We start from the raw sequence: 82,435 nt of genomic DNA on the forward strand, positions 1-82,435 counted from the left end.
CGGCGTTGCTGGTCCGCGAGCGCGGCTTTGAGGGTGGTCGCATCGCGCGTGCCTAGCGAGCGCAGCAGCGGCGCCGGTTCGCCTCGCCACCAGGTGTAGTCACTGGCTTGCGGGGCAAACAAGGGCAGCCGGCGAAGCTGGCCTTGTGCTGCGGAGAGGCGGGCGCCGAGCTCCGCCGCCTGCTGCGTGCTGAGGCGGTGCGCGAGGTCCGGAGCCCCGAACGACATCAGCAGCTTCTGAACCTGCATGACCTGCTGTTGCTGTGCCTTCAACGCCCTGGCATCCAGCGCCAGCGTGGCGTGAGCAGGGAGCGATGCCCGGATCGCCAGCACGGCACTGTCGTGCGCGAGCAGCGCCAGCCGGTCGTCGACGAGTCTGGCCAGCGCGGGCCGGGCGAACGCCGGTAGCTGCTCGAGGACCTCGCGACCGAGCAGTCGTCGGGTATCGCCCGTCGCGAAAGCCGCTTGGAAACCCGGGGTCGCCGCCGGGGGCGCGCCGTCGTCTTGCAGCCGCATCGACGGATTGGCCAGCAGGCGCCCCAACGCCAGTCGCAGTCGGTCCCGTTCCGGCGAAAAAGCGAAGTGCTGGCGTGACTCGCTCCACACCAAGCCGGGCTGCTCCTGGTCATCGACCAACGCCTCGAACTGCAGTCTGAACTCCGCAAGTGCTGCGGCCCTCTGCACTTGCACCGCCTGAACGACCTCGGGGCCAAGGAGCGGAAGATCGGCGATGCGCGACAGCAGTGATCGATCGGGACCATCCGCCCCATGCTGCATCCAATCCATGTCGCCGCGAGCGAGCAGGGCCTCCTGGCGCTGAAGCAGATCGTGCACGGCCTGCAGTCGCCGCACCGTCGGCGCGAAAGGCATGCGTTTGCGCGCCTCGAACAGGCCGTCACTCTCTCGCGCGAGCGAACGCTCCAGCTCCAGCAATGGGTGTTGCGACAGCAGTCTTGTGTACAGGGCTGACGCGCCCCTCTCCAATGTGCATCGGGCTGCTGCCCGGATCGACGCCGGGGTGGGGTCCCAGCGCCGGACGGACTCCGAGCCTCGCCGCTGCGTGCCGAACAGCATGACGGCCCGCGATGACGTCGCCGGCAGATCGGCGCCCAGTGTGTAGTGCACCAGGTGTCGCAAGTGCCCAGGTCCGTCGGCGGCACCGTCCTGCTGCAGAACTTGCCACGACTGCAGTGCCCGGTCCAGTGGACGGAGCGCCTCCACGTAGTCACGCAGCGCCACGAGCTCCGCCAGGTCCTGTGTCGTACCTCCGGACAGTCGCCGAGCCTTCAAGGGCAACGGCGCTGCGCACTCCAAAGGCGACCGGATTCTGCCGTCATTGCCAATCGGCGCGCCCGTGAGCTCGCTGGCGCGAAGATGCAGTTCGCGCCGGATTGTCTCTAGCACGATGTCTCCAAACTCGCGCTCCATGCGCGCGGCAAGCCGTTGCTCCAGATCGTCAAACACGGCCCACGACCCAGGCATGAACGCTGTCCACAGCGTGCCGCCATGGAGTTGCTCCATCGCGCCTAGCAGCGCCAACGCCTTGCGCCGATACCACTCCGGATCCACTTGGTTGCGATCCGTGGCGCGCGACCGGAATTGCGAATCGGCCGAGAGCTGGACCAGCGTGCGCGTCATCTGGGATTGCCAGCGCTCCAACTGCACGGATGCCGCGACCAGGCCCAGGCACCAGAGGCCCAGCACAGCCCACGCCACCTGACGGGCATCCAGCGCAGGCAGCCAATGCCGAGCACGAGACAACAGCCGCCCGGTCATTGCGTGGCGCCGACGGGCGGCGACAGGTCGACCAGTTGCCGAACCGGCCACGTCTGCCACCACCAAAGGCCTTGCGACAGCAGCAGCACGACCATCCCGGCCGCGGCGATCGCGCCCCAGCGCCGCAGCAGGTTCGCGAGCTTGCGAAGCCAAGGTTGGTCGTGTAGATCGGACAAGTCGCTTCCCTGCAGTCAAAGGCTCAGCCTGAAGGGGAAGGCTAGCCACGGCCGGGATGAAGGTCGCCGGAAAAGTTCAAGCGGCTGTGTAGGACTGCGGCCAGGCCCGCAGCGATGTGCGGCCTTTTGCGCTCAGATGCCGGCGGGCTTGGCAATCGTGGTCGTCCTATCCACGCCTCTGAGCGTCACGGCCCTGGTGATCGACCCGCGAAGCACCGTGAGGCGAACTTCCGCGTCAGGGCTGGGCCGCGCCCAGAGGTTTTTGTAGAACGTCTCCAGGGTGGCGACCTCCGTTCCGTCCACGGCGACCACCACGTCGCCGGGCTCGAGTCCCGCGGCTTCGGCGGGACTGTCCTTGGTGACGCGCACCACCTGGACGCGCCCCTGGCGCTCGGCCGACGTCAGGCCCAGCCAAGGTCTGCGGCTCTGTCGCGACGAGCCGTTCTGCTGCAACTCCGCCAGGATGGGCTTGAGCAGATCGACGGGAACGAACATGTTGCCTGGCAGTGGCTTGCCTTCGCCGCTCGCATCGCCGACCAGAAGGCTGCCGATGCCCAGCAGTTCGCCGCGCGAGTTGAGCAGCGCTGCCCCACTGTGGTTGCCGACCGGCGGACTGGTGAAAAACGCGGCATCGATGTGGTACTCCCAATAGCCGGAGAACGGCCGCTTCCCGACGACCTGGGCCATTGCGACCTCGCCGTCTTCACCACCGGTGGCGACAATCACCGCATCGCCCGGATGCAGGTCGGCCAACGCACCCATCTTGACCGGTCGAACCCCGCGCAAGGGCAGCAAGGGACGCACCAGTCCGAATCCCGTGGCCAAGTCGTAGGCCACGACGCGCGCTGGCATGCTTTGATTCGCATGCGTTGTGAGTTGGATTGTTTCGGCTTCAAGCACCAAGTAGCCGATGGTCAGGATCAGCCCATCGGCACCGATCACGACGCCGGAACCGCTGCGGCGCTGGCCCAGCGTGTCCGCCGAACGCGCCCCTCCAACTGCTGTGACCTCCACCCCGACGACCGCCGCGCGGCTCCGGGTCAACGCCTCGATGGCGGCTTGCTGTTGCGACTCGACGTTGGCGGCATGGGTCGGGATGCCGGGGACGGAGATCAGTGCCAGGGTACATGCCGCGAGCACCTGGCGGGCGGCTGGATGGAGAAGAGCTCGGAGGGCGCGGACCATGGAGACTCCTGGCAGTGGTCCCCCAGAATGCGCCGAAGCAAAGACCCCTGCAATCCGTCGACCGCCATTGCACGAAGTGGTCAATGATCAGCTGCCGAGCAGCCAAATGTTGCGCTAGCATCCTTTGAACACAGGAATCTCATGGCCTCCATTCAGCCCGTCATTCTCTGCGGTGGGTCCGGCACCCGGTTGTGGCCGCTCTCCCGCAAGGCATTCCCCAAGCAATTCGTTCCACTCGTGGATGGCCGGAGCCTGCTTTCGCTGACGCTGCAACGGGTCGGCAGCTTGGCAGACCCGGAGATCGGAGTCATCTGTGTCGGGTCGGAGGAGCATCGCTTCCTGGTGCAGGAGACACTGACCGCAACGCAGTTGACGGGCTCCATCATTCTCGAGCCGGTCGCCCGCAACACCGCGGCCGCGATGACGCTGGCGGCGCTGGCGGCGCATACTGGAGGCGAGCATGTCCTGCTCTTCTGTCCTTCCGACCACCACATCCCCGATGCCTCCGCGTTCGGGCGGATGGTCCGGGAGGCTGTGCCGGCCGCGCTCGAGGGGGCCATCGTCACATTCGGCGTTCAGCCGACCTTCCCGAGCACGGCCTATGGCTATATCAAGAAGGGCCAGCCGCGGGAAAACGGCGGACACACCGTTCGGCAATTCCTCGAAAAACCGGATGCATCTTCCGCCGAGCAATTGATCCTCGGCGGTGACGTTCTGTGGAATGCCGGAATCTTTCTCTGCACACCCGCAGCGTTTCTGGAAGGAATGGCGCAGCATGCTCCGGACATCTTGGCCAGCTGCCGTGTGGCCATGGCGGAGGCCAAGGTTGACGGCTCCTTTCGCCGGCCTGCTGCCGAGCCGCTGCAGCCCTGCCGATCGCAAAGCATCGACTACGCCGTCATCGAACGGCACCCCAATGTCGTGGTGTATCCATTCTCCGGCGCGTGGAGCGATGTCGGCAGCTGGAATGCCGTCGCGCAGATGTCCGCTGCTGACGCCGATGGAAATCGCGTCGAAGGCCGGGGATACGCGGTCGCCGCCAGGAACAACTTCATCCACGCACCGCACCGCTGCGTCGTCGCGCTCGGGGTGGATGACCTGCTGATCGTCGACACCCCCGACGCGGTGCTCGTGACCCGGCGCGACGCTGCCGAACAGGTGAAGGATGTGGTGGCCGAGTTGGAGCGGCGCGGCAGCCCAGAGGCCGTGAGTCATCGAAAGGTGGCGAGGCCGTGGGGGTTCTACGACTCGATCGAGGCGGGGGAGCGCTTCCAGGTCAAAAGGATCGTGGTCAAGCCACTCGCCTCCCTCAGCTTGCAACTGCACTACCACCGTGCCGAGCATTGGGTCGTCGTGCGCGGCACGGCAGAGGTCACGCGCGGCGCCGAGACCTTCCTGTTGACCGAAAACCAATCAACCTACATTCCACTGGGCGAAGTGCATCGCTTGCGCAATCCTGGCAAGACGCCGCTCGAGATGATCGAGGTGCAGTCCGGAAGCTATCTGGGCGAAGACGATATCGTTCGTGTCGAAGACGACTATGGACGGACGCCCGGCCGCCGGGATGGCTGAAGTATTTCAGAACACCATGCTTTCCATTAAATTCGGATTCCCGAACAAAAAGGAATTCGAAAATGGCGACGTATCTTGAGCTGAAGGAACAGGCCGAAAAGCTGATGGCCCAGGCCGAGCAGTTGCGGCAGCAGGAAACCGAGCAGGCGATTGCGGACATCAAGGACAAGATGAAGGCCTATGGTCTGACCGTGCGCGATCTCGGCTTCGGCGGCTCGCCACCCCCGGCAAGGTCCGGCCGCCGAAATGGCAATTCACCGAAGGCGCCTGCCAAATACCGCGGCCCGAATGGCGAAAGCTGGTCCGGCGGGCGTGGCCGCAAGCCGCAATGGGTCGTGGACGCACTGGCCCAAGGCAAATCGCTCGATCAATTCGAAATCCGCTGAGGCGCCCGCCCCGGGGCTATTCGGTGGCGACACGGTCCTACGCCATGATCGGAAACGGCCGAGCCAGGCATTGAGGCTCAGCCTGACTCGGCGGCTCTGCCACGCTGGCGATCATCTGTCCGGGGTCGATCTTGGTTGCGACCCCAGCCATGGAGGTTCCTTCGCCCGGCCCAGTGCCGGGCGTCTTTTTTGGACCGCAAGAAGGGAATGCTGCTGGCGCCCCGGCGTCGCATTTCTGGCACGTCCGGCGCGAAGAATCCGCATGGCGGGCCGATCCTGCGGCTTGCGCCTCGCTGCTCGACGGTGCGCCTCTACACTGCCGCGATGGAGCAATTCTGTCGAACCTGCCGCTTCAAGGGGCCCGCGATCGTCCAGGTCGAGAAGACGGCTGGTGCCGGCAGCCTGGTGGCCGCAGCCACGGCCTACTCGCTCTGCACGGCAATCCGGCACATGGGCACGGTCCGGGTCGGGCCGCACGACGTGTCGACGCAGGCAGACCAAGCGCAGCTGGCCCGAGCCGGCGGCGCCGGCGTTGCCGACCGGACCGGGCACGGCGCATCGCTGTGCATCACGGACGACTTCGGGTGCAATCGCTGGCTGCCTGCAGCGGCCTGAGGGACGCCTTGCCTGGTGCCGCATGTGAGATCGCAGCGGCCATGTGACCGATGCGATGTGGTGCCGGAGGCCGGAATCGAACCGGCACGGTGTTGCCACCGGCAGATTTTGAGTCTGCTGCGTCTACCGATTTCGCCACTCCGGCGGCGTTGAGAGCGCAAGCCAAAAATTATGGCACAGTGGTGCGATGGATCCGCGCCGCTATCCCACCATTGAAGACGCCGTGGGCAAGACGCCGCTCGTGGCGCTGCAGCGCATCGGCGCTGCCGAGAACCAGGCCCGCCGCAACGTCGTGCTCGGCAAGCTCGAAGGCAACAACCCTGCCGGTTCGGTCAAGGACCGGCCCGCGCTGTCGATGATCCGGCGCGCGGAGGAACGCGGCGAGATCAAGCCCGGCGACACCTTGATCGAGGCCACGTCCGGCAACACCGGCATCGCCTTGGCGATGGCCGCGGCGATCAAGGGCTACCGCATGGTCCTGATCATGCCGGAGGACCTGTCCATCGAGCGTGCGCAGACCATGAAGGCGTTCGGTGCTGAACTGGTCCTCACGCCCAAGAGCGGCGGCATGGAGTATGCCCGCGACCTGGCCGAGAACATGCAGCGCGAAGGCAAGGGCAAGGTGCTCGACCAGTTCGCCAATCCCGACAATCCGCGCATCCACTACGAGACCACCGGTCCCGAGTTGTGGGAGCAGACCGGCGGCCGCATCACCCACTTCGTGAGCGCCATGGGCACCACCGGCACCATCACGGGCGTGTCGCGGTACCTCAAGGAGAAGAGTCCGAGAGTGCAGATCGTGGGTGCGCAGCCCAGCGAGGGCTCTCGCATCCCGGGGATCCGCAAATGGCCGCAGGAGTACCTGCCGAAGATCTATGACCCCTCCCACGTCGACCAATTGGTCCTGGTGAGCCAGGACGATGCGGAAGAGATGTGCCGCCGCCTCGCGCGTGAGGAAGGCATCTTCGCGGGCATCTCGGCGGCGGGGGCCTGCTGGGTGGCGCAGCAGATCGCCGCCCAGGTGGAGAACGCCACCATCGTGTTCGTGGTGTGCGACCGCGGCGACCGCTATCTCTCCACCGGCGTCTTCCCGGCCTGATCGACCGCGCTCCCTCAGGACAGGACCCATGACCTCGCCCTACAAGTTCTGCCCGGCCTGCGCCACGGCGTTGCAGCCGATCGTCCTGCAGGAGGATGGCGGACCCAAGGAGCGCCTGCGCTGCCCAGCCTGCGGCTGGACACACTGGAACAACCCGACGCCGGTGCTCGCGGCGGTGGTGGAGTACCAAGGACAAATCCTGCTGGCGCGCAACGCCGCCTGGCCGGGGAAGATGTACGCCCTGATCACCGGTTTCATGGAAGCCGGCGAGACGCCCCAGGATGGCATCTCGCGCGAGGTGAAGGAAGAGACGAACCTCGACGTGACCTCGCTCTCGCTGATCGGCGTCTACGACTTCCGGCGCATGAACCAGGTCATCATCGCCTATGCGGTGCAGGCGCGCGGCGAGGTGCGGCTGTCGCCGGAGCTGGCGGACTACAAGCTGTACGACCACGGCCAGGTGAAGTGCTGGCCGGCCGGGACCGGCTACGCGCTGGCCGACTGGCTGCGCGGCAAAGGCTACGAACCGCAGTTCATCGAAGGCTTCAAGCGGCCAGATTGAGCCAGGCGCGAGCGGGAAACGGCTGACCTACGTCGGCTGCGGCGTCGATGCCCCGAGCGCGTTTCGCAATAATCGGCCCAATGTCCCACCGCCTGCACACGTTGACGAGCCCGCAATGACCGATCCCGAGTACATGGACCATGCCGAAGCCCTGCTGCGAGCGGTGGAGGCGAGTTGCGACCGGATCAATGACGCCACCGATGCCGACGTCGACAGCCAGCGGGTGGGTGGCATGGTCACCCTGACGTTCCGCAACGGCAGCCAAATCATCGTCAATCTGCAGAAGCCGCTGCAGGAGGTGTGGCTCGCGGCCAAGGCCGGCGGCTTCCATTACCGCTTTGACGGGACCCGCTGGATGGACACGAAGGGGCAGGGCGAGTTCTTCGAGAACCTCACCCTCCAGGCCTCCCACCAGGGCGGCCAGCCGCTCACCTTCAGCGCCTGAGCGGCGCTTTCCGCACTCAGTTGCGGAACAGGTCGAGAATGCCGCGACGCTCTTCTGGAGGGCGCTGCGGGGCGGGCGGCACGCCGCCCGAGTTCAGCAGGCTCTTGTCGGCCGCCGCTCCCACGCCTCCCGGCGTGCCGGCTTCGCCCCCGGGGCTGACCGGCGCCGGAACGGCGGGGTCGCTGGGGGCGGGCACCGGCAGGCCCAGGCTGCTGACACCGCCGCCGCGCGAATACTCTTCGTAGAACCACTCGCCGCCGACGTTGACCACGCCTTCCGGTGCGGCCGGCGAGACCTCGGGCACACCCTTGAGCGCCGATTCCATGAAGTTGATCCAGACCGGCAGGCTCATGCTGCCGCCCGTCTCGCGGTCGCCCAAGGGGCGCGGGTTGTCATACCCCATCCAAACGACCGCGACCAGGGACGGATGGAAACCGTTGAACCAGGTGTCGATCGAGTCGTTGGTGGTGCCGGTCTTGCCGTAAACGTCTCCCCGCTTGAGGATGCGCTGGGCCGCGGCGGCCGTGCCCGAGCGGGTGATCTCCTGCAGCAGCCGATCCATGATGAAGGCATTGCGTGCATCGATGGCGCGCATCGCCTCGGTGGGCAGCGGCGGCTGGGTCTCCACCAGCACCTTGCCGCGGTGGTCGGTCACCTTCCGGATCAGCCACGGGTTGACGCGGTAGCCACCGTTGGCGAACACGGCATAACCGGTGGCCATCTGCATCGGCGTGACGGACCCGGCCCCCAGCGCCATTGTCAGGTAGGCCGGATGCTTTTCCGCCTCAAACCCGAACCGGGTGATCCAGTCCTGGGCGTTCTGCGTTCCCACCGCCTGGAGGATGCGGATGGACACCATGTTCTTGGACTTCGCCAGAGCCGAGTGCAGCGGCATCGGTCCTTCGAACTTGCCGTCGTAGTTCTTCGGTTCCCAGGGCTGGCCGCCGGTCACGCCCGCATCGAAGAACAGCGGCGCGTCGTTCACGATCGTGGCCGGCGTGAAGCCCTTCTCGAGAGCGGCGGAATAGATGAACGGCTTGAAGCCCGAGCCCGGCTGCCGCCAGGCCTGGGTCACGTGGTTGAACTTGTTCTTGTAGAAGTCGAATCCCCCGACCATCGCCTGCACGCCACCGGTGCGTGGGTCGAGCGCCACGAAGGCACCTTCGACCTCGGGGAGCTGGGTGATCTCCCAGGTGTTCTTGGGTGTGCGGACGACACGGATCACCGCGCCGGGGCGGATCTTGATCTTCGGCGGCGCCTTGTCGGACAGGCCCGACTGGGCCGGGCGCAAACCTTCGCCCACGATCTCGAAGCGCTCCGCGTTCTGGCGGATCGCGACGATGCGCTTGGGACTGGCCTCGAGGACCACGGCCGCCATGACGTCGCCGTTGTCGGGGTGTTCGGCCAGGGCGTCGTCCACGACGTCGTCCAGGTCCTTCTTGTCGGCCGGCAGATCGATGAACTCCTCGGGGCCGCGGTAGATCTGGCGGCGTTCGTAGTCCATGATGCCCTTGCGCAGGGCCCTGTAGGCGACCTCCTGCTGGGCGGCGTTCACCGTGGTGACCACGTTCAGGCCGCGTGTGTAGGCCTCCTCGCCGTACTGGGCGAACACCAGCTGCCGCACCGTCTCGGCCACGTATTCGGCGTGCACGCGGCCATGGTCGCTGGCGGGTCGGATCTTCAGTTCCTGTCGCTTGGCGGCTTCGGCCTGATCGGCCGTGATGAAGCCGTTCTCGGCCATGCGCTCGATGATGTACTGCTGGCGGGAGCGGGCGCGGCTCGGGTTGCTGATCGGGTTGTAGGCCGACGGGGCCTTGGGCAGGCCGGCCAGCATCGCCGCCTCGGCGATGGTCAGGTCCTTCATGGGCTTGCCGAAATACGCCTCGGACGCCGCCGCGAAGCCGTAGGCCCGGTTGCCCAGGAAGATCTGGTTCATGTAGATCTCGAGGATCTGGTCCTTCGTGAGCAGGTGTTCCAGCTTGAAGGTCAGCAGGACCTCGTACAGCTTGCGCGTGAAGGTCTTCTCCGACGACAGATAGACGTTGCGGGCCACCTGCATCGTGATGGTCGACGCGCCCTGGCTCTTGGCTCGCCCCATGTTCGCGACGGCGGCGCGCAGCAGGCCCCGGTAGTCGATGCCGCTGTGCGAGTAGAAGCGGGCATCTTCGATCGCCAGCACGGCGTTCTTCATCACGGCCGGGATCTGCGCGATGGGGGTCAGGTTGCGGCGCTCCTCCCCGAACTCGCCGAGCATCACGCCGTCGGACGAGTACACGCGCAGGGGCAGCTTGGGCCGGTAATCCGACAGCTCCGAGATGTCCGGCAGGTTGGGATAGGCCACGGCAAGCGCCACGGCCACCAGGATGAGGACCGACAGCGCTGCAGCAGCAACGGCGCCGGCGCACCACAACAGGGCGCGGCCGATCCGGCTCTGCCAGGTGCCGTCGCCTCCCGTCTTGCGGCGGCGGGCGGATGAGTCGTCAGAGCGGGAATCGGTGGGCATAAGACAAAGGGCTGAAGCCCGCGCAGATTATAGAAATCGACCTGCAGCTCACTGTCGGGCTGGAAAACGTCGGGCCAAGGCGAACCTGCACGAACCTCGCAACACCTGCTGCCGAGGTTGCGCATGAGACCTCATCCACGTCGGTTTTTGGCAACGGTCTGTACAGGGCTCGCCGGGAAATTCCTTTGGGCGACAAGGATGTTACTGCTAGCATTGAAGTGGAATCTTAAGTTTGTTACCACTCGCAGACATGCGGGGGAGGAGTTCCAAGTTGATCTCTCTGGGATCGTTGTTGAGCCGGCAACCGGCGCCCCTGCTGGGCATGGACATCAGCTCATCGAGCGTGAAGCTGGTGGAGCTCGGGCGGGATAAGTCGGGCACTCTGGTGCTCGAGCGTTGTGCAATGGAGCCGCTCGAACGCGGCTGGATCACGGACGGCAACGTCGAGAAATTCGACGAAGTCGCGGACGCGATCCGGCGGCTGGTCAAGAAGAGCGGCACGCGCACGCGCAATGTGGCGATGGCGTTGCCGCCATCGGCCGTGATCACCAAGAAGATCATTCTTCCGGGTGGGCTCAGCGAGCAGGAGCTGGAGGTGCAGGTCGAGGCCGAGGCCAACCAGTACATCCCGTTCTCGCTGGACGAAGTGAGTCTCGACTTCTGCGTGGTCGGGCCGAGCCCGGCGTCTGCAGGCGATGTCGAGGTGCTGATCGCCGCCTCCCGCAAGGAGAAGGTTCAGGACCGCCAGGGTCTGGCCGAGGCGGCAGGACTCAAGCCGGTCGTCCTCGACATCGAGTCCTACTCGTCGCGCCTGGCTGCGGGCCGCCTGATCCAGTCGCTGCCCAATGACGGTGTCGACACCATGGTGGCGCTGTTCGAAGTCGGTGCGTTCACCACCAGCATGCAGGTGATCCGCAACGACGAGGTCCTGTACGACCGCGACCAGGCCTTCGGCGGCGCCCAGCTCACCCAGCTGATCGTGCGCCAGTACGGCTTCTCGCCCGAGGAAGCCGAAGCCAAGAAGCGCAATGGCGAGCTGCCCGACGATTACGAAGGCGCCGTGCTGCGCCCCTTCGTCGACAGCATGGCCCAGGAAGTGGCCCGCGCGCTGCAGTTCTTCTTCACCAGCACGCCCCACAACCGCGTCGACCACATCATGCTGGCCGGTGGGTCCGCGGCCCTGCCCGGGCTGAACGACGCCGTGACGGCCCAAACGTCCTTCCCGTGTGCCCTGGCCGATCCCTTCGACGGCATGCGCCTGGGCAGCGGCGTGCGGGAGAAGAAGCTGCGGCGCGAAGCGCCGTCCTACCTGACTTCGTGCGGTCTGGCGATGCGGAGGTTCCTGCAGTGATCCTGATCAACCTGTTGCCGCACCGCGAGGCGGCACGCAAACGCCGGCGCGAGACATTCTTCGCGTCGCTTGGCCTCGCGGGGCTTGCAGCCGGCGTCGTCGCGGGCGTCATCTTCCTCTGGTACCAGACCCAGATTTCGCACCAGCAGACCAAGAACATGGTCCTGCAGACCGAGATCAAGCGGCTGGAAAACCAGATCAAGGAAATCTCGACCCTCCAGCAGGAAATCGCCTCGCTGCGCGCTCGCCAGCAGGCCGTGGAAGACCTGCAGGCCGACCGCAACATGCCCGTGCACCTGCTCAACGAGCTGGTGCGCCAGCTGCCGGATGGCGTCTACATCACCAGTGTCCGCCAGGACAACCAGCTGGTGAACCTGACCGGGGTGGCGCAATCCAACGAGCGCGTGTCCGAGTTGTTGCGCAATCTGGGTGGCAACAGCCCTTACCTGACCCGTCCCGAGCTGGTCGAAATCGTGGCGGCGTCGGTCGCGCTCAGCCCGCGCGACACGCGCCGTGTCGCCAACTTCAACATGCGCGTGCGTCTGCTGCGGTCCAGCGAAGTCAACAAAGCGGCCGGTGCGGCATCCGCCGCCTCGGGAGCGTCGGCCGCAGCCCTGGCCGCACCCGCGGCGCCTGCCAAGAGCTGATCCACCATGGCCAATACCGCCCCCAAATTCGACCTGGCCGCCCTTCAGCAGAAGGTCGTTTCCCAGTTCCAGGGACTCGATCCCAACGATCCGGCCACCTGGCCGCTGCTGCCGCGCCTCCTGGCGTGCCTGGGCCTGATGGTCCTCATCGTCGCCGGCCTCTGGTTCGCCTGGCTGGAAACATCTGACCAGGAACTCGAAGCCGAGCGCAAGAAGGAGCAGGCGCTCAAGGCCGACTATTCGCAAAAATTGGCGCAGGCCGTCAACCTGGAAGCGTTGAAGAAGCAGCGCGAGCAGGTGCAGCAGTACGTCACCCAGCTTGAAAAGCAGCTGCCGAGCAAGGCCGAGATGGACGCGCTGCTGTCGGACATCAACCAGGCGGGCCTGGGGCGCAGCCTGAGCTTCGAGCTGTTCCGCCCCGGGCAGGTCAGCGTCAAGGAGTACTACGCGGAGCTGCCGATTTCGGTTCGCGTGACCGGCCGCTACCACGACATCGGCGCATTCGCATCTGACATCGCCAACCTGTCGCGGATCGTGACCCTCAACAACCTCAACGTCTCCCCCGCCAAGGACGGCGCGCTACTGATGGATGCGACAGCCAAGACCTTCCGCTATCTCGATGCGGAAGAAGTCGACAAGCAGCGCAAGGCAGGAGGACCCAAGAAATGAACGCCATCCGCATGGCGCCCCTGTTGCTGGTGCTGACCCTCGCTGCCTGCGCCTCGTCGCAGCAGGAGGAGATCCAGCAGTGGATGAACGAGCAGCGGGCACAGACCAAGCCGAAGGTGCAGCCGATTCCGGAGCCGAAGAAGTTCAGTCCGCAGGCCTACATCATGGAGGCGGCCTTCGACCCGTTCAGCAACCAGAAACTCACGCAGGCACTCAAGCGCGAGACGGCGCAATCGACGTCCAGCGCGGCGTTGCTGGCGCCTGAACTGGCGCGCCGCAAGGAACCGCTGGAGAGCTATCCGCTGGACACCATGGCGATGGTGGGAAGCCTGCTCAAGCAGGGCCAGCCGGTCGCGCTGGTGAAGGTGGACAACCTGCTGTACCAGGTCCGCCCCGGCAACTACCTTGGCCAGAACTACGGCCGCATCCTCAAGGTGAGCGAGGCGGAAGTGGTGCTGCGGGAAATCGTGCAGGACGCGGCGGGCGAGTGGATCGAGCGCCCCGCGACGCTCCAATTGCAAGAGAGGTCGAAATGAACAAACAGAAACTGATGGCTTGGGGGAGGCTCCTGGCCTGTGTGGGGGGCTGCTGGCGTTCGCCCAGACGGCCATGGCGCAGGCGCAGACACTGGTGGAGTCGGTGAGCACTTCGGTGCAGGGTGGGGTGGAGGTCGTGCGCATCGACTTCTCGCAGCCGCTTCCCGCCGTGCCGGCCGGCTTCACGATCCAGTCGCCCGCCCGCATCGCGCTCGATGTGCCCGGGGCCGGCAACGGCATGGGCCGCGCCTCGGTCGAGATGAACCAGGGCAACGTGCGTTCCGTCAACGTGGTCACCGCAGGTGAGCGGACGCGCCTGGTGCTCAACCTCAAGGCCGCCACGGGCTACAAGGCCCAGCTGGACGGCCGTTCGCTGCTGGTCGCGCTCGACCCGGTCGGCGCGTCCGTCGCGCCGCTGGCGAGCAGCCAGGGTGCATTTGCCGAGAGCCGCAGCCGGGATGCGCAACCAATCAAGGACCTCGACTTCCGCCGTGGCGCCGACAGCGCTGGCCGCGTGGTCGTGGAACTGCCGAATAACCAGGTCGGTGTGGACATCCGCCAGCAAGGCCAGAACCTGGTGGTGGACTTCCTCAAGTCCACCCTGCCGGAAGGCCTGCGCCGTCGCCTCGACGTGACGGACTTCGGCACGCCCGTCCAGAGCGTGACCACGACCCAGGTCGGCGATCGTGTCCGCGTGGTCATCGAGCCCAAGGGCACGTGGGAACACAGCGCCTACCAGAGCGACAACCAGTTCGTGGTCGAGGTCCGCCAGCCGAAGATCGACCCGAACAAGCTGTCGCAGGGTCCGGGCTACACCGGCGAGAAGCTCTCGTTGAACTTCCAGAACATCGAGGTGCGTTCGCTGCTGCAGGTGATCGCCGATTTCACCAACTTCAACATCGTGACCTCCGACTCGGTCACCGGCGCGGTCACGCTGCGCCTGAAGGATGTTCCCTGGGACCAGGCGCTGGACATCATCCTGCAGGCCAAGGGCCTGGGCCTGCGCAAGACCGGCAACGTGCTGTGGATCGCCCCGAAGGACGAGATCGCTGCGAAGGAGAAGCTGGACCTCGAGGCACGCGCCGCCATCCAGAGCCTGGAGCCGCTGCGCACCCAGTCGTTCCAGCTGAACTACACGCGCGCTGCCGACATCGCCGGCCAGCTCACCGCCGGGCCCGTCGCCAACCGCGTGCTCAGCGCCCGCGGCAGCGTCATCGCCGAACCGCGCACCAACCAGCTGTTCGTGACCGACATCCCGAGCCGGCTCGAGAGCGTGCAGGATCTGATCGGCAAGCTCGACATCGCCGTGCGGCAGGTCCTGATCGAGGCCCGCATCGTGGAAGCCTCGGACACGTTCGGCAAGTCGCTGGGCGTGCGCCTGGGCGGCCGTCCGTTCACCCTGAACGGAAGCCAGAACACGATGTTTGGTGCCACGTACATCAACCCGAACGTGCCCACCGGTACGACGCCAGTCCTAGGCGAGAACATCGGAACGACGGCAGGAAGCTTCGTGAACCTTCCGTCTGCCGGCGTCGGGGGCTTCGCTCCCGCCACATTCGCGCTGTCGCTGTTCGAATCGCGTCTGACACGTCTCTTGAACCTCGAGATCTCGGCCCTGGAAGCGGACGGCAAAGGTAAGCTGGTGTCCAGCCCCCGCGTCGTCACCGCGGACAAGACCAAGGCGCTGATCGAGCAGGGCACGGAGTTCCCCTACCAGCAGGCCACGTCCAGCGGCGCGACCTCCGTCGCATTCCGCCGGGCCACGCTGAAGCTGGAGGTCACGCCCCAGATCACGCCCGAGGGCAACGTGATCCTGGACCTGGACATCAGCAAGGACAGCCGCGGCGAGACCACGGCCGCGGGCATCGCCATCAACACCAAGCACATCCGCACCCAGGTGCTGGTGGAGAACGGCGGCACGGTGGTGATCGGCGGCATCTTCGAGATGAACGAACTGGAGAGCGAAACGAAGGTGCCGGTGCTGGGCGACATCCCGGTGATGGGCAACCTGTTCAAGAACCGCGAGCGCAGCTCCAACAAGCAGGAGATGCTGGTGTTCATCACGCCGAAGATGATCGCCGACCGCGGCGCGGCGCGCTGACCTGACTTGATCCCCCGGGCCGACCACCTCCACACGCTGGTGCTGGTCGGCCTGCCCGGCTCGGGCAAGTCGACGGTCGGACGCCAGCTCGCCCGTCGGCTGCGGATTCCCTTCACCGACTCCGACCACGTCATCAAGCAGCGCATCGGCTGCTCGATCCGCGAGTACTTCCAGCGCGAGGGGGAGGCGAGCTTCCGCGATCTCGAGCAGCAGGTGCTGGCCGAGATCGTTGCAGGCCGCCAGTGCGTGCTGGCCACCGGCGGTGGCGCCGTGCTGCGGGAAGCCAATCGGCAGAAGCTGCGGGAAGCCGGCCCGGTGGTCTACCTCCATGCCACCGCCGGCGAGCTCTGGCGGCGGCTGCGACGGGACGCCCAGCGTCCGCTGCTGCAGGTGCCCGATCCGCAGGACAAGTTGCGCCAGCTGTTTGCCGAGCGGGATCCGCTGTACCGGGAAACGGCCGACTTCGTCGTCGAGACCGGCCGGCCATCGGTGAACACGCTGGTCAACATGATCACCATGCAACTGGAGCTGGCAGGCCTGCTGGGCACCGGCTGAGGCGCGGTCGGCCGCTTACACTGCGGCCCTATGTCCGCCGCATCGCACGAGCCATCCGTGCTGCACGAGGTCGCCATCGATCTGGGCGACCGCAGCTACCCCATTCGCATCGGCACGGGCCTTCTCGGGGCGTTCGGCACCTGGTCGGGCCTGCCACGCTCGGCGGCGGCGCTGGTGGTCACCAACGACACCGTTGCACCACTGTACTTGGAGGCACTGTGCCTGGCGCTGCGGCCGCACTACGCCACGGTGCACAAGGTCGTGCTGCCGGACGGCGAGGCGCACAAGGACTGGCAGACCCTCAACCGCATCTTCGACGGCCTGCTGGGACATGCGTGCGATCGCAAGACGGTCCTGTTCGCGCTGGGCGGGGGCGTCGTCGGCGACATGACGGGGTTCGCGGCGGCGTGCTACATGCGCGGGGTCCCGTTCGTGCAAGTACCGACCACGCTGCTGGCGCAGGTCGACTCCTCGGTAGGAGGCAAGACGGCCATCAACCACCCGCTCGGCAAGAACATGGTCGGCGCGTTCCACCAGCCCGCGCTGGTCGTCTGCGACCTTGACACCCTGGTCACGCTGCCGGATCGCGAGTTCAGCGCCGGGCTCGCCGAGGTGATCAAGTACGGGCCGATCGCCGACATGGCCTTCCTCGACTGGATCGAGGCCCACCTCGGCGAACTGCTGCGGCGCGAGTCGCAGGCCGTCGCGCATGCGGTGCGCCGCAGCTGCGAGATCAAGGCGTGGGTGGTGGGGCAGGACGAGCGCGAGGCCGGCCTGCGCGCGATCCTGAACTTCGGCCACACCTTCGGACATGCCATCGAGGCCGGACTGGGGTACGGCGAGTGGTTGCACGGCGAGGCGGTCGGGTGCGGCATGGTCATGGCCCTGCAACTGTCGCAGCGTCTCGGACTGGTCGATGCGGGTTTCGTCGAGCGCCTGACCCGCCTGATCGAGGCGGCCGGCCTGCCGGTGCGCGGGCCCGCCCTGGGGCCGGATCGCTATCTCGAGCTGATGCGCCTGGACAAGAAGTCGGAAGCCGGCGACATCCGCTTCGTCGTGATCGAGGCCCCGGGTCGGGCCGGCGTGCGGGCCGCGCCCGAGGCGCTGGTGCGGGACGTCGTGCGGCACTGCACGGCCTGAGGCAGCTGGCCATGTCGCATCCGGATGGGGCAGAGCAGGGACGTCCGGCACGTGCCGCGTACGCCAGCGACCCGTCACGTTCGCGCGGACGGCGCCACCCGGAAGCCGCGGCCCCGACACGGACCGAGTACCAGCGCGATCGGGACCGAATCGTCCATTCCACCGCTTTCCGCCGACTGGTCTACAAGACCCAGGTCTTCCTGAACCACGAGGGCGACCTGTTCCGCACCCGCATGACGCACTCGCTGGAGGTCGCGCAACTCGGGCGGTCCATCGCGCGCCCACTGGGCCTGGACGAAGACCTCGTCGAGGCGATCGCGCTGGCGCACGACCTCGGGCACACACCGTTCGGCCACGCCGGCCAGGACGCCCTGGACGACTGCATGGCCGGCCACGGCGGGTTCGAGCACAATCTGCAGAGCCTGCGGGTGGTCGACTCCCTGGAGGAGCGCTACCCCTGCTTCGACGGTCTCAATCTCACCTTCGAGACGCGTGAAGGCGTGCTCAAGCATTGCTCGCGGGCCAATGCGCAGCGGCTGGAGGAGCTGGAGCCCGGCGGTGTGGGCCGGCGCTTCCTGGAGCGCACGCAGCCTGGCCTCGAGGCGCAGTTGTGCAACCTGGCCGACGAGATCGCCTACAACGCACACGACATCGACGACGGCGTCCGTTCCGGGTTGCTCACCCTCGAGCAGCTGGACGCGGTCGAGCTGTTTGCCAGCTTCCGCGACGAGGCGCTCGCCGATCATCCGCACCTGGAGGGGCGCCGACTGCTCTACGAAGCGATCCGCCGCATGCTGAGCGCGCAGGTCTACGACGTCATCGCGGCCACGCGGCAGGCCCTGGAGGACGGCAAGGTGCGCAGCGCCGACGAGGCGCGGCGCTCATCGCCCGTTGTGCGCTTCAGCGAGCCGATGCGGACCCGCTCCTCGGCCCTGAAGCACTTCCTGCTGCGCAACCTGTACCGGCATCCGCAGGTGGTCGAGACCACCGGCCAGGCCAAGCGGGTCGTGCGCGAGCTCTTCGCCGCCTACGCCGACGACCCGTCGCAACTGCAGGCGGGATTCGCGGCGCGGCCCGACCGCGAGCGGGCGATCGCCGACTACATCGCCGGCATGACCGACCGCTTCGCGGCGCGCGAACACGAGCGGCTCACCGGTCGCCGGCTGCTGCCCTGATGCGGCGGCTCCAGGGCGTCCCGGCGGCATGGCTGGTCGTGCTGGGCGGGGTGGCCGCGGCCCTGCACGTCGGCAAGCTTCCGCCCGCCCTGCCCGTGCTGCGGCAGACGCTGGGGCTGGGCCTCGTCGAAGCCGGTTTCCTGTTGTCCCTGGTCCAGCTGGCGGGGATGACACTCGGATTGCTGGTCGGATTGGCGGCAGACCGCTTCGGCCTGCGCCGCACCATGCTCACCGGCCTGCTGGTCACCGGGGCGGCCAGCCTGGCCGGCGGCCAGGCCAGTTCGGTGCCGCTGCTGCTCGTGCTCCGGGGCCTGGAAGGTCTGGGGTTCCTGCTCGCTTCGATGCCCGCGCCGGCGTTGATCCGCCGGCTGGTGCCTGCGCAGCGCATGAGCGCGATGCTGGGCGTGTGGGGCGCCTACATGCCGTTCGCGACCGCGGCGGCTCTGCTGGCCGGCCCCGCCTGGATCGGTTGGGCGGGCTGGATGGCCTGGTGGTGGCTGCTGGGCGTGCTGTCGCTCGGCGCCGCGCTGGCCCTCGCCGTCGCGGTGCCGCCCGATCCGGGGTCGCCCGGCCCGCCCCTTCCCTGGCGTGCCGCCATCGCGCGGACACTGCGCGCCCCCGGGCCCTGGATGGTCGCGCTTGCCTTCGGGGCCTACTCGGCGCAATGGCTCGCGGTCGTCGGCTTCCTGCCGGCGATCTACCTGGAGGCGGGCCTTGCACCGGCCACCGCCGCGGTCGCCACCGCACTTGCCGCCGCGGTGAACATGGGTGGCAACCTCGCATCCGGGCGGCTGTTGCAGCGGGGCGTGGGCGCGCGGCAACTGCTCACCGCAGGTTTCCTGACGATGGGCGCCGGCAGCATCGTCGCGTTCGCTCCCTGGGGTGGCGACGGCGCGCCTGCCGCAGCGGTGCGCTACGCCGCCATCCTCGCCTTCTCGCTGGTGGGCGGCATCATCCCGGGCACGCTGTTCTCGCTTGCCGTGCGTGTCGCGCCGGGCGAGGGGACGGTCTCCGCGACGGTGGGCTGGATGCAGCAGTGGTCGGCGCTCGGGCAGTTCGCCGGACCGCCGCTGGTGGCCTGGGTCGCCGCGCGCGCGGGCGGCTGGCAGTGGAGCTGGACCGTCACGACCGGCTGCGCGGCCTGCGGCCTTGTGCTGGCGCGCTGGGCGGGCCTGCTGGAGGCACGGCGCGGCGCCTAGAATCGCCGCTCCCCATGGACGCCATGACTGCCGCTTCCCCGTCGCCCTCCCGTGTCGTCGCCGACATGCAGCGCTGGCTCGAGCGAGCGGTGATCGGCTTGAACCTGTGCCCGTTTGCCAAGGCGGTGCACGTCAAGGGGCAGATCCACTACGCCGTCAGCGCGGCATCCGACGTGGCGGGCGTGCTCGACGACCTGGTGGCCGAACTGCGCGAGCTGGTGGCGCGCTCGCCGGACCAGCGCGACACGACCATGCTGATGGTGCCCGCCGGATTCGACGATTTCCTGCTGTTCAATGAACTGGTCCGGCAGGGCGAGCGCCGCCTGCGGCGCGCCGGCTGCGAAGGCACGGTCCAGCTGGCCAGCTTCCATCCGGCGTTCCGCTTCGCCGATGCCGCCGAGGACGACATGGGCCACTGCACGAACCGTGCGCCCTGGCCGACGCTGCATCTCCTGCGTGAGGCGAGCATCGACCGGGCCGTCGATGCCTTCCCGGATGCCGAGGCGATCTTCGGCGCCAACATCGCCACCCTGCGGCAACTCGGCCCCGACGGCTGGCGCGCCCTCGGCGTGGAGCGATCATGACGGCGGTGACCGATCCGGACCTGCGTCCCGGCCAGTCCGTGGATCTGCTCAAGGAGCTGCACATCCTGACCCGGGAAGGTAAGCTCAACCAGGATTCGCGTCGCAAGCTCAAGCAGGTCTACCATCTGCACCAGTTCATCGCCAAGCTGCTCGACGAGCTCCCGGCGGAGGACGGCGGGCCGACCATCGCCGACCATGGCGCCGGCAAGTCCTATCTGGGCTTCATCCTCTACGACCTGACCTTGCGGACCCTTGGCCGCGGCCATGTCTACGGCATCGAGACCCGGTCGGAACTCGTCGCCCGTTCGCAGCAACTGGCCCATCGCCTGCGATTCGAGCGGATGAGCTTCCTGGCCATCAGCGCGGCGGACGCCGCGCAGGAGCAGGCTCTGCCCGAGCGCATCGACCTGGTCACGGCGCTACACGCTTGCGACACCGCGACCGACGACGCGATCGCGTTCGGCCTGCGGAAGCAAGCCCGGGCCATGGTGCTGGTGCCGTGCTGCCAGGCCGAAGTCGCGGCCACGCTGCGCCAGAACAAGGCGCTGTCCCTGTCGCGCACGCCACTGGCAGAGCTCTGGCGGCATCCCCTGCACACGCGCGAGATCGGCAGCCAACTGACCAACGTGCTGCGTTGCCTGTACCTGGAGGCCAGCGGCTACCAGGTCACCGTGACCGAGCTGGTCGGCTGGGAACACAGCCTCAAGAACGAGCTGATCCTGGCCAAGTTCACCGGCCAGAAAAAGCGCAGCGCGGCGCAGCGCCTGCGCGCGCTGCTTGGCGAGTTCGGGCTGCAGGAGCTCGAGGCGGGCCGCTTCCCAGGGCTGCCGGCCTAGAGCCGTCGGCTGGGCGGGAGTCGGCGGCTGCGCGTCACGACGAAGACGATCGCGACCGCCAGCAGCACCACCGCGCCGATGGCGATGTACGCCTGCGGCACGCCCACGACGACCGCGGCCCAGACCACGCCTGCCATGAACACCAGGAACCCGATCATGTAGATAGCGAATGACATGGTGCGTGCTCCGAAGGTCCTGTGGGCGATGTTCACGGGGCACTGCGCGCCCGTCTGTCGGCAGCCGGCGCGCGCGGCCGTCAGAAGCTGCTGACCGACAATGGCGACCCGATCCTCCTTGCTTCCATGGCCCGTCTTCCGCGCCTGACCGTTCCCGGCTTGCCGCACCACGTGATCCAGCGTGGCCACAACCGGCAGTCGATCTTCGCCGACGACGCCGACCGGCGGCTCCTGCTGGACCTGCTCGATGGCGGCAGCCGAGAGTGCGGCGTGGCGGTTCATGCCTACGTGCTGATGGACAACCATTTCCACCTCCTCGCGACGCCCAAGGAGGCCGGAGCACTCGGTGCCTTGATGCAGTCGATCGGCCGCCGCTACGTTCGCCATTTCAACGACCGGCAGGGGCGCACCGGCACGCTCTGGGAAGGGCGGTACCGCTCGACGCTGATCCAACCCGAGCGCTACCTGCTTGCCTGCATGGTCTACATGGACCTCAATCCCGTCCGCGAAGGTCTGGTGTCCGTGCCCGCGGACCACGCGTGGTCGAGCCACCGCCTCTACATCGGCGGTGCGCCGGACCGGCTGGTCACGCCCCACCCGCTGTATTGGGATCTGGGCAACACGCCGTTTGCGCGCGAGCAGGCTTATGCGGAACTGGTCGCCCGAGGGCTGCCGGCCGACGTCCAGCGACGTCTGACCGACGACACCTTCCGCGGCTGGGCGGTCGGCGACGACACCTTCATGACCACGCTGGCTGAGCGGACGGGCCGGCGTCCCGCGCCACGCGCGCCTGGGCGACCCCGGAAGCCCACACAGTCCTCTTGATCTGTCCCCCATTTAGGTGCGGTAGGCGACCGTAGTCTCGAAAACGGAGTCTGACCCCATTTCTTTTCGCTTGGCATGGATGCTGCGGTGCCGTATCCTCGCAAACCCTGATTTTTGGACTGGAGCGAGCCATGGCGTCGGCTGCCGAGATTTCCCACCTGCAAGACCAAGGGCTGTATTCGGCGGCCAACGAGCATGACGCCTGCGGCGTCGGCTTCGTGGCGCACATCAAGGGCGAGAAGAGCCACAACATCGTCCGGCAGGGTCTCAAGATCCTGGAGAACCTCGACCATCGCGGCGCCGTCGGCGCCGACAAGCTGATGGGCGATGGCGCCGGCATCCTGGTCCAGCTGCCCGATGCGCTCTACCGCGAAGAGATGGCCAAGCAGGGCGTCGCGCTGCCGCCGCCGGGCGAGTACGGCGTCGGGATGATCTTCCTGCCCAAGGAGCATGCCTCCCGGCTGGCCTGCGAGCAGGAGCTCGAGCGGGCGATCAAGGCCGAAGGCCAGGTGCTGCTCGGGTGGCGCGACGTGCCGGTGAACCGCGACATGCCGATGTCGCCCGCCGTGCGCCAGAAGGAGCCGATCCTGCGGCAGGTGTTCATCGGCCGCGGCAGCGACGTGATCGTGCAGGACGCGCTCGAGCGGAAGCTGTACGTCATCCGCAAGACCGCCAGCGCGGCCATCCAGAACCTGCGCCTGAAGCACTCGAAGGAGTACTACGTTCCGTCGATGTCGAGCCGCACCGTGGTCTACAAGGGCCTGCTGCTGGCCGACCAGGTGGGCACCTACTACCTCGACCTGCAGGACGCCCGCTGCGTCTCGGCCCTGGCGCTCGTCCACCAGCGCTTCTCGACCAACACCTTCCCCGAGTGGCCGCTGGCCCACCCCTACCGGTACGTCGCCCACAACGGCGAGATCAACACCGTCAAGGGCAACTACAACTGGATGAAGGCGCGCGAAGGCGTGATGTCTTCGCCGGTCCTCGGGGCCGACCTGCAGAAGCTCTATCCGATCAGTTTCGCCGGCCAGTCCGACACCGCCACCTTCGACAACTGCCTCGAGCTGCTCACGATGGCCGGCTACCCGATCAGCCAGGCCGTGATGATGATGATCCCCGAGCCGTGGGAGCAGCACACGCTGATGGACGGCCGACGCAAGGCCTTCTACGAGTACCACGCGGCCATGCTCGAGCCCTGGGACGGGCCGGCCTCGATCGTCTTCACCGACGGCCGCCAGATCGGCGCCACGCTCGATCGCAACGGCCTGCGTCCGTCGCGCTACTGCGTGACCGACGACGACCTGGTCATCATGGCCTCCGAATCGGGCGTGCTGCCCGTGCCCGAGAACAAGATCGTGCGCAAGTGGCGCCTGCAGCCGGGCAAGATGTTCCTGATCGACCTGGAGCAGGGCCGCATGATCGACGACGAGGAGGTCAAGGCCTCGCTCGCCAACAGCCGCCCGTACAAGCAGTGGATCGAGAACCTGCGCATCAAGCTGGACGACCTGTCGCAGGACACGGGCGAGGCATCCGCCAGCGACGTCTCCCTGCTCGACCGCCAGCAGGCGTTCGGCTACACCCAGGAAGACATCAAGTTCCTGATGTCGCCGATGGCCCAGGCCGGCGAGGAAGGCGTGGGCTCGATGGGCAACGACAGCCCGCTCGCCGTGCTGTCCAACAAGAACAAGCCGCTCTACAACTACTTCAAGCAGCTGTTCGCCCAGGTGACCAACCCGCCGATCGACCCGATCCGCGAGGCGATCGTCATGTCGCTGGTGTCCTTCATCGGCCCCAAGCCCAACCTGCTGGACATCAACCAGGTCAACCCGCCGATGCGGCTGGAGGTCAGCCAGCCGATCCTCGACTTCGCGGACATGGCCAAGCTGCGCAGCATCGAGAAGATCACGCAGGGCAAGTTCCGCAGCTACACGCTGGACATCACCTACCCGCTGGCCTGGGGCCATGAAGGCGTCGAGGCCAAGCTCGCCTCCCTGAACGCCGAGGCCGTCGACGCCATCCGCAGCGGCAAGAACATCCTCATCATCAGCGACCGCGCGGTCGGCCCCGAGCAGGTGGCGATCCCGGCGCTGCTGGCGCTGTCGTCGATCCACCAGCACCTGGTCCGCGAAGGCCTGCGCACCACGGCCGGCCTCGTGGTCGAGACCGGCACCGCCCGCGAAGTGCACCACTTCGGCGTGCTGGCCGGCTACGGCGCCGAAGCCGTGCACCCGTACCTGGCGATGGAGACGCTGGTCTCGATCCACAAGGACCTGCCTGGCGACCTGTCGGCCGAGAAGGCGATCTACAACTACGTCAAGGCGATCGGCAAGGGCCTGTCCAAGATCATGTCCAAGATGGGCGTGAGCACGTACATGAGCTACTGCGGCGCCCAGCTGTTCGAGGCCATCGGCCTGAACAGCGACACGGTCGAGAAGTACTTCTCGGGCACCGCCAGCCGCGTCGAGGGCATCGGCGTGTTCGAGATCGCCGAGGAGGCGATCCGCATGCACAAGGCCGCCTTCGGCGACGACCCGGTGCTGGCCAGCATGCTGGACGCCGGCGGCGAGTACGCCTGGCGCACCCGCGGCGAAGAGCACATGTGGACACCCGACGCCATCGCCAAGCTGCAGCACTCCACGCGTGCCAACAACTGGAGCACCTACAAGGAATACGCGCAGCTGATCAACGACCAGAGCCGCCGCCACATGACGCTGCGCGGCCTGTTCGAGTTCCGCGTCGACCCGTCCCGTGCGATCCCCGTCGACGAGGTCGAGCCCGCCAAGGAGATCGTCAAGCGCTTCGCGACCGGCGCGATGTCGCTCGGCTCGATCTCCACCGAGGCGCATGCGACCCTGGCCGTGGCCATGAACCGCATCGGCGGCAAGAGCAACACCGGCGAGGGTGGCGAGGATCCGGCGCGCTACCGCCAGGAGCTCAAGGGCATCCCGATCCGCGATGGCCAGACGATGGCCCAGATCATCGGCAGCGACGTGGTCGAAGTCGACATCCCGCTGAAGGAAGGCGACTCACTGCGCTCGCGCATCAAGCAGGTGGCCTCCGGCCGCTTCGGCGTGACCGCGGAGTACCTGTCGTCGTCCGACCAGATCCAGATCAAGATGGCGCAGGGCGCCAAGCCCGGCGAAGGTGGCCAGCTGCCCGGCGGCAAGGTCTCCAAGTACATCGGCAAGCTGCGCTACTCGGTCCCTGGCGTGGGCCTGATCTCGCCGCCGCCGCACCACGACATCTACTCGATCGAGGACCTGGCGCAGCTGATCCACGACCTGAAGAACGTGGCGCCTCACGCATCGGTGAGCGTCAAGCTGGTGTCCGAGGTGGGCGTGGGCACCATCGCCGCCGGCGTGGCCAAGTGCAAGGCCGACCACGTGGTGATCGCCGGCCATGACGGCGGCACGGGCGCCTCGCCCTGGTCGTCCATCAAGCATGCCGGCTCTCCCTGGGAGATCGGTCTGGCCGAGACCCAGCAGACCCTGGTGCTCAACCGCCTGCGCGGCCGCATCCGGGTGCAGGCCGATGGCCAGATGAAGACCGGCCGCGACGTCGCCATCGGCGCGCTGCTGGGCGCCGACGAATTCGGCTTCGCCACCGCGCCGCTGGTCGTCGAGGGCTGCATCATGATGCGCAAGTGCCACCTGAACACCTGCCCGGTGGGCGTGGCGACGCAGGACCCGGCGCTGCGCAAGAAGTTCGCGGGCAAGCCCGAGCACGTCGTCAACTACTTCTTCTTCGTCGCCGAGGAGGTGCGCCAGATCATGGCGCAGCTGGGCATCCGCAAGTTCGACGAGCTGATCGGCCGCACCGACCTGCTGGACATGAAGAAGGGCATCGAGCACTGGAAGGCGCGCGGCCTGGACTTCACCCGCCTGCTCGCGCAGCCGCTGGTGCCGGCCGAGGTGCCGCGCCTGCATGTGGAGAACCAGGACCACGGCCTGGACAAGAGCCTGGACAACATCCTGATCGAGCGCAGCAGGCCGGCCATCGAGCGCGGCGAGCGCGTGCAGTTCATGGAGGTGGCGCGCAACGTGAACCGTTCCGTGGGCGCCATGCTCTCTGGCGCGGTGACCAAGGTGCACCCCGAGGGGCTGCCCGACGACACCATCCGCATCCAGCTGGAAGGCACGGGCGGCCAGTCGTTCGGCGCGTTCCTCACGCGCGGCATCACGCTGTACCTGATCGGCGACGCCAACGACTACACGGGCAAGGGCCTGTCGGGCGGGCGCATCGTGGTGCGGCCCAGCATCGACTTCCGCGGCGAAGCGATGCGCAACATCATCATCGGCAATACCGCGCTGTACGGTGCGACCACCGGCGAGGCGTTCTTCAGCGGCGTGGCCGGCGAGCGTTTCGCCGTGCGCCTGTCGGGCGCGACCGCGGTGGTCGAGGGCACCGGCGACCACGGGTGCGAGTACATGACCGGCGGCACCGTCGCCGTGCTGGGCAGGACGGGCCGCAACTTCGCCGCCGGCATGTCGGGCGGCGTGGCCTACGTCTACGACGAGGACGGCCAGTTCGCCAGCCGCTGCAACACCTCGATGGTGTCGCTGGAGCGGGTGCTGTCGGCGGAGGAGCAGAAGGCCGCGGCGCCGCGCACCAAGCTGCACGCCGACCAGGCCGACGAGGTGCTGCTGCGCAAGCTGCTGGAGGACCACAACCGCTGGACCGGCAGTCGCCGCGCCCGCGAGATCCTGGACAACTGGAAGGAGACGCGTGGCAGGTTCGTGAAGGTCTTCCCGAACGAATACAAGCGCGCGCTGGCCGAGATGCACGGCCGCGAAGTGGCGGCCGCCAGCGCCGGCAACGACACGAAGCTGGCGATGAAGACCGACGGCGTCGCCGCCGCCTGAGCCCAAACGAAGAGACGGAGCGAGAGCAATGGGAAAGATCACCGGCTTCATGGAGTACGAGCGCGTCGAGGAGGGCTACAAGCCTGTCCCCGAGCGGGTCAAGCACTACAAGGAATTCGTCGTCGGCCTGACCGACGAGCAGGCCAAGGTGCAGGGCGCGCGCTGCATGGACTGCGGCATTCCGTTCTGCAATTCGGGCTGCCCGGTCAACAACGTCATCCCCGACTTCAACGACCTGGTCTACCGCCAGGACTGGAAGAACGCGTGGACGGTGCTGGACTCGACCAACAACTTCCCCGAGTTCACCGGCCGCATCTGCCCGGCCCCGTGCGAGGCAGCCTGCACCCTCAACGTCAACGATGTGGCGGTCGGCATCAAGTCGATCGAGCGCGCCATCGCCGACCGCGCCTGGGACAACGGCTGGGTGCAGCCGCGTGTCCCGCGCATCAAGACCGGCAAGAAGGTGGCCGTCGTGGGCTCGGGCCCCGCGGGCATGGCGGCTGCCCAGCAGCTGGCGCGGGCGGGCCACGACGTGACCCTGTTCGAGAAGAACGACCGCGTGGGCGGCCTGCTGCGCTACGGCATTCCCGACTTCAAGATGGAAAAGCGCGACATCGACCGCCGCGTGGAGCAGATGAAGGCCGAGGGCGTGACCATCCGCACCGGCGTGATGGTGGGCGAGCTGCCCAAGGGCTCGAAGGTCACCAACTGGGCCAAGGAAACCATCAGCCCCGAGCAGCTGAAGAAGGAGTTCGACGCCGTGCTGCTCACTGGCGGTGCGGAGCAGTCGCGCGACCTGCCGGTTCCCGGCCGTGAGCTCGAGGGCGTGCACTTCGCGATGGAGTTCCTGCCGCAGCAGAACAAGGTGGATGCCGGCGACAAGGTCAAGGGCCAGCTGCGCGCGGATGGCAAGCACGTCATCGTGATCGGCGGTGGTGACACCGGCAGCGACTGCGTGGGCACCAGCAACCGTCACGGCGCCGCCAGCGTCGTGCAGTTCGAGCTGATGCCGCAGCCGCCCGAGGAGGAGAACAAGCCCCTCACCTGGCCGTACTGGCCGTACAAGCTGCGCACCAGCTCGTCGCACGAGGAAGGCTGCGACCGCGAGTTCGCCATCGCGACCAAGGAATTCCTGGGCGAGAAGGGCAAGGTCACCGGCGTCAAGACCGTCCGCGTCGAATGGAAGGACGGCAAGATGCAGGAGGTGCCGGGCAGCGAGCAGGTGCTCAAGGCCGACCTGGTGCTGCTGGCGATGGGATTCGTGAGCCCGGTCGCCACCGTGCTCGAGGCCTTCGGGGTCGACAAGGATGCCCGCGGCAATGCCAAGGCCAGCACCGAGTTCATTGGTGGCTACGCCACCAATGTCCCCAAGGTGTTCGCGGCGGGCGACATGCGCCGCGGTCAGTCGCTGGTGGTGTGGGCGATCCGGGAGGGCCGTCAGGCGGCGCGGTCGGTCGACGAGTTCCTGATGGGATTCAGCGACCTGCCGCGCTGAAGGAGACTGCTGCCCCATCCGGGGAGCAGTCGTCAACCCCGCGTTCGCGGGGGCGTTGGCTGCCCCGCACGGGCGCGCGGCGGGATGCGGATGCGCGCGGCATCCGCGCCACAGTCCCTCATTCCTGTCTAAGGGCGCAGCGCGGGGGAGCCCGTATCATCGGCGTTTCCCTTTCACTGCTGGGCTCACGCCCAGCTGCCCGCACCGCATGCCCCATCCGGACGACAGCGCACTGGTCGAATGCCGCGACCTCAGCTTCGGCTATGGCGCTCGCCGCATCCTGGACGGCGTGAGCTTCACCGTCCCGCGCGGCAAGGTCACGGCCCTGATGGGGGCCTCGGGCGGCGGCAAGACCACGGTGCTGCGACTGATCGGCGGCCAGGTCCGGCCCCAGCAGGGCAGCCTCACGTTCGACGGGCAGGAGGTCGGAGACCTCGATGCGCGCGGCTTGTATGCCGTGCGGCGCCGCATGGGCATGTTGTTCCAGTTCGGCGCGCTGTTCACCGACATGTCGGTGTTCGACAACGTCGCCTTTCCGCTGCGCGAGCACACGGCGCTGCCCGAGGCGCTGGTGCGCGACATCGTCCTGATGAAGCTGAACGCCGTGGGGCTGCGCGGCGCCCGCGACCTGATGCCCAGCGAGGTGTCCGGCGGCATGGCGCGCCGGGTGGCGCTGGCGCGCGCCATCGCCCTGGACCCCGAGCTCGTGATGTACGACGAGCCCTTTGCCGGGCTCGACCCGATTTCGCTCGGCACCGCCGCACAGCTGATCCGGCAGCTCAACGACACCCTGGGCATCACCAGCATCGTCGTCTCGCACGACCTGGAAGAGACATTCCGCATCGCCGACCAGGTGATCGTGCTGGCCAATGGGCGCATCGCGGCCCAGGGCACGCCGGCGCAGGTGCGGGCCTCCACCGACCCGCTGGTCGAGCAGTTCGTCCACGCCCGGCCCGAGGGGCCGGTGCACTTCCACTATCCCGGGCCGACGGTGGCGCAGGATTTCGGCGGAGGCCTCTCGCGATGAGCTGGTACAAGCCCGCCGATGTCGGTTACGCCACCCGCGGCCTGCTGGCCGACCTGGGCCTGGGCGCCCGGTTGTTCGTGCGCCTGCTCGCGCTGGCCGGCACCTGCCTGCGGCGGTTCGGCCTGGTGCGCGACCAGATCCACTTCCTGGGCAACTACTCCCTGGCCATCATCACCGTCTCGGGGCTGTTCGTCGGCTTCGTGCTGGGGCTGCAGGGCTACTACACGCTGCAGCGCTACGGTTCGTCGGAGGCGCTCGGCCTGCTGGTCGCGCTCTCGCTGGTGCGAGAGCTCGGGCCGGTGGTCACCGCGCTGCTGTTCGCCGGCCGGGCCGGCACGTCGCTCACCGCCGAGATCGGCCTGATGAAGGCCGGCGAGCAGCTGTCCGCCATGGAAATGATGGCCGTCGATCCGGTTCGGCGGATCCTCGCGCCGCGTTTCTGGGCCGGGGTCATTGCCATGCCGCTGCTGGCCGCCGTGTTCAGCGCGGTCGGCATCATCGGCGGCTGGGTGGTCGGCGTGCTGCTGATCGGGGTGGATCCTGGCGCCTTCTGGAGCCAGATGCAGGGTGGCGTTGACGTCTGGCGCGACGTGGGCAACGGCGTGCTCAAGAGCCTGGTCTTCGGCCTGACGGTCACCTTCATCGCCGTGCTTGAGGGCTACACCGCCCACCCGACCCCCGAAGGCGTGTCCCGGGCCACGACCCGTACCGTGGTCATGGGATCGCTGGCCGTGCTCGGGCTCGATTTCGTGCTGACCGCGATGATGTTCAGCATCTAGGAACCAACGATGGAACGAACCAAGAACGACGTGTGGGTGGGCCTCTTCGTGTTGATCGGCGCGGCGGCGCTGCTCTTCCTCGCCCTGCAGTCGGCCAACCTGCTCAGCCTGAGCTTCCAGCCGACGTACCGGCTCACCGCCCGCTTCGACAACATCGGCGGGCTCAAGCCCAAGGCGGCCGTCAAGAGCGCCGGCGTCGTGGTGGGCCGGGTCGACGCGATCACCTTCGACGACAAGTCGTTCCAGGCCAGCGTCACCATCGCGATGGAGAGCCGCTACCAGTTCCCCAAGGACAGTTCGCTCAAGATCCTGACCAGCGGCCTGCTGGGCGAGCAGTACATCGGCGTCGAAGCCGGTGCCGACGAGAAGAACCTGGCGCAGGGGGACACGATCACCACCACCCAGTCGGCGGTCGTGCTCGAAAACCTGATCGGCCAGTTCCTCTACAGCAAGGCCGCCGACGGCAACAGCAACACCAACAGCAGCCCTGCACCGGGCCCGGCGAAGAAATGAGAATCCATCCCGTGTCCCTGCAGGCACGCCGGCCGCTGCTGGCGTTGCTGGGCGCCGCCCTGCTGCTGCTGGGCGGCTGCGCGAGCGGCCCCAACGCGAATCCGCGCGACCCGTTCGAGCCGGTGAACCGGCAGGTCAGCATCTTCAACGAGAACGTGGACGCGGTCGTCCTCAAGCCCAGCGCCACCTTCTACCGCGAGAAGGTCCCGGCGCTCGCGCGCACCGGCGTTTCCAATTTCTTCGGCAACATCGGCGACGCCTGGTCGGCCGTCAACAGCCTGCTGCAGTTCAAGCTGCAGTACGCGGCCGAGAACTGGATGCGTTTCTCGTTCAACACGGTGTTCGGCTTCGCCGGCGTGCTCGACATCGCCAGCGAGATGAACATCGACCGCCACCGCGAAGACTTCGGGCAGACGCTCGGGCGCTGGGGCGTGCCTGCAGGGCCGTACCTCGTGCTGCCGCTGCTCGGGCCCTCGACGGTGCGCGACACCGCGGCGCTTCCGGTGGACTGGAACGGCGACCTGCTCTACCACGTGGGGCCGGAAGGCACGCGCGACGTGCTGTACGGGCTGCGCATCGTGGACGTGCGCTCCAACCTGCTGCGTGCCAGCGACGTGCTGGAAGGCGCGGCACTCGACAAGTACAGCTTCATCCGCGATTCCTACCTGCAGCGCCGCCGGGCCGAGATCCTCGAGCGGTCGACCCAGGAGGACGGCGCGGAGGACGACAGCAGCGGCGATCAGGAGCCCGTGGCTGCCACCGCCGACGCCTCCACGCCTACAACGAGCGTCGCGCCGGCGCGGTAGAGTTTGCATCCTGTTGCAAGCGGTCGTGCAGGGCCGGAACCCGGTCACTGTGGCCCGTTCCAACGACAAGCAGAGCGGGAATGCCGCTCCTGGAAAGGACAAGGAATGAAAAGACGTACCCTGGGCCATCTGGCCGTTGTCGCGCTCGCCGCCAGCATGTTGAGCGCCGGGCTGCCCACCCTCGCCTGGGCGGCCGACGAGGCGCCCGACGCGCTGATCAAGCGCCTGTCCGACGAGACGCTGGGCGCCATCAAGTCCGACCGTTCGATCAAGCAGGGCGATCTGGACAAGATCATGGCGCTGGTCGACACCCGGATCATGCCGAACGTCAACTTCCAGCGCATGACGGCGGCAGCCGTCGGCCCGGCCTGGCGCCAGGCCACGCCGGAGCAGCGCAAGAAGCTGCAGGACGAGTTCAAGATCCTGCTGGTGCGCACCTATTCCGGCGCACTCTCGCAGGTGGACGACCAGACCATCAGCATCAAGCCGCTGCGCGCCGGCCCCGAGGACAAGGAAGTCGTGGTGCGCACCGAGATCCGCGGTCGCGGCGATCCGATCCAGCTCGACTACCGCCTGGAGCGCACGCCGGGGGAGGGCGCCGGCTGGAAGATCTACAACCTGAACGTGCTCGGCGTGTGGCTGGTCGAGACCTACCGCAGCCAGTTCGCCCAGGAGATCAATGCCAAGGGCGTGGACGGCCTGATCGCGTCGCTCTCCGAGCGCAATCGCAGCAACGCCGCCGGCGGCAAGAAGGGCTGACGGCGCCCATGCTCGTCCTGCCGGCCCAGCTCACCCACGCCCAAGCGCCGGCCTGCGCCCGCATGCTGGCGCAGGCACTGCGCTCGCAGCCGGCGCGCGAGGCGGTCGCCGATGCGTCGCCGCTGCAGCAGTTCGACTCCTCCGCGCTGGCCGTGCTGCTGGAATGCCGGCGCGAGGCGATGGCCAACGGCAAGACCTTCGCCGTGGCCAACATGCCGCCGCGCCTGCGCGAACTGGCCGCGGTGTACGGGGTGTCCGAGCTGCTCGCGCCCGCTTCCTGAAGCTGTCCCTGGGGCCTTGCGGCCCTCGTCCGGGCCGGTGGCGCCGCCCGGAATAAAATCGCGGGTTCCCCTATGCCCGCGATCTCCTTCCAATCCGTCAGCAAGACCTACCGGTCGCCGCGCGGCAGTCTCAATGCCCTCGATGGCGTGAGCTTCGACATCGAGGAAGGCGAGTTCTTCGGCCTCCTCGGGCCGAACGGCGCCGGCAAGACCACCCTGATCAGCATCCTGGCCGGCCTGTCGCGGCCGACCGCGGGCCGCGTGTCGGTGCACGGCCATGACGTGCAGGTCGACTACGCCCAGGCCCGTCGGCAGCTGGGCGTCGTGCCGCAGGAGCTGGTGTTCGACCCGTTCTTCACGGTGCGCGAGGCACTGCGCATCCAGTCGGGCTACTTCGGCGTGCGCCACAACGAGGCCTGGATCGCCGAGCTGCTGGACAGCCTGGGGCTGGCGGACAAGGCGAACGCGAACATGCGCCAGCTCTCGGGCGGCATGAAGCGGCGGGTGCTGGTGGCCCAGGCGCTGGTGCACAAGCCGCCGGTCATCGTGCTGGACGAGCCGACCGCGGGCGTCGACGTCGAGCTGCGCCAGACACTGTGGCAGTTCATCGCCCGTCTCAACCGCGAGGGCCATACCGTGCTGCTCACCACTCACTATCTGGAGGAGGCCGAGGCACTGTGCGGGCGCATCGCCATGCTCAAGACGGGCCGGGTCGTGGCGCTGGAGCGCACCAGTGACCTGCTCAAGGCGTCCTCCAGCAACGTGCTGCGTTTCAAGGTCGACAGCGCGCTGCCGGCCCACCTGGCCGCCAAGGCCCGCGTGACCGGCCGGATCGTCCAGCTCCCGGCGCACGACGCCCTCGAGATCGAGCACTACCTGGCCGCCGTCCGCGAAGCCGGGCTGCGTGTCGACGACGTCGAGATCCGCAAGCCTGACCTGGAGGACGTGTTCCTCGATGTGATGTCGGCCGAGTACCAGCAACGGGTGACCGCATGAGTGCCACGCGTCCGACCGAAGCCGTGGCCACGGCCGTTCCACGTCCGCTGCCGGTGGCAACCGTCGCGGGCGGCTGGCGCACGCTCCTGTACAAGGAGGTCCTGCGGTTCTGGAAAGTGAGCTTCCAGACCGTCGCGGCGCCGGTGCTCACGGCGATGCTGTACCTGCTGATCTTCGGCCACGTGCTGCAGGACCACGTGAAGGTCTACGACCGGATCGACTACACGGCCTTCCTGGTGCCGGGACTCGTGATGATGAGCGTGCTGCAGAACGCGTTCGCCAACAGCTCGTCATCGCTGATCCAGAGCAAGATCATGGGCAACCTGGTCTTCGTGCTGCTCACGCCCCTGTCGCACTGGAGCTGGTTCGTCGCCTACGTGGGCTCCTCGGTGGCCCGCGGCCTGGCGGTCGGCCTGGGCGTGTTCGTCGTCACCTCGTTCTTCGCGCTGCCCGGCTTCGTGGCTCCGCTCTGGATCCTGGTGTTCGCCGTGCTGGGGGCCGCGATGCTGGGCGCCCTGGGCGTGATCGCCGGCCTGTGGGCCGAGAAGTTCGACCAGATGGCGGCGTTCCAGAACTTCGTCATCATGCCCATGACCTTCCTGTCGGGCGTGTTCTATTCCATCCATTCCCTGCCGGCGTTCTGGCAGCGCGTGAGCCACCTCAATCCGTTCTTCTACATGATCGACGGCTTCCGCTACGGGTTCTTCGGGGTGAGCGACGTCTCGCCCTGGCTGAGCCTGGCGATCGTCGGCGGCGCCATGCTGGCGGTCAGCGCCATCGCCGTGCACCTGCTGCGCATCGGCTACAAGATCCGCGGCTGACACCATGACGCCCAGGGTCAACTGCGCCATTCATCGCCGCCCCACGGGGGAGTTGCTGTGCTCCCGGGCGGCTCGCCGGAGGGCCATCCGCCCATGACTGCCGAAGAACTGCGCTCCATCATCGCCGCCGGTCTGCCGTGCGAGCACCTGCAGGTCGACGGGGACGGCCGCCACTGGTCGGCCGTCGTCGTGTCGACCGAGTTCGAGGGCAAGCGGCCGATCCAGCGGCACCAGCGGGTGTACGCCACCCTGGGTGCGAGAATGCAGACCGACGAGGTGCACGCGCTCTCCATGAAGACGTACACCCCCGGCGAATGGGCCACGGCCCGCCACCAATCATCCTGACATGGACAAGCTACTGATTCGCGGGGGCCGCCGGCTCCAGGGCGAGGTTCGCATTTCCGGCGCCAAGAACGCCGCGCTGCCGGAGCTGTGCGCGGCGCTTCTCACGGCCGAGCCCGTCACGCTGCAGAACGTGCCGCGGCTGCAGGACGTCGCCACCATGCTGAAGCTGATCCGCAACATGGGCGTGTCGGCCGAGCGTGCCGAGGACGGCAGCGTCCGCATCGACGCCAGCCAGCTGAGCTCGCCCGAGGCGCCCTACGAGCTCGTGAAGACGATGCGCGCGTCGGTGCTGGCGCTCGGCCCGCTGCTGGCGCGCTTTGGCGAGGCGACCGTCTCGCTGCCCGGCGGTTGCGCCATCGGGTCGCGGCCGGTCGACCAGCACATCAAGGGCCTGCAGCAGATGGGCGCCGAGATCGTCGTCGAGCATGGCTACATCATCGCCAAGCTGCCCAAGGGACAGGCGCGGCTGCGCGGCGCCAGCATCACCACCGACATGGTCACGGTGACCGGCACCGAGAACTTCCTGATGGCCGCCGCGCTGGCCGATGGCGAGACCGTGCTGGAAAACGCCGCGCAGGAGCCGGAGATCAGCGACCTGGCGGAGATGCTGATCCGCATGGGCGCGCGCATCGAGGGCCATGGGACGAGCCGCATCCGCATCCAGGGCGTGACGCGGCTGTCCGGCTGCACCCACCAGGTGGTGGCCGACCGCATCGAGGCCGGCACCTTCCTGTGCGCCGTCGCGGCCGCCGGCGGTGACGTGGTGCTGCGCCACGGCCGCGTCGATCACCTCGAGGCCGTGGTCGAGAAGCTGCGGCAGGCGGGGGCGACGGTGGACGCCGTGGAGGGCGGCATCCGCGTGCGCGCGGACGGCCGCCTCAAGGCCCAGAACTTCCGCACCACCGAGTACCCGGGCTTTCCGACCGACATGCAAGCCCAGTTCATGGCAATGAACGTGGTGTCCGAAGGGGCGTCGCACGTGACCGAAACCATTTTCGAGAACCGCTTCATGCACGTGAACGAGCTCTCGCGGCTGGGCGCGCGCATCCAGGTGGACGGCAAGGTCGCGATGATCGAAGGCGTCGAGAAGCTGTCCGGGGCCACCGTGATGGCCACCGACCTGCGTGCCTCGGCCAGCCTCGTCATCGCCGGGCTGGTGGCGGACGGCGAGACGCTGGTCGACCGCATCTACCACCTGGACCGGGGCTACGACCAGATGGAGGCCAAGCTGCGTGGCATCGGGGCCGACATCGAGAGGCTCTCGGCATGAACGCGCGCCGCTCGTGCGGAGCAGGCCGGTCGCAGGGGCGTGCCCGATGATCACGCTCGCCCTGTCCAAGGGCCGCATCTTCGACGAGACGCTGCCGCTGCTGCGCGCCGCGGGCGTCGAGGTGCTGGAGGATCCCGAGAAGTCGCGCAAGCTGATCCTGGCCACCAACCACCCGGAGGTGCGGGTCGTGCTGGTCCGCGCCACCGACGTGCCGACCTACGTGCAGTACGGCGGCGCCGACCTGGGCGTGACCGGCCTGGACACGCTCATCGAGCACGGCAACCAGGGGCTGTACCAGCCCCTGGACCTGCAGATCGCCAAGTGCCGCGTGAGCGTCGCGGTGCGCTCCGATTTCGACTACGCCAGCGCGGTGCGCCAGGGGTCGCGGCTGCGGGTGGCCACCAAGTACGTCGCCATCGCCCGTGAGTTCTTCGCGGCCAAGGGCGTGCACGTCGACCTGATCAAGCTGTACGGCAGCATGGAGCTGGCGCCGCTCACCGGCCTGGCCGACGCCATCGTCGACCTGGTGTCCACGGGCAACACGCTCAAGGCCAACCAGCTGGTCGAGGTCGAGCGGATCATGGACATCAGCTCGCGCCTGGTGGTGAACCAGGCCGCCCTCAAGCTCAAGCAGGCGCCGATGCGGCGCCTGATCGACGCCTTCGCCCGCGCCACCGCCGCCCACCAGCCATGACGCTCCAAGCCCGCCCACTGCGCCTGTCCACCGTCGATGCCGGCTTCGATGCCGCGTTCCAGGCGCGCCTGCACTGGTCGGCGGACACCGATGCGCAGGTCGAGCGGGCCGTCACCGACATCCTGGCCGACGTGCGCACCCGGGGCGACCAGGCGGTGCTCGATGCCACGCGCCGGTTCGACGGCCTGGACGCACCGGGGATGGCCGCGCTGGAGCTGTCGCCGGCCGAGCTGAAGTCGGCGTTCGAGGCGCTCCCGGCGGCCCAGCGCGAGGCCCTGGAGACCGCCGCGGCGCGGGTGCGCAGCTACCACGAGGCGCAAAAGCGCGCGAGCGGCGAGAGCTGGACCTACCGCGACGCCGACGGCACGCTGCTCGGGCAGAAGGTCACGCCGCTCGACCGGGTCGGCATCTACGTGCCGGGCGGCAAGGCGGCCTACCCCTCGTCCGTGCTGATGAACGCCATCCCGGCCCAGGTCGCCGGCGTCGGCGAGATCATCATGGTCGTCCCCACGCCGCGCGGCGAGAAGAACCCGCTGGTGCTCGCGGCGGCGCACGTCGCCGGCGTCAGCCGTGCGTTCACGATCGGCGGTGCGCAGGCCGTGGGCGCGCTCGCCTACGGCACCGCCACCGTCCCGCGCGTGGACAAGATCACCGGCCCCGGCAACGCCTACGTGGCGAGCGCCAAGCGGCGCGTGTTCGGGCTGGTCGGCATCGACATGATCGCGGGCCCGAGCGAGATCCTCGTCCTGGCCGACGGCTCCACGCCGCCGGACTGGGTCGCCATGGACCTGTTCTCGCAGGCCGAACACGACGAGCTGGCGCAGAGCATCCTGCTGTGCCCGGACGCCGCCTACATCGACCGGGTCCAGCAGGAAATCGACCGCCTGCTGCCCGAGATGCCGCGCGCGGCCATCATCGCCAAGTCGATGAATGGACGAGGTGCCCTGATCCACACCCGCGGCATGGACGAGGCCTGCGCCATCAGCAACCGCATCGCGCCCGAGCATCTGGAGATCGCCAGCGCGGAGCCCCACCGCTGGGAGCCCTTGCTGCGGCATGCCGGCGCCATCTTCCTGGGCGGCTACACCAGCGAGAGCCTCGGTGACTACTGCGCCGGGCCGAACCACGTGCTGCCCACCAGCAGCACGGCCAGGTTCTCCAGCCCGCTCGGGGTGTACGACTTCCAGAAGCGCAGCAGCCTGATCGAGGTGAGCGAGCAGGGTGCGCAGTCGCTCGGACGCATCGCGTCCGTGCTGGCGCACGGCGAAGGCCTGCAGGCGCATGCCCGCGCCGCTGAGATGAGGCTCAAGCCATGAACGACGCGGCCCGGCAGGCCCGCAGCGCCGCGTGGCGCACCCAGGAGATCCGATGAACGCGCTTCCCGAGCGCCTGGCGCGCCTGATCCGCCGTGACGTGCAGGGCATGCACGCGTACGCTGTCCAACCCTCGGCCGGGCTGGTCAAGCTCGACGCGATGGAGAACCCGCACCGCCTCCCGCCGGCGCTGCAGCGCGAGCTCGGCGAGCGGCTCGGGGCGGTGGCGCTCAACCGCTACCCCGGCGAGCGCATCGACACGTTGCGCCAGGCCCTCCGGCAGCACGCGCAGGTGCCGGAGGGCTTCGACCTGATGCTGGGCAACGGCTCCGACGAGCTGATCTCGCTGCTGGCGATGGCGTGCGACGTGCCCGGCGCCTCGATCCTGGCCCCGGTGCCCGGCTTCGTGATGTACGGCATGAGTGCCCAGCTGCAGGGGCTGAAGTTCGTGCCGGTGGACCTGACGCCGGAGTTCGAGCTGGACGAATGCGCCATGCTCGACGCGATCGCCACCCACCAGCCGACCATCGTCTACCTGGCGTATCCGAACAATCCGACAGCCAACCTCTGGGACGACGCGGTGATCGAGCGCATCGTGCAGGCCGCCCCCGGCCTGGTCGTCATGGACGAGGCGTACCAGCCGTTCGCCAGCCGCAGCTACGCCGACCGGATCGGGCGGCACCAGCACGTGCTGTTGATGCGCACACTGAGCAAGTTCGGCCTGGCCGGTGTGCGGCTGGGCTACCTCATCGGGCCCGCCGCCCTGGTCGCCGAAGTCGACAAGGTCCGGCCGCCGTACAACGTCAGCGTGCTCAACTGCGAAGCCGCGCTGTTCGCGCTGGAGCACGCCGACGTGTTCCAGGCCCAGGCGGCCGAGCTGCGGCGCGAACGGGCCCGGCTGCTGGAGCAGCTGGCCGCCGTGCCCGCGGTGAAGGCCTGGCGCAGCGACGCGAACATGGTGCTGGTGCGCGTGCCCGATGCCGCGCGCGCGTTCGAGGGCATGAAGGCGCGCGGGGTCCTCGTCAAGAACGTTTCTAGAATGCACCCGTTGCTGGCCAACTGCCTGCGCCTGACCGTCGGGACCGCCGACGAGAACGTGCAGATGCTGGCTGCACTGAAGGCCAGCCTGTGAGCCACTGCGCCCCAGGCACGGAGGAGTCCAATTGAACACCGAGCGCACCGCCGAGATCACCCGCAACACCGCCGAGACCCGCATCACGGTGCGCGTCGGGCTGGACGGCACCGGCCAGGCGCGGTTGGCCACCGGCATCGGCTTCTTCGACCACATGCTCGACCAGATCGCCCGCCACGGGCTGATCGATCTCGACATCCAGGCGCAAGGGGATCTGCACATCGACGGCCACCACACGGTCGAGGACGTAGGCATCACCCTGGGCCAGGCGGTGGCCCGCGCCGTGGGCGACAAGAAGGGCATCCGCCGCTACGGCCATGCCTATGTTCCCTTGGACGAGGCGCTCTCGCGCGTGGTGATCGACTTCTCCGGCCGCCCGGGCCTGGTCATGAACGTGCCGTTCAAGAGCGGCATGATCGGCACCTTCGACACGCAGCTGGCGCACGAGTTCTTCCAGGGTTTCGTCAACCACGCATTCGTGACGCTGCACATCGACAACCTGCGCGGCGAGAACGCCCACCACCAGTGCGAGACGGTGTTCAAGGCCTTCGCGCGGGCCCTGCGCGCCGCGGTGGAACTCGATCCCCGCGCCGCCGGCACGATCCCTTCGACCAAGGGTTCCCTCTAGCTTCCGACGGGCCCTGGCGGCCCCTTCCGATCCACATGAAAACCGTCGCTGTCGTCGATTACGGCATGGGCAACCTGCGTTCGGTGTCCCAGGCCGTGCTCCATGCGGCCCAGGACAGCGGATTCCAGGCCGTGATCACCTCGCGCCCCGAGGAAGTCCGGGCGGCCGATCGCATCGTGCTGCCAGGGCAGGGCGCCATGCCCGATTGCATGCGCGAGCTGCGCGACTCGGGGCTGCTGTCCGAAGTGCTGGAGGCGGCCGCCAACAAGCCGCTGTTCGGCGTGTGCGTGGGCATGCAGATGCTGCTGGATCGCAGCGAGGAGGGGCCGAGCGACGGTCTCGGGTTGATCGGCGGCCAGGTGCTGCGCTTCGACCTCGCCGGCCGGCGGCAGCCCGATGGCAGCCGCTTCAAGGTGCCGCAGATGGGCTGGAACCGGGTCGCGCAGACGCAGCCGCACCCGATGTGGGACGGCCTCGCCGACGGCGAGTGGTTCTACTTCGTCCACAGCTTCTACGCCAAGCCGTCGGATGCGCGCCACAGCGCCGGGGAAGCGGATTACGGCGGGCGCTTTACCGCCGTGCTGGCCCGCGATAATATTTTCGCGACCCAGTTCCACCCCGAAAAAAGCGCCGACGCCGGTCTGGCCCTCTACCGAAACTTCCTGCGCTGGAACCCCTGACAGCCGCTCGCGCCATCCCCGCGTGCCTTGCGCGCCCCTCGTGACCATCCCCACCGCCCCATGCTCCTCATTCCCGCGATCGACCTGAAGGACGGTCATTGTGTCCGCCTGAAGCAGGGCGACATGGACCAGGCCACGGTCTTCAGCGAAGACCCCGCCGCCATGGCGCGGGCCTGGCTGGACAAGGGCGCGCGCCGCCTGCACCTGGTGGACCTGAACGGCGCGTTCGCGGGCAAGCCGCAGAACTTCGCGGCGATCAAGTCCATCCTCAAGGCCGTGGGCGACGAGATCCCGGTGCAGCTGGGAGGCGGCATCCGTGACCTGGACACCATCGAGAAGTACATCGACGGCGGGCTGCGCTACGTGATCATCGGCACCGCGGCGGTCAAGAACCCGGGCTTCCTGAAGGACGCCTGCAGCGCCTTCGGCGGCCACATCATCGTGGGTCTGGACGCCAAGGACGGCAAGGTCGCCACCGACGGCTGGAGCAAGCTGACCGGCCACGAGGTCGTGGACCTGGCGCGCAAGTTCGAGGACTGGGGCGTCGAGTCGATCGTCTACACCGACATCGGCCGCGACGGGATGCTGACCGGCATCAACATCGAGGCCACCGTCAAGCTGGCCCAGGCGCTGCACATCCCGGTCATCGCATCGGGCGGCCTGTCCTCGCTCACCGACATCGAAAAGCTGTGCGCCGTCGAGGACGAGGGCATCGAGGGCGTGATCTGCGGGCGCGCCATCTACTCGGGCGACCTCGACTTCGCCCAGGCCCAGACCAAGGCCGACGAACTCTCCAAGGGCTGAGCCCGCCACGTGCGGGCCGCCATGCGCTGCGCCCACTGACCGGAACATCCGACATGCTCGCCAAGCGCATCATCCCCTGCCTCGACGTGACCGGCGGCCGCGTGGTCAAGGGCGTCAACTTCGTCGAACTGCGCGATGCCGGGGATCCGGTGGAGATCGCCGCGCGCTACAACGAGCAGGGCGCGGACGAACTCACGTTCCTGGACATCACGGCCACCAGCGATGGCCGCGACCTGATCCTGCACATCATCGAGGCGGTCGCTTCGCAGGTCTTCATCCCCCTGACCGTGGGCGGTGGTGTCCGCACCGTCGAGGACGTCCGCCGCCTGCTCAACGCCGGTGCCGACAAGACCAGCTTCAACTCGGCCGCGATCGCCAATCCGGACGTGATCAGCGCGTCGTCGGCGAAGTACGGCGCCCAGTGCATCGTGGTCGCGATCGATGCCAAGCGACGCTCCGACGAGGAGGCAGCTGCCCGCGGACCCGGCTGGGACGTGTACAGCCACGGCGGGCGGCGCAACACGGGGCTGGATGCCGTCCAGTGGGCGTCCGAGATGGCCCGCCGCGGCGCCGGCGAGATCCTGCTGACCAGCATGGACCGCGACGGCACCAAGTCGGGATTCGATCTCGACCTGACGCGGGCCGTCAGCGACGCGGTCGACGTCCCCGTGATCGCCTCCGGCGGCGTCGGCAACCTGGAGCACCTGGCCGACGGCGTGCAGCGTGGCGGCGCCGATGCGGTGCTCGCCGCGAGCATCTTCCACTACGGCGAGTACACGGTCGGGCAGGCCAAGGCCCGCATGGCCGAGCGCGGCATTCCGGTGCGGCTCTGACCCTCCGGCGCGCCATGCCGCCGCACGCACGGGGCGCTGGCGCCTGAAGCGGCTCCTCGATGAGGGACAATCAGGGCATGGATTGGCTCGACCAGGTCAAGTGGGATGCGGCAGGGCTCGTGCCGGTGATCGCGCAGGAGCGCGCCACCGGCGACGTGCTGATGTTCGCCTGGATGGACCGCGAGGCACTGCGCCGCACCGCGGAGAGCCGCCGCGCCGTGTATTTCAGCCGTTCGCGCCAGCGCCTGTGGCCCAAGGGCGAGGAGTCCGGCCACGTGCAGGAGGTGCACGAGATCCGGCTCGATTGCGACAACGACGTGCTGCTGCTGAAGGTGACGCAGCACGGCCACGACCCGTCCATCGCCTGCCACACCGGCCGTCACAGCTGTTTCTTCCAGCTTCACGACGGCGGCGTCTGGCGTACGGTCGAGCCGGTCCTGAAGGACCCCGGCACCATCTACAAGTGAGGCCATGACTTCCAACGACTCCCTGGCGCGCCTGGCGTCCGTCATCGAAAGCCGCAAGCAGGTCAACGGCGGCGACCCCGAGCGCAGCTACGTCGCACGGCTGCTGCACAAGGGTCCCGACGCGTTCCTCAAGAAGGTCGGCGAGGAAGCCACCGAAGTGGTGATGGCCGCCAAGGACGTCGACCACGGCGGCGACCGGCGCAAGCTGGTCGGCGAAGTGGCCGACCTCTGGTTCCACAGCATGATCGCGCTGGCGCACTACGGGCTCGCGCCGTCCGACGTGATCGCCGAGCTGGAGCGCCGCGAGGGCACCAGTGGCATCGAAGAGAAGGCGCTGCGCAAGGCACAGTGGCGCGAAGGGGCGGGCGAGTGAGCCAGACCGACTTCGCGAACTTCGGCACCAAGACGCCCGGCGACCGCACGGTGATGCACGTGCTCTACGGGTTGCACACGCTCGCATGGCCGAGCCTGGGCACGCTCGCCGTCATCGCCCTCATCGTCAACTACGTCAAGCGCGCCGACGAGGACGATCCCCTCTACCTGGCCCACCACGGCTACATGATCGCCACGTTCTGGTGGTCGTTGCTGTGGATGGTGCTCACCTCGCCGCTGTACCTGCTGTTCATCTTCCCCGGTGTCGCGGCGCATGCCGTCGTGGGGCTGTGGTACCTGTACCGCTGCATCCGCGGATGGCTGCGCTTCAACGACGGCCGGCTACCCCGCTGAGCGCCATGACCCACGACCCGGACTGCATCTTCTGCAAGATCGTCGACGGCAAGATCCCGTCGCGCAAGGTCTACGAGGACGACGAGATCCTCGGCTTCCACGACATCCATCCCTGGGCGCCGGTGCACTTCCTGCTCATTCCGAAACGGCATGTGACGTCGCTGGCGCACGTGGACGATTCCCATGCGCCACTGCTGGGGCGCATGCTGGCGCTGGCGCCGCGCCTGGCCGAGCAGGAAGGCTGCAATCCGTATCCCGAGGGCGGCCACCGCGTGGTGATCAACACCGGGCGCGAAGGCGGCCAGGAAGTCCACCACCTCCACATCCACGTGATGGGCGGCCCGCGTCCCTGGCTCAAGGGCTGAAGCCCGCGCGGGCTGGGGTCTTGGACGACCCCGACAGCAGCGCCGACTAAAATCACCGCATTCATTCAGGAGTAATCCATGGGTTCCTTTTCCATCTGGCACTGGCTGATCGTCCTGCTGATCATCGTGCTGGTATTCGGCACGAAAAAGCTCAAGAACATCGGCTCCGATCTGGGCGGTGCCGTCAAGGGCTTCAAGGAAGGCATGAAGGACGGCTCGGCCCCCGAGACGCCCGTTCCCCCGGCCAGCCAGGTGACCGGCACCACCGCGCAGCCCGAGAAGACGACCATCGACGTCGAGGCTCGCAACAAGTCGTGACGACAGCGGCAGGAGCCTGCGCGAAGTGATCGATCTCGGCATCTCCAAGATGGCGCTCATCGGGGCAGTGGCATTGATCGTCATCGGCCCCGAGAAGCTGCCGCGCGTCGCGCGCACCGTCGGCACCCTGCTGGGCAAGGCCCAGCGCTACGTCAATGACGTGAAGGCGGAGGTGAACCGCTCGATGGAGCTGGACGAGCTGCGCAAGATGAAGGAGAGCGTCGAAAGCGCCGCCCGCGACGTCGAGAACTCGGTGCGCACCGGCGCTGCCGACTTCGAGAAGCAGTGGTCCGACGCGATCGCCGCTCCCGAGGTGCAGCCGCTGCCCGAGCCGCCGGCCGTGCCCGAGTACAAGCATCCCAAGAAGAAGTGGCGCCTCAAGCAGGGCGCCACGCCCCAGTGGTACAAGGCGCGCAACGGCATCCGCACCCGCGCGCTCTCGGGTGCGGCGCGTGTGGCGCGCTACCGCCCGAAGAAATTCGACTGATGTCCCAACCCGAATCGGAAGACGAACTCGCCGGCACCGAGCAGCCCTTCGTCGCCCACCTGGTCGAACTGCGCGACCGGCTGATCAAGGCCGTCATCGCCGTCGGCATCGCCGCCGCCGCACTGGCCTTGTGGCCCGGCCCTTCCGCGCTGTACGACATCCTGGCCGCACCGCTGGTCGCGCACCTTCCGAAGGGCGCCACCCTGATCGCCACCAACGTCATCTCGCCGTTCGTGGTGCCGCTCAAGATCATGTTCATGGCAGCCTTCATGATCGCGCTGCCCGTCGTGCTCTACCAGGCCTGGGCCTTCGTGGCGCCGGGCCTGTACTCGCACGAGAAGCGGCTGGTGCTGCCGCTGGTGATCTCCAGCACCCTGCTGTTCCTCATCGGCGTGGCGTTCTGCTACTACTTCGTGTTCGGGCAGGTGTTCCAGTTCATCCAGAGCTTCGCGCCCAAGAGCATCACCGCGGCACCGGACATCGAGGAGTACCTCAGCTTCGTCATCGGCATGTTCCTCGCCTTCGGCTTGGCCTTCGAAGTGCCGGTGGCGGTCATCCTGCTGGTGCGCATGGGCGTGGTCACCGTGGCGCAGCTGCGTGCCTGGCGCGGCTACTTCTGGGTGGTGGCCGCGATCGGCACCGCGCTGGTCACGCCCCCGGATGCGGGCTCCATGCTCATCCTGCTGGCGGTCGTGGGCGGGCTGTACGAGGTCGGCATCGTCGCGGCCCAGGTGTTCGTCAAGCGCACCGCCGCGCCTGCCGAGAAATCGGCCGCCACCGACGCCTGAGCGGCGCGTCAGCGCTGCTGCTGGGGGCGCTGGGGCCTCGGCCGCAACCCCGGCGTCACGTTCACCTGGACCGACTCGTCGCGGCGTTGCAGGCGGAAGGGCGTCTGGGTGCCGGGCTTGAGGGCGGCCACGTTGGTCAGCAGCTCCGACACGTTGCCGATCTGCCGGCCAGCCACCTCCACGATCACGTCGCCCGGCCGGATGCCTGCCTGGGCCGCCGGGCCGTTCTGCAGCACGCCGGTGATGAGCACGCCCTGGCGCGCCTTGACGCCGAAGGTCTCCATCAGGTCGGGCGACAAGTCCGCCGGCTCGACGCCGATCCAGCCGCGGCGCACGACGCCTTCCTTGACGATGCCCTCGAGCACCTGCTTGGCGGTGGACACCGGGATGGCGAAGCCGATCCCCATGCTGCCGCCCGAGCGCGAATAGATGGCCGTGTTGATGCCCATCAGCTGCCCGTTCACGTCGACCAGCGCGCCGCCCGAGTTGCCCGGGTTGATCGCTGCATCCGTCTGGATGAAGTTCTCGAAGGTGTTGATGCCCAGCTGGTTGCGCCCGAGCGCGCTGACGATGCCGCTGGTGACCGTCTGGCCGACACCGAAGGGGTTCCCGATGGCCAGTACCTGGTCGCCCACCTGCACCGAGTCCGAGTTGCCCAGCGTGATCACCGGCAGCCGTTCCAGTGCGATCCGCAGGACCGCCAGGTCGGAATCGGGGTCCGTGCCGATGACCTTCGCGGTCGCCGTGCGGCTGTCGTTCAGGGTGACCTCGATCTCGTCCGCGCCCTCGACGACGTGGTTGTTGGTGAGGATGTAGCCATCCGGGCTGATGATCACGCCGCTGCCCAGGCCGACCTGCGGCTGGCCGCCCTGCTCGCCGAAGAAGAAGCGGAACCAGGGGTCGTTGGCGTTGGGCCGGCCCGGGGCGGCCTTGCTGGTGTTGATGCTCACCACGGCCGCGGATGCGCGCTGCGCCGCCTGGCGGAAACTGCCGACCGGGGTCGGTGAATTGGCCGGCTGGGGCGCCTCGATCAGCGACACGCCCGTGCTCTGCGTCAGCGTGGTGGGCCGGCGCAGCCACTCGGGCTTGAGGGTGCCGACCACGAAGTAGGCGGCCAGGAGGACGGTGACGGTCTGGGCGAACAGGAGCCAGTAGCGGCGCATGGAGGACAGGTGCGGATGGATCGGGCGAGTGTAGATCGGGGGCCGGCCGCCCGGGTGTGGGCCACAATCGCGCTTTGCTCACCGCTTCCGCCATGGTCCCACGCCAGCGTCTCGCCCAGGCCTTCGACGAGCTGCTCCAGCCGGGGCGGTTCAAGGATTACGGCCCCAACGGCCTGCAGGTCGAAGGGCGCGCGACCGTGCAGCGGATCGTCTCCGGCGTCACCGCCAGCCGCGCGCTCATCGAGTCGGCCATCGCTGACGGCGCCGACACGCTGGTGGTGCACCACGGCCTCTTCTGGCGCGGCCAGGACGGCCGCGTGACGGGATGGATGAAGCAGCGGCTGGCGCTGCTGCTGGCGCACGACATCAACCTGTTCGCCTTCCACCTGCCGCTCGATGCCCATCCCGAGCTGGGGAACAACGCCCAGTTGGGGCGGATCCTCGGCCTGCGGACCACCGGCCGCTTCGGCGAGCAGGAGCTCGGCTTCCTCGGGGAACGCTCCGAGGGGGGCGGGTTCGCCAGTCCGCAGGCCCTGGCCGGGCACGTGCGGCAGGTGCTCGGCCGCGAGGTGACGCTGGTCGAGGGTGCCGCCGGTCCGGTCGAGCGCATCGGCTGGTGCACCGGCGGCGCGCAGGGGTACTTCGAGGACGCCATCCGCGCCGGCGTCCAGGCCTTTCTCACCGGTGAGATCTCCGAGCCGCAGGCGCACTATGCGCGCGAGTGCGGCGTCAGCTTCCTCGCATGCGGCCACCACGCCACGGAGCGCTACGGCGCTCCCGCGCTCGCCGGTCACGTGGCGGCCATGCTGGGGCTGGAGCACCGCTTCATCAACGTGGACAACCCTGCATGAGCGCCGATGCACTGCGTCCGCTGGCCGTCACGCTGGGCGACCCGGCGGGCATCGGCGGGGAGATCATCGCCAAGGCATGGCGCGATGCGCCGGACGTCACGGCCGGCTGTTTCGTGGTCGGCGACCTGGTCCACCTGCGGCGTGCGGCGGCGGTGCTGCAAGGACCTGGACAGCCCTCGCTGCCGATCGCGATGATCGAAGCTCCCGACGAGGTCGGGCACGTGCCGCCGCGCTGCATCCCGCTGCTGCAGGTCGGCCCGGAGCGCGTGGCCGCAGTGCCCTGGGGGCGCGTCGATCCGGTGGCCGGGAGGATCGCCGCCGATGCCGTCGTCTGGGCTGCGCAGGCAGCACTGCGGGGCGACATCGCGGGCCTGGTCACGGCGCCGCTCCACAAGGAGGCGCTCGCCGCCGCCGGGGTGGACTTCCCCGGCCACACGGAGCTGCTCCAGGCCGAGGCTGCCCGGCATGCGGGCGTGGACATCGCGCGGCTTCCGGTGCGGATGATGCTGGCCAATGACGAGTTGCGCACGGTGCTGGTGAGCATCCACGTGTCCTTGCGCGATGCCATCGCGGCCGTCACGCGCGAGCAGGTGCTCCAGACCCTGCGCATCACGCACGGGGCGCTGAGCCGCATGCTGGGGCGGCCGCCGCGCATCGGCGTGGCCGGGCTGAATCCGCACGCGGGCGAGGGCGGCCTGTTCGGGCGGGAAGAGCTAGAGGTGATCGCCCCGGCCATCGGAGCCGCACGGGCCGAGGGCATCCAGGCGAACGGTCCGCATGCTCCCGACACCGTCTTCATGCGGGCGCGCGCGACCGCTGGCCGTCCCGGCGAGTTCGACGTGGTGGTGGCGATGTACCACGACCAGGGCCTGATCCCGGTGAAGTACCTGGGGGTGGAGCAGGGCGTCAACGTGACGCTCGGGCTGCCGCTGGTGCGCACCAGCCCCGACCACGGGACCGCCTTCGACCTGGCAGGCACCGGCCGGGCCGACCCGTCGAGCCTGCTGCAGGCGATCCGGGTCGCCCGCGAGCTGGCGCAGGCGGGCGGGCCGGCTACTTCCTGAGGCTGTCGCGGATCTCGCGCAGCAGCACGATGTCCTCCGGCGGTGCGGACGGCGGCGCCGCGGCGGATGCGGCGGCGGCCGACTGGGCGTGCCGGTGCCGCAGCCGGTTGATCTGCTGGACCATCAGGAAGATCACGAATGCCAGGATGAGGAAGTTGACCACCACGGTCACGAAACTGCCCCAGGCGAACACCGGCACGCCGGCCTTCACCAGGTCGGGCAGGTTGCGCGGGACGCCCTCCGGAATCCGGCCGAGCACCACGAACTTGCTGCTGAAATCCAGATCGCCGGTGACCACGCTCACCAGCGGCATGATCACGTCCTTGACCAGCGAATCCACGATCTTGTTGAAGGCGGCGCCGATGATCACGCCGACCGCCAGGTCGACCACGCTGCCCTTGACCGCGAACTCGCGGAACTCCCTGAGAATGCCCACCACCAGCTCCCTTTTGACTCGGCAGCGGAGTATCGCGGATGCCCGCGATCGGCGCATCGCGGACTGGAATCGAGGGGATACGCTCCGCTACAATCGCGGGTTGACCTTACAAGCGACCCCCATTCGAGGACCCCATGAGTGACACCCCAGTGGACTCCAGCAAGCGGACGTGGTTGATCGCGTCGGGCTGTGCTGGCGCGGCAGGCGCAGCGTTCACCGCCGTACCCTTCGTGAGCAGCTTCCAGCCGTCCGAGCGGGCCAAGGCCGCCGGGGCGCCGGTGGAGGTCGACATCGGGGCGCTCAAGCCGGGTGAGAAGGTCACGGTCGAGTGGCGTGGCAAGCCGGTCTGGATCCTCAAGCGCACGCCCGAGATGCTGGCATCGCTGAAGAAGACCGACGCCCAGGTCGCGGACCCGAAGTCCGAGCGCAAGGCGTTCCCCACCCCCGAATACGCCCGCAATGAATACCGCTCGATCAAGCCCGAGGTGTTCGTTGGCGTGGGCATCTGCTCGCACCTGGGCTGCTCGCCCACCGACCGCCTCCAGGCCGGCCCGCAGCCGTCGCTGCCGGACGACTGGCAGGGCGGCTTCCTGTGCCCGTGCCATGGCTCCACCTTCGACCTGGCCGGCCGCGTCTTCCGCAACAAGCCCGCGCCCGACAACCTCGAGGTCCCGCCCCACATGTACCTGTCCGACACGCGCCTGCTGATCGGCGAGGACAAGAGCACCAAGGCGTGAGCGAGGCGAACATGGCTGAATTCAAGGACATCTCCCCGAACGCCAGCGTCGGCCAGAAGCTGGGCAACTGGTTCAACAACCGGTTCCCCTCGGCCGGCGAGCAGCTGCGCTACCACGTCACCGAGTACTACGCGCCGAAGAACTTCAACTTCTGGTACTTCTTCGGCTCGCTGGCCCTGCTGGTGCTGGTGATCCAGATCGTCACCGGCATCTTCCTGGTGATGCACTACAAGCCGGACGCCAACCTGGCGTTCGCCTCCGTCGAGTACATCATGCGCGACGTGCCCTGGGGCTGGCTGGTGCGCTACATGCACTCCACCGGCGCCTCGGCGTTCTTCGTGGTGGTCTACCTCCACATGTTCAAGAGCCTGATCTACGGCAGCTACCGCAAGCCGCGCGAGCTGGTCTGGCTGTTCGGCTGCGCGATCTTCCTGACCCTGATGGCCGAGGCCTTCATGGGCTACCTGCTGCCCTGGGGCCAGATGTCCTACTGGGGGGCGCAGGTGATCGTGAACCTGTTCTCCGCCATTCCGTTCATCGGTCCGGACCTCGCGTTGCTGATCCGCGGCGACTACGTAGTGAGCGATGCCACCCTGAACCGATTCTTCAGCTTCCACGTGATCGCGGTGCCGCTGGTGCTGCTCGGCCTGGTGGTGGCCCACCTGCTGGCCCTGCACGACGTCGGCTCGAACAACCCCGATGGTGTCGAGATCAAGGGTCCGAACGCGCCGCGCGACGCCAATGGCCATCCGGTCGACGGCATCCCGTTCCATCCGTACTACACGGTGCACGACCTGATGGGCGTGACGGTGTTCCTGATGGTCTTCTCCGCGATCATCTTCTTCGCGCCCGAGTTCGGCGGCTACTTCCTGGAGTTCAACAACTTCATCCCGGCCGACCCGCTGAAGACGCCGCCGCACATCGCGCCGGTCTGGTACTTCACGCCGTTCTATTCGATGCTGCGTGCCATCACCAGCGAGATGATGTACGCGCTCATCCTGTGCGTGGTCGCGGCCGCCGCCTTCGTCTTCATGAAGTCGCGCATCTCGGTGATCGGCAAGGGCATCGTGGCCGTGGCCGCCGCGGTGGCGATCGCGCTCATGCTGGCCATCGATGCCAAGTTCTGGGGCGTGGTCGTGATGGGCGGCGCCGTGATCATCCTGTTCTTCCTGCCCTGGCTGGATGCCAGCCCGGTGCGCTCGATCCGCTACCGCCCCAACTGGCACAAGTGGATGTACGGCCTGTTCGTGGTGAACTTCCTGGTCCTGGGCTACCTGGGCGTGCAGCCGCCGTCGCCGCTGGGCGAGCGCGTCTCGCAGATCGGCACGCTGTTCTACTTCGGCTTCTTCCTCCTGATGCCGTGGTGGAGCCGGCTGGGTGCCTTCAAGCCCGTGCCGGAGCGCATCACCTTCGCCGCGCACTGATCCGGGGACGTCAAGAATGAAAAAGCTGCTTCTTTCCCTGGCGCTGTCGCTGGCCGCGGTGCTCCCGTTCACGCCGGCCCAGGCGGCCGGCTCCGAAGGCGTGGCGTGGGACCGCGCGCCCAACCTGACCAACGATCTGCCGGCCCTGCAGAACGGCGCCAAGATCTTCGTCAACTACTGCGTGGGCTGCCACTCGGCCGCGTTCATGCGCTACAACCGCCTGCGTGACATCGGCCTGTCCGAGCAGCAGATCAAGGACAACCTGCTGTTCACCACCGACCGGGTGGGCGACACGATCAAGGCCGCCATCGACCCGAAGCAGGCCAAGGAATGGTTCGGCGCCAACCCGCCCGACCTGACCCTGATCGCCCGCTCGCGCTCGGGGCACGGTGGTACCGGCGCCGACTATCTGTACACCTTCCTGCGCACGTTCTACCGCGACCCGACCAAGGCCACGGGCTGGAACAACCTGGCGTTCCCGAACGTCGGCATGCCGCACGCGTTGTGGCAGCTGCAAGGCGTGCGCGAGCCGGTGTTCGAGCAGGAGAACAGCCATGGCCACGAGGTCCAGGTGTTCCGCGGCTGGAAGCAGGTCACTCCTGGGGCGATGACCCCGGTCCAGTACGACCAGGCCGTCGCGCAACTGGTGGCTTACCTCCAATGGATGGGCGAGCCGACCCAGAACGATCGCGTCCGCATCGGTGTCTGGGTGCTGCTGTTCCTGCTGGCCTTCACGGTGATCGCCTGGCGCCTGAACGCCGCATACTGGAAGGACGTGCGCTGACGCCGCGCACGGGCTGTTGTCGATGAAGGACACGGTCTGGCGCCAGCCAGACCGTGTTTTCACTTTGGTTTGAATTGAGGAGCCATTGACCATGATGGTGCTGTATTCGGGCACGACCTGCCCCTTCTCCCACCGCTGCCGCTTCGTCCTGTTCGAGAAGGGCATGGACTTCGAGATCCGCGACGTGGACCTCTACAACAAGCCGGAAGACATCAACGTGATGAACCCGTACGGCCAGGTCCCGATCCTGGTCGAGCGCGACCTCATCCTGTACGAGTCGAACATCATCAACGAGTACATCGACGAGCGCTTCCCGCATCCGCAACTCATGCCTGGCGATCCGGTCGACCGCGCCCGGGTGCGCCTGTTCCTGCTCAACTTCGAGAAGGAGCTGTTCGTGCACGTCAGCACGCTCGAGTCGCGCGCTTCCAAGGGCAACGAGAAGGCGCTGGAGAAGGCCCGTTCGCACATCCGCGACCGCCTCACCCAGCTCGCCCCGGTGTTCCTGAAGAACAAGTACATGCTCGGCGAGAACTTCTCCATGCTCGACGTCGCCATCGCGCCGCTGCTGTGGCGCATGGACTACTATGGCATCGAGTTGTCCAAGAACGCCGCGCCGCTGCTGAAGTACGCCGAGCGCATCTTCTCGCGCCCGGCGTACATTGAAGCCCTGACGCCCTCCGAGAAGGTGATGCGCAAGTAAGCGCTGCGCCCGAAGACACGATGAACGCCCTGGAATCCACGTCCACGCGCCCGTACCTCATCCGGGCGCTGTACGACTGGTGCACCGACAACGGACTCACGCCGTATGTCGCGGTGCAGGTCGACGACACGGTCCAGGTGCCGCGCGAATACGTCAAGAACGGCGAGATCGTGCTGAACATCAGCTTCGATGCGACGAGCTCGCTCAAGCTGGGCAACGAGTTCATCGAGTTCAAGGCCCGCTTTGCCGGCAGCGCGCGCGAGATCATCGTTCCCGTCAACCGGGTGATCGCGATCTACGCGCGCGAAAACGGACAGGGGATGGCGTTCCCGGTGCCGGCCGCCGCTGCCCTGCCGGGCGAGGAGCCGCAGCGGCCGTCCCCGCTGTCCAGCGTGCCTGCCGCCGGCGCACCTGCCGACACCGAAGCCAAGATCGTCCAGCTGGTGACACCCGAGGCGCCTGCCGGCTCGGGCACCGAGCCGCCGAAGCCGCCGTCAGGGCCGCGTCCCGCCCTCAAGCGGGTCAAGTGACCGCCCCGCGGCCGCGTCCTAGAATCAACCCGCGCCGATTTAGCTCAGTGGTAGAGCAACCGCCTTGTAAGCGGTAGGTCGTCAGTTCGATCCCGACAATCGGCACCATTCGCCGCCGGTCCTCCCGGCCGGCCCGGCGCCACGCCACTCCGTCCCACCCGCCTGTCCGCGCTGCGCATCCGCGCTGCGTGAACGCGCCTGCTGCAATGCGCTGCAGCTGCACGCCGGCCTTGCTGTCAGGATGATCAAGTGTCGTGATCGCCACTGCCCCGGCCCGGCCAACGTGCGATGCACCGTGCAGAACCGATGGTCGCCGTGCGGGCCCGACAACCGGCGCGCGTCGGCCGCCGGACGGCGGCGCCCTCACCGGGTCCGCGCTTGGACCTTGATGCGGATTCCGCTAACCTGCCAGCCAAGGCTGTTGAGCTTGGTCTGCAGTGCAGGGAGCACCTGCCGCAGCTTCGCAGCCGCGGCGTTGCCCTCGACCAGCAGGCACCAGTCCCCACCATCGATGGGACCGGGCTTGATGCAGGAGCGCAGCGTCGGAGGGATCAGGGATTCGACTGCCTTGAGCCGCTCCCCGGAGTCGCGCGCCAGCTCCGCCAGCCTCGCCAGCGTCGGCGAGTCCTCGGCGGCCTGGAGCACGGAGACCGGGTGCAGTTTGTGCGTCATGGCAGCGTCAAGGAGGAGAGGGAAGTGAATTTCATTATCACGGACACGTGGCTCGCAAGAAGCCGCGCCGTCCATCTGAGCGGTACGCGGCTGATGCTGGTGCTGGCGGCGGCCTCGCTGGCCCTCATGCTGACGGCAGCGGCGCTCTACCACCTGGTGATCGTGACGGGAGCGCGCGAGGGCTGGCCTGTGATCGGGACGCTCGGGCGCCTGGTGGTCAAGGACGAGTCCGCGCAGCGCGACCGCTTCCTGCGCGAGAACCTCGACGCCATGGCGCGCAAGGTCGGCGAGATGCAGGCCAAGCTCGTGCAGCTGGAAGCGCTGGGCGAGCGCGTGTCGGGCCTGGCGGGCGTGAACCCGGCCGAGATCAAGACGGCACCCGGCCGAGGCGGCGCACTGGTGTCGGGGCATCCGTTGTCGATGGAAGAACTGCAGGCGACGCTGGCCGACCTGGACGAAGTGACCGGTGAGCGCGTGGACCTGCTGACGGTGATCGAGTCGCGGCTGCTGGACCAGAAAGTGCGCAAGCTGATGATCCCGACCCAGCACCCGGTGCGGCATGGCCACCTCGGCTCGCCCTTCGGGTGGCGCATCGACCCGTTCACCGGCCGCCAGGCGCTGCACACCGGACTGGACTTCCAGGCCGAGACGGGCACGCCGATCGTGGCGGCGTCCGGCGGCGTGGTGGTCACCCAGGAGCTGCACCCCGCCTACGGCAACATGGTCGAAGTCGACCACGGCAACGGCCTCATCACCCGCTACGCCCACGCCTCGCGCGTGTGGGTCCGCCGCGGCGACATCATCAAGCGCGGCCAGAAAATCGCCGACGTCGGCACCACCGGCCGCTCCACCGGCCCGCACCTGCATTTCGAGGTGCTCGTCGGCGGCATTCCGCAGGATCCCCAGAAGTTCCTGAACGCCGGGTTGAACCTCAAGGACCGTGACCCCGTGGCCAGCGCGGCCGCACGGGTGCTCGGGGAACACGCCGGACGGTAAAATCGCCAGCTTTGCCGCGGACCGGTGCTTGCACGGGTCGGCGGCAGCCCCATCTGCTGCAGCATAAGGATTGCGCTGCCCTGCGGGCCCGCTCGGGCGGCAGGGCAGCATCGCGTTCATGGCCAAGAACTTCCTCACCCAGATTTTCGGTTCCCGCAACGACCGCCTGCTCAAGCAGTACCGCCGCGTGGCGGAACAGATCGGCGCGCTGGAGCCGCAGTACGAGAAGCTGAGTGACGAACAGCTGCGCGGCAAGACCCAGGAACTGCGCGACCGGGTCGCGGGCGGCGAGACGCTCGACGCCCTGCTGCCCGAGGCCTTCGCACTGGTGCGCGAGGGCTCCAAGCGCGTCATGAAGATGCGGCACTTCGACGTGCAGCTGCTGGGCGGCATGGCGCTGCACAACGGCAAGATCGCCGAGATGCGCACGGGCGAGGGCAAGACGCTCACGGCGACGCTGGCCGTCTACCTGAACGCGCTGTCTGGCAAGGGCGTCCACGTGGTCACGGTCAACGACTACCTGGCCAACCGCGATGCGCAGTGGATGGGCAAGCTGTACAACTTCCTCGGCCTGACCGTCGGCGTCAACCTGCCGCAGATGGCACGCCCCGAGAAGCAGGCGGCCTACGCCGCCGACATCACGTACGGCACCAACAACGAGTTCGGCTTCGACTACCTGCGCGACAACATGGTGTACGAGCCCGGCGACCGCGTGCAGCGCGGGCTGAACTACGCCATCGTCGACGAGGTGGACTCCATCCTGATCGACGAGGCGCGTACGCCGCTGATCATCAGCGGCCAGGCCGAGGACCACACCGAGCTCTACGTGGCGATGAACCAGGTGGTGCCGCTGCTCACGCGCCAGGAAGGCGAGGCCGACCCGCGCACCGGCGAGGGCGTCACCAAGCCCGGCGACTTCACCGTCGACGAGAAGACGCACCAGGTCTTCCTGACCGAGCAGGGGCATGAGAACGCCGAGCGCATCCTCAGCAGCCTGGGGCTGCTGTCCGAGGGCGCGTCGCTCTACGATCCGGCCAACATCACGCTGATGCACCACCTGTACGCGGCGCTGCGGGCCAAGCACCTGTACCACCGCGACCAGCACTACGTGGTGCAGCGCGGCGAGGACGGCCAGCCCGAAGTGGTGATCGTCGACGAGTTCACCGGCCGCCTGATGGCCGGCCGCCGCTGGAGCGACGGCCTGCACCAGGCCGTGGAAGCCAAGGAAGGCGTGCCGATCCAGCCGGAGAACCAGACACTGGCCTCGATCACGTTCCAGAACTACTTTCGCCTCTACACCAAGCTGTCCGGCATGACCGGCACGGCGGACACCGAGGCCTACGAGTTCCAGGAGATCTACGGCCTGGAGACGGTGGTGATCCCGCCGAACCGCCAGAGTCGCCGCGAGGACCAGCTCGACCGGGTCTACAAGACCACGCGCGAGAAGTACGAGGCCGCGATCCAGGACATCCGCGAGTGCCACGAGCGCGGGCAACCCGTGCTGGTGGGAACGACTTCGATCGAGAACTCGGAGATCATCGACCAGCTGCTCACCAAGGCGGGCCTGCCGCACCAGGTCCTGAACGCCAAGCAGCATGCCCGCGAGGCCGACATCGTCGCGCAGGCGGGTCGCCCCAAGATGATCACGATCGCCACCAACATGGCGGGCCGCGGCACCGACATCGTGCTGGGCGGCAACGTCGAGAAGGCGATCGAGGCGGTGGAGGCCGACGCGTCGCTGGATGCGTCCGCGAAGGAGGCGCGCATCGCCGAACTGCGCGCCCAATGGCAGAAGGACCACGAACAGGTGGTGCAGCTGGGCGGCCTGCGCATCATCGCGACCGAGCGCCACGAATCGCGCCGCATCGACAACCAGCTGCGCGGCCGCTCGGGCCGCCAGGGCGACCCGGGCTCCTCGCGCTTCTACCTCAGCCTGGACGATCCGCTGATGCGTATCTTCGCGGGCGACCGCGTGCGCGCCATCATGGACCGCCTGAAGATGCCCGATGGCGAGGCGATCGAGGCCGGCATCGTCACGCGCAGCATCGAGAGCGCGCAGCGCAAGGTGGAAGCGCGCAACTTCGACATCCGCAAGCAGCTGCTCGAGTACGACGACGTGTCGAACGACCAGCGCAAGGTGATCTACCAGCAGCGCAACGACATCATGGACGCGCCGGACCTGGCCGCCCAGATTGCCGCCCTGCGCGAGGGCTGCTTCACCGACCTCGTGCACCAGTACGTGCCGCCCGAGTCGGTCGAGGAGCAATGGGACATCGCGGGGCTGGACAAGGTGCTGGCCGAGGAATGGGGCATTGAGCTCGGGCTGGCCAGGATGGTCCAGGAATCGTCCGCCGTCACCGACGAGGATGTGCTCGAGAAGGTGCTCGCCGCAGCCAACGAGGCGTTCGACCGGAAGGTGGCCGAGATCGGACCGCAGAACTTCACCCAGTTCGAGCGCGTGGTGCTGCTGCAAAGCATCGATTCACACTGGCGCGAACACCTGGCCGCGCTCGACTACCTGCGCCAGGGCATCCACCTGCGCGGCTACGCGCAGAAGCAGCCGAAGCAGGAATACAAGCGCGAGGCATTCGAGCTGTTCGGCCAGCTGCTGGATTCGGTCAAGAACGAGGTCACCAAGGTCCTCATGACGGTGCGCGTGCAGTCGGGCGAGCAGCTCGACCAGGCTGCCGAGGACATGGAGGAACGGGCCGAGCGCATCGCCAACGTGACCTACACCGCCCCGAACGAGACCGGCGAGGCCGAGTCCCGGCTCGACGAGAGCACGGCAGTCCATGCCGCCGCCGGTGCCGCAGCTGCCGTGGCAGCGCCGCGCGTGGGCCGCAATGATCCCTGCCCGTGCGGCAGCGGCAAGAAATACAAGCAGTGCCACGGCAAGCTCGCCTGAAGCGAGCTGGCACGGAGCAGGCGCGGGCGAGAGGCTGCGATGACCGCGCGCCGCCGCGGGATCAGGCGTCGACGCGGCGGCGGGATTGCCGGCCCAGCCAGCGGCTGTAGCAGCCGTCGCCAACGGCGGCGTGCGGCAGGTCGAACATGGCACCCAGCAGTTCCTGCTGGCTGCCGAACGCGATCGCGTCGCTGACCAGCACCGGCCGTTGCAGCACGGCGGCGAGCTCCACGTTCGCGAGTTTGCGACCCAGCGCGATGTCTTCCACCAGCGGGCCCTTGACGCCCGCGATCGCCGCGACCTCCGCCAGCCCGGGCAGGTCCTTCGGCGCTTCCAGCTGCAGCCAGCTGGCGAAACCGGCGGCGTCCAGGCCCAGCACGCCGAACGGCTCGCCGACCACCACGTGCTCGATCCAGCGGCGCGACGCGAACTCCGCCAGTTCCTGGGCCACGGTGGGTTCGCGCAGCACCGCGTGGTGGTCCGGCGTGAGCGTGGCGCGCCAGGTCTGCGCGTGTCGCGGATGCGGGGTGGCCAGCAGGCGCTGCATCACCTGCACCAGGTGACGCGACATGTCGGGCATCTGCTTGGCGATGAACTGCTCGATGAGCCCGCGGTTGAACGCGTTGACCGCGACCTGCTCGTCAGCCTGCCCGGTGAGCAGGACGCGGGCGCCAGACCACTCGGACAGCTCCGACAGGACCTGCAGGCCGTCCATGCCCGGCATCGAGAAATCGACCACGCCGACACGGGTGAGGGCGTAGCGTTCCGTGGCGCGCGCCCAGTAGTCCAGGATCTGCGGCACCAGCGGACGGCCGTTGCGCCACTGGTCGATCATGTCCTGCTGGTTCCACGCGTCCGCCTCCCAGAAGGGCGGCTCGGCCCGCAGCTTGGCGATGCAGTCCTGCGGATGGACGAACAGCCGCACGTGCCACTGGCGCGGCAGGACCAGGGCCAGCATCTCGAGATAGTCCGGGTCGTCGTCGAGGAAGACGATCGTGCCGGGTCGGTGAAACAGCGGGAAACTCATGCGCGGCGGGGAACGCGGGCGACGCGCGCGCCAGGACGCGCAAGCAGGCGGTACGGGGTTCGGTCGGGACGCGGGTTCATGGGGGTGACGTGCGAGGCCTGGCGCGGGGCCGTCTCGTTGCTGCTATTGTCTCAGCCCATTCGATGTCCACACGCTTGCCCCCGGTGACCCCTGTTAACTTTGACAGTGTCGACCTGGACACGGTGCTGAGCGAATGGCTGGGTGCGCTGCAGGAGTTTCCGGTCGAGGCGGTCGTGGTGCTGGGGCCCGATCCGTTCGGCGGCAGGGAGGACCGGCAGGTCCTGGCGGTCCATCCGCCGGCACTCGGCGCGGCCGCGCGGGGCTTGGCCCAGAGCCGCGAATTCGGCGTGACCTGGCGCGATTCCGACGCCTCGCTGGTCGCCTGGCAATCGTTGTCGCGGCCGGATGCGGAGTCGGGTGACTGGCGCGCCCTGTGGCGCGGGCAGGGCTTTCGCAGCCTGGTGCGGGTGGGCCTGCCGCTCCCGGGTGGCCGTGCCTTCGAGTGCTTCCTGTTCAGCCGCCGCGAGCTGAACGACCGGGCGGACGCCGCGGCCCTGGTGTGGTCGACGCTGAACGTGTGGCCGACGGTGAAGCGCTCGATCGGCGGCCAGTGTTCGCGGCTGAGCCCGCGCGAGCGCGAGTGCCTGGCGCTCGCATTCGAGGGCCTGACGGCGCGCGAAAGTGCCGAGCGGCTGCAGTGTTCCGACCGGACGGTGAACTACCACCTGTCCAATGCCATGTCCAAGCTCAAGGTGGACAACAAGCTCGGCGCCATCCAGCGCGCCTGCTGGCTGGGCGCGATCTGAACGCCGCTTGGTCGCGGATCGGTGCGGCGGTATATTGGCGCACCTCGGCCATGCGTCCCTTGTCATGAGCTCCACCGACGATCGCACCGCATCCCTCATGACACCGGCCAAGCTCGCCCAGGTGCAGGGCGCTGCGCGCGCCCCCGTCGATGCCACGGCCTTCCTGGACCGGATGGCGACCGACGTCGGTCACCAGCACCTGCGGCGCCTCTCCCAGCTGCGGTCCGACCTGGCCTCTTCGATCCGCACCGCCAAGGAGGCGTCGGCATTGCCGGCGATGCATCGCCTGGCCGAGGAACTCGAGATGCTGGATTTCGCGCCGCTGAAGGCGGGCGGCTGGTGGGCCGGACTGACAGGCCGCCGACACACCGCGGGCGAGGCGTTCGCGGCCCGCTTCGAGGAGGCCGACCGGGTGGCGCAGGGCCTGGTCACCACGCTCGGGTCCGTCCACAAGCGGCAGCAGGCGCTGGGCGCCTCCTCGGAGCGGATGCTGCTGGAGTTCGAGGTCGAGTACCGGGCGCTCGACAAGATCATGGACCAGGGCACGCGCTGGTTGCAGGACATGCGCGCGCAGTTGCGCGCGCGCGGGGGCGACATCACCGGCGACCCCGATGTGCAGCGCCAGCTCGCTCAGGACGGCGCGCGTTGCGACCTGCTGCTCGAACGCCTGAAGCTGCTGCGGGCGGTCGCTTCGGCAGCGCGCCAGGCGCACGAGGAGCTGCGCGCTGCAGCGGCCCGCCGCGCCGGGATCATGAAGGCAGCCGTCGGCGCGCTCTCGGGCCAGGTCCAGGGCTGGCGTGGACGCGTGGGCGGCCTCGCTGCGCTGGCGCCGGCCGGCAAGGCGGGCCGGGCGGCCGTCGACGAGGCCGCGCAGGTGCACGGCCAGGTCCTGCAGCGGCTGCACGAGCTCCTGGTCGAGGGCGCCGAGCTCAAGCTGCAGGAGAACGCCTGCGCGCAGGCCCTGGCGCAACTCGACGAACAACTCGGCGCGGCCGGTCTGGCGGCGCCGGCGTGACCTTCCTGGCCATCGACATCGGCAACACGCGCCTGAAGTGGGCGTTGTACGAAGACGCGCACCCGGGCGCCACCCTGCTGGCGCAGGGTGCCGAATTCCTGGAGCAGATCGACACGCTCGCCGAGGGGCCGTGGACCGGATTGCCCACCCCGCAGCGCATGATCGGCTGCTCGGTCGCGGCGGACGCGGTGCGCCGCCGCGCCGAGACCCAGATGGACGAGCTGTGGGATGTGCCGGCGCAATGGGTGCACGCCAGCTCGGCCGAGGCCGGGCTCATGAACGGGTACGACCATCCGGCGCGCCTGGGCGCCGACCGCTGGGTGGCGATGATCGGCGCGCGGCATCGCATGCTGGCGCGGGGTGCGGCCCGGCCGATGGTCGTGGTGATGGTGGGCACGGCCGTCACCGTCGAGGCGGTCGACACCAGCGGGCGCTTCCTGGGCGGCTTCATCCTGCCCGGTCACGGCATCATGCTGCGCGCACTCGAGTCGGGCACGGCCGGTCTGCACGTGCCCACCGGCGATGTGCGGGCGTTCCCCACCAACACCAGCGACGCGCTCACCAGCGGCGGCACCTACGCCATCGCCGGGGCGATCGAGCGCATGGTCCAGCACGTGCGCAGCCATTGCGCGGCCGACCCGGCATGCTTCATGACCGGCGGCGCCGGCTGGAAGATGGCGCCCCACATGTCCGTCGGGTTCGAACTGGTCGACAGCCTCATCTTCGACGGCCTGCTCGAGATCGCCCGGCACCGGTTCGCGCCGCTCTGAGCCGGTAAGATCGGCGGGCCGCTGCCATCTGCAGCGGTTTTTTTGCGGCCGGCACGGCCGCGTCCCGCCCCGCTCGCGGGGCCCATGTCCGAGGAACACCATGGTCAAAAACCTCGCCGCCGCACTCGCGGCCGCCTGCCTGCTCGTCCCCGCCGCCGCCCAGACGCCCACGCCGCTGAAGGTCGGTTTCCTGTACGTCACGCCGCTCACCGAGGCGGGCTGGGTGCGCCAGCACGAGGCGGGCCGGCAGGCCCTGCAGGCCGCGCTGGACGGGCAGGTCGACACCCGCTATGTGGAGAACGTGCCCGAGGGGCCGGACGCCGAGCGGGTGCTGCGCGACCTGGTCCGGCAGGGACACCGCCTGATCTTCACGCCCAGCTTCGGCTACATGGAGCCGACACTGAAGGTCGCGCGCGACTTCCCCGAGGTGAAGTTCGAGTCGATCACCGGCTACAGGACGGCACCCAACGTCTCCGTCGCGAACGCCCGCTACTACGAGGGGCGCTACCTCGCTGGCATCGCCGCGGGCCGGATGACCAGGACGCACGTGGCCGGCTACGTGGCCGGATTCCCCATTCCCGAAGTGCTGCAGGGGCTCAACGCGTTCACGCTGGGCATGCGCTCGGTCGATCCGCAGGCGCAGGTGCGCGTGGTCTGGCTCAACGCCTGGTTCGATCCGCCGCGCGAGCGCGAGGCCGCCATGACGCTCATGAACCAGCAGGCCGACGTGCTGGCCTTCCACACCGGCTCGGCGGCCGTCATGACCGCGGCGCAGGAGCGCCATCGCCTGGCGGTGGCCTACCACTCGGACATGCGCTTCACCGCCCCCGACGCCCAGCTGCTGGCCGTGACGCACCATTGGGGCGACTACTACACCCGGCGCGCCAGGGAGGTCCTCGCGGGCACGTGGACCAGCGGCAGTCTCTGGGGCGGGGTGCGCGAAGGCATGGTCCGCGTCGAACATTTCGGGCCGAAGGTGCCCAGGGCGGTGCAGGAGGAGGTGCTCGCGCGGCAGCGGGACATCGGCGCCGGCCGCCTGCGGCCCTTCGCAGGCCCGATCGCGGACAACCAGGGGCGCACTGTCGTTCCGGCCGGATCGGCGCTGACGGACGAGCAGATCCTGTCGATGAACTTCCTGGTCGCGGGCGTCCAGGGCAAACCGGGACAATGACAGGACCGAGTCCCCTGGAACTCCGATGAAAGCCTACCGCGCCGCACTGCTTCGATTCGCCGACGACGGCTCCGCCCTGTACGACGAGGATGGCCTGCTCCTCGTCGGGCCCGCACCGGGTGGCGTGCCGGTGGTGCGGGCCGCGGGTTCGTGGCAGGCGCTCGCGCCCAACTATCCCGGCGTGCCGGTCGAACACCTGCCGGGTCGCATCCTCGCGCCCGGCTTCATCGATCTGCACGTGCACTTCCCGCAGACCGACGTGATCGGCTCGCCCGCCGAGGGCCTGCTGCCCTGGCTGGAGAACTACACGTTCCCGCATGAAGCCCGCTTCGCCGATCCGGAGTACGCGGGCGCGGTCGCGACCGTCTTCCTCGACGAGCTGCTGCGGCACGGCGTGACCACGCCACTGACCTTCGCCACCTCGCACCCGGCGTCGGTGGACGCGCTGATGGCGCAGGCGCAGGCGCGCGGCATGCGGTTGATTGCCGGCAAGGTGCTGCAGGACCGGCACTCGCCCGACGGCGTGCGCGACCAGACCGAGCAGTCGCTGGCCGACAGCGAGGCGTTGATCCGCCGCTGGCACGGCAACGGCCGGCTCGGGTATGCGATCACGCCGCGCTTCGCACCCAGCTGCAGCCAGGCGCAGCTGCATGGAGCGGGCGAACTGGCGGCACGGTACCCCGACGTCTGGATCCAGTCGCACGTGGCGGAGAACAAGGACGAGATCAGGTGGGCGCGCGAGCTGTTCCCGGATGCGCGCAGCTACCTGGCCGTGTACGACGGCTACGGCCTGATGCGCGAGCGCTCGATCTACGCGCACTGCATCCACTTCGACGACGACGACCGCCGGCTGATGCGCAGCACGGGGGCCTCCGCCGCCGTCAGCCCCACCAGCAACCTGTTCCTGGGCAGCGGCTTCTTCGACTACGAGGGCGCGCGGCGCATCGGGTTCCGCCACGGGCTGGCCAGCGACGTCGGTGGCGGCACCAGCTTCAGCCCGTTCCACACGATGCTCGCCGCGTACTACGTCGGCCGCGAAGGGCAGACCAAGCCGGGCGTGAGCCTGTCCCCGCAGGACCTGTGGTGGCAGCACACGGCCGGCGCCGCGCAGGCGCTGGGACTGGAAGGCGTGGTGGGCAACCTGCGGCCGGGCTGCGAAGCCGACTTCCTGGTGCTCGATCCGCACGCCACGCCGCTGCTCTCGCGCAAGGCCACGCACGCGCGCGACCTCGACGAACTGCTGTTCTCGCTGATCGTGCTCGGCGACGACCGGGTGGTCGAGCGCGTGCACCTCGCGCGCGAGGCGGCCCCACCTACAATCGCGCCCCAGGAGCGAGCGACATGACGATCAAGAGCGACAAGTGGATCCGCCGCATGGCCGAGCAGCACGGGCTGATCGAGCCGTTCGAGCCGGGCCAGATCCGGCAGGTCAATGGCCAGCGCGTGATCAGCTACGGCACCTCCAGCTACGGCTACGACATCCGCTGCGCCCCCGAGTTCAAGGTGTTCACCAACATCCACAGCACGGTGGTGGACCCCAAGAACTTCGACGAGAAGAGCTTCGTCGACTTCCACGACGACGTCTGCATCATCCCGCCCAACAGCTTCGCCCTCGCTCGCACGCTGGAGTACTTCCGCATCCCGCGCAACGTGCTGACCATCTGCCTGGGCAAGAGCACGTACGCGCGCTGCGGCATCATCGTCAACGTCACGCCGTTCGAGCCCGAATGGGAAGGCTACGTGACGCTGGAGTTCTCGAACACCACGCCGCTGCCCGCCAAGATCTACGCCGGCGAAGGCTGCGCGCAGGTGCTGTTCTTCGAGAGCGACGAGGTCTGCGAGACCAGCTACAAGGACCGTGGCGGCAAGTACCAGGGACAGCGCGGCGTGACCCTGCCCAAGGCCTGAGCGGAGCCCTGGCGCCTCACTCCGGCAGGAAGCCGGTGGCCCGGAAGGCCTGCTGCGCGGCCGGACCCGCGAAGTAGCGCAGCAGCTCGCGCGCGGCCGCGCGATCGCTGGCCGCGGCCGCGGCATAGCGGGTGGTCAGGGCATACGGAGGCGGCAGCGGTCCCACCAGGCGGATGCCCTCGTGCTGCAGGATCTCGCTCGACTGGCTGACGCCCATGGCGAACTTCCCTTCCGACACCGCGCGGATCACATCGACACCGAAGGGCAGCACGGTGAGCCGCCCCTGCAGCGCCCCGCGCAGCGCCAGCTGGTCGAGCACGCGCGCGAAGTGCGTGCCCGCGGTGGCGCCGCGCGCCGGGTCGGCGTAGGCGATCGAGGGCGTGGTGCGCAGTGCCTCGTCCAGGGCCTGCGGTGTCGAGATGTCCGGCGCCGCCGCGCTGGCCGGGACGGCCAGCGCCACGGCCACCAAGCCGATGTCGACCGTCGGGCCCGGGGCAAGCCGCTCGCCGCGGCGAAGGTCGGCCAGCGCCGCGGCGCTCAGCACCACGACATCGGCCGCCGTGCCGGTGGGCGCTGCAAGCACGCGATCGCGTTGCGCGCCGACCGTGTCGAACGTCGCCCGCAACTGGTGGCCCGTCTCCCGTTCGAAGGCCGGTGCGAGACGCTCGATCGCCATCTTCGCCGCGCCGGCCGCCAGCACGCGCACCTCGTCGGCCCAGGCGGACGGGAGAAGGCACAGGGCCGCGAAGAACATCCCGGCGCGCAGCCTGCGCAGCCTGCGCAGGGTGGGAGAGCGGGTGGGCATGGGCCGATGGTCGCACGCGGGCCCTGGTGCGGCACGCTGGTGAACCCGGACCCGCGTGGCACCGCCCGGAAGGCGGACGGGGACTGGCGGGGGAAGGCACCACGGGCACACCGGCAGCAGGCCCAGGAGGCCGTCGCCGCCGCGTCGCTGCTCAGCGTCCCAGCGCGCAGCGCGCCGCGGCCAGGTCCCAGCCGGCCCAGCCGCAACTCTTGAAGAGAACGGGTCCGCCGGCGGGCGCCGCGCGGCCGAGCACCACATCGGCCAGGCTCGGGAATGCGCCCACTTCCAGCCCGGCCTGGAGCAGGTCGCCCGCCTCGTGCCGGGCATCGGGGGTGTCCACGACGATGCCGCCGTGCGCCGCCACGTGGCGGCACAGCCGAGGCGACAGCTCCACCATCCTCGGGGTGAAGGCGCCGACGGCGGCGACGAAGGCATCGTGCCGAGGCGCGCCGTCCAGCACGACCCCGCTGGCCGGCGTGCAGGTGACCACCAGCGGGCAATCGGCCAGGGCGGCCGCGGGATCGTCGACGACGCTGGCCCGCAACCCCAGCGACAGCGCCAGGTCCACCAGCGCCTGCGCGCTGGCTCGGCTGCGCGAGGCCACCCGCACCTCGCGCAGCGGCAGGCCGGCTGCAAACGCTTCGAGGTGGGCGCGGCCCTGCGTCCCCGCACCCACGATCAGCAGCGGCCCGCCGGGGCAGGGCGCGAGACGCTGTGCCGCCAGCAGGGACACCGCGGCGGTCCGCCGGGCCGTGACCGTCGGGCCGTCGAGCACCAGCAGGCGCTCGCCCGTGCCCACGTCGAAGACGACCACATCGCCCTGGATGGCCGGCCGGCCGGTCCCCGCGTTGGCGGGCGTGTACGTGATCAGCTTGGTGATGGCGACCCGACCGTCCAGGGCGGGCATGACGAACAGGGTGCCGCCGCCGGGCAGCGCCTGGACCAGCCGCTGCGGAACCTCGACGGTGGGATCGCGCAGCAGGTCCTCGATGGCGCGGGCGAGCGCCGCGGGCGCCAGCCGCGCGGCAGTGGTGACGGGGTCGAGCAGTGCGTTCATGGTGCGACGGTCCGCGCCGATTTTGTCCTACAGGAGCTTGCGGGCGCTGCGCCGCCCGGCCGTTTCTGCGGCTGCCTAGCATGGGCCGCATTCGAAGGAGCGACGTCATGCTGTCCCGATTGCTCGACCCCGCCAGCGGCCTGCCGCGCGATCGCGTGTTCTGGCTGGTCCTTGCGGCCGTCGCCTGCAGCCAGCTGCTGGCGTTCTACCTCCTGTGCAGCCACCAGGTCCGCCGCGCCGAGGCCCGCCGCGCGGCCGTGCAGGTGCAGCAACTGGCGGCGCGGGACTGCCTGCAATACCTGGCGAATTCGACCATCGGCAGCTGTGCACCGAGCGGCTTCGCGGCCGCGCAGGCGCGGCCCGCCCCGGCGCAGGCCGGCCATGGCGCCACCCCAGTCAGCCTTGCGTGGCAATGACGGCGGGCGGCCGGCCGACCTCGGCATCGGCGGGCACCGCCCAGGCGTTGAGCTTGCGTCCGACAGCCGCCGACCGTCGCGGCCGACGCGCCTTGTTGCACTGCAAAACCTATCCTGCAGCAGACAGAACGAACAGGGAGCAGCCATGACCCATGTCCCCCTCGCGGATGCCGCGGCCGAGACGGATCCGCAGGAGCCGACCTCGCTGGATGCATCCGACGAGTTCGAGCTGCCCACCGCCAACCGTTACTGCCCGACGCAACTGCTCGGCAGCTTCACGCTCCTGATGGCGGGCCATGGCCGGTGCGTCAGCTCCGCGATGATGCTGGGCGACCGCGAATACGCCATGTGGCAGCTAGCGCGCGCGCAGACACTTCCCGACGAGGCGCTGCATGTCGTGGCCCAGCGCCTGTTCGCCTACTTCGACGATCCCCGCGTGCGCGCCGCGCACCGCACCTCGGTCTAGCCCTCGACGCCCTCGATCAGGAAGCGCACGCGCCGCACGCCCTGCCACTCGTCGGCATCGAGGCGGTAGGCGAGCCGCGCCCGCGGCGGCAGCGGTTCGGTCCGGCCGAACCAGATGCCGTCGACCGGCTGGCCCTGGTGGCGCAGCTTGAGCGCCAGGTGCCGCTCGCCCACCAGCCGCTGCGAGAGCACCTCCAGCTCCTCGCTGAACACCGGCGGCGCGAACCCCTGTCCCCACACCTGCTCGTGCAGCGTGTCCACCAGCTCGGGGCGCCGGTACTCCGGCGCCAGCGGGCCATCGGTGTGCAGCCGGCGCATCAGGGTGGCCGCGTCGAGCCACTCCTGCGCCACCTGGCTGAGCGCCTGCTCGAACGTGTCGAGCTGGTCCTCGGGGATGGTGCAGCCGGCGGCCATCGCGTGGCCGCCGAAGCGCAGCAGCACGCCGGGATGGCGCTTGGCCACCAGGTCCAGCGCGTCGCGCAAGTGGAAGCCGGGGATGGAGCGCCCGGAGCCCTTGAGTTCGTGCTCCTTGCCCGGCGCCTGGCTGGCGGCGAAGACGAAGGTCGGCCGATGGAACCGGTCCTTCAGCCGCGAGGCCACGATGCCGACCACGCCCTCGTGGAAGTCGGGATCGAACACGCACAGCGCCGGCGGCGGCTCCTCGCCTTCCTCGAACAACGTCTCCGCGAGTTCCAGGGCCTGGTCGCGCATCTCGCCCTCGATGCCCTTGCGCTCCCGGTTGATGGCGTCGAGCGCCGCGGCGAGCTCGGCAGCCCGCGCCTCGTCGTCGGTGAGCAGGCATTCGATGCCCAGGCGCATGTCGGCCAGCCGCCCGGCGGCATTGATGCGGGGGCCGAGCGCGAAGCCGAAGTCGAAGGTGGTGGCCGCCCGGGCCTGGCGGCCGGCCGCCGCGAACAGGCTGGCGACGCCGCAGGGCAGGGCGCCGGCCCGGATCCGCTTCAGGCCCTGGGCCACCAGGCGGCGGTTGTTCGCGTCGAGCTTGACCACGTCGGCCACAGTGCCCAGCGCCACCAGGGGCAGCAGCGCGTCGAGCTTGGGTTGCGACTGCAGGTCGAACCGGCCACGTGCGCGCAGTTCGGCGCGCAACGCCAGCAGCACGTAGAACATCACGCCCACCCCGGCGATGGACTTGCTCTCGAAGCCGCAGCCGGGCTGGTTGGGATTGACGATGACCGCCGCGTCCGGCAACTGCGGGCCGGGGAGGTGGTGGTCGGTCACCAGCACCTGCAGACCCAGTGCGTTGGCGGCCGCCACGCCTTCGACGCTGGCGATGCCGTTGTCGACGGTGATCAGCACGTCCGCCCCGGCCGACTTGACGCGCTGTGCGATCGGCGCGGTGAGCCCGTAGCCGTCGACCACCCGGTCGGGCACGAGGTAGTCGACGTGCCTGGCGCCAAGCATGCGCAGGCCGCGCACCGCCACCGCGCAGGCAGTGGCACCGTCGCAGTCGTAGTCGGCGACGACGCACAGTCGGCGGTCCTGCCCGATCGCGTCGGCCAGCAGCACCGCGGCCTGCGCCGCGCCCTTCAGGCCCGCAGGCGGCAGCAGCCGCGCGAGGCCGTCGTCCAGTTCCTCCTTGCCCGACACGCCACGTGCCGCGTACAGGCGGGCCAGCAGCGGGTGGATGCCGGCCTGCTCGAGCGCCCAGGCGGCGCGAGGGGGGATGTCCCGGGGAATGATCTTCATAGTTCGTTCAACCAGTCGATGGGCCGCCGGCGCGAGACCAGGCCGGCAAGCCGCTGGCGCCAGCCGGCCCCGGCGCTGCGCCAGGTCCGCGCCTGGCGCTCGCCGCACAGGGTCAGCGCCACGGGGCGTCCGGTCTCCAGCGCCTGCTGCAGCCGGGCCGCGTCGCGTGCATCGAGCTGCTGCCAGGCTGCGCCCCAGGCGCGCCAGTCCTGCAGCAGCGCTGCATCGCGCAGCGAGTGGGTGATCCGCAGGCCGGCCGGCGTGGCGGGCCTGTCGCCCTCCGCCAGCGCGCCGGTGCCGCTGGCCCAGAAGGAATTGACCGGCAGCAGGCCGCCGCGCGTGCGCTCCTCGTTCACTGGATGGGTGTAGAGCAGCATCTGCATCTCCTGCTGCAGCCGGCGCAGCGGACGTGCCGCGTCGCCACGCGGCATCCAAGGATCGATCACGCGGCCGACCACGCGATCGAGCGACGCCGTTGCAAGCCCCGCGAACAGGGGCCCGCGGGCCAGCCAGCGGGTGGGCGCGTCGTACGACAGCGTGATGCCGTCCTGCTCGAAGTACGGCTGCATGGCCGCCAGCAGCGCCTGCGACTCCTGCGCGTCCAGGTGCAGTTCCTGCGGATGCTGCATGAACACGTGGTCGGCGCCGACCCGCCAGTGGCATGGCGTGATCCACGACCACGCATCCTGCCCCGGGTCGCGGTCGCTCTGGGCCACCTGCCAGGCCGCCCACGGCAGCTGGCCGTCGCTGCCCCGGATGCCGCAGGCGCGGGCCAGGGCCCGCTCGTGCGGCATCGACAGCAAGCGGTCGTCGCCCGCGTCCGTTTCGCCGGGCGCCAGGCGGGCCAGCAGGCGTTCCAGGTGCGGCAGCGACAGGCGCTCCAGCACGCTGCGGCAGCCTTCGGCGCCCGAGGCGGCGAAGGGAATCAGCAAGTGGTCACCGTCCGACATGTCCGGGATTCTCGCGGATGCCACAATGCCGCCCAAACGACAATCCCCTCCATGCCACTCCCCTACGAGCTGGCGCTGGGCTGGCGCTACACCCGGGCAGGGCGCGCCACCCGCCGCAACGGCTTCATCTCCTTCATCTCCGGTGTCTCCATGCTCGGCATCGCCCTCGGAGTGGCGGCCCTGATCATCGTGCTGTCGGTGATGAACGGATTCCAGAAGGAGGTGCGCGACCGCATGCTGGGGGTCGTCTCGCACGTGGAGATCTACGGCCCCGGCGGCAGCGTGCTCCCCGACCTGGAGCGCACGCTGCGCGAGGCGCGGGCCCACCCGCAGGTGCTCGGGGCCGCCCCCTTCATCACGGCACAGGCCCTGCTGGCCCGGGGCGAGGACATGCGCGGTGCGATCGTGCGGGGCATCGACCCGGCCCGCGAGCCGGAGGTCACCGACCTCGGCAAGGGCCTGCAGGCCGACGTGCTCGGGCGACTCGTGCCGGGGCAGTTCGGCATCGTGCTGGGGTCCGAGCTGGCGCGCAGCCTGGGCGTGCGCGTCGGCGATCCGGTGACGCTGATCGCGCCGAGCGGGCAGGTCACGCCTGCGGGCATCGTGCCGCGCCTGAAGCAGATGACGGTGGCCGGCACGTTCGACTCGGGCCACTACGAATACGACAGCGGGCTGGCGCTGCTGCACCAGGACGATGCCGCCCGCATCTTCCGGCTCGAGGGACCGACCGGGGTGCGGCTCAAGCTGAAGGACCTGAACCAGGCACGCGAGGTCGCGGGCGAGCTCGCCGGCAGCCTCACCGGGCCGGTGGTGGTGCGCGACTGGACCCGCCAGAACCGCACCTGGTTCGCCGCCGTGCAGGTCGAGAAGCGCATGATGTTCATCATCCTCACGCTGATCGTGGCGGTGGCCGCGTTCAACCTGGTGAGCACGCTCGTGATGACCGTGACCGACAAGCGCGCCGACATCGCGATCCTGCGCACGCTGGGCGCCAGCCCGCGCAGCATCATGGGGATCTTCGTGGTGCAGGGGGCGGCCGTCGGCGTGATCGGCACCTTGGCCGGCCTGCTGCTCGGGCTCGCAGTGGCGTTCAACATCGACGTCATCGTGCCGGCGCTGGAACGGCTGTTCCAGGCCAGCTTCCTGCCGCGCGACATCTACCTCATCAGCCGGATGCCCAGCGACCCGCAGAGCGCGGACATCGTGCCGATCGCGGTGATCTCGCTGGTGCTGGCGTTCGTGGCCACGCTGTACCCGAGCTGGCGGGCCAGCCGCGTCAATCCGGCCGAGGCCCTGCGCTATGAATGACGCCGTCCACGGGCCGGTGCTGCACGCCCGCGGCCTGGCCAAGCGCTTCAGCGAAGGCGGCCTCGACGTGGAGGTGCTGCGCGGGGTCGATCTCGAGGTGCACGGCGGAGAGACGCTGGCGATCGTCGGCGCCTCCGGCTCGGGCAAGAGCACCCTGCTGCACCTGCTGGGCGGCCTGGACGCGCCGAGCCAGGGCGAGGTGCGCCTGGCCGGGCAACTGCTCGGATCGCTCGGCCCGACCGCGCAGGGCGCGCTGCGCAACCGTCACCTGGGCTTCGTCTACCAGTTCCACCACCTGCTGCCGGAGTTCAGCGCCCTGGACAACGTGGGCATGCCGCTGCGCATCCGGCGCGAGTCGGCCGAGGTGTGCGCGCAGCGTGCCACGGAGGCGCTGCAGGCGGTCGGGCTGGGACACCGGCTGGACCACCGCCCGGCGGAGCTGTCCGGCGGCGAGCGCCAGCGGGTCGCGATCGCGCGCGCCCTCGTCACGCACCCCGATTGCGTGCTGGCCGACGAGCCCACCGGCAACCTCGACCGGGGGACGGCCGATGCGGTGTTCGACCTGATGCTCCAGCTGGCACGCGACCGCGGCACGGCCTTCGTGCTGGTGACGCACGACGAGGCGCTGGCGGCGCGCTGCGGACGCCAGCTGCGGCTGGTGTCCGGGCGGCTGGCCTAGCGCCGCGCCGGCTCACAGGATCCGGTTGAACCAGAGCAGGGACAGCGCGCCCGACACCAGGGCCAGCGCCGCGGCGGCGAGCGCCAGCAGGCCGGAGATCTCGGTTTCCTTCTTCTCGACCGTGAGCTTGGAGCTCAGCGTGTCGTAGACCTTCTTCAGGTCCTGCGCCGTGCCGGCGTAGAAGTACTCGGCGCTGGTCTTGCTGGCGATGGCCTTGAGCGTCTCCTCGTCCAGCCGCACGCGCATGGACCAGCCTTCGAAGCCGATGGTCTCGCCGTCCACGGTGCCGATGCCCACGGTGTAGACCCGCACGCCGCGGTCGGCCGCCATCTTGGCCGCCTCCAGCGGGTCGACCCCGGTGGTGCGCTGGCCGTCGGTCAGCATGATGACGGCCGCCGAGGTGTAGGAGCCCGGTGCGACCGGCGTGAACTCCTTCTTCTCCTTCTTCTCGCCGTCGATGGCGAAGCCGCGCGGCTTCTCGCGGCCGCCCTGCAGCGCCGCCAGCTCGATGCCCTGGTCGGGGAACAGCGTGGCCAGCGAGATCACGATGGCATTGCCGGTGGCGGTGGCGCGCTGCAGCTGGAACCGGTCGATGGCAGTGACCAGGTCCTCGCGGTTGACCGTGGGCAGCTGGGCCACCTGGGCCGACCCGGCGAACGCGACGATGCCCACCTTGACGTGGCGCGGCAGCTCGGCCAGGAACGACTTGGCCGCGGCCTGCGCCGCCTCCAGGCGGCTGGGCTGCACGTCCGCGGCACGCATGCTGCCCGAGACGTCCATCGCCAGGATGATGGTCTGCTGTTGCGACGGCAGTGTCACCACCGCGGTCGGGCGGGCGCCGGCCACCAGCATGGCGACCAGCGCGAGGAGGAACAGCGCCGGCGGCACGTGGCGGCGCCAGCTCTGGCCCGGGCCCATGGCCTCCTTGACGATCGACAGCGAGGCATACCGCACGGCCATCTTCTTCTTGCGCCGCAGCAGCCACAGGTAGAGCAGGATCAGCAGCGGCGCCGCCAGCAGGAGCCAGAGGAACTCGGGCCAGAGGAAATTCATGGGATCTTCCTTCTCAGGCGGCCTGCCGCAGGTGCACGGGCATCCCGCCCGACGACAGCCGGGCGCGCCGCTTGCGGATCTCGGTGAAGCGGACCATGGCCTCGACCAGGTCGGCGTCGGTCGACAGCTCCAGCGCATCGACGCCGGCGCGCACCAGCGCTTCGCGAAGTTCGGCCTCGCGCTGGGCCGCGATGCGGGCAAAGCGCTTGCGGAACCCCGCATCGTGCGTGTCGACCAGGATCTGTTCGCCCGTTTCGGCATCGCGCAAGGTGAGCAGCCCGAGGTCGGGCAGCTGCAGCTCGAGCGGATCCAGCACGCGCACCGCCACCACCTCGTGACGCTGCCCCAGCAGCCCGAGCGAGCGTTCCCAGCCGGGCTCGCTGATGAAGTCGGAGACCACGAAGATGGTGGAGCGGCGCTTGATCACGCCGGCGGCGGAGTCGAGCAGTTCGCGCAGCCGCGTGGGCCCGGTCTCGCCACTGCCGTGCTGTGCCTGGATGCTGTGCAGGATGTGCAGCACGTGGCGCCGGTCGGCACGGCTGGGGATCATCATGTTGGTGCCGCCGCCGTGCAGCACCGCGCCCACGCGGTTGCCGTGGCGGGTCAGCATGCGCGCGAGCACCGCCACGAATTCGGCCGAGACATTGCGCTTGCGCAGCTCGCCCGAGCCGAAGTCGACCGACGGGCTCAGATCCAGCAGGAACCACGCGGCCATCTCCCGGTCTTCCGTGAAGACCCGCACGTGTGGCACGTTCTGCCGGGCGGTGACGTTCCAGTCGATGTGGCGCACGTCGTCGTGGTGCTGGTACTCGCGCAGGTCGGCCAGGTCGAGCCCGGCGCCGCGCATCAGCGTGCGGTAGTCGCCCTGCAGCAGGCCGTCGAGCCGGCGGATGACCGTCCACTCCAGGCGCTTGAGCACGTGCTCGGCCGCCGCCGCAGGCGCGGCGGGCCGCGAAGCCGGTGGCTCGGCCTTCGGTGTGGACCTACGCAGCCAGCTTTTCATGTTCGAGCAGCCGGGCTGGCGCCGGCACCTTGGCCATGATGCGTTGGACGACCGCGTCGGCGTTCAGCCCTTCGGACAGTGCCTCGTACGACAGCACCACGCGGTGGCGCAGCACGTCGGGCACCAGGTCGGACATGTCCTCGGGCAGCGCATAGGTGCGCCCGCGCAACATGGCCAGTGCCCGGGCGCCCTCGGTGAGGTTGATCGTGGCGCGCGGACTGGCGCCGTAGGTGATGAACTTGCGCAGGTCCTTCAGGTCGTGCCGGTCCGGGTTGCGCGTGGCCGACACCAGCCGCACCGCATACTGCACCAGCGACGGATCAACGTACACCCGCCGGCACTCGTGCTGCAGCGCCGCCAGCTGCTCGGTGGTGGCGACCGGGGTGACGTTCACGGCCGGGCCGGTGACGCGTTCGACGATGACGTACTCTTCCTCGTCGGTGGGGTAGTCGACCAGCACCTTCATCATGAAGCGGTCGACCTGGGCCTCGGGCAGCGGGTAGGTGCCCTCGGTCTCGATCGGGTTCTGCGTGGCCATCACCAGGAACGGCTCGGGCACGCGGTGGGTTTCGCCGGCGATGGTGACCTGGCGCTCCTGCATCACCTCGAGCAGTGCGCTCTGCACCTTGGCGGGGGCGCGGTTGATCTCGTCGGCCAGCAGCAGGTTGGTGAACACCGGCCCGAGGCTGGTGCTGAAGTCGCCGCTCTTCTGGTTGTAGATGCGGGTGCCGACCAGGTCGGAGGGCACCAGGTCGGGCGTGAACTGGATCCGCTTGAACCCGCCGCGCACGGTGCTGGCCAGCGTCTTGACCGTCAGCGTCTTGGCCAGGCCCGGGACGCCTTCCACCAGCAGGTGGCCCTGTGCCAGCATGGCCACCATGACCCGCTCCAGGAACCGGTCCTGCCCGACCACCACGCGCTTGACCTCGTAGAGGATCTGCTCCATGAGCTTGGCGGTGGCGCTGTCCTGGCGGGTGCTTTGATCCATCGGTGACCTCTCGTGCGGCGAAGGGGCAGGTTCTCAGAAGGGCGGCAGCCCGGCCGCGGAAGCGGCGTTCTCGATGGGCACGGCAAACCCGATGCCCAGGAAGGTGCGAGCCGGCGTGGGATTGAGGATGGCGGTGACGATGCCCACCACCTCGCCATCCATGGTGACGAGCGGGCCGCCGGAGTTGCCCGGATTGGCCGCCGCATCGAACTGGATGAGGTTGCTCATCTCCTGCTTGCCCTCGGGCGAGCGGAACGAGCGCTTCAGGCCCGACACGATGCCCCCGGAGGCTGAAGGACCGATGCCGAACGGATAGCCGACGGCCAAGACCTTGTCGCCGGGCAGCAGGTCGCCGGCCGAGCGCATCGTCGCGGCGATCATGTCGTCGGGGATCTTCTGCGCCTGCAGCACCGCCAGGTCGTTCTCGGGCTGCACGCCGGTGACGGTGGCGGTGGCCTCGAGGCCGTCGAAGAACGTGACCTTCACGGTGTCCGAGCCCGACACCACGTGCAGGTTGGTCAGGATGATGCCCTTGTCGACGATCACCACGCCGGTGCCGACGCCGGCCTCGATCTCATCGTCGTCGGCGGCATTGCCGTCCGCGCCCTGCGCGGGCCCGAGCGGCTTGGGCTTGGCGCCATGGCCGCGCAGCGCCTTGTCGTCCTTCACGCGACTCTTCTTCACGTAGCTGACGACGCGCACGACCGAGGGGCGGATGTTCTCGTAGGCCTTCGCGTACTCGGACGGCAGGTTCTGCGTCTCGAGCGTCTTGAGGACCGCGGCATTGATGTCCTGCTGCGTGATCCTGCGTTGCGAGGGCTTCAGGTTGAGCACGAGGCTGGTGGCCAGCAGGGCCGCCAGCACCGCGATGGCGGCCCACAGGAGCATCGGACTGGAGGCGGACAGCCGCGATCGGCGCGAGGGGGCGGGGGAGGTCGCGGCCGTCTCGGGCGCGGGCTGCGCGGCGGGAGTCTCCTGCTGCGCAGGGGCCGGACGGCTGGAGCTGTAGAGAGCTGGCCTGCGCATCGGAACACCTTCCTGGGACTGCGGTGGGACACCGCCGGATCGTCGACGCACGGTAGCACGGTTTGAAGCGGCCTGCACGGGTGTTGCGGCATGATGCAGGCCATGCCGGCGCTGGTCGACACCCACTGTCATCTCGATGCGCCCGAGTTTGCTCGCGACGCCATGGATGTGCGGCAACGGGCCCGCGCCGCGGGCGTGCGCCACTGCGTGATCCCAGCGGTCGAAGCCGCGAACTTCGACACGGTCCGCGCGCTCGCGCGCGCCACCGGCGACAGCCACGCGCTCGGGATCCATCCGCTGTTCACGCCGTCCGCGCGGGAGGACGACCTCGCATTGCTCGACAGGGCGCTTGCGCACCACGCCGGTGACCCGGACCTGGTGGCCGTCGGCGAGATCGGCCTGGACTTCTTCGTGCCCGGCCTCGATCCCGCGCGGCAGGAGCACTTCCTGCGCGAACAGCTGCTGCTGGCCAGGCGCCATCGGCTGCCGGTGATCCTGCACGTGCGCCGCTCGGCCGACCGGCTGCTCAAGCACCTGCGCGAGATTCCGGTCACCGGCATCGCCCATGCGTTCAACGGCAGCGAGCAGCAGGCCAGGCAGTTCATCGACCTCGGCTTCAAGCTGGGCTTCGGCGGTGCCGTGACATACGACCGCGCGCTCCAGTTGCGCCGGCTCGCCGCGGCGCTGCCCCTGTCGTCGCTGGTCCTGGAGACCGATGCGCCGGACATCCCGCCGCACTGGCTCTACCGGACAGCGGCGGAGCGGGCGGACGGCGGGGCGCAGGGGCGCAACGAACCCGGCGAGCTGCCCGCGATCGCCGAGGTGGTCGCGCGTCTGCGCGGCATGCCTGTGGACGAGCTTGCGCACGCCACCACGGCCAACGCGGTGGCTGCGCTGCCGCGCCTGCAGCCGCTGCTCGCGCAGCGCTGAAGCGGCTCCGGGAGAACCCGCATCTGCCGCCTGCGTGCTTGGCAAGCGCGGCGGGCGCGTGCGATAAGCGCGCCTTCAACACAAGGAGACATCGGATGACGATCACCACCCTCTCGCGGGCCTGGCGCGGCTGGCTCGCGGGCGCCACGCTCGCCTTCGCCGCCCATGCGGGCGCGAGCGCGCAGGCGCTGCCCACCGCCAGCCCGGAAGAGCTGGGCCTGTCCTCGGAACGGCTGGGCCGGGTGGGTGCCTGGCTGCAGGCCGAGGTGGATGCCAAGCGCATCCCCGGGGCGGTGATCATGGTGGTGCGCAACGGCCGGGTCGGCTACTACCAGGCGGTCGGGCGGCAGGACCCCGCGCGCCCCGACCCGATGAGCCGAGACAGCATCTTCCGCATCTATTCCATGACCAAGCCCCTGGTGTCGGTGGCGACGCTGATGCTGGCTGAGGAGGGCAAGCTGGTCCTGGAGGCGCCGGTCTCGCGCTACATCCCCAGCTTCGCCAACACCCGCGTGGGGGTGGAGAAGACCGATCCGGCCACCGGTGCCAAGTCGCTGGAGCTGGTGCCGCAGCGGCGGCCCATCACGGTCCAGGATCTGCTTCGCCACACCTCGGGCCTGACCTACGGCTTCTTCGGTGAATCGCTGGTGAAGAAGGCCTACCTCGACGCCGGGGTTGGCGCGGGGGACTTCACCACCGCCGAGTTCGCCGAGAAGCTGGCCACGCTGCCGCTGCACTACCAGCCGGGCAGCACCTGGGACTACAGCTACTCCACCGACGTGCTCGGACGCGTGCTCGAAGTCGTCACCGGCCAGAGCCTGTACTCGGTGCTGCGCGGCAAGCTGCTCGATCCGCTCGGCATGAAGGACACCAGCTTCTACGTCACGGAGCCGGCGCGCCAGGCGCGCATCGCCGAGCCCCTGCCCGAAGACCGCGTGATCGGTGCGGGCGCCACCGTCGGCAACCCGCGGATCCCGACGAAGTTCGAGTCCGGCGGCGGCGGCCTGGTGTCCACCGCGACCGACTACGCCCGCTTCCTGCAGATGATGCTCAACGGCGGCTCGCTGGACGGACGCCGCTACCTCAGTCCGACCACCGTGCGCTACATGACGTCGGACCACCTGGGCACCAGCGTGGCAACCACGCCGCTGTACCTGCCGGGCGCCGGCTACGGTTTCGGCCTCGGATTCGCGGTGCGCAAGGTCGACGGCGAGGCGCCCTACAACTCGCCGGCCGGCGAGTACAACTGGGGCGGCGCGGGCGGCACGTACTTCTGGGCGGACCCGCGGCACAACATGTTCGTGGTGTTCATGATGCAGTCGCCCAAGCAGCGCGTGCCCTATCGCTCGGTGCTGCGCAACATGGTCTACGCGGCCGTCGAGAAGTAGGCGGGCACCCGGGGCGGCGTGTGGCGCGCGCGTGAGGCTGGTGCGGAACGCGGCGGATAATCCGCGCCCGTGAAGACCCGCCCCGACCCACTGCCCGAGGTCAATTTCTCCGACCACGGCGACATCCGCTACCTGCACCTGGGCACCGAGTGGGTGCAGGGCTCGATGCGGCTGGACGAGCCGTTCGAGATCCACCTCGAATACGTCCAGCGCATGATGGCCTGGCTGCTGTTCGTGGAGCCGGCCTCGGTGGCCCGGCGCCACGCGATGCAGCTGGGCCTGGGCGCCGCGTCGCTGACCAAGTTCTGCCACCGCAAGCTGCGGATGAAGACGACGGCGATCGAGCTGAACCCGCAGGTGGTCGCCGCGTGCCGGCTGTGGTTCAAGCTGCCGCGCGACGATTCGCGGCTGTCGGTGGTGCTCGGCGATGCCGCGGAGGTCGCGGCGCACGAGCACTGGCGGGGCCAGGTCGATGCGCTGCAGGTCGACCTGTACGACCACGAGGCCGCCGCTCCCGTGCTGGACAGCGAGGCGTTCTATGCCGACTGCCGCCGCCTGCTCACCGAGGACGGCTGCATGACCGTCAACCTGTTCGGGCGCTCTTCCAGCTACGAACGCAGCCTGGCGAGGATCCGGGCCGCCTTCGGAGCAGAGGCCGTCTGGGCCTTCCGGCCGACCCGGGAGGGCAACACCGTGGTGCTCGCGCTGCGGACGCCGCAGATCCCGGTGCGTGGCGAACTTGCCGCACGCGCGGACGAAATCCGCGACCGCTGGGGCCTGCCGGCGCCGAAATGGTTGCGCGTCTTCCGCCGTGTGGAATGATCGCAGGATGAGCTCAGTCCGCCTCCAGCCCGCAGTCTCCCGCACCCCGTTCAGCGGCCCGGTCGACTGGCGCCGGCTGGTCGAGTGGCTGAGCGAGGATGCCGTCATCAGCCCCGAGGAGGCGCGCCGCACCATCGCGCGCTGCGCCCAAGCCGAGAGCATGCAGCACCCGCTGGTGCGGCTGGCGGCGGTGTCGATGACGCGCGCGTCCGACGGCAAGCCGCTGGACATCGAGACGCTCACCCAGTACCTGGCGCAGCGCGCCGGGCTCGAGTACCTGCGCATCGACCCCCTGAAGGTGGACGTCGGAAGGGTGTCCGAGACGATGAGCGCCGCCTACGCCGAGCGTCACCGCGTGCTGCCGGTGCAGGTCACCACCAGCGAGGTGGTCGTCGCGACGGCCGAGCCCTTCGTGACCGACTGGCTGGCCGAGGTGGAGCGCCAGGCGCGCCGGTCGGTTCGCCGCGTCGTCGCCAATCCGCAGGACATCCACCGGTACACCGCCGAATTCTTTGCGCTCGCCAAGTCGGTGCGCGCCGCCCAGAAGTCCGGCGGCAACGCCGGCGGCGGCAGCTTCGAGCAGCTCGTCGAACTGGGTCGCAGCACCAAGCAGCTGGATGCCAACGACCAGGGCGTGGTGCAGGTGGTCGACTGGCTCTGGACCTACGCGTTCGACCAGCGCGCCAGCGACATCCACCTGGAGCCCCGGCGCGAGCAGGGCGTGATCCGCTTCCGCATCGACGGCGTGCTGCACCCGGTCTACCAGATGCCGATGGGCGTGCTCAACGCGATGACCGCCCGCATCAAGCTGCTCGGGCGCATGGACGTGGTGGAGAAGCGCCGCCCGCAGGACGGGCGCATCAAGACGCGCAATCCGCGTGGCGACGAGGTCGAGATGCGGCTGTCGACGCTGCCCACCGCCTTCGGCGAGAAGATGGTGATGCGCATCTTCGACCCGGACACCGCGGTGAAGGACCTGGATGCGCTCGGCTTCTCCCAGCACGATGCCCAGCGCTGGGAGGCGCTGGTCAAGCGCCCGCACGGGATCATCCTGGTCACGGGGCCCACCGGCTCGGGCAAGACCACCACGCTGTATTCCACCCTCAAGCGCATCGCCACCGAGGAAGTGAACGTCAGCACGGTGGAGGACCCGATCGAGATGATCGAGCCGGCCTTCAACCAGACCCAGGTGCAGCCCCAGCTGGAGTTCGGCTTCGCCGAGGGCCTGCGCGCCCTGATGCGGCAGGACCCCGACATCATCATGGTGGGCGAGATCCGCGACCTGGAGACCGCCGAGATGGCCGTGCAGGCGGCCCTGACCGGCCATCTGGTGTTCTCCACCCTGCACACCAACGACGCGCCGTCGGCCGTGAGCCGGCTGATGGAGCTGGGCGTGCCGCCCTACCTGCTGAACGCGACAGTGCTGGGGGTGCTGGCCCAGCGGCTGGTGCGCACGCTGTGCCGCCAGTGCCGCGAGCCCGACGACGCGGCGTCGCGGGAGCCGGTCGAGGAGGTGATCCGGCCCTGGAAGCTCACCGGCAACTGGCGGCCGTACCGCCCGGTCGGCTGCGTCGACTGCCGCATGACCGGCTTCATGGGCCGGATGGGCCTGTACGAGCTGCTCACCGTGAGCGAGGCCTTCAAGGAACGGGTCACCCGCGACCCCTCGATGGAGTCGCTGCGGCGCCAGGGCATGGCCGACGGCATGCGGCCGCTCCGGCTGGCCGGGGCCCTGCGCGTGGCCGAAGGGGTCACCACGCTGGAGGAAGTGCTGTCGGCCACCCCGCCGCTCGACGGCTGAAGTTTCTCCTCACACCGCCGGGTTGCCGCACCCAGGATGGGCGCCCCCGGCGCTCGGCCGGTCCGCAGCCGACCGCCCGTCCGCCCGTGGCCCTATAGGTGAAATCCACATCGGCTGACCGGGGCCTGACCGCAACAATCCGAAGCTTCGGTCAATCCGAGGAGACAGTCATGAGAATCAAGAGCCAGAAAGACTTCCTGGCGGGCGTGATGTTCACGGTGGTCGGCGTCGGTTTCGCCTGGGGCGCCACCAACTACTCGATCGGGCAGGGCGCCCGCATGGGCCCCGGCTACTTCCCGCTGATGCTGGGCATCCTGCTGGCCATCCTGGGCCTGCTCGTGATGTTCAGCGGCCTGGTCGTCGAGACGGAAGACGGCGACAGGGTCGGCTCGATCGCCTGGAAGCAGCTGGGCTTCATCATCGGCGCCAACGTGCTGTTCGGCATCCTGCTGGCCGGCATTCCGCGCTTCAACATCCCGGCCATGGGCCTGATCGTCGCCATCTACGGGCTGACCTTCGTGGCGGCGCTGGCGGGCGACGAGTTCAAGGCCAAGGAAGTCGCGGTGCTGGCCACCGTGCTGGCCGTCCTGAGTTACGTGGCTTTCGTCTGGCTGCTCAAGCTGCAGTTCCCGGTGTGGCCTTCCTTCATCACCGGCTGACCCGGGGCACGTCATGGATCTGATCGCAAACCTGTCCCTCGGCTTCGGCGTGGCCTTCACGCCGATCAACCTGCTGTACGCGTTCGTTGGCTGCCTGCTGGGCACGCTGATCGGCGTGCTGCCCGGCGTGGGCCCCGTGGCCACCATCGCCATGCTGCTGCCGGCCACCTACGCGCTGCCGCCCGTGTCGGCGCTGATCATGCTGGCGGGCATCTACTACGGCGCCCAGTACGGTGGCTCCACCACCGCCATCCTGGTCAACCTGCCGGGCGAGTCATCCTCGGTGGTGACTGTGATCGACGGCTACCAGATGGCGCGCCAGGGCCGCGCGGGGCCAGCCCTCGCGGCGGCGGGCCTCGGCTCGTTCTTCGCCGGCTGCGTGGGCACGCTGATCCTGGCGGGCTTCGCGGCACCGCTGACCGAAGTCGCCTTCAAGTTCGGCCCGGCCGAGTACTTCTCGCTGATGGTGCTGGGCCTGATCGGCGCCGTGGTGCTGGCCTCCGGCTCGCTGATCAAGGCGGTCTCGATGATCGTGCTGGGCCTGCTGCTCGGCCTGATCGGCACCGACGTCAACTCGGGTGTCGCGCGCTACTCGTTCGACATCCCCGAGCTGACCGACGGCATCGGCTTCATCGTGATCGCCATGGGCGTGTTCGGCTACGGCGAGATCATCATGAATCTCTCCAAGCACGCCGACGAGCGCGAGGTGTTCACCTCCAAGGTGACCGGCCTGTTCCCGAACAAGGAAGACTTCCGCAACCTGATTCCGGCCGTGCTGCGCGGCACTGCGCTCGGCGCGGCGCTCGGCATCCTGCCGGGCGGTGGCGCGCTGCTGTCGGCCTTCGCGGCCTACACCATCGAGAAGAAGACCAAGCTGCGCCCGGGCGAAGTGCCGTTCGGCAAGGGCAATATCCGCGGCGTCGCGGCGCCCGAGTCGGCCAACAACGCCGGCTCCCAGACCTCGTTCATCCCGCTGCTGACGCTGGGCATCCCGCCCAACGCCGTGATGGCGCTGATGGTGGGCGCCATGACCATCCACAACATCCAGCCCGGGCCGCAGGTCATGACCAGCAACCCGCAGCTGTTCTGGGGCC

At 68.9% G+C, this 82,435-nt stretch carries 86 protein-coding genes and 2 tRNA genes (1 of these 88 only partly in view); 70 read left to right on the plus strand and 18 right to left on the minus strand.

The window, feature by feature from the left end; translation table 11 throughout:
• From VFE82_RS16530 to VFE82_RS16540, 3 genes are all read right to left on the minus strand, one after another.
• Positions 1 to 1,703: the 5' portion of a hypothetical protein gene (locus VFE82_RS16530; RefSeq protein WP_325001409.1), read on the minus strand. Its footprint begins 325 nt before the window's first position; only the first 1,703 of its 2,028 coding nucleotides appear in the window; the start codon lies at positions 1,701 to 1,703; its stop codon lies beyond the left edge, outside the window.
• Positions 1,704 to 1,771: 68 nt separating this feature from the next.
• Entirely contained in the window at positions 1,772 to 1,951 is a 180-nt protein-coding gene (locus tag VFE82_RS16535) for a hypothetical protein (RefSeq protein ID WP_325001410.1), read from the minus strand.
• A gap of 132 nt (positions 1,952 to 2,083) precedes the next feature.
• On the minus strand, positions 2,084 to 3,136 hold the full coding sequence (locus VFE82_RS16540; RefSeq protein WP_325001411.1) for a S1C family serine protease: 1,053 nt from the start codon (positions 3,134 to 3,136) through the stop codon (positions 2,084 to 2,086).
• A 141-nt stretch (positions 3,137 to 3,277) separates the two neighbouring features.
• On the opposite strand from VFE82_RS16540, the gene VFE82_RS16545 reads away from it, so the two are divergent.
• The 3 genes from VFE82_RS16545 to VFE82_RS16555 all read left to right on the plus strand — a co-directional run bounded on the left by VFE82_RS16545 (position 3,278) and on the right by VFE82_RS16555 (position 5,709).
• Positions 3,278 to 4,708, plus strand: coding sequence for a mannose-1-phosphate guanylyltransferase/mannose-6-phosphate isomerase (locus tag VFE82_RS16545; protein ID WP_325001413.1), 1,431 nt, complete (start codon positions 3,278 to 3,280; stop codon positions 4,706 to 4,708).
• Positions 4,709 to 4,770: 62 nt separating this feature from the next.
• On the plus strand, positions 4,771 to 5,094 hold the full coding sequence (locus VFE82_RS16550; protein WP_325001414.1) for an H-NS histone family protein: 324 nt from the start codon (positions 4,771 to 4,773) through the stop codon (positions 5,092 to 5,094).
• Between the two features lie 189 nt (positions 5,095 to 5,283).
• Positions 5,284 to 5,709, plus strand: a complete 426-nt coding sequence (locus VFE82_RS16555; protein ID WP_325001415.1) for a hypothetical protein — start codon at positions 5,284 to 5,286, stop codon at positions 5,707 to 5,709.
• 58 nt (positions 5,710 to 5,767) lie between these two features.
• Here the strand turns inward: VFE82_RS16555 and VFE82_RS16560 are convergent.
• Positions 5,768 to 5,854, minus strand: a tRNA-Leu gene (locus VFE82_RS16560).
• A gap of 42 nt (positions 5,855 to 5,896) precedes the next feature.
• On the opposite strand from VFE82_RS16560, the gene cysM reads away from it, so the two are divergent.
• The 3 genes from cysM (at position 5,897) to cyaY (ending at position 7,815) form a co-directional block, all read left to right on the plus strand.
• Positions 5,897 to 6,808, plus strand: coding sequence for a cysteine synthase CysM (cysM, locus tag VFE82_RS16565; protein WP_325001416.1), 912 nt, complete (start codon positions 5,897 to 5,899; stop codon positions 6,806 to 6,808).
• Between the two features lie 28 nt (positions 6,809 to 6,836).
• The gene (locus tag VFE82_RS16570; RefSeq protein WP_325001417.1) at positions 6,837 to 7,370 is read left to right on the plus strand and encodes an NUDIX hydrolase; all 534 of its coding nucleotides are present in this window, start codon (positions 6,837 to 6,839) and stop codon (positions 7,368 to 7,370) included.
• A 115-nt stretch (positions 7,371 to 7,485) separates the two neighbouring features.
• Positions 7,486 to 7,815, plus strand: a complete 330-nt coding sequence (cyaY, locus tag VFE82_RS16575) for an iron donor protein CyaY (protein WP_325001418.1) — start codon at positions 7,486 to 7,488, stop codon at positions 7,813 to 7,815.
• Positions 7,816 to 7,831: 16 nt separating this feature from the next.
• Here cyaY and VFE82_RS16580 read toward each other — a convergent pair whose 3' ends face one another.
• A complete protein-coding gene (locus VFE82_RS16580; RefSeq protein ID WP_325001420.1) occupies positions 7,832 to 10,318 on the minus strand; it encodes a penicillin-binding protein 1A in 2,487 nt (828 codons plus the stop codon).
• 271 nt (positions 10,319 to 10,589) lie between these two features.
• Here VFE82_RS16580 and VFE82_RS16585 point away from each other — a divergent pair, with 271 nt between their 5' ends.
• From VFE82_RS16585 to VFE82_RS16635, 11 genes are all read left to right on the plus strand, one after another.
• On the plus strand, positions 10,590 to 11,669 hold the full coding sequence (locus VFE82_RS16585; protein WP_325001421.1) for a pilus assembly protein PilM: 1,080 nt from the start codon (positions 10,590 to 10,592) through the stop codon (positions 11,667 to 11,669).
• Positions 11,666 to 12,316 carry a PilN domain-containing protein gene (locus VFE82_RS16590; protein ID WP_325001422.1) on the plus strand — a complete coding sequence of 217 codons (651 nt, stop codon included), beginning with the start codon at positions 11,666 to 11,668 and terminating at the stop codon, positions 12,314 to 12,316. Before VFE82_RS16585 ends, VFE82_RS16590 begins: the two co-directional genes overlap by 4 nt.
• A 6-nt stretch (positions 12,317 to 12,322) precedes the next feature.
• On the plus strand, positions 12,323 to 12,985 hold the full coding sequence (locus tag VFE82_RS16595) for a type 4a pilus biogenesis protein PilO (RefSeq protein WP_325001423.1): 663 nt from the start codon (positions 12,323 to 12,325) through the stop codon (positions 12,983 to 12,985).
• Positions 12,982 to 13,521, plus strand: a complete 540-nt coding sequence (locus VFE82_RS16600) for a pilus assembly protein PilP (RefSeq protein WP_325001424.1) — start codon at positions 12,982 to 12,984, stop codon at positions 13,519 to 13,521. The genes VFE82_RS16595 and VFE82_RS16600 overlap by 4 nt, the downstream gene beginning before the upstream one ends.
• A gap of 73 nt (positions 13,522 to 13,594) precedes the next feature.
• A complete protein-coding gene (gene pilQ, locus VFE82_RS16605) occupies positions 13,595 to 15,622 on the plus strand; it encodes a type IV pilus secretin PilQ (protein WP_325001508.1) in 2,028 nt (675 codons plus the stop codon).
• 6 nt (positions 15,623 to 15,628) lie between these two features.
• Positions 15,629 to 16,177, plus strand: coding sequence for a shikimate kinase (locus tag VFE82_RS16610; protein ID WP_325001425.1), 549 nt, complete (start codon positions 15,629 to 15,631; stop codon positions 16,175 to 16,177).
• 30 nt (positions 16,178 to 16,207) lie between these two features.
• Entirely contained in the window at positions 16,208 to 17,317 is a 1,110-nt protein-coding gene (aroB, locus tag VFE82_RS16615; protein ID WP_325001426.1) for a 3-dehydroquinate synthase, read from the plus strand.
• 11 nt (positions 17,318 to 17,328) lie between these two features.
• Positions 17,329 to 18,492, plus strand: a complete 1,164-nt coding sequence (locus VFE82_RS16620) for a deoxyguanosinetriphosphate triphosphohydrolase (RefSeq protein ID WP_325001427.1) — start codon at positions 17,329 to 17,331, stop codon at positions 18,490 to 18,492.
• Entirely contained in the window at positions 18,492 to 19,691 is a 1,200-nt protein-coding gene (locus tag VFE82_RS16625) for an MFS transporter (protein ID WP_325001428.1), read from the plus strand. The genes VFE82_RS16620 and VFE82_RS16625 overlap by 1 nt, the downstream gene beginning before the upstream one ends.
• Before the next feature lie 23 nt (positions 19,692 to 19,714).
• Positions 19,715 to 20,275: a DUF1415 domain-containing protein gene (locus VFE82_RS16630; protein WP_325001509.1), complete on the plus strand. Its 561-nt coding sequence runs from the start codon at positions 19,715 to 19,717 to the stop codon at positions 20,273 to 20,275.
• Entirely contained in the window at positions 20,272 to 21,111 is an 840-nt protein-coding gene (locus VFE82_RS16635; RefSeq protein ID WP_325001429.1) for an SAM-dependent methyltransferase, read from the plus strand. Before VFE82_RS16630 ends, VFE82_RS16635 begins: the two co-directional genes overlap by 4 nt.
• On the opposite strand, the gene VFE82_RS16640 is transcribed toward VFE82_RS16635, so the two are convergent.
• Positions 21,108 to 21,287, minus strand: coding sequence for a hypothetical protein (locus VFE82_RS16640; RefSeq protein WP_325001430.1), 180 nt, complete (start codon positions 21,285 to 21,287; stop codon positions 21,108 to 21,110). The two genes, VFE82_RS16635 and VFE82_RS16640, sit on opposite strands and share 4 nt — an antisense overlap.
• Positions 21,288 to 21,413: 126 nt before the next feature.
• Between VFE82_RS16640 and VFE82_RS16645 the strand changes: the two genes are divergently transcribed.
• The 27 genes from VFE82_RS16645 to tatC all read left to right on the plus strand — a co-directional run bounded on the left by VFE82_RS16645 (position 21,414) and on the right by tatC (position 45,301).
• On the plus strand, positions 21,414 to 22,112 hold the full coding sequence (locus VFE82_RS16645; protein WP_325001510.1) for a transposase: 699 nt from the start codon (positions 21,414 to 21,416) through the stop codon (positions 22,110 to 22,112).
• Positions 22,113 to 22,243: 131 nt separating this feature from the next.
• Positions 22,244 to 26,974, plus strand: a complete 4,731-nt coding sequence (locus VFE82_RS16650) for a glutamate synthase-related protein (protein ID WP_325001431.1) — start codon at positions 22,244 to 22,246, stop codon at positions 26,972 to 26,974.
• A gap of 28 nt (positions 26,975 to 27,002) precedes the next feature.
• Complete coding sequence (locus VFE82_RS16655; RefSeq protein WP_325001432.1) at positions 27,003 to 28,469, plus strand: glutamate synthase subunit beta; 1,467 nt, start codon at positions 27,003 to 27,005, stop codon at positions 28,467 to 28,469.
• Between the two features lie 208 nt (positions 28,470 to 28,677).
• Positions 28,678 to 29,496 (plus strand): ABC transporter ATP-binding protein, encoded by an 819-nt coding sequence (locus VFE82_RS16660; protein WP_325001433.1) that lies wholly within the window; start codon positions 28,678 to 28,680, stop codon positions 29,494 to 29,496.
• A complete protein-coding gene (mlaE, locus tag VFE82_RS16665) occupies positions 29,493 to 30,275 on the plus strand; it encodes a lipid asymmetry maintenance ABC transporter permease subunit MlaE (RefSeq protein WP_325001434.1) in 783 nt (260 codons plus the stop codon). The genes VFE82_RS16660 and mlaE overlap by 4 nt, the downstream gene beginning before the upstream one ends.
• Positions 30,276 to 30,284: 9 nt before the next feature.
• Complete coding sequence (mlaD, locus tag VFE82_RS16670) at positions 30,285 to 30,788, plus strand: outer membrane lipid asymmetry maintenance protein MlaD (RefSeq protein WP_325001435.1); 504 nt, start codon at positions 30,285 to 30,287, stop codon at positions 30,786 to 30,788.
• Positions 30,785 to 31,594, plus strand: coding sequence for an MlaA family lipoprotein (locus VFE82_RS16675; RefSeq protein ID WP_414708772.1), 810 nt, complete (start codon positions 30,785 to 30,787; stop codon positions 31,592 to 31,594). Before mlaD ends, VFE82_RS16675 begins: the two co-directional genes overlap by 4 nt.
• A 105-nt stretch (positions 31,595 to 31,699) precedes the next feature.
• Positions 31,700 to 32,353: an ABC transporter substrate-binding protein gene (locus VFE82_RS16680; RefSeq protein WP_325001437.1), complete on the plus strand. Its 654-nt coding sequence runs from the start codon at positions 31,700 to 31,702 to the stop codon at positions 32,351 to 32,353.
• A gap of 8 nt (positions 32,354 to 32,361) precedes the next feature.
• Entirely contained in the window at positions 32,362 to 32,634 is a 273-nt protein-coding gene (locus VFE82_RS16685; RefSeq protein WP_325001438.1) for an STAS domain-containing protein, read from the plus strand.
• 72 nt (positions 32,635 to 32,706) lie between these two features.
• The gene (locus VFE82_RS16690) at positions 32,707 to 33,630 is read left to right on the plus strand and encodes an ABC transporter ATP-binding protein (protein WP_325001439.1); all 924 of its coding nucleotides are present in this window, start codon (positions 32,707 to 32,709) and stop codon (positions 33,628 to 33,630) included.
• On the plus strand, positions 33,627 to 34,451 hold the full coding sequence (locus tag VFE82_RS16695) for an ABC transporter permease (RefSeq protein ID WP_325001440.1): 825 nt from the start codon (positions 33,627 to 33,629) through the stop codon (positions 34,449 to 34,451). Before VFE82_RS16690 ends, VFE82_RS16695 begins: the two co-directional genes overlap by 4 nt.
• 93 nt (positions 34,452 to 34,544) lie before the next feature.
• Positions 34,545 to 34,796, plus strand: coding sequence for a BolA family protein (locus VFE82_RS16700; protein WP_325001441.1), 252 nt, complete (start codon positions 34,545 to 34,547; stop codon positions 34,794 to 34,796).
• A 1-nt stretch (position 34,797) separates the two neighbouring features.
• Entirely contained in the window at positions 34,798 to 36,066 is a 1,269-nt protein-coding gene (gene murA / locus VFE82_RS16705) for a UDP-N-acetylglucosamine 1-carboxyvinyltransferase (RefSeq protein ID WP_325001442.1), read from the plus strand.
• Between the two features lie 46 nt (positions 36,067 to 36,112).
• On the plus strand, positions 36,113 to 36,760 hold the full coding sequence (gene hisG, locus VFE82_RS16710; protein ID WP_325001443.1) for an ATP phosphoribosyltransferase: 648 nt from the start codon (positions 36,113 to 36,115) through the stop codon (positions 36,758 to 36,760).
• On the plus strand, positions 36,757 to 38,076 hold the full coding sequence (gene hisD / locus VFE82_RS16715) for a histidinol dehydrogenase (RefSeq protein ID WP_325001444.1): 1,320 nt from the start codon (positions 36,757 to 36,759) through the stop codon (positions 38,074 to 38,076). Before hisG ends, hisD begins: the two co-directional genes overlap by 4 nt.
• A gap of 52 nt (positions 38,077 to 38,128) precedes the next feature.
• A complete protein-coding gene (gene hisC / locus VFE82_RS16720) occupies positions 38,129 to 39,205 on the plus strand; it encodes a histidinol-phosphate transaminase (RefSeq protein ID WP_325001445.1) in 1,077 nt (358 codons plus the stop codon).
• 31 nt (positions 39,206 to 39,236) lie between these two features.
• The gene (gene hisB / locus VFE82_RS16725) at positions 39,237 to 39,833 is read left to right on the plus strand and encodes an imidazoleglycerol-phosphate dehydratase HisB (RefSeq protein ID WP_325001446.1); all 597 of its coding nucleotides are present in this window, start codon (positions 39,237 to 39,239) and stop codon (positions 39,831 to 39,833) included.
• 35 nt (positions 39,834 to 39,868) lie between these two features.
• On the plus strand, positions 39,869 to 40,513 hold the full coding sequence (hisH, locus tag VFE82_RS16730; RefSeq protein ID WP_325001447.1) for an imidazole glycerol phosphate synthase subunit HisH: 645 nt from the start codon (positions 39,869 to 39,871) through the stop codon (positions 40,511 to 40,513).
• Between the two features lie 60 nt (positions 40,514 to 40,573).
• Positions 40,574 to 41,317, plus strand: coding sequence for a 1-(5-phosphoribosyl)-5-[(5-phosphoribosylamino)methylideneamino]imidazole-4-carboxamide isomerase (gene hisA / locus VFE82_RS16735; protein ID WP_325001448.1), 744 nt, complete (start codon positions 40,574 to 40,576; stop codon positions 41,315 to 41,317).
• Between the two features lie 53 nt (positions 41,318 to 41,370).
• Positions 41,371 to 42,150: an imidazole glycerol phosphate synthase subunit HisF gene (hisF, locus tag VFE82_RS16740; RefSeq protein WP_325001449.1), complete on the plus strand. Its 780-nt coding sequence runs from the start codon at positions 41,371 to 41,373 to the stop codon at positions 42,148 to 42,150.
• A gap of 77 nt (positions 42,151 to 42,227) precedes the next feature.
• On the plus strand, positions 42,228 to 42,617 hold the full coding sequence (hisI, locus tag VFE82_RS16745) for a phosphoribosyl-AMP cyclohydrolase (protein WP_325001450.1): 390 nt from the start codon (positions 42,228 to 42,230) through the stop codon (positions 42,615 to 42,617).
• A 4-nt stretch (positions 42,618 to 42,621) separates the two neighbouring features.
• Positions 42,622 to 42,990, plus strand: a complete 369-nt coding sequence (locus VFE82_RS16750; protein WP_325001451.1) for a phosphoribosyl-ATP diphosphatase — start codon at positions 42,622 to 42,624, stop codon at positions 42,988 to 42,990.
• Positions 42,987 to 43,343 (plus strand): hypothetical protein, encoded by a 357-nt coding sequence (locus VFE82_RS16755; RefSeq protein ID WP_325001452.1) that lies wholly within the window; start codon positions 42,987 to 42,989, stop codon positions 43,341 to 43,343. The genes VFE82_RS16750 and VFE82_RS16755 overlap by 4 nt, the downstream gene beginning before the upstream one ends.
• A 5-nt stretch (positions 43,344 to 43,348) precedes the next feature.
• Positions 43,349 to 43,708, plus strand: coding sequence for a histidine triad nucleotide-binding protein (locus tag VFE82_RS16760; RefSeq protein ID WP_325001453.1), 360 nt, complete (start codon positions 43,349 to 43,351; stop codon positions 43,706 to 43,708).
• A 78-nt stretch (positions 43,709 to 43,786) separates the two neighbouring features.
• Positions 43,787 to 44,026 carry a Sec-independent protein translocase subunit TatA gene (gene tatA / locus VFE82_RS16765; RefSeq protein WP_325001454.1) on the plus strand — a complete coding sequence of 80 codons (240 nt, stop codon included), beginning with the start codon at positions 43,787 to 43,789 and terminating at the stop codon, positions 44,024 to 44,026.
• A gap of 25 nt (positions 44,027 to 44,051) precedes the next feature.
• Positions 44,052 to 44,513 carry a Sec-independent protein translocase protein TatB gene (tatB, locus tag VFE82_RS16770; RefSeq protein ID WP_325001455.1) on the plus strand — a complete coding sequence of 154 codons (462 nt, stop codon included), beginning with the start codon at positions 44,052 to 44,054 and terminating at the stop codon, positions 44,511 to 44,513.
• Positions 44,513 to 45,301 carry a twin-arginine translocase subunit TatC gene (gene tatC / locus VFE82_RS16775; RefSeq protein ID WP_325001456.1) on the plus strand — a complete coding sequence of 263 codons (789 nt, stop codon included), beginning with the start codon at positions 44,513 to 44,515 and terminating at the stop codon, positions 45,299 to 45,301. Before tatB ends, tatC begins: the two co-directional genes overlap by 1 nt.
• An 8-nt stretch (positions 45,302 to 45,309) precedes the next feature.
• Here tatC and VFE82_RS16780 read toward each other — a convergent pair whose 3' ends face one another.
• Positions 45,310 to 46,464 (minus strand): S1C family serine protease, encoded by a 1,155-nt coding sequence (locus VFE82_RS16780; RefSeq protein ID WP_325001457.1) that lies wholly within the window; start codon positions 46,462 to 46,464, stop codon positions 45,310 to 45,312.
• A gap of 92 nt (positions 46,465 to 46,556) precedes the next feature.
• Here VFE82_RS16780 and VFE82_RS16785 point away from each other — a divergent pair, with 92 nt between their 5' ends.
• Positions 46,557 to 47,315 (plus strand): Nif3-like dinuclear metal center hexameric protein, encoded by a 759-nt coding sequence (locus VFE82_RS16785; RefSeq protein ID WP_325001511.1) that lies wholly within the window; start codon positions 46,557 to 46,559, stop codon positions 47,313 to 47,315.
• On the plus strand, positions 47,312 to 48,379 hold the full coding sequence (gene pdxA / locus VFE82_RS16790; protein ID WP_325001458.1) for a 4-hydroxythreonine-4-phosphate dehydrogenase PdxA: 1,068 nt from the start codon (positions 47,312 to 47,314) through the stop codon (positions 48,377 to 48,379). Before VFE82_RS16785 ends, pdxA begins: the two co-directional genes overlap by 4 nt.
• Here the strand turns inward: pdxA and mscL are convergent.
• Entirely contained in the window at positions 48,369 to 48,815 is a 447-nt protein-coding gene (mscL, locus tag VFE82_RS16795) for a large conductance mechanosensitive channel protein MscL (RefSeq protein ID WP_325001459.1), read from the minus strand. The genes pdxA and mscL overlap by 11 nt on opposite strands.
• A gap of 134 nt (positions 48,816 to 48,949) precedes the next feature.
• Here mscL and petA point away from each other — a divergent pair, with 134 nt between their 5' ends.
• The 6 genes from petA (at position 48,950) to VFE82_RS16825 (ending at position 53,101) form a co-directional block, all read left to right on the plus strand.
• Positions 48,950 to 49,552: a ubiquinol-cytochrome c reductase iron-sulfur subunit gene (gene petA, locus VFE82_RS16800; RefSeq protein ID WP_325001460.1), complete on the plus strand. Its 603-nt coding sequence runs from the start codon at positions 48,950 to 48,952 to the stop codon at positions 49,550 to 49,552.
• Between the two features lie 11 nt (positions 49,553 to 49,563).
• Positions 49,564 to 50,976, plus strand: a complete 1,413-nt coding sequence (locus VFE82_RS16805) for a cytochrome bc complex cytochrome b subunit (protein ID WP_325001461.1) — start codon at positions 49,564 to 49,566, stop codon at positions 50,974 to 50,976.
• 16 nt (positions 50,977 to 50,992) lie between these two features.
• Positions 50,993 to 51,760: a cytochrome c1 gene (locus tag VFE82_RS16810; RefSeq protein WP_325001462.1), complete on the plus strand. Its 768-nt coding sequence runs from the start codon at positions 50,993 to 50,995 to the stop codon at positions 51,758 to 51,760.
• 91 nt (positions 51,761 to 51,851) lie between these two features.
• On the plus strand, positions 51,852 to 52,463 hold the full coding sequence (locus tag VFE82_RS16815; RefSeq protein ID WP_027100926.1) for a glutathione S-transferase N-terminal domain-containing protein: 612 nt from the start codon (positions 51,852 to 51,854) through the stop codon (positions 52,461 to 52,463).
• A 20-nt stretch (positions 52,464 to 52,483) separates the two neighbouring features.
• Positions 52,484 to 52,993, plus strand: a complete 510-nt coding sequence (locus VFE82_RS16820; protein WP_325001463.1) for a ClpXP protease specificity-enhancing factor — start codon at positions 52,484 to 52,486, stop codon at positions 52,991 to 52,993.
• 33 nt (positions 52,994 to 53,026) lie between these two features.
• Positions 53,027 to 53,101, plus strand: a tRNA-Thr gene (locus tag VFE82_RS16825).
• A 255-nt stretch (positions 53,102 to 53,356) separates the two neighbouring features.
• Here the strand turns inward: VFE82_RS16825 and VFE82_RS16830 are convergent.
• Positions 53,357 to 53,665, minus strand: coding sequence for a DciA family protein (locus VFE82_RS16830; RefSeq protein WP_325001464.1), 309 nt, complete (start codon positions 53,663 to 53,665; stop codon positions 53,357 to 53,359).
• Positions 53,666 to 53,689: 24 nt separating this feature from the next.
• On the opposite strand from VFE82_RS16830, the gene VFE82_RS16835 reads away from it, so the two are divergent.
• Together VFE82_RS16835 and secA are read left to right on the plus strand one after the other, a co-directional pair.
• The gene (locus tag VFE82_RS16835) at positions 53,690 to 54,661 is read left to right on the plus strand and encodes a M23 family metallopeptidase (RefSeq protein ID WP_325001465.1); all 972 of its coding nucleotides are present in this window, start codon (positions 53,690 to 53,692) and stop codon (positions 54,659 to 54,661) included.
• Positions 54,662 to 54,779: 118 nt separating this feature from the next.
• Positions 54,780 to 57,566, plus strand: coding sequence for a preprotein translocase subunit SecA (gene secA, locus VFE82_RS16840; protein WP_325001466.1), 2,787 nt, complete (start codon positions 54,780 to 54,782; stop codon positions 57,564 to 57,566).
• 61 nt (positions 57,567 to 57,627) lie between these two features.
• Here the strand turns inward: secA and VFE82_RS16845 are convergent, their stop codons facing one another.
• A complete protein-coding gene (locus tag VFE82_RS16845) occupies positions 57,628 to 58,593 on the minus strand; it encodes a response regulator (RefSeq protein ID WP_325001467.1) in 966 nt (321 codons plus the stop codon).
• A 164-nt stretch (positions 58,594 to 58,757) separates the two neighbouring features.
• On the opposite strand from VFE82_RS16845, the gene VFE82_RS16850 reads away from it, so the two are divergent.
• From VFE82_RS16850 to dcd, 6 genes are all read left to right on the plus strand, one after another.
• The gene (locus VFE82_RS16850) at positions 58,758 to 59,420 is read left to right on the plus strand and encodes a helix-turn-helix transcriptional regulator (protein ID WP_325001468.1); all 663 of its coding nucleotides are present in this window, start codon (positions 58,758 to 58,760) and stop codon (positions 59,418 to 59,420) included.
• A gap of 64 nt (positions 59,421 to 59,484) precedes the next feature.
• Positions 59,485 to 60,435: a hypothetical protein gene (locus tag VFE82_RS16855; protein ID WP_325001469.1), complete on the plus strand. Its 951-nt coding sequence runs from the start codon at positions 59,485 to 59,487 to the stop codon at positions 60,433 to 60,435.
• Positions 60,432 to 61,205: a type III pantothenate kinase gene (locus VFE82_RS16860; protein WP_325001470.1), complete on the plus strand. Its 774-nt coding sequence runs from the start codon at positions 60,432 to 60,434 to the stop codon at positions 61,203 to 61,205. Before VFE82_RS16855 ends, VFE82_RS16860 begins: the two co-directional genes overlap by 4 nt.
• Positions 61,206 to 61,305: 100 nt before the next feature.
• A complete protein-coding gene (locus VFE82_RS16865; protein ID WP_325001471.1) occupies positions 61,306 to 62,376 on the plus strand; it encodes a BMP family ABC transporter substrate-binding protein in 1,071 nt (356 codons plus the stop codon).
• A gap of 25 nt (positions 62,377 to 62,401) precedes the next feature.
• On the plus strand, positions 62,402 to 63,721 hold the full coding sequence (gene guaD / locus VFE82_RS16870) for a guanine deaminase (RefSeq protein ID WP_325001472.1): 1,320 nt from the start codon (positions 62,402 to 62,404) through the stop codon (positions 63,719 to 63,721).
• Complete coding sequence (gene dcd / locus VFE82_RS16875; RefSeq protein WP_325001473.1) at positions 63,718 to 64,284, plus strand: dCTP deaminase; 567 nt, start codon at positions 63,718 to 63,720, stop codon at positions 64,282 to 64,284. Before guaD ends, dcd begins: the two co-directional genes overlap by 4 nt.
• A 16-nt stretch (positions 64,285 to 64,300) precedes the next feature.
• Here the strand turns inward: dcd and VFE82_RS16880 are convergent, their stop codons facing one another.
• Together VFE82_RS16880 and VFE82_RS16885 are read right to left on the minus strand one after the other, a co-directional pair.
• Complete coding sequence (locus VFE82_RS16880; RefSeq protein WP_325001475.1) at positions 64,301 to 65,089, minus strand: substrate-binding domain-containing protein; 789 nt, start codon at positions 65,087 to 65,089, stop codon at positions 64,301 to 64,303.
• Positions 65,090 to 65,240: 151 nt separating this feature from the next.
• On the minus strand, positions 65,241 to 66,146 hold the full coding sequence (locus tag VFE82_RS16885) for a delta(1)-pyrroline-2-carboxylate reductase family protein (RefSeq protein WP_325001476.1): 906 nt from the start codon (positions 66,144 to 66,146) through the stop codon (positions 65,241 to 65,243).
• 107 nt (positions 66,147 to 66,253) lie between these two features.
• Between VFE82_RS16885 and VFE82_RS16890 the strand changes: the two genes are divergently transcribed.
• A complete protein-coding gene (locus VFE82_RS16890; protein ID WP_325001477.1) occupies positions 66,254 to 66,562 on the plus strand; it encodes a hypothetical protein in 309 nt (102 codons plus the stop codon).
• 145 nt (positions 66,563 to 66,707) lie between these two features.
• Complete coding sequence (locus VFE82_RS16895; protein WP_325001478.1) at positions 66,708 to 67,028, plus strand: hypothetical protein; 321 nt, start codon at positions 66,708 to 66,710, stop codon at positions 67,026 to 67,028.
• On the opposite strand, the gene recJ is transcribed toward VFE82_RS16895, so the two are convergent.
• Together recJ and VFE82_RS16905 are read right to left on the minus strand one after the other, a co-directional pair.
• On the minus strand, positions 67,025 to 68,734 hold the full coding sequence (gene recJ, locus VFE82_RS16900) for a single-stranded-DNA-specific exonuclease RecJ (RefSeq protein WP_325001479.1): 1,710 nt from the start codon (positions 68,732 to 68,734) through the stop codon (positions 67,025 to 67,027). The two genes, VFE82_RS16895 and recJ, sit on opposite strands and share 4 nt — an antisense overlap.
• Positions 68,731 to 69,684, minus strand: coding sequence for a phosphoglycerate mutase (locus tag VFE82_RS16905; RefSeq protein WP_325001480.1), 954 nt, complete (start codon positions 69,682 to 69,684; stop codon positions 68,731 to 68,733). Before VFE82_RS16905 ends, recJ begins: the two co-directional genes overlap by 4 nt.
• Before the next feature lie 51 nt (positions 69,685 to 69,735).
• Between VFE82_RS16905 and VFE82_RS16910 the strand changes: the two genes are divergently transcribed.
• Entirely contained in the window at positions 69,736 to 70,992 is a 1,257-nt protein-coding gene (locus tag VFE82_RS16910; RefSeq protein ID WP_325001481.1) for a lipoprotein-releasing ABC transporter permease subunit, read from the plus strand.
• Positions 70,985 to 71,671: a lipoprotein-releasing ABC transporter ATP-binding protein LolD gene (lolD, locus tag VFE82_RS16915; RefSeq protein WP_325001482.1), complete on the plus strand. Its 687-nt coding sequence runs from the start codon at positions 70,985 to 70,987 to the stop codon at positions 71,669 to 71,671. The genes VFE82_RS16910 and lolD overlap by 8 nt, the downstream gene beginning before the upstream one ends.
• A gap of 12 nt (positions 71,672 to 71,683) precedes the next feature.
• Here the strand turns inward: lolD and VFE82_RS16920 are convergent, their stop codons facing one another.
• The 4 genes from VFE82_RS16920 to VFE82_RS16935 are packed head-to-tail and all read right to left on the minus strand — an operon-like array spanning position 71,684 to position 75,741.
• Entirely contained in the window at positions 71,684 to 72,724 is a 1,041-nt protein-coding gene (locus tag VFE82_RS16920; RefSeq protein WP_325001483.1) for a VWA domain-containing protein, read from the minus strand.
• A gap of 13 nt (positions 72,725 to 72,737) precedes the next feature.
• Entirely contained in the window at positions 72,738 to 73,727 is a 990-nt protein-coding gene (locus tag VFE82_RS16925) for a DUF58 domain-containing protein (RefSeq protein WP_325001484.1), read from the minus strand.
• Complete coding sequence (locus tag VFE82_RS16930) at positions 73,708 to 74,715, minus strand: MoxR family ATPase (protein ID WP_325001485.1); 1,008 nt, start codon at positions 74,713 to 74,715, stop codon at positions 73,708 to 73,710. The genes VFE82_RS16925 and VFE82_RS16930 overlap by 20 nt, the downstream gene beginning before the upstream one ends.
• Positions 74,716 to 74,748: 33 nt before the next feature.
• Positions 74,749 to 75,741, minus strand: coding sequence for a S1C family serine protease (locus tag VFE82_RS16935; RefSeq protein WP_325001486.1), 993 nt, complete (start codon positions 75,739 to 75,741; stop codon positions 74,749 to 74,751).
• 102 nt (positions 75,742 to 75,843) lie between these two features.
• Here VFE82_RS16935 and VFE82_RS16940 point away from each other — a divergent pair, with 102 nt between their 5' ends.
• The 6 genes from VFE82_RS16940 to VFE82_RS16965 form a co-directional block, all read left to right on the plus strand.
• Positions 75,844 to 76,671, plus strand: coding sequence for a TatD family hydrolase (locus VFE82_RS16940; protein WP_325001512.1), 828 nt, complete (start codon positions 75,844 to 75,846; stop codon positions 76,669 to 76,671).
• 95 nt (positions 76,672 to 76,766) lie between these two features.
• Positions 76,767 to 78,059, plus strand: coding sequence for a serine hydrolase domain-containing protein (locus VFE82_RS16945; RefSeq protein WP_325001487.1), 1,293 nt, complete (start codon positions 76,767 to 76,769; stop codon positions 78,057 to 78,059).
• Positions 78,060 to 78,128: 69 nt separating this feature from the next.
• On the plus strand, positions 78,129 to 78,881 hold the full coding sequence (locus VFE82_RS16950; RefSeq protein WP_325001488.1) for a spermidine synthase: 753 nt from the start codon (positions 78,129 to 78,131) through the stop codon (positions 78,879 to 78,881).
• A 7-nt stretch (positions 78,882 to 78,888) separates the two neighbouring features.
• Positions 78,889 to 80,682, plus strand: coding sequence for a GspE/PulE family protein (locus tag VFE82_RS16955; RefSeq protein ID WP_325001489.1), 1,794 nt, complete (start codon positions 78,889 to 78,891; stop codon positions 80,680 to 80,682).
• Positions 80,683 to 80,852: 170 nt separating this feature from the next.
• Positions 80,853 to 81,341, plus strand: coding sequence for a tripartite tricarboxylate transporter TctB family protein (locus VFE82_RS16960; RefSeq protein WP_325001490.1), 489 nt, complete (start codon positions 80,853 to 80,855; stop codon positions 81,339 to 81,341).
• A gap of 13 nt (positions 81,342 to 81,354) precedes the next feature.
• Positions 81,355 to 82,435: tripartite tricarboxylate transporter permease (locus tag VFE82_RS16965; protein WP_325001491.1), on the plus strand; the 1,081-nt coding region annotated here is incomplete at its 3' end.

The organism is Ramlibacter sp., from assembly GCF_035655895.1.
GTDB lineage: Bacteria > Pseudomonadota > Gammaproteobacteria > Burkholderiales > Burkholderiaceae_C > Ramlibacter.

Excerpts from the sequence above, each read along its gene's own strand:
- VFE82_RS16945 (WP_325001487.1), top strand. The coding sequence starts at position 76,767 with ATGACGATCACCACCCTCTCGCGGGCCTGGCGCGGCTGGCTCGCGGGC.
- VFE82_RS16780 (WP_325001457.1), bottom strand. The coding sequence starts at position 46,464 with ATGCGCCGCTACTGGCTCCTGTTCGCCCAGACCGTCACCGTCCTCCTG.
- VFE82_RS16855 (WP_325001469.1), top strand. The coding sequence starts at position 59,485 with ATGAGCTCCACCGACGATCGCACCGCATCCCTCATGACACCGGCCAAG.
- VFE82_RS16635 (WP_325001429.1), top strand. The coding sequence starts at position 20,272 with ATGACGGCGGTGACCGATCCGGACCTGCGTCCCGGCCAGTCCGTGGAT.
- VFE82_RS16865 (WP_325001471.1), top strand. The coding sequence starts at position 61,306 with ATGGTCAAAAACCTCGCCGCCGCACTCGCGGCCGCCTGCCTGCTCGTC.
- VFE82_RS16785 (WP_325001511.1), top strand. The coding sequence starts at position 46,557 with ATGGTCCCACGCCAGCGTCTCGCCCAGGCCTTCGACGAGCTGCTCCAG.
- cysM (WP_325001416.1), top strand. The coding sequence starts at position 5,897 with ATGGATCCGCGCCGCTATCCCACCATTGAAGACGCCGTGGGCAAGACG.
- tatA (WP_325001454.1), top strand. The coding sequence starts at position 43,787 with ATGGGTTCCTTTTCCATCTGGCACTGGCTGATCGTCCTGCTGATCATC.
- murA (WP_325001442.1), top strand. The coding sequence starts at position 34,798 with ATGGACAAGCTACTGATTCGCGGGGGCCGCCGGCTCCAGGGCGAGGTT.
- VFE82_RS16810 (WP_325001462.1), top strand. The coding sequence starts at position 50,993 with ATGAAAAAGCTGCTTCTTTCCCTGGCGCTGTCGCTGGCCGCGGTGCTC.
- VFE82_RS16910 (WP_325001481.1), top strand. The coding sequence starts at position 69,736 with ATGCCACTCCCCTACGAGCTGGCGCTGGGCTGGCGCTACACCCGGGCA.
- secA (WP_325001466.1), top strand. The coding sequence starts at position 54,780 with ATGGCCAAGAACTTCCTCACCCAGATTTTCGGTTCCCGCAACGACCGC.
- VFE82_RS16690 (WP_325001439.1), top strand. The coding sequence starts at position 32,707 with ATGCCCGCGATCTCCTTCCAATCCGTCAGCAAGACCTACCGGTCGCCG.
- mlaE (WP_325001434.1), top strand. The coding sequence starts at position 29,493 with ATGAGCTGGTACAAGCCCGCCGATGTCGGTTACGCCACCCGCGGCCTG.
- pdxA (WP_325001458.1), top strand. The coding sequence starts at position 47,312 with ATGAGCGCCGATGCACTGCGTCCGCTGGCCGTCACGCTGGGCGACCCG.
- VFE82_RS16645 (WP_325001510.1), top strand. The coding sequence starts at position 21,414 with ATGGCCCGTCTTCCGCGCCTGACCGTTCCCGGCTTGCCGCACCACGTG.
- dcd (WP_325001473.1), top strand. The coding sequence starts at position 63,718 with ATGACGATCAAGAGCGACAAGTGGATCCGCCGCATGGCCGAGCAGCAC.
- VFE82_RS16675 (WP_414708772.1), top strand. The coding sequence starts at position 30,785 with ATGAGAATCCATCCCGTGTCCCTGCAGGCACGCCGGCCGCTGCTGGCG.
- VFE82_RS16750 (WP_325001451.1), top strand. The coding sequence starts at position 42,622 with ATGACTTCCAACGACTCCCTGGCGCGCCTGGCGTCCGTCATCGAAAGC.
- VFE82_RS16630 (WP_325001509.1), top strand. The coding sequence starts at position 19,715 with ATGACTGCCGCTTCCCCGTCGCCCTCCCGTGTCGTCGCCGACATGCAG.
- VFE82_RS16845 (WP_325001467.1), bottom strand. The coding sequence starts at position 58,593 with ATGAGTTTCCCGCTGTTTCACCGACCCGGCACGATCGTCTTCCTCGAC.
- VFE82_RS16570 (WP_325001417.1), top strand. The coding sequence starts at position 6,837 with ATGACCTCGCCCTACAAGTTCTGCCCGGCCTGCGCCACGGCGTTGCAG.
- VFE82_RS16620 (WP_325001427.1), top strand. The coding sequence starts at position 17,329 with ATGTCGCATCCGGATGGGGCAGAGCAGGGACGTCCGGCACGTGCCGCG.
- VFE82_RS16895 (WP_325001478.1), top strand. The coding sequence starts at position 66,708 with ATGACCCATGTCCCCCTCGCGGATGCCGCGGCCGAGACGGATCCGCAG.
- VFE82_RS16580 (WP_325001420.1), bottom strand. The coding sequence starts at position 10,318 with ATGCCCACCGATTCCCGCTCTGACGACTCATCCGCCCGCCGCCGCAAG.
- petA (WP_325001460.1), top strand. The coding sequence starts at position 48,950 with ATGAGTGACACCCCAGTGGACTCCAGCAAGCGGACGTGGTTGATCGCG.
- VFE82_RS16815 (WP_027100926.1), top strand. The coding sequence starts at position 51,852 with ATGATGGTGCTGTATTCGGGCACGACCTGCCCCTTCTCCCACCGCTGC.
- VFE82_RS16930 (WP_325001485.1), bottom strand. The coding sequence starts at position 74,715 with ATGGATCAAAGCACCCGCCAGGACAGCGCCACCGCCAAGCTCATGGAG.
- guaD (WP_325001472.1), top strand. The coding sequence starts at position 62,402 with ATGAAAGCCTACCGCGCCGCACTGCTTCGATTCGCCGACGACGGCTCC.
- cyaY (WP_325001418.1), top strand. The coding sequence starts at position 7,486 with ATGACCGATCCCGAGTACATGGACCATGCCGAAGCCCTGCTGCGAGCG.
- hisD (WP_325001444.1), top strand. The coding sequence starts at position 36,757 with ATGACGCTCCAAGCCCGCCCACTGCGCCTGTCCACCGTCGATGCCGGC.
- VFE82_RS16550 (WP_325001414.1), top strand. The coding sequence starts at position 4,771 with ATGGCGACGTATCTTGAGCTGAAGGAACAGGCCGAAAAGCTGATGGCC.
- hisA (WP_325001448.1), top strand. The coding sequence starts at position 40,574 with ATGCTCCTCATTCCCGCGATCGACCTGAAGGACGGTCATTGTGTCCGC.
- VFE82_RS16600 (WP_325001424.1), top strand. The coding sequence starts at position 12,982 with ATGAACGCCATCCGCATGGCGCCCCTGTTGCTGGTGCTGACCCTCGCT.
- hisF (WP_325001449.1), top strand. The coding sequence starts at position 41,371 with ATGCTCGCCAAGCGCATCATCCCCTGCCTCGACGTGACCGGCGGCCGC.
- VFE82_RS16540 (WP_325001411.1), bottom strand. The coding sequence starts at position 3,136 with ATGGTCCGCGCCCTCCGAGCTCTTCTCCATCCAGCCGCCCGCCAGGTG.
- VFE82_RS16955 (WP_325001489.1), top strand. The coding sequence starts at position 78,889 with ATGAGCTCAGTCCGCCTCCAGCCCGCAGTCTCCCGCACCCCGTTCAGC.
- aroB (WP_325001426.1), top strand. The coding sequence starts at position 16,208 with ATGTCCGCCGCATCGCACGAGCCATCCGTGCTGCACGAGGTCGCCATC.
- VFE82_RS16640 (WP_325001430.1), bottom strand. The coding sequence starts at position 21,287 with ATGTCATTCGCTATCTACATGATCGGGTTCCTGGTGTTCATGGCAGGC.
- VFE82_RS16890 (WP_325001477.1), top strand. The coding sequence starts at position 66,254 with ATGCTGTCCCGATTGCTCGACCCCGCCAGCGGCCTGCCGCGCGATCGC.
- mlaD (WP_325001435.1), top strand. The coding sequence starts at position 30,285 with ATGGAACGAACCAAGAACGACGTGTGGGTGGGCCTCTTCGTGTTGATC.
- VFE82_RS16650 (WP_325001431.1), top strand. The coding sequence starts at position 22,244 with ATGGCGTCGGCTGCCGAGATTTCCCACCTGCAAGACCAAGGGCTGTAT.
- VFE82_RS16920 (WP_325001483.1), bottom strand. The coding sequence starts at position 72,724 with ATGAATTTCCTCTGGCCCGAGTTCCTCTGGCTCCTGCTGGCGGCGCCG.
- VFE82_RS16820 (WP_325001463.1), top strand. The coding sequence starts at position 52,484 with ATGAACGCCCTGGAATCCACGTCCACGCGCCCGTACCTCATCCGGGCG.
- VFE82_RS16905 (WP_325001480.1), bottom strand. The coding sequence starts at position 69,684 with ATGTCGGACGGTGACCACTTGCTGATTCCCTTCGCCGCCTCGGGCGCC.
- hisI (WP_325001450.1), top strand. The coding sequence starts at position 42,228 with ATGGATTGGCTCGACCAGGTCAAGTGGGATGCGGCAGGGCTCGTGCCG.
- VFE82_RS16940 (WP_325001512.1), top strand. The coding sequence starts at position 75,844 with ATGCCGGCGCTGGTCGACACCCACTGTCATCTCGATGCGCCCGAGTTT.
- hisC (WP_325001445.1), top strand. The coding sequence starts at position 38,129 with ATGAACGCGCTTCCCGAGCGCCTGGCGCGCCTGATCCGCCGTGACGTG.
- hisH (WP_325001447.1), top strand. The coding sequence starts at position 39,869 with ATGAAAACCGTCGCTGTCGTCGATTACGGCATGGGCAACCTGCGTTCG.
- VFE82_RS16925 (WP_325001484.1), bottom strand. The coding sequence starts at position 73,727 with ATGAAAAGCTGGCTGCGTAGGTCCACACCGAAGGCCGAGCCACCGGCT.
- hisG (WP_325001443.1), top strand. The coding sequence starts at position 36,113 with ATGATCACGCTCGCCCTGTCCAAGGGCCGCATCTTCGACGAGACGCTG.
- VFE82_RS16625 (WP_325001428.1), top strand. The coding sequence starts at position 18,492 with ATGCGGCGGCTCCAGGGCGTCCCGGCGGCATGGCTGGTCGTGCTGGGC.
- VFE82_RS16695 (WP_325001440.1), top strand. The coding sequence starts at position 33,627 with ATGAGTGCCACGCGTCCGACCGAAGCCGTGGCCACGGCCGTTCCACGT.
- tatC (WP_325001456.1), top strand. The coding sequence starts at position 44,513 with ATGTCCCAACCCGAATCGGAAGACGAACTCGCCGGCACCGAGCAGCCC.
- VFE82_RS16760 (WP_325001453.1), top strand. The coding sequence starts at position 43,349 with ATGACCCACGACCCGGACTGCATCTTCTGCAAGATCGTCGACGGCAAG.
- VFE82_RS16880 (WP_325001475.1), bottom strand. The coding sequence starts at position 65,089 with ATGCCCACCCGCTCTCCCACCCTGCGCAGGCTGCGCAGGCTGCGCGCC.
- lolD (WP_325001482.1), top strand. The coding sequence starts at position 70,985 with ATGAATGACGCCGTCCACGGGCCGGTGCTGCACGCCCGCGGCCTGGCC.
- VFE82_RS16685 (WP_325001438.1), top strand. The coding sequence starts at position 32,362 with ATGCTCGTCCTGCCGGCCCAGCTCACCCACGCCCAAGCGCCGGCCTGC.
- VFE82_RS16700 (WP_325001441.1), top strand. The coding sequence starts at position 34,545 with ATGACTGCCGAAGAACTGCGCTCCATCATCGCCGCCGGTCTGCCGTGC.
- VFE82_RS16545 (WP_325001413.1), top strand. The coding sequence starts at position 3,278 with ATGGCCTCCATTCAGCCCGTCATTCTCTGCGGTGGGTCCGGCACCCGG.
- VFE82_RS16655 (WP_325001432.1), top strand. The coding sequence starts at position 27,003 with ATGGGAAAGATCACCGGCTTCATGGAGTACGAGCGCGTCGAGGAGGGC.
- VFE82_RS16660 (WP_325001433.1), top strand. The coding sequence starts at position 28,678 with ATGCCCCATCCGGACGACAGCGCACTGGTCGAATGCCGCGACCTCAGC.
- VFE82_RS16805 (WP_325001461.1), top strand. The coding sequence starts at position 49,564 with ATGGCTGAATTCAAGGACATCTCCCCGAACGCCAGCGTCGGCCAGAAG.
- VFE82_RS16935 (WP_325001486.1), bottom strand. The coding sequence starts at position 75,741 with ATGCGCAGGCCAGCTCTCTACAGCTCCAGCCGTCCGGCCCCTGCGCAG.
- VFE82_RS16680 (WP_325001437.1), top strand. The coding sequence starts at position 31,700 with ATGAAAAGACGTACCCTGGGCCATCTGGCCGTTGTCGCGCTCGCCGCC.
- VFE82_RS16595 (WP_325001423.1), top strand. The coding sequence starts at position 12,323 with ATGGCCAATACCGCCCCCAAATTCGACCTGGCCGCCCTTCAGCAGAAG.
- recJ (WP_325001479.1), bottom strand. The coding sequence starts at position 68,734 with ATGAAGATCATTCCCCGGGACATCCCCCCTCGCGCCGCCTGGGCGCTC.
- VFE82_RS16885 (WP_325001476.1), bottom strand. The coding sequence starts at position 66,146 with ATGAACGCACTGCTCGACCCCGTCACCACTGCCGCGCGGCTGGCGCCC.
- pilQ (WP_325001508.1), top strand. The coding sequence starts at position 13,595 with ATGGCGCAGGCGCAGACACTGGTGGAGTCGGTGAGCACTTCGGTGCAG.
- VFE82_RS16960 (WP_325001490.1), top strand. The coding sequence starts at position 80,853 with ATGAGAATCAAGAGCCAGAAAGACTTCCTGGCGGGCGTGATGTTCACG.
- VFE82_RS16830 (WP_325001464.1), bottom strand. The coding sequence starts at position 53,665 with ATGACGCACAAACTGCACCCGGTCTCCGTGCTCCAGGCCGCCGAGGAC.